This window comes from Bradyrhizobium sp. (assembly GCF_027307225.1).
Classification (GTDB): Bacteria; Pseudomonadota; Alphaproteobacteria; order Rhizobiales; family Xanthobacteraceae; genus Bradyrhizobium.
Genome location: NZ_DAHUXJ010000052.1, coordinates 1 through 87,472, shown reverse-complemented (window position 1 = coordinate 87,472; position 87,472 = coordinate 1). Strand labels below are relative to the sequence as shown.

At 61.7% G+C, this 87,472-nt stretch carries 95 protein-coding genes, 1 tRNA gene and 5 pseudogenes; 26 read left to right on the top strand and 75 right to left on the bottom strand.

Translation table 11 applies throughout. The annotated features are described in order from the left end of the window. Together M6D32_RS08985 and M6D32_RS08980 are read left to right on the top strand one after the other, a co-directional pair. Positions 1–371 (top strand): annotated as a pseudogene (locus M6D32_RS08985) (thermonuclease family protein); the annotation flags it as partial. Positions 372–472: 101 nt separating this feature from the next. Next, entirely contained in the window at positions 473–2,323 is a 1,851-nt protein-coding gene (locus M6D32_RS08980; RefSeq protein ID WP_298255440.1) for an alkaline phosphatase family protein, read from the top strand. A 32-nt stretch (positions 2,324–2,355) separates the two neighbouring features. Here the strand turns inward: M6D32_RS08980 and M6D32_RS08975 are convergent, their stop codons facing one another. Further along, a complete protein-coding gene (locus M6D32_RS08975; RefSeq protein WP_298255438.1) occupies positions 2,356–2,934 on the bottom strand; it encodes a hypothetical protein in 579 nt (192 codons plus the stop codon). A 358-nt stretch (positions 2,935–3,292) separates the two neighbouring features. Here M6D32_RS08975 and M6D32_RS08970 point away from each other — a divergent pair, with 358 nt between their 5' ends. Beyond that, on the top strand, positions 3,293–3,952 hold the full coding sequence (locus M6D32_RS08970; protein WP_298255436.1) for a peroxiredoxin: 660 nt from the start codon (positions 3,293–3,295) through the stop codon (positions 3,950–3,952). A gap of 97 nt (positions 3,953–4,049) precedes the next feature. On the opposite strand, the gene M6D32_RS08965 is transcribed toward M6D32_RS08970, so the two are convergent. Continuing rightward, positions 4,050–4,451 (bottom strand): DUF2177 family protein, encoded by a 402-nt coding sequence (locus tag M6D32_RS08965; protein WP_298255434.1) that lies wholly within the window; start codon positions 4,449–4,451, stop codon positions 4,050–4,052. Positions 4,452–4,558: 107 nt separating this feature from the next. On the opposite strand from M6D32_RS08965, the gene M6D32_RS08960 reads away from it, so the two are divergent. Further along, on the top strand, positions 4,559–6,016 hold the full coding sequence (locus M6D32_RS08960) for a deoxyribodipyrimidine photo-lyase (RefSeq protein WP_298255432.1): 1,458 nt from the start codon (positions 4,559–4,561) through the stop codon (positions 6,014–6,016). Positions 6,017–6,023: 7 nt separating this feature from the next. Here the strand turns inward: M6D32_RS08960 and M6D32_RS08955 are convergent, their stop codons facing one another. Beyond that, positions 6,024–6,890: a DMT family transporter gene (locus M6D32_RS08955; protein ID WP_298255430.1), complete on the bottom strand. Its 867-nt coding sequence runs from the start codon at positions 6,888–6,890 to the stop codon at positions 6,024–6,026. 145 nt (positions 6,891–7,035) lie between these two features. On the opposite strand from M6D32_RS08955, the gene M6D32_RS08950 reads away from it, so the two are divergent. After that, positions 7,036–7,944, top strand: a complete 909-nt coding sequence (locus M6D32_RS08950) for a PhzF family phenazine biosynthesis protein (protein WP_298255428.1) — start codon at positions 7,036–7,038, stop codon at positions 7,942–7,944. 23 nt (positions 7,945–7,967) lie between these two features. Here M6D32_RS08950 and M6D32_RS08945 read toward each other — a convergent pair whose 3' ends face one another. Then, a complete protein-coding gene (locus M6D32_RS08945; RefSeq protein ID WP_298255426.1) occupies positions 7,968–8,414 on the bottom strand; it encodes a hypothetical protein in 447 nt (148 codons plus the stop codon). Positions 8,415–8,656: 242 nt separating this feature from the next. Between M6D32_RS08945 and M6D32_RS08940 the strand changes: the two genes are divergently transcribed. The 3 genes from M6D32_RS08940 to M6D32_RS26945 all read left to right on the top strand — a co-directional run bounded on the left by M6D32_RS08940 (position 8,657) and on the right by M6D32_RS26945 (position 9,565). Next, complete coding sequence (locus tag M6D32_RS08940; protein ID WP_298255424.1) at positions 8,657–8,923, top strand: hypothetical protein; 267 nt, start codon at positions 8,657–8,659, stop codon at positions 8,921–8,923. A gap of 64 nt (positions 8,924–8,987) precedes the next feature. Then, positions 8,988–9,064 (top strand) — tRNA-Arg (locus M6D32_RS08935). 123 nt (positions 9,065–9,187) lie between these two features. Continuing rightward, positions 9,188–9,565, top strand: a complete 378-nt coding sequence (locus tag M6D32_RS26945; RefSeq protein WP_366145826.1) for a hypothetical protein — start codon at positions 9,188–9,190, stop codon at positions 9,563–9,565. Positions 9,566–9,589: 24 nt separating this feature from the next. On the opposite strand, the pseudogene M6D32_RS08930 reads toward M6D32_RS26945, so the two are convergent. Beyond that, positions 9,590–10,663, bottom strand: a pseudogene (locus tag M6D32_RS08930) (recombinase family protein); the annotation flags it as partial. A 1,107-nt stretch (positions 10,664–11,770) separates the two neighbouring features. Between M6D32_RS08930 and M6D32_RS08925 the strand changes: the two are divergent. The 3 genes from M6D32_RS08925 to M6D32_RS08915 all read left to right on the top strand — a co-directional run bounded on the left by M6D32_RS08925 (position 11,771) and on the right by M6D32_RS08915 (position 13,238). Beyond that, positions 11,771–12,214: a hypothetical protein gene (locus M6D32_RS08925; RefSeq protein ID WP_298255422.1), complete on the top strand. Its 444-nt coding sequence runs from the start codon at positions 11,771–11,773 to the stop codon at positions 12,212–12,214. A gap of 422 nt (positions 12,215–12,636) precedes the next feature. Further along, on the top strand, positions 12,637–12,915 hold the full coding sequence (locus M6D32_RS08920) for a type II toxin-antitoxin system RelE/ParE family toxin (protein WP_298255420.1): 279 nt from the start codon (positions 12,637–12,639) through the stop codon (positions 12,913–12,915). Positions 12,916–12,926: 11 nt separating this feature from the next. Further along, a complete protein-coding gene (locus M6D32_RS08915) occupies positions 12,927–13,238 on the top strand; it encodes a HigA family addiction module antitoxin (protein ID WP_298255418.1) in 312 nt (103 codons plus the stop codon). A gap of 48 nt (positions 13,239–13,286) precedes the next feature. On the opposite strand, the gene M6D32_RS08910 is transcribed toward M6D32_RS08915, so the two are convergent. Continuing rightward, positions 13,287–14,648 (bottom strand): DUF1186 domain-containing protein, encoded by a 1,362-nt coding sequence (locus M6D32_RS08910; RefSeq protein WP_298255416.1) that lies wholly within the window; start codon positions 14,646–14,648, stop codon positions 13,287–13,289. A gap of 176 nt (positions 14,649–14,824) precedes the next feature. Between M6D32_RS08910 and M6D32_RS08905 the strand changes: the two are divergent. Beyond that, positions 14,825–15,268, top strand: a pseudogene (locus tag M6D32_RS08905) (transposase); the annotation flags it as partial. Between the two features lie 275 nt (positions 15,269–15,543). Then, positions 15,544–15,759, top strand: coding sequence for a hypothetical protein (locus M6D32_RS08900; protein WP_298255414.1), 216 nt, complete (start codon positions 15,544–15,546; stop codon positions 15,757–15,759). A 685-nt stretch (positions 15,760–16,444) separates the two neighbouring features. Here M6D32_RS08900 and M6D32_RS08895 read toward each other — a convergent pair. After that, the gene (locus M6D32_RS08895; protein WP_298255412.1) at positions 16,445–16,897 is read right to left on the bottom strand and encodes a hypothetical protein; all 453 of its coding nucleotides are present in this window, start codon (positions 16,895–16,897) and stop codon (positions 16,445–16,447) included. 311 nt (positions 16,898–17,208) lie between these two features. Continuing rightward, positions 17,209–17,616 (bottom strand): hypothetical protein, encoded by a 408-nt coding sequence (locus M6D32_RS08890; RefSeq protein WP_298255410.1) that lies wholly within the window; start codon positions 17,614–17,616, stop codon positions 17,209–17,211. A gap of 424 nt (positions 17,617–18,040) precedes the next feature. Here M6D32_RS08890 and M6D32_RS08885 point away from each other — a divergent pair, with 424 nt between their 5' ends. After that, positions 18,041–18,424 (top strand): VOC family protein, encoded by a 384-nt coding sequence (locus M6D32_RS08885; protein WP_298255408.1) that lies wholly within the window; start codon positions 18,041–18,043, stop codon positions 18,422–18,424. Positions 18,425–18,529: 105 nt separating this feature from the next. Next, complete coding sequence (locus M6D32_RS08880) at positions 18,530–18,877, top strand: GrlR family regulatory protein (RefSeq protein ID WP_298255406.1); 348 nt, start codon at positions 18,530–18,532, stop codon at positions 18,875–18,877. A 19-nt stretch (positions 18,878–18,896) separates the two neighbouring features. On the opposite strand, the gene M6D32_RS08875 is transcribed toward M6D32_RS08880, so the two are convergent. The 7 genes from M6D32_RS08875 to M6D32_RS08845 form a co-directional block, all read right to left on the bottom strand. Continuing rightward, positions 18,897–21,578 (bottom strand): PAS domain S-box protein, encoded by a 2,682-nt coding sequence (locus M6D32_RS08875; RefSeq protein WP_298255404.1) that lies wholly within the window; start codon positions 21,576–21,578, stop codon positions 18,897–18,899. 135 nt (positions 21,579–21,713) lie between these two features. After that, the gene (locus M6D32_RS08870; RefSeq protein WP_298255402.1) at positions 21,714–22,520 is read right to left on the bottom strand and encodes an NUDIX hydrolase; all 807 of its coding nucleotides are present in this window, start codon (positions 22,518–22,520) and stop codon (positions 21,714–21,716) included. A gap of 60 nt (positions 22,521–22,580) precedes the next feature. Continuing rightward, positions 22,581–23,537, bottom strand: a complete 957-nt coding sequence (locus tag M6D32_RS08865; protein ID WP_298255400.1) for a dihydrodipicolinate synthase family protein — start codon at positions 23,535–23,537, stop codon at positions 22,581–22,583. A 120-nt stretch (positions 23,538–23,657) separates the two neighbouring features. Further along, positions 23,658–24,536, bottom strand: a complete 879-nt coding sequence (locus tag M6D32_RS08860) for an SDR family oxidoreductase (RefSeq protein ID WP_298255399.1) — start codon at positions 24,534–24,536, stop codon at positions 23,658–23,660. Positions 24,537–24,684: 148 nt separating this feature from the next. Then, complete coding sequence (locus tag M6D32_RS08855; protein WP_298255397.1) at positions 24,685–25,545, bottom strand: MaoC/PaaZ C-terminal domain-containing protein; 861 nt, start codon at positions 25,543–25,545, stop codon at positions 24,685–24,687. 138 nt (positions 25,546–25,683) lie between these two features. Beyond that, positions 25,684–26,073, bottom strand: a complete 390-nt coding sequence (locus M6D32_RS08850; RefSeq protein WP_298255395.1) for an OB-fold domain-containing protein — start codon at positions 26,071–26,073, stop codon at positions 25,684–25,686. After that, positions 26,073–27,221, bottom strand: coding sequence for a thiolase domain-containing protein (locus tag M6D32_RS08845; RefSeq protein WP_298255393.1), 1,149 nt, complete (start codon positions 27,219–27,221; stop codon positions 26,073–26,075). Before M6D32_RS08845 ends, M6D32_RS08850 begins: the two co-directional genes overlap by 1 nt. 935 nt (positions 27,222–28,156) lie before the next feature. On the opposite strand from M6D32_RS08845, the gene M6D32_RS08840 reads away from it, so the two are divergent. After that, complete coding sequence (locus tag M6D32_RS08840) at positions 28,157–28,456, top strand: HU family DNA-binding protein (RefSeq protein WP_072823706.1); 300 nt, start codon at positions 28,157–28,159, stop codon at positions 28,454–28,456. A 135-nt stretch (positions 28,457–28,591) separates the two neighbouring features. Here the strand turns inward: M6D32_RS08840 and M6D32_RS08835 are convergent, their stop codons facing one another. The 3 genes from M6D32_RS08835 to M6D32_RS08825 form a co-directional block, all read right to left on the bottom strand. Continuing rightward, positions 28,592–29,824: an ABC transporter substrate-binding protein gene (locus tag M6D32_RS08835; RefSeq protein WP_298255391.1), complete on the bottom strand. Its 1,233-nt coding sequence runs from the start codon at positions 29,822–29,824 to the stop codon at positions 28,592–28,594. Positions 29,825–29,970: 146 nt separating this feature from the next. Then, complete coding sequence (locus M6D32_RS08830; protein WP_298255389.1) at positions 29,971–31,146, bottom strand: cytochrome P450; 1,176 nt, start codon at positions 31,144–31,146, stop codon at positions 29,971–29,973. Positions 31,147–31,196: 50 nt separating this feature from the next. Beyond that, positions 31,197–34,688 carry an indolepyruvate ferredoxin oxidoreductase family protein gene (locus tag M6D32_RS08825; RefSeq protein WP_298255387.1) on the bottom strand — a complete coding sequence of 1,164 codons (3,492 nt, stop codon included), beginning with the start codon at positions 34,686–34,688 and terminating at the stop codon, positions 31,197–31,199. Positions 34,689–34,941: 253 nt separating this feature from the next. Between M6D32_RS08825 and M6D32_RS08820 the strand changes: the two genes are divergently transcribed. Continuing rightward, on the top strand, positions 34,942–36,174 hold the full coding sequence (locus M6D32_RS08820) for a cytochrome c (RefSeq protein WP_298255385.1): 1,233 nt from the start codon (positions 34,942–34,944) through the stop codon (positions 36,172–36,174). 194 nt (positions 36,175–36,368) lie between these two features. Here the strand turns inward: M6D32_RS08820 and M6D32_RS08815 are convergent. Then, positions 36,369–36,605: pseudogene (locus M6D32_RS08815) on the bottom strand (TRIC cation channel family protein); the annotation flags it as partial. Between the two features lie 127 nt (positions 36,606–36,732). Here M6D32_RS08815 and M6D32_RS08810 point away from each other — a divergent pair. Beyond that, entirely contained in the window at positions 36,733–37,113 is a 381-nt protein-coding gene (locus M6D32_RS08810; protein WP_298255383.1) for a hypothetical protein, read from the top strand. An 85-nt stretch (positions 37,114–37,198) separates the two neighbouring features. Here M6D32_RS08810 and M6D32_RS08805 read toward each other — a convergent pair whose 3' ends face one another. Next, complete coding sequence (locus tag M6D32_RS08805; protein WP_298255381.1) at positions 37,199–38,014, bottom strand: isocitrate lyase/phosphoenolpyruvate mutase family protein; 816 nt, start codon at positions 38,012–38,014, stop codon at positions 37,199–37,201. 129 nt (positions 38,015–38,143) lie between these two features. Next, entirely contained in the window at positions 38,144–38,452 is a 309-nt protein-coding gene (locus M6D32_RS08800; RefSeq protein WP_298255378.1) for an NIPSNAP family protein, read from the bottom strand. Positions 38,453–38,570: 118 nt separating this feature from the next. Here M6D32_RS08800 and M6D32_RS08795 point away from each other — a divergent pair, with 118 nt between their 5' ends. The 4 genes from M6D32_RS08795 to M6D32_RS08780 all read left to right on the top strand — a co-directional run bounded on the left by M6D32_RS08795 (position 38,571) and on the right by M6D32_RS08780 (position 41,671). Beyond that, positions 38,571–39,266, top strand: a complete 696-nt coding sequence (locus M6D32_RS08795) for a winged helix-turn-helix domain-containing protein (protein ID WP_298255376.1) — start codon at positions 38,571–38,573, stop codon at positions 39,264–39,266. Between the two features lie 270 nt (positions 39,267–39,536). Continuing rightward, on the top strand, positions 39,537–39,947 hold the full coding sequence (locus M6D32_RS08790) for a DUF2059 domain-containing protein (protein WP_298255446.1): 411 nt from the start codon (positions 39,537–39,539) through the stop codon (positions 39,945–39,947). 263 nt (positions 39,948–40,210) lie between these two features. Then, on the top strand, positions 40,211–41,266 hold the full coding sequence (locus tag M6D32_RS08785; protein WP_298255373.1) for an alpha/beta hydrolase: 1,056 nt from the start codon (positions 40,211–40,213) through the stop codon (positions 41,264–41,266). 162 nt (positions 41,267–41,428) lie between these two features. Further along, on the top strand, positions 41,429–41,671 hold the full coding sequence (locus M6D32_RS08780) for a hypothetical protein (RefSeq protein ID WP_298255371.1): 243 nt from the start codon (positions 41,429–41,431) through the stop codon (positions 41,669–41,671). 99 nt (positions 41,672–41,770) lie between these two features. Here M6D32_RS08780 and M6D32_RS08775 read toward each other — a convergent pair whose 3' ends face one another. The 3 genes from M6D32_RS08775 to M6D32_RS08765 all read right to left on the bottom strand — a co-directional run bounded on the left by M6D32_RS08775 (position 41,771) and on the right by M6D32_RS08765 (position 42,856). Continuing rightward, entirely contained in the window at positions 41,771–42,016 is a 246-nt protein-coding gene (locus M6D32_RS08775) for a hypothetical protein (protein ID WP_298255369.1), read from the bottom strand. Positions 42,017–42,077: 61 nt separating this feature from the next. Continuing rightward, complete coding sequence (locus M6D32_RS08770; RefSeq protein WP_298255367.1) at positions 42,078–42,347, bottom strand: twin-arginine translocation (Tat); 270 nt, start codon at positions 42,345–42,347, stop codon at positions 42,078–42,080. 161 nt (positions 42,348–42,508) lie between these two features. Next, on the bottom strand, positions 42,509–42,856 hold the full coding sequence (locus M6D32_RS08765) for a hypothetical protein (protein ID WP_298255364.1): 348 nt from the start codon (positions 42,854–42,856) through the stop codon (positions 42,509–42,511). A gap of 333 nt (positions 42,857–43,189) precedes the next feature. Between M6D32_RS08765 and M6D32_RS08760 the strand changes: the two genes are divergently transcribed. Then, entirely contained in the window at positions 43,190–44,482 is a 1,293-nt protein-coding gene (locus M6D32_RS08760) for an SIR2 family protein (protein WP_298255362.1), read from the top strand. Between the two features lie 35 nt (positions 44,483–44,517). On the opposite strand, the gene M6D32_RS08755 is transcribed toward M6D32_RS08760, so the two are convergent. Further along, positions 44,518–46,050, bottom strand: coding sequence for an acyl-CoA carboxylase subunit beta (locus M6D32_RS08755; RefSeq protein WP_298255360.1), 1,533 nt, complete (start codon positions 46,048–46,050; stop codon positions 44,518–44,520). A 179-nt stretch (positions 46,051–46,229) separates the two neighbouring features. Between M6D32_RS08755 and M6D32_RS08750 the strand changes: the two genes are divergently transcribed. After that, positions 46,230–46,634, top strand: a complete 405-nt coding sequence (locus M6D32_RS08750) for a DUF4260 domain-containing protein (RefSeq protein WP_298255357.1) — start codon at positions 46,230–46,232, stop codon at positions 46,632–46,634. A 224-nt stretch (positions 46,635–46,858) separates the two neighbouring features. Here the strand turns inward: M6D32_RS08750 and M6D32_RS08745 are convergent, their stop codons facing one another. From M6D32_RS08745 to M6D32_RS08705, 9 genes are all read right to left on the bottom strand, one after another. Then, a complete protein-coding gene (locus M6D32_RS08745) occupies positions 46,859–47,512 on the bottom strand; it encodes a carboxymuconolactone decarboxylase family protein (RefSeq protein ID WP_298255355.1) in 654 nt (217 codons plus the stop codon). Positions 47,513–47,664: 152 nt separating this feature from the next. Further along, positions 47,665–48,087 carry a DOPA 4,5-dioxygenase family protein gene (locus M6D32_RS08740; RefSeq protein ID WP_298255352.1) on the bottom strand — a complete coding sequence of 141 codons (423 nt, stop codon included), beginning with the start codon at positions 48,085–48,087 and terminating at the stop codon, positions 47,665–47,667. A 111-nt stretch (positions 48,088–48,198) separates the two neighbouring features. Next, positions 48,199–48,465 (bottom strand): EscU/YscU/HrcU family type III secretion system export apparatus switch protein, encoded by a 267-nt coding sequence (locus M6D32_RS08735; RefSeq protein ID WP_298255350.1) that lies wholly within the window; start codon positions 48,463–48,465, stop codon positions 48,199–48,201. Continuing rightward, positions 48,462–50,375 (bottom strand): flagellar hook-length control protein FliK, encoded by a 1,914-nt coding sequence (locus tag M6D32_RS08730; protein WP_298255349.1) that lies wholly within the window; start codon positions 50,373–50,375, stop codon positions 48,462–48,464. The genes M6D32_RS08735 and M6D32_RS08730 overlap by 4 nt, the downstream gene beginning before the upstream one ends. Positions 50,376–50,444: 69 nt before the next feature. Next, positions 50,445–51,227, bottom strand: coding sequence for an ATP12 family protein (locus M6D32_RS08725; RefSeq protein WP_298255348.1), 783 nt, complete (start codon positions 51,225–51,227; stop codon positions 50,445–50,447). A gap of 63 nt (positions 51,228–51,290) precedes the next feature. Continuing rightward, positions 51,291–51,596, bottom strand: coding sequence for a hypothetical protein (locus M6D32_RS08720; RefSeq protein WP_298255346.1), 306 nt, complete (start codon positions 51,594–51,596; stop codon positions 51,291–51,293). A gap of 67 nt (positions 51,597–51,663) precedes the next feature. Further along, positions 51,664–52,473: an amidohydrolase family protein gene (locus M6D32_RS08715; protein WP_298255444.1), complete on the bottom strand. Its 810-nt coding sequence runs from the start codon at positions 52,471–52,473 to the stop codon at positions 51,664–51,666. Continuing rightward, a complete protein-coding gene (locus M6D32_RS08710) occupies positions 52,433–52,852 on the bottom strand; it encodes a hypothetical protein (RefSeq protein ID WP_298255448.1) in 420 nt (139 codons plus the stop codon). Before M6D32_RS08710 ends, M6D32_RS08715 begins: the two co-directional genes overlap by 41 nt. 99 nt (positions 52,853–52,951) lie before the next feature. Beyond that, a complete protein-coding gene (locus M6D32_RS08705; RefSeq protein ID WP_298255344.1) occupies positions 52,952–54,139 on the bottom strand; it encodes an RluA family pseudouridine synthase in 1,188 nt (395 codons plus the stop codon). Between the two features lie 126 nt (positions 54,140–54,265). On the opposite strand from M6D32_RS08705, the gene M6D32_RS08700 reads away from it, so the two are divergent. After that, positions 54,266–55,210 carry an alpha/beta hydrolase gene (locus M6D32_RS08700; RefSeq protein WP_298255342.1) on the top strand — a complete coding sequence of 315 codons (945 nt, stop codon included), beginning with the start codon at positions 54,266–54,268 and terminating at the stop codon, positions 55,208–55,210. A 21-nt stretch (positions 55,211–55,231) separates the two neighbouring features. On the opposite strand, the gene M6D32_RS08695 is transcribed toward M6D32_RS08700, so the two are convergent. From M6D32_RS08695 to M6D32_RS08670, 6 genes are all read right to left on the bottom strand, one after another. Further along, a complete protein-coding gene (locus M6D32_RS08695; RefSeq protein WP_298255340.1) occupies positions 55,232–55,810 on the bottom strand; it encodes an isoprenylcysteine carboxylmethyltransferase family protein in 579 nt (192 codons plus the stop codon). 301 nt (positions 55,811–56,111) lie between these two features. Beyond that, on the bottom strand, positions 56,112–56,429 hold the full coding sequence (locus M6D32_RS08690; RefSeq protein WP_298255337.1) for a HigA family addiction module antitoxin: 318 nt from the start codon (positions 56,427–56,429) through the stop codon (positions 56,112–56,114). 11 nt (positions 56,430–56,440) lie between these two features. Then, on the bottom strand, positions 56,441–56,725 hold the full coding sequence (locus M6D32_RS08685; RefSeq protein WP_298255335.1) for a type II toxin-antitoxin system RelE/ParE family toxin: 285 nt from the start codon (positions 56,723–56,725) through the stop codon (positions 56,441–56,443). Positions 56,726–56,913: 188 nt separating this feature from the next. Then, entirely contained in the window at positions 56,914–58,248 is a 1,335-nt protein-coding gene (locus tag M6D32_RS08680) for a replication-associated recombination protein A (RefSeq protein ID WP_298255333.1), read from the bottom strand. Further along, positions 58,245–59,591, bottom strand: a complete 1,347-nt coding sequence (locus tag M6D32_RS08675; protein ID WP_298255442.1) for a DegQ family serine endoprotease — start codon at positions 59,589–59,591, stop codon at positions 58,245–58,247. The genes M6D32_RS08680 and M6D32_RS08675 overlap by 4 nt, the downstream gene beginning before the upstream one ends. A 122-nt stretch (positions 59,592–59,713) precedes the next feature. After that, positions 59,714–60,082, bottom strand: coding sequence for a helix-turn-helix domain-containing protein (locus M6D32_RS08670; RefSeq protein ID WP_298255331.1), 369 nt, complete (start codon positions 60,080–60,082; stop codon positions 59,714–59,716). Positions 60,083–60,197: 115 nt separating this feature from the next. Here M6D32_RS08670 and M6D32_RS08665 point away from each other — a divergent pair, with 115 nt between their 5' ends. After that, entirely contained in the window at positions 60,198–61,211 is a 1,014-nt protein-coding gene (locus tag M6D32_RS08665; protein ID WP_298255329.1) for a zinc-binding alcohol dehydrogenase family protein, read from the top strand. Between the two features lie 15 nt (positions 61,212–61,226). Here the strand turns inward: M6D32_RS08665 and M6D32_RS08660 are convergent, their stop codons facing one another. From M6D32_RS08660 to M6D32_RS08490, 35 genes and pseudogenes are all read right to left on the bottom strand, one after another. After that, positions 61,227–61,733: a hypothetical protein gene (locus tag M6D32_RS08660; protein ID WP_298255327.1), complete on the bottom strand. Its 507-nt coding sequence runs from the start codon at positions 61,731–61,733 to the stop codon at positions 61,227–61,229. A 180-nt stretch (positions 61,734–61,913) separates the two neighbouring features. Continuing rightward, a complete protein-coding gene (rplQ, locus tag M6D32_RS08655) occupies positions 61,914–62,330 on the bottom strand; it encodes a 50S ribosomal protein L17 (protein WP_298255325.1) in 417 nt (138 codons plus the stop codon). Positions 62,331–62,518: 188 nt separating this feature from the next. After that, on the bottom strand, positions 62,519–63,547 hold the full coding sequence (locus M6D32_RS08650) for a DNA-directed RNA polymerase subunit alpha (protein ID WP_298255323.1): 1,029 nt from the start codon (positions 63,545–63,547) through the stop codon (positions 62,519–62,521). Between the two features lie 116 nt (positions 63,548–63,663). Further along, entirely contained in the window at positions 63,664–64,053 is a 390-nt protein-coding gene (gene rpsK / locus M6D32_RS08645) for a 30S ribosomal protein S11 (protein ID WP_072823637.1), read from the bottom strand. Positions 64,054–64,171: 118 nt separating this feature from the next. After that, on the bottom strand, positions 64,172–64,540 hold the full coding sequence (gene rpsM, locus M6D32_RS08640) for a 30S ribosomal protein S13 (protein ID WP_298255321.1): 369 nt from the start codon (positions 64,538–64,540) through the stop codon (positions 64,172–64,174). A 201-nt stretch (positions 64,541–64,741) separates the two neighbouring features. Then, positions 64,742–65,587: an adenylate kinase gene (locus tag M6D32_RS08635; RefSeq protein WP_298255319.1), complete on the bottom strand. Its 846-nt coding sequence runs from the start codon at positions 65,585–65,587 to the stop codon at positions 64,742–64,744. Positions 65,588–65,852: 265 nt separating this feature from the next. Next, positions 65,853–67,184, bottom strand: a complete 1,332-nt coding sequence (secY, locus tag M6D32_RS08630; protein WP_298255317.1) for a preprotein translocase subunit SecY — start codon at positions 67,182–67,184, stop codon at positions 65,853–65,855. Positions 67,185–67,322: 138 nt separating this feature from the next. Then, complete coding sequence (rplO, locus tag M6D32_RS08625) at positions 67,323–67,811, bottom strand: 50S ribosomal protein L15 (RefSeq protein ID WP_298255315.1); 489 nt, start codon at positions 67,809–67,811, stop codon at positions 67,323–67,325. A 74-nt stretch (positions 67,812–67,885) separates the two neighbouring features. Next, positions 67,886–68,077: a 50S ribosomal protein L30 gene (gene rpmD / locus M6D32_RS08620; RefSeq protein ID WP_298255313.1), complete on the bottom strand. Its 192-nt coding sequence runs from the start codon at positions 68,075–68,077 to the stop codon at positions 67,886–67,888. 36 nt (positions 68,078–68,113) lie between these two features. Then, positions 68,114–68,689 carry a 30S ribosomal protein S5 gene (rpsE, locus tag M6D32_RS08615; RefSeq protein ID WP_298255311.1) on the bottom strand — a complete coding sequence of 192 codons (576 nt, stop codon included), beginning with the start codon at positions 68,687–68,689 and terminating at the stop codon, positions 68,114–68,116. Between the two features lie 135 nt (positions 68,690–68,824). Next, on the bottom strand, positions 68,825–69,187 hold the full coding sequence (rplR, locus tag M6D32_RS08610) for a 50S ribosomal protein L18 (protein WP_298255310.1): 363 nt from the start codon (positions 69,185–69,187) through the stop codon (positions 68,825–68,827). Positions 69,188–69,198: 11 nt separating this feature from the next. Beyond that, complete coding sequence (gene rplF, locus M6D32_RS08605) at positions 69,199–69,732, bottom strand: 50S ribosomal protein L6 (RefSeq protein ID WP_298255308.1); 534 nt, start codon at positions 69,730–69,732, stop codon at positions 69,199–69,201. A 122-nt stretch (positions 69,733–69,854) separates the two neighbouring features. After that, positions 69,855–70,253, bottom strand: a complete 399-nt coding sequence (gene rpsH, locus M6D32_RS08600) for a 30S ribosomal protein S8 (RefSeq protein ID WP_298255306.1) — start codon at positions 70,251–70,253, stop codon at positions 69,855–69,857. Between the two features lie 12 nt (positions 70,254–70,265). Then, positions 70,266–70,571, bottom strand: a complete 306-nt coding sequence (gene rpsN / locus M6D32_RS08595; protein ID WP_298255304.1) for a 30S ribosomal protein S14 — start codon at positions 70,569–70,571, stop codon at positions 70,266–70,268. Positions 70,572–70,617: 46 nt separating this feature from the next. Continuing rightward, on the bottom strand, positions 70,618–71,178 hold the full coding sequence (gene rplE, locus M6D32_RS08590) for a 50S ribosomal protein L5 (RefSeq protein WP_298255302.1): 561 nt from the start codon (positions 71,176–71,178) through the stop codon (positions 70,618–70,620). Beyond that, positions 71,171–71,485, bottom strand: coding sequence for a 50S ribosomal protein L24 (gene rplX, locus M6D32_RS08585; RefSeq protein ID WP_298255300.1), 315 nt, complete (start codon positions 71,483–71,485; stop codon positions 71,171–71,173). Before rplX ends, rplE begins: the two co-directional genes overlap by 8 nt. Beyond that, positions 71,485–71,853, bottom strand: a complete 369-nt coding sequence (gene rplN, locus M6D32_RS08580) for a 50S ribosomal protein L14 (protein ID WP_291704125.1) — start codon at positions 71,851–71,853, stop codon at positions 71,485–71,487. Before rplN ends, rplX begins: the two co-directional genes overlap by 1 nt. 94 nt (positions 71,854–71,947) lie before the next feature. After that, positions 71,948–72,196, bottom strand: coding sequence for a 30S ribosomal protein S17 (rpsQ, locus tag M6D32_RS08575; protein ID WP_298255296.1), 249 nt, complete (start codon positions 72,194–72,196; stop codon positions 71,948–71,950). An 11-nt stretch (positions 72,197–72,207) separates the two neighbouring features. After that, complete coding sequence (rpmC, locus tag M6D32_RS08570; protein ID WP_298255294.1) at positions 72,208–72,414, bottom strand: 50S ribosomal protein L29; 207 nt, start codon at positions 72,412–72,414, stop codon at positions 72,208–72,210. Between the two features lie 11 nt (positions 72,415–72,425). Further along, positions 72,426–72,839 carry a 50S ribosomal protein L16 gene (gene rplP / locus M6D32_RS08565; RefSeq protein WP_298105525.1) on the bottom strand — a complete coding sequence of 138 codons (414 nt, stop codon included), beginning with the start codon at positions 72,837–72,839 and terminating at the stop codon, positions 72,426–72,428. Positions 72,840–72,870: 31 nt separating this feature from the next. Then, complete coding sequence (gene rpsC / locus M6D32_RS08560) at positions 72,871–73,575, bottom strand: 30S ribosomal protein S3 (protein ID WP_298255292.1); 705 nt, start codon at positions 73,573–73,575, stop codon at positions 72,871–72,873. Positions 73,576–73,592: 17 nt separating this feature from the next. Further along, positions 73,593–73,973 (bottom strand): 50S ribosomal protein L22, encoded by a 381-nt coding sequence (gene rplV, locus M6D32_RS08555; protein WP_298105531.1) that lies wholly within the window; start codon positions 73,971–73,973, stop codon positions 73,593–73,595. A 10-nt stretch (positions 73,974–73,983) separates the two neighbouring features. Further along, positions 73,984–74,262, bottom strand: a complete 279-nt coding sequence (gene rpsS / locus M6D32_RS08550) for a 30S ribosomal protein S19 (RefSeq protein ID WP_298255290.1) — start codon at positions 74,260–74,262, stop codon at positions 73,984–73,986. 12 nt (positions 74,263–74,274) lie between these two features. After that, a complete protein-coding gene (gene rplB / locus M6D32_RS08545; RefSeq protein WP_298255288.1) occupies positions 74,275–75,108 on the bottom strand; it encodes a 50S ribosomal protein L2 in 834 nt (277 codons plus the stop codon). A gap of 12 nt (positions 75,109–75,120) precedes the next feature. After that, positions 75,121–75,420, bottom strand: a complete 300-nt coding sequence (locus M6D32_RS08540) for a 50S ribosomal protein L23 (RefSeq protein WP_298255286.1) — start codon at positions 75,418–75,420, stop codon at positions 75,121–75,123. Continuing rightward, complete coding sequence (rplD, locus tag M6D32_RS08535; RefSeq protein WP_298255284.1) at positions 75,417–76,037, bottom strand: 50S ribosomal protein L4; 621 nt, start codon at positions 76,035–76,037, stop codon at positions 75,417–75,419. Before rplD ends, M6D32_RS08540 begins: the two co-directional genes overlap by 4 nt. Next, entirely contained in the window at positions 76,037–76,759 is a 723-nt protein-coding gene (gene rplC / locus M6D32_RS08530) for a 50S ribosomal protein L3 (RefSeq protein ID WP_298255282.1), read from the bottom strand. The genes rplD and rplC overlap by 1 nt, the downstream gene beginning before the upstream one ends. A 54-nt stretch (positions 76,760–76,813) precedes the next feature. Next, the gene (gene rpsJ / locus M6D32_RS08525) at positions 76,814–77,122 is read right to left on the bottom strand and encodes a 30S ribosomal protein S10 (RefSeq protein ID WP_072823595.1); all 309 of its coding nucleotides are present in this window, start codon (positions 77,120–77,122) and stop codon (positions 76,814–76,816) included. Between the two features lie 83 nt (positions 77,123–77,205). Then, positions 77,206–78,396: an elongation factor Tu gene (gene tuf, locus M6D32_RS08520; protein ID WP_298255280.1), complete on the bottom strand. Its 1,191-nt coding sequence runs from the start codon at positions 78,394–78,396 to the stop codon at positions 77,206–77,208. Between the two features lie 39 nt (positions 78,397–78,435). Next, positions 78,436–80,508 carry an elongation factor G gene (gene fusA / locus M6D32_RS08515; RefSeq protein WP_298255278.1) on the bottom strand — a complete coding sequence of 691 codons (2,073 nt, stop codon included), beginning with the start codon at positions 80,506–80,508 and terminating at the stop codon, positions 78,436–78,438. 32 nt (positions 80,509–80,540) lie between these two features. Further along, positions 80,541–81,011: a 30S ribosomal protein S7 gene (gene rpsG, locus M6D32_RS08510; protein ID WP_298255276.1), complete on the bottom strand. Its 471-nt coding sequence runs from the start codon at positions 81,009–81,011 to the stop codon at positions 80,541–80,543. 111 nt (positions 81,012–81,122) lie between these two features. Beyond that, positions 81,123–81,494 (bottom strand): 30S ribosomal protein S12, encoded by a 372-nt coding sequence (gene rpsL / locus M6D32_RS08505; RefSeq protein WP_011473880.1) that lies wholly within the window; start codon positions 81,492–81,494, stop codon positions 81,123–81,125. 630 nt (positions 81,495–82,124) lie between these two features. Beyond that, positions 82,125–84,131, bottom strand: a complete 2,007-nt coding sequence (locus M6D32_RS08500) for an ABC transporter ATP-binding protein (protein ID WP_298255274.1) — start codon at positions 84,129–84,131, stop codon at positions 82,125–82,127. 175 nt (positions 84,132–84,306) lie between these two features. Further along, positions 84,307–86,367: an FAD-dependent oxidoreductase gene (locus M6D32_RS08495; protein ID WP_298255272.1), complete on the bottom strand. Its 2,061-nt coding sequence runs from the start codon at positions 86,365–86,367 to the stop codon at positions 84,307–84,309. A 199-nt stretch (positions 86,368–86,566) separates the two neighbouring features. Next, a pseudogene (locus M6D32_RS08490) lies at positions 86,567–87,472 on the bottom strand (DNA-directed RNA polymerase subunit beta'); the annotation flags it as partial.

Below are 87,472 nucleotides of genomic sequence, written 5' to 3'. Positions count from 1 at the left end.
ACGACGAGGCCGAGGCCAAAAGCAATCGCCGAGGACTCTGGAAAGGCTGCTTTGCCGCTCCGCAGGATTTCCGCGCAGGGCGAAAGGACGGCCCCCTCCTCGGCGCCGCCTGCCGCGCCGACAAGGATCGTGAAATCCGCGAGACGCTGTTTCCGCAAAACCCCGCCATGCCGTCGAGCTGTGCGATCAAGGGCAAGTATGCGCTGCGCGCCCACGTCACCGGCAATGTCGGCATCTATCACCTGCCGGCTTGCCGCAGCTACCCAGCGATGACCAATCCGGACCGCTGGTTCTGCTCCGAAGACGACGCCAAGGCAGCCGGTTTCCGCAAGGCCTATAACTGCCGCCCGTTTTCGAGACAGCACAGCTAGTGGAGTGGATTTGACATTCGCAACCCACCTGATCTGACAAACTTGGACAAGACGGCTGGCCGATCGGGCCGCCAATTTTGATTCGCCGGAGACTTTCAAAAATGCGCCACGCCGTGGTGACCTTAACTGCTGGATTGCTCTTGCTGTCGACGACCGTTGCCTTCTCGCAGAACAGCAAGCCCCACAATATCATTCTGTTTGTGCCCGATGGGTTGCGCGGGCGGATCGTGCGTCCGGAAACGGCGCCGGCGATGGCCGAGGTGCGCGATCGTGGCGTCAATTTCAAAAACTCGCATTCGATGTTTCCGACTTTCACGACGGCGAATGCGTCGGCCATCGCGACCGGCCATTACCTGGGCGATACCGGCGACTTCGCCAACACGATCTACACCGGTTATCCGGTCGCTCCGGCCAATGGCACCGTCACGCCATTTCTGGAATCCGATCCCGTCATCCTCGATGCCGACGCGCATTTTGGCGGCGATTATCTGAACGAAGATACCATTCTGAAAATGGCGCGCGCCAAGGGCTTCAGTACCGCCGCAATCGGCAAGCTCGGCCCGACCCTGATCTTCGATCACACCGACAAGATCGGCACCGAGGGCACCCATTCGATCGTGTTCGATGATGCGACCGGCCGCAAAAACGGCGTGCCGCTGTCGGAAGAAATCAAGGCAGCGCTGACCAAGGCCGGCCTTCCGCTGGCCACGCCATCGCGCGGCGAGAATGGCAAGGCCGGCAATGCCACGACGGCTGGCACGCTGGTCCCGAACACGGTCCAGCAGGCCTATTTCGTCGATGTCGCCACCAAAGTGCTGCTGCCGCTGTTCAAGGCGCGCAACACGCCGTTCGTGCTGGTGTTCTGGTCGCGCGATCCCGATGGCAGCCAGCACAACAACGGCGACAGCCTCAATACGGTCACGCCGGGCATCAATGGACCCACCTCGCTCGCCGGTATCAAGAACGCCGACAACAACCTCGCCGCGTTGCGTAAAGCGCTGGACGACCTTGGGCTAGCTGCCGACACCAACATCATCATCGCCTCCGACCACGGCTTCTCGACCATCTCCAAGCAGAGCAAGACGAGTGCCGCCGCAAAGGCCGCTTACGACGATACGCCGAAAGATTTCCTCCCCTTGGGTTTCGTGGCGCTCGATCTCGCCAAGGCGCTCGATCTGCCGCTGTTCGACCCGAACAACAGCAACGCCAAGGTAGCCGACGGCGCTCACCCGAAGGCCGGCAACGGCCTGCTCGGTGCAGATCCTTCAAAACCAGAACTCGTAGTCGCGACCAATGGCGGGTCGGACCTGATCTATCTGCCCAAGCGCGACAAGAAGCTGGCGCGGCGGGCCATCGAAGCCCTGCTCAAGCAGGACTATGTCAGCGGCATTTTTGTTGACGACAAGCTCGGACGTTTTCGCGGAACGCTGGAGATGTCGCAGATCGGCTTGAAGGGCAAGGCCGCGACACCAACGCCATCGATTGTCGTCAACTTCCGCTCCTATGCCAAAGGATGCGACGAACCCAGCAACTGTTCGGTGGAAGTCGCCGATACGGTCTTGCGCCAGGGCCAGGGCATGCACGGCAGCTTCGGGCGCGGCGATACGCTGAACTTCATGGCAGCGATCGGACCGGATTTCAAAGCAGGCTATGTCGATCCGCTACCGGTCAACAATGCCGACGTCGGGATGACCATCGCGGGCCTGCTTGGCTTACACAACGCGAGCAATGGCGGCCTGACCGGCCGGATGATGTCGGAGGCGCTGCCGAACGGGATCGTTCCCAAATCGGCGGACGGCACGATCATCTCCAAACCAACCGCCAATGGCTTGCGGACCGTAGCTAAATACCAGCGGGTGCTATCGCAACGCTATTTTGATGCCGCAGGCTTTCCGGGCCGCACCGTTGGCCTGGATGTCGAGAGCGGAAAACAAAAAACGGCGGGGAAATAACCCGGAGTCAAGATCCAGACACTGTCGGCCAGCTACATCCCGATATCGAAGACGTTCGGTAATTGTGCAAGCGGCATCGCCACGCCGACGAGCGTCGCGATGAGGGCTGCGAGCGTACGATTGCGGCAGCGGTTGCTTCGCATCTGGGTCGCGATCCAGTTCAGCACCTCGATATCGACCTTGGTGGCGCTGGCTGGCGCCCAGCTCTCGATCGAGGTTTCCCGCGCAAGCGCAACGCTCCTTGGCGGCACCGGCAGGCCGGAAGCCGAAGCGGCGTGGTGCACCACGGCCTTGGCGATGAGGTCGTCGAAACGTCCGGAGTCGCTGCGTTCGGTCGCGGCCTCGTCGATCTCGAACAGAGCCTCGGCTTCGGCGCGGCTGACCGGCTGATGCACGACCGCAGACGCCGTCAGGATGCGCTCGCACCAGGTGACGTCGTCGGCATCAAGCTCACGGGAAAAATGCACACGGCCCCGGGCCGTGGGGCCCTCGCCCGTGATCACGCCGTCGCGGACAACGGCCAGTGCGCGGGCGGCGGTTTCGCTGCAGGAAATTTCGGCCGGTTCGAGAGTGGCGGCAGTTTCAGCCAAAGCAGCCAACAGGGCAGACATTGCAGGTACTCTTCTAAAGTCGCAGTTTCTTGTTCTGGGCCCGCGGGCGTAAACGACTGGTTAACGATTCGAAAGCCCGTCGGGTAGAATTCTACGGGGTTGCCGATCTGTCGCTGTGACGTCAGTCACGGTTCACGAAATGGCGGAGGCGGGCTTGTCGAAACAATAAGCGGCAACATCAGGGCGGTCTGCTTCACTTTTCCGCGGCGACGACCCTCTAAGCGAAAGAAAATACTAGGCTGGACGTGTACGAGAGAAGGAAATACCCTTTTTGCGACAGCCGTTCACTTGAGACGGCCTGCCTCCTATACTTCAAGAGAAGAAATTCACCCCCCAAGATGAACGAAGAGGTCGACTGATGGCTCTCCCAATTGGCGCCGTAGCCCCGGATTTCGAGGCCCAAACCACCGAAGGCAAAATCAAGTTCCACGACTGGCTCGGCAACAGCTGGGCGCTGTTGTTCTCGCATCCGAAAGACTTCACCCCGGTTTGCACGACCGAGCTTGGCGCGGTCGCGAGGCTGAAGCCGGAATTCGACAAGCGCGGCGTCAAGCTGATCGGTCTTTCCGTCGATCCGGTCGACCGCCATAGCAAGTGGGCGGAGGACATCCGCGAGACGCAAGGCGTCGCGCCGAACTACCCCATGATCGGCGACACCGATCTCCACGTCTCCAAGCTGTATGACATGCTGCCGGCGGCGGCCTCGGGCGACGTTGCGACCCGCACGGCGGCTGACAACCAGACCGTCCGCAATGTCTTCGTCATCGGCCCCGACAAGAAGATCAAGCTGGTGCTGGTTTATCCGATGTCGACAGGGCGCAATTTCCAGGAAATCCTGCGCGCCATCGATTCCCTGCAACTGACGGCCAAACATAGCATCTCGACGCCGGCCGACTGGAAGCAGGGTGAAGACGTGATCATTTCCGGCTCAGTGACCGATGAGCAAGCCAAGGCCAAGTGGCCTGCCGGCTGGAAGTCGCCGAAGCCCTACATCCGGATCGTGCCCGCGCCGAAGTAAGCGCGTTCCGTTCGACCTGACGAAATGCCCGGCCATAGCCGTTCGAAGAACGGCGTAGCTTCCGCTCGCCGGTGCGCCGGGCATTTTGTTTTGAAGGTCACATTTTGGGAGCGATCGCGTTGGCGATCAGAAGCCCCGCCGTCGATGCGAATGCGGTCACCGCCGTTCCCCAGGATACATCGACCACGACTACCGGCCAGGTCCAGTGCCTGAGTAGCGACAACGAGGTCAGTTCAAAAGTCGCGTAGCAAAACAAGCCAAACATCGCGCCGTAAAGCAGCGTCGACCGCCAGGTTGCGCCGTGGTGCGCATTCACGAAGATGAGGATGCCCGCGACATAGAGCAGATAAAACAGGATGGCGGGCGCAAGCCTCACCTCGCCCAGCATGTCGCCGACCTCTGTGGTGAAAAACGACTTTCCGATCACGCCCAGAAACAGGAAATCGACCGGGACCAGCACGATCAATGTCGACAGATAAAGAACCGCATACCGCTGCAAGGCACCTCTCCCGCTTTTCCCTCGTCCCCATGATGTAGTACGGCTGAGCGCGGGCCAGGTTGCAAGATTGTGAGGACCCGGCGTGCTCCAGGTGAGTTGATTGCTTGATGGCTGATCGATCCGACGCTCCCTGCATTGTCTGGTTTCGCGACGACCTCCGCCTTTCCGACCACTCCGCCTTGCACGCTGCTGCCGCGACCGGCCGGCCGGTCATTTGCCTCTACGTCCTCGATGAGACGAGCAGACGGACCGGCGCGCGGCCGATCGGCGGCGCCGCCCGCTGGTGGCTGGCGCAGTCGCTGCGGGCTCTCGAAAAGCGGATGGGCGATGCGGGCGTACCGCTCGTGCTGCGGAACGGGAATGCGGCGGCGATCATTCCGGAACTGGCGCGCGCGAGCGGCGCACGTGATGTCTTCTGGAACAGGATTGCGCAAGCGCCGCATCAGGCGGCCGAAGACGACATCGCAACCGCGTTGCGTGAACGCGGCGTGCACGGGCAAACATTTGCCGGCGACCTTCTGGCGACACCCGATAGCGTACGAACCAAGGAAGGCCGGGGATTGCGCGTCTTCACGCCGTTCTGGCGGCGCATTCAGGCGCTCGGCGCACCACCCGATCCCCTGCCCTCGCCTCGCCGCTTGCGCGCCGGTCCAGACGTCGCGAGCGACACCATCGAAAGCCTTTGCCTCGAGCCGACCCGGCCGGATTGGGCCGGCGGCCTGCGCGAAACCTGGACGCCGGGTGAAAGCGCCGCCCAGAAGCGGCTGAAAGATTTCCTGAACGCGCATCTCGCCGGTTACGCTCATGACCGCGACCGGCCCGATCGCGACGGCACCTCCGGCCTGTCGCCGCATTTGCGTTTCGGCGAGATCAGCCCGCGCCAGATCTGGCACGCCACGCATTTTGCGGCCGCCGAACGCCCCGCGCTCGCTGCCGATGCGGACAAGTTCTTGAGCGAACTCGGCTGGCGCGACTTCTGCCGGCATCTTCTGTTTGACGTCCCAGATCTTGCCACGCGCAACCTGCAACCGTCCTTCGACGGCTTTTCCTGGCGCCATGACGACGAGGCGTTGAAAGCGTGGCAACGCGGCCAGACCGGTTATCCCATCGTCGATGCCGGCATGCGCCAGCTCTGGCACACCGGCGTCATGCACAACCGCGTGCGGATGGTGGTCGCTTCATTTCTGGTGAAACACCTGCTGATCGACTGGCGCGCAGGCGAGCAGTGGTTCTGGGATACGCTCGTTGATGCCGATGCCGGCAACAATCCCGCCAATTGGCAATGGGTCGCCGGCTGCGGCGCCGATGCCGCGCCCTATTTCCGCGTGTTCAACCCGGTGCTGCAGGGTGAGAAATTCGATCCCGACGGAGCGTATGTCAGCCGCTGGGTGGGCGAACTGGCGCAACTGCCGAAAAAGCTCATTCACCAGCCGTGGGAAGCAACCCCGCTCGAACTCGCAAGCGCGGGCGTCACCTTGGGAAAAACCTATCCGCACCCGATCATCGATCACCGCAAGGGCCGCGAGCGCGCGCTCAAGGCCTATGAGAAGGTACGCGGCGGTTGAAGCGCGCTTAGCGATTGACCACGAACACCGCGGCCCCGCAGGTAATCATGCCAATGATCGCAACCGCATCGAGACGTTCGCCAAAGAGCAGATAGGCCATCAGGGCGGTGACGGCCGGAACGAGATAAAACAGGCTCGCCACAGAAGTCGCCGCCGTATGGCGGATCAGCCAGTACAGCACCCCGATCGATCCGATCGAAAGCACGACCGCAAGCCAGGCGATGCCGAGGATAAACTCGCCGGTCCAATGCACGATGCGATTCTCGAACGCGAATGCGCCGACGGCAAAGAAGATCGCGACCGCGATGTACTGGACGAGATTGCCGGCGCGCCAGTCGATATCCCGGCAGTAGCGGCGCTGATAGAGGGTGCCGAGCGTGATGCTGATCAGCGACACGCCGGAGGCCAGCCAGCCAAAACTGGCCTCTCCGCTCATGGGACGTTCGTGCAGGATCAGCGCAACACCTGCGAGCCCGAGCGCGAGGCCGATCCACTGCACCGCCGTGACGCGTTCGCCCAGGAAACGATTGGCCAGCGTAGAAGTGAGGATCGGCTGCAAACCCGGAATCAAGGCCGAGAGACCGGCTGGAATCGAATGCGCGATCGCGACCGCCGTGCCGCCGAGATAAAATCCGTGCACGAGAAGGCCGGCAACCACGCTGTGCGCTATCCCTGTGCGATCCGGCCAACGCGGCCGCACGATGACCACGATCAGCGCCATGATCGCGACCACCGCCGCCATGCGGATCGCGAGAAAGGTCAAAGGCTCCGCGCTGCGCAGCACGGATTTGGTGGCGACGAAGCCGGTGCTCCAGAGCACGACGAATACCGTCGGCGCCGCACGCGCGGCCAATTGATCGAAATCCTTGCTCATTTGATGTCCCGATTTGCTGCCCTGATTGCACGAACATGTGCTATCGAGCAATCGAGGAACGCAGCGGGTGGCTCGCCGGCTATCGCATAGCAAGATCTTGGCGATTCCGTTCGCGGTGCTATGAGCTTCGAGAAGGCAAAATCGGATGAAGCTGCACTTCGTCACTGTCGATGTCTTCACCGGCACGCAATTCGCCGGCAATCCGCTCGGCGTCGTTCTCAATGCGGAGGGGCTCACGGGCGGCCAGATGCAGGCCATTGCCGCCGAATTTAATCTCGCGGAAACGACGTTTGTGCTGCCGCCGAAGGACCCCGCCAACACGGCCGAAGTCCGTATTTTCACGCCACGCTACGAGATGCCGTTCGCCGGCCATCCAAATGTCGGCACGGCGTTCGCGCTCGCCCGCGCGGGCAGGAGCTACGGCCGCGCCGTCGAAGGCGCCAGCGTGACGTTTGAGGAAAAGGCAGGTCTCGTTCCGATCGCAATTCACAGGGAAGGCCCGACGGTGACCGGCGCCCGCCTTGCCTCTCCGCAGCGCCTCTCGGTCGGCGCTGAAATTTCTCCCGAGTTGATCGCCTCCGCCTGCTCGCTATCGGTGAATGATATCGAGACCAGAAATCACCGACCGTGTATCGCTTCCTGCGGGGCGCCGTTCATTCTCGCCGAGGTGAAGGGGCGCGAGAAGCTCGCGGAAGCGACGGCACGCTCTGACGTCTTCACGCGCGAAGTCACCAAGCATCCCGTAACCAGTATCTTCATCTACACGCAGGTCGCCGAAGATGGGCTCGATATCCGCGCACGCATGTTCGCGCCCCATCACGGCATTCCCGAGGATCCAGCGACCGGCAGCGCCAACGTCGCCCTTATCGGCCTCTTGGCTCACTTGCGCGCCGAACGCGATTTGCGCCTGTCAAAGACGATCGCCCAAGGCGTCGAGATGGGGCGGCCCAGCCTTCTAAAGGCCGAAGCCGAGAAGAACGACGGCGTCGTGACCGCAACCTATATCGGTGGGGCTTGCGTGCCCGTGATGTCGGGAACGATCGACCTGGCTTGAGGCGCTCCACCGAAAAGAGGTCCTCACCACTCTTCCGGGCAGGGATCGACGATCTTCCAGAGCTCTGCGCCGTTCTTGATCTTCTTCATTTCGGTGGTGAGCCCGCCATTGCGGCGAATCCAAGCCTTCACCGTATCGGGGTAATAGGACATCAGCTCGGAGGTGCCCCCGGTGCTCGTGACCTTGATGCCGAAGGTGAATGCCTTGTCGTAATAGGCCTGGTGGAAGCCGAGGCTCGCGCGTGGCGTCACGCAGATCTTGTTCAGCGGCACGATACCGAGCACGAGCGTGCACGCCGAGTTGCAGATGCCGTCGATAACGACGCGATCGTGGTTATCGCGGATGCGCTCGTATTTCGTCTTATACTCCGCGACATAGCCGCCATGGTCGCGCGTGATGTGCAAAACGGCGCGCGCCGGGCTTATCGCCAGGCACAACAGCAGCAGGGATGCGAGAGGCGTGATGCGCATGACAGAACGATGGCGGCAGAAAACGGAAAAAACCGCTCGATGCCCAAGATCAGAGGACACAACTCTGGCGAGACTGTGTTGGAAAATCGTTAAGCATGCCGAAAGCACCACGATAATTCCCTGAACTTTCGGCCACTTTTTGGCGGCGCGGCACAAATGAATGCGAACTTCTGAACCGCCGCACTAGGATGGGAACCCGGTTTGGCCTAATGTGCCAAGGCAGGTTTTTTGCGGAGATTTGCATGATTCCCTCGAAGTTCGCCCTTGCCGCAACCGCTTTGGCTGCGCTAGCCATGGCTGCGAGCCCGGCCCAGGCACACCGGCGCCACCACCATCATCATTGGCAGGGCCATGCCTACGGCCTTCCCTACCCGATCGGCTATCGTCACAACTATGGCCTTGGCCTCGAACCGCGCACCTTCGCCTATTATGACGGCCCGTCGAACAACTTCTGCGCCCAGGGTGCGGCAACCTACAACGCCCAAGGCGGACGCTACCCCTGCTTCTGAACACTTCTCGATGCGCCCCTGACCTGTTGGCGCCACGCGCCCAAGTCTGGTATGCGGATCGCACGCGCTCGTAGCTCAGCTGGATAGAGCATCGGATTTCGATTCCGAGGGTCGGGAGTTCGAATCTCTCCGAGCGCGCCACTTCGGTACAGAACTGGGCACGCCAAAACCCGCCGTTTTTGCGCTTGAAGCAGCGACGAGCGTGCGCAGGAGCACGCTTTTCGATCCCATGATGCGCAGTTCTTTCTGATCGACTTCGACGCGTTGGGCGAATGCGCGGAGATAGTCGCGGCGGTAGCCGCCGCCGTCGGTCCGCATCCGCTTGCGGGCTGTCCTGGCAAAGGTCTTGAGGGTCTGTGGCGTGATGGTCGGGCCGCCGCGATCAATCGCCTCCTCGGCCCGCTCTGCGTCAAGGCGTGCCTGATCTCTCGTGGCCTTCAGTTCTCCGATGCGGTCCTTCAGCATAGGATCAGACAGATCGGCGATGCCGTTCTCGATGGCGTCGTACAGCCGCTTGAGTTTGGCGTCTGCCTCCGCCGCCCGCTTGCGCAAGTCGGCAATGTGCGACCTTCGTCGTTCGGCGCGCTCGGTGCGGCGATCGAGTACGTGCGACAAAAGCTGCTCAAGACGTCTGGGCTGTAACAAACGCTGCTCGATGTATTCGGCCACCAGATTGTCGAGTTTTTCCATCGGCACGGTGCGGCCGGGACAGCCGGTCTCGCCCTGGCGGGCCTTGGTGCAGCAGGTGTAGTAGCGGTAACGGCCGCTCTTGCCGGTGCGCAGCGTCATCGCTCCGCCGCAAGCAGCGCAGAAGCAGATGCCGGTAAGGAGGGTGGGACCGCTGACAACTCTTGGTGCCGTCATCGCCGGACTGCGGCTCTTGAGCAGCATTTGGATGACCTCAAATTCATCCTTGTCGACGATTGCTGGCACCGCCATTTCCACGATTTCAGTCTCCGCCTTGCGCTGGCGGGTCTTCCAGAACTTGGTATTGAAGCGGTGGCGGCCGATGTAGGTCGTTCGGGTCAGCGCCTTATGGACGGCATCGACACCCCAGCGCCCGCCATCGCGGGTGCGGATGCCAATAGCGTTCAGATGTGTCGCGATGGACTTGACGCCCATCGGACCCGAGCTTCCATTCCCTTCCCTGGCCAAGCGGAAGATCAGGCGCACGGTCTCGGCTTGGACGGGGTCGATCTCCAAGGTTTTCTTGGTGCGGTGTCCGCGTTGCTCGGAGGCCTCCACGATCCGATAGCCGATCGGTGGTAAGGCCCCATTCCAGAAGCCCTGACGGGCATTCTCCTTCATGGCTCGCAAGGTGTGCTTGGCGTTCTCCTTGGACTGGTACTCGTCGAACAGCGCCATGATCTGCCGGATCATGTTGCTCATGGGATCGTCGCCGAGCTCCTGGGTGATCGAGACCAGCCTCACGCCGGCCTTGGCTAGGCGGCGAACATAGAACTCGAGCTGGAACTGGTCGCGGAAGAAGCGGCTGAAGCTGTGGACCAGGATCACGTCGAACGCCGGCGGCTTAGTGGTTGCCGCGTCTATCATGCGCTGGAATTCCGGCCGCCGATCATCGGTCGCGGATAGGCCGGGCTCGACATAGTCGGCGACGATCTCCCACCCGCGCGAGGCGCAATAGGCTTTGGCCTGGTGGCGTTGGTCCGGGATGGAAAGATCGTTCTCCGCCTGCCGGCCGGTCGAGACTCGCAGGTAGAGGGCAGCGCGAACCGGCATCGTCATGGCGATCTCCGAAAAGGGGTCAGTGGCGGGTTGAAAACAATTCGTCGAACAGGTCGCCGAACCAGGCCTCGAACACCTCGATCTCGGCCTCGGTGATCGGCACTTCCTCGGGCCAGTCGTCGGTCACGGTCCACTCAGATCGTTTCTTCTTTGCCGGGCGGCCCCTTCGTCGAACTGGTGGCCGCAAATAATCGTAGAGGTCGTCGGGCAACGGACCCAAAGACCGCGTGCGTCTCGGCCGAGATTTTTGATGATGAGCCATGGTGCCTCGCGCAGCAGAACAGACTCAATCCAGAGAGCGGCGCAAGTTTGTTCGCGAGTTATTTCGATGAGGAGCAGCATATCGCTCGCGCTGAGCCATCAGCGCGCGGCCGTCAAACGCCGGGGCAGGCGAGGCCGTCAAGGCCGTCAGCCGGCGGAGCCGGGAGCGCGCGAGCGCGAGCCTTGACGGGCGTCGGCTGGTCCGGCCTTGCCGTGACCCACGGCGCGGCGAGACCAAATCGGGCCGCGTCGCCTAGCACATTGTGCTGACATGTTGAGCGCAAAGGAGAACCCCACTTCTTGCAAGGTGCGTCCATGCCAGAAAAGTTGCGATAGGTCTCTGCCCTGTCACACGATCGACCGCAGCGCACCTTGGTCGTTTTATCCTGCTATCAAACGGTCGGTCGTCTGCGCCTCGCCGGTCCTGCGCTATCCTTCGCCAATTGCGACCAGGCAAAAACCAGGCGAAACCGCCCAGGCAGCAAACTTCGTGCAGAATCATTGCAGTCGTTGTAGCGACCCTTGGGTCGATCGCCCGCGCGTCATGTTCGCCAAATCGACCGAGGCAAGGATGCAGGAGCCGAGGCCGCTGTACCGATTGTTCGCAGATCCGACGCGGGACCGTTGTGGTAATGTCCGGTATTGTGCAGAGCGGACGAGAGAGCGGACATGGCGATATCGACGCGAATGACCCGAAGCGGAAATTCCCCGCTTTAGCCAGCGTAACTGTGGAGAATGCGGCGTTGCGGTGCAACGTCACGCTCTTTTGTTGCGTGCCACTGCACGCAAGTCAGTCCAACCTGACCTATCTTCATGAAGTGAGGCATTCGAGGCGCTTCAATGGCCCTGCTTACGTTTTACGGACTAATCTCGGTTCTGATCTTGTGGCTGGCATTTAAACTGGACAAGGCTGACCGTGCCCGCATCGCAGCCACTCAGCCGCGAATTTTGACAACGCGGCGGCGCAATATCGTTGTGATCACTGCGGCGTGCGTTGCGTTCGTCTCATGGTCGATTGGGGCTTATCTTCAGTCTACGGTCTTATCTCAGCCCGATCATCTGATGGGACCGTACACGCGGCTCTTGCGTTTTCAAGGACAAGACCGTTACGGCACACCCGCCCAAGAGCTATGGACCATCGTGGCCACAGTCGGTTTCTTTGGCGCGACTATCACCTCCATATGTACCGTGTGGGTTTGGTATTTGGGGCTTGGGCAAATCCGGCCGAACGTCCGCTCCACGCCGACCGCAAATGATGCGGGCCGCGAATTAAATGACCGCTGATGGCCCATCGCGTCGAGCCAGGGATTGATCAAGAGGACCGCTGTCGAAGGGTGAGCGGACTAAGCGTGAAATCAGCAAAACGCCGCCCTTGGGGCGTAGCGCAAGATCGTAGCTAATCGCAACTTTGCCGATTGTAGCGGCTGGCTGGCCAAAGCATCATAGCGCCACGGCGAAAGAGTAGTTCCCATCTTCATCGGCCGTGGCGCGCCATTCTTCGATTTTTTCGCGATTTCATACTCTGCCGCCGGCAAGCGCCGCATCAGGCCGCCGACAGCCGAACTTGCTGCCGGTTGCCTCGGCGTTGCGCAAAAGCGTCTTGGGGCTCGGCAGCATTTGTCCGCTTTCGAGTCGGGCGATTGTGGCCTGTCAGGTGGCCGTAAGGCAATACTTGACAAATGTAGGGTGCTGCCTTACAGTTCGGCGTGATCCGGTCGTTCAGAGACAAAGCCTTGGAACGCTTCTTCGCGACCGGAGACGGACGCCGGCTTAGCGTGCAGAACCCGAGACGCATCGCCAACATGCTGCGCGCACTCGACGACGCATCGCGTCCCGAGGACATGAATTTGCCCGGCTTCCGCTTTCACGCGCTCGTCGGTCGCGAGAAAGGCCGCTACGCAGTCAATGCAAGCGAAAACTGGCGGATTACATTCGGCTGGATGGAAGGCGATGTCGTCGATGTCGATCTGGAAGACTATCATTGAGGATGTGTGCTATGGTGAAGAAGCTCCCGAAGCGCGGCTTGCCGCCCATGCATCCTGGCGAACTGCTGCGCGATGAGATTTTGCCGGCACTAGGCCGGCCGAAGACGGAGATCGCCAAGTTGCTCGGCGTATCGCGTCAGACGCTGTATGACATTCTCGAGGAAAAGCAGCCGGTGACACCGACAATGGCATTGCGGCTCGGGAAGCTGTGCGGAAATGGCCCCGACCTGTGGCTCAATTTGCAGAAGCGATACGATCTGCAGCGCGCCGAACTGGAGCTCGGAGAGAAGATCAAAGCGATCCCGACGCTGGAAGTGGCATGAGGGGCCCAGATAGGGCTGGCGTACGGCGGCCGATGCGCCGGACGATGATCAGGCGGGCCGGAGCCAATCTTCGGCAGTCAAGCCTTCCAACTCAGCGAAATAGGCCTCATTCGCATCCCTGGGGTTACGCGGCCGGTCATCCGGATCCCCCTCGCGCATCAAATCGTTGAGGTGTCCGGCAAGCACCGAGCCTATCGCATGAATGGCGTCGTGGCGGTTGAGCCCTTCCGACATCAGTCGCTGCGCCGTGCGGCGCACCGGCAACTCATCATCGGCAATCTGGTTTTCGACGACGACGTGAATCACGGCATGAACCGTTTCGCGCGGCCCGCCAACACCCATTCGTCGGTGATAAGCCAATACAAGATCGAGGCGCTGCTGTTCGTCCATCATCAGCCATCGCTGTGGATCAGGTTCCACCAGCGGATCATACCTTCGGATCACTGCGTTCGTCCGGACAGCGGCAGGCTCGACTTCTGGTGGCCAGCCGAGTGCCGGGCCAATTCCTTGCAATATTGACTTCGGCTCGCCGAGCTGTGCTGAGCCTAAGCAGCACTTCTTGAATTTCTTGCCGCTGCCGCAAGGACAGGGGTCGTTTCGTCCGACACCTCTGAACCGATTAACGGCCGGGAGGGACTCCGATGCAAGGCGGTCCCAAACACCTGTGGGGATGCGCGTTTTCTCGTCTTCCGGCGCGAATGCGGCCCAGCCCGACAGTTCCTCTATGGTATCGCCGAACAGTTGGTATTCATCGGATCTTTGCCGAGGTTGCAGTTCGCCATCGATGGCGCGCTGCAGGTCGCCCTCGAAATCCCTGAAGTTCAACCAGGACGGACGGATGAAGCCGCGCTCGAAAGCCTGCCTGACCAGCGGCTTGAGTTCGCTCATTCCCAACGCAGCGATGGCTTCCTGCCAGCCCTCCCAAACAAAGCATTCGCCCTGTGGTTGCAGGCCGGGGTAGCAGGATCGCAAAAATCGCACCGTCTCCTCGCGCGGCAACTCGCCGCGCAAGGTGACGATGACAAGAGCGGCGAACATGCGTGCTCGGATAAACTGGTCCGCTGCCGGATCCAGGATTATCTCATAAAGCGGGTTAGGATCGCCGTCAAAAACGCTAGCCATGACCCGATGGCTGGTTTGCGTCGTGGCGTCACCAAGAATGCGTTCGACGTCTTGTGCCGGCCTGTGCAAGAAAGCGGCGAGCGGTCGATAGGCAGATTTCTCCCGCCACTGGCCGAGCAAATGGAATGCGATGAAGAGCGCACCTTGCATGGATAGGCTGGCCGCGGCGACTTGATCGATCGCCCGAAGAAATATCGGCACCATCATTGCCCGATTGGCGTCCGCGGCGCGGATGGCATCGACCGGCAAACCTTCGCGGTAACCCAATTGATCGAGAATCTGTTCCATCTGGCTGTCTCTCGATTCCACTGCCTTGCTGTCCTCCGCAGAAATCCAATGTCAAAAGTGGAAATGGCTCGGAGTAGGTGCCGTCGCGGGGTTGGTAGGAATTGAGGTTGGCGTAGTCTCCGGGGTGATCAACCTCGAATCATCCGGCGTTGAAGCGTCGGACTGGAGACTACGCCATGAAGCAACCTACCACGAATCCTGATTCCCTGCAGTCTGCGACTGAGTTGGTTGTTGATCTTTTCGATAACTGGTTTGATCCGATCGAGGCCGAGGTGCGGGCTCGATCGCGCCAGTTCATCGAAGAACTGCTCCGCGGCGAGCTCGAGGCGGCGCTTTCACGGCCGCGTTACGGGCGCGGCCCGATGTCCGGCAATGAAGCAAAAGAAGGCGTCTCGGGCTATCGCCACGGCAGCCGCGCGCGGTCGCTGACGGGCACGTTCGGGCCGCCGATCGAGATCGCGGTGCCGCGTGCCCGGCTGACCACGTCCGAGGGCAAGACGACGGAATGGAAGAGCCAGGCACTGCGGGCCTATCAGCGGCGCACGCTTGCCGCCGATGCGCTGATCGCGGGCAGCTATCTCGCAGGCACCAATACGCGGCGGGTACGTCGCGCGATGGCGAACATCGCTTCCCGAAGCAGATGACCACCGAAATCAGAATCGTGACCGGACTCGGCGTCGAGGGGACGCGTATCAGGGACGACAAGTCAAACACCGATCCCACGTCAGGGTCGAGCCACCATGACGGTCGTCAGAACCGGTGGAACGGTTCGGCCGGGCGACATGATCGAGACCGAGCGTCCCGCTCCGCCCTTTGTGGCGCTGGAGCGGGTATAGAAGACACACTCGCGACATGAGCTGCTGCTAGTTCAGAGACGAAAGCCCGGAGCAACGCCATGTCCGACGAAGACCTCAAGCAACTGATGAACGCACGCGAAGCTCTTGCCCAGAAGCGCCTGACCTTGGCGCAAACCATCGCGGGTCCCGGCGACGTCTCCGACAATGCGATCCGCTCTATCGTTGAGGTTCAGCGGGCGATCGAAGTGATCGACTCCGCGATCGAAGAGCTCGAACAAGCGGAATTGGACGACGAGCTCGAAGAAGAGGAATAATGCAGGGCCGCTCAAAAAGGCTGCCGATCGACCTCATTTGACGACGCGATCGCAGCGCTCGCCTTCAGCTCACTTCCGCCGGATGATTCCTGCACGCGGCCGGCGCCGCGCGGGATCGTCGGGGGCCTCAAAGCCGTAGCCATTGGCAACGATGCGAGGAGAGTGCTTCCGCAAAACGGAAAGGTTTGGGTTTATTCAGGCCAAATATGCCTTCCGCATCGATCAACTTAAAATTTGTTTTAGCAATCGGCACGGGAAATTTTGCGGATCTTCGGTGATCATGCTTACGTGGCCCAAAGGGAGGATCGCATGACAAGATTCAGGTGGATCGGCGCAGCCGCAGTTCTTTTTTCCGTAGCGGCAGCACCGGCGATGGCGCGACATCACGTCAGGCACGTCGTCCCCGGATCAGGTGAGCCCGCCCAGAGCATCTTTTGCGCGACGAGAGATCCCGGAAATCCTCACAGCAAATATTGCGATTATCTTTCATGGAGCAAATGGCGGTCGCGCGGTGGCTGGGATAGCTCGCTTGACGACGCTTGCCTACGTTATCCAGGCTTCATACCGAGCGAGTGCGGTTTCAATCGGCGGGGCCAGCCATTATTTGGCGCACACCCGTGACGTAACGGCCTGCCCCGCCGTGTTAGACGGAGCAACCCTTGAAGCGCATTGGTCTCCGATCAATTCACCAGATGTTGTTGCCGAACAAAAAAACGGGCCGCTGCTGGGCAACCATGAATCTTGGCGGTGTCAGATAGCCCTTCGGCGGTCCTGCGTAGTTCTTTACCACTGACCTTCGCTTCCGTTTCGGCTCACGGCCACGATGCTCGTCCGGGCTCGGATTGGGACGCAGCTGAGCGAAAGCCTCGCGCGCCTGACCTTTCGACTGCTGATCGTTCTCGCTTTTCGGCGGCGGCGCTTGCGCGACAACGGTGGGTGCCGGCACAATGGTGGGATGAGTCGTGTCAAAGACGACCCGATCCGGCCATTTGTGGTCGGAGTGAATGCGTATCACTGAAAGGTCCGTGGCCGAACCGGAACTCGCGGCCGGCGGCACCGATGGCATCCAGGCACCGACGATCAACAGAAGCGCAAGCAACGCACCGCCTACGAACATAAAATAGCGCAAAACGGGCATCTTCGCCTCTGCTCCATCCGCACGGCGGCACGGCACGCGGGCTCAACCGGTGATTACTCTATTTGTTCCTTTTTGGGCGAAAAGGTTCGACGGGCGAGATAAGATTCCCGCCGCAGGCCTGCGAGCTAATCCTCCGGGGACAGGCCTAGTGCCGCCTATTTGAAGTTCCTGCACCACAAGCGGCGAATTCCGTTCAGGAACTTCAAATAGAAAAGCGGCACTAGAATAAATAAGTTTGTGAGTAGCCCATATCTTTCCGAAGTCCGTGAAAGGTCGTGCTGAGATGTAACACGGACTTCGAAAAGTGGGCACTAGACGTGGCTGGCCGCCACCGGCAAACATTTCGCCTTGGCGGCGTTGATGTTGACGAAACCGACATGCAGCCGCACGAACGTCTTTCGGCTCCTCATATTGATGATGGCCGGGATCACGCGCGAACGGTCGGTCAGATGGCTGCCGTCCGGCCGTGAGAACGCGCATTCGAGTTCGACACCCTTGACCGCGTAACCGTTGCTGTTGCGCAGCGTCAGCGTCACGAACGCATTGGAGCCGAGCCCACCCCTGCGCCAGGACTGCGACGTGATGGTCAAGCGATCGACCGGCGCGGGCTGATCCGGCACGATCGCCTCCGAAACTGAGGGGTCAAAGGAGGCTTCCATGGCCAAACCGACCGTAGAGGCGACCGGCCCCGGCTTGGCTTGAGCGGTGGCCACCTGCATCGGCCTGGCGGCGTCCGGCCCTCGGACAAAGCTCAACAGGATCCATACAGCCGCCGTTGCAATTACGGCGATTGGCAGCCAACCAACCGCTGTCCGGATGCGGCTTTCGGACATCCCGTCAACACGATCAGAATGATTTCCCAAGCCAAGATTGGCATGTCGGGAGACTCCGGTCGAGCCAATATTGAGAAATCTGTCCGTCATGGTCGCGCCATCCGGGACAAGTTGTCCGGTATTCCTCGCCGGTAGTTCAACTCACAACCGGCCATCCTGGTTCCACCACGTGTCGACCGTGGCAGCTTTCGGCCCGATGTCGGACGGGATAGCCACGCCTGCGTGCCCTCGCTAAAGTCGGCCCGACAAAGCCGCAATTCCTTCAAGCCGCCGCGTGCGACGCGAAAATCATCATCTGGAGAAAAGTACGATGCCGGTCGTGACCTGGGATCATGTTCATCTGCGCAGCCCCGATCCCGAGGCGACCGCGACCTGGATTGAGGACGTTCTCGGCGGCGAGATCGTCCGCGGCCCTGGCCGGATCGATGTCAAGCTTGGCGGCGCCATGGTCTTCATCGCACCGGTGACCTCGGGGGACGGCGTCAACGCGCCGCCGGTCACGCCCTGTCAGGGGCTCGACCACTTTGGGTTGACGGTCAAGGACATCGACGCGGTCGCAGCCGAGATCAAGGCCAAGGGTGTCGAGTTCACCAAGGAGCCTCACACGATTCGGCCGGGCGTGCGGATCTGCTTCATCCGCGGGCCCGAGGGCATTTCGATCGAACTGCTCGAACGCGACAAGAAATACGCATAAAGTTCGGGCAAGTCTGGCAATGTAGGGGGCAACCTGCCGCGTTGACGTCGCCGGTTGTGCTTTGGCATAAGCAATTGGCTAACGGAACCCGACGCCTGCAAAACCATGAAGAACGGGCTTTATTCGATCCACGTCGTCCTTCAGGACGGCCGCTCCGGCAAGGGTAGCGGCGTCGTCCTGTTTCGCGACGGCAAGATCCTGGGCGGCGACGCCTTCCTGTTCTATGTCGGCAGCTACACGGTGAAGGAAAATACCTTCAAGGGCGAGATTTTGGTGCAGCGCCACACGCCGAGCCCCGACGTGACCCCCCTGTTCGGCGGACCGGACCCGGTCGGCATCGGCGTTTCCGGCACCTTCACTGATAAGGCGGCCGACATGAGCGGCACGGCGCTCGTCGGCAAGGCCAGCCAGATCTTCAAGGCCACGCTGCGCAAGCTGATCGATACCGACTGAGCTTCTTCAACTGCCGGGGTCATTCCGCGGCCTGCTCCAGCGGCGCAACGCGCGGCAGCACGATCTGAACGCGCGTGCCGCGTCCCGGTTCGGAATCCAGTTCGAGCCGGCCGCCGAGACGGCTGGTGACGATGCTGTAGACGATGTGAAGGCCAAGCCCGGTGCCACCCTGATCGCGCCGGGTCGTGAAAAACGGATCGAAGGCGCGGCGCCTGACATCCATACTCATCCCGCAACCGTCGTCCGAGAAGATGATTTCGACATGGTCCGGGCCCGCCGCCCGCACCTTGAGATCGACCGTCCCTGCCCGGCCATCCGGAAAAGCATGCGCCACCGAATTGAGGAACAGGTTGGTCAGCACCTGGCCGTACGGACCCGGGTAGGAATTCATCGTGAGATTGGGTTCGCACTCGACGCTCAGCGCCAGGCGATGCTTGCGCAGGCCGGGCCGCAGGCTCATCACCACCTGCTCGGTGAGATCGCCGAGATCGAAGGTCCGCTGGTCCGAATAGTTGCGGTCGGCAGCGACCTGCTTGAACGAGGTGATCAGTTCGGCTGCGCGATTGAGATTGGCGACAAGCTGGGAGGATGCATCGCGGCTCGCCTGGAGAAAGTCGGTCAGGCTGGAGCGGCGGATATCGCCGCGCGCAACTTCGGCACCAAACAGCGCGGTCTTGCGCTCCAGCGAGGAGGCAACCGTCAGGCTGATGCCGACGGGATTGTTGACCTCGTGCGCGACCCCCGCGACGAGACGGCCGAGCGCCGCCAGCTTTTCGGCTTCGATCAGCGAGTTCTGGGTCTCCCGCAAGTTGCGCAAGGCGGCTTCGGCCGAATCCTTGGCCTCTCGCATCTCATGCTCGCTGCGCTTGCGCTCACCGATGTCGAGCGCAACCGTCACGATGCTTTCCACGCGGCCATCGGCATCCAGGAGCGGCAGCTTGTTCACCAGCCAATACCGCAGATGGCCGGAAGAATCCCGGTATTCCTCTTCGTAAAATCCAAGCTCCTTGGCCGTCGCCACCACGCGCCGGTCGTTTTCGTCGGTTTTCTGCGCCCCATAGCGCGACATCAGGTCCGACGTCGTCCGCCCCAGGGCCTCATCCGGTTCGATTCCGAAAATGCCGGCCATATAGCGATTCATCAGGACGTAACGCAGCTCCCTGTCCTTGACGTTGATCACGGCGGGAACGGTATCGATGACGAGCTGTAACAGTCTCCGGCCTTCGGCGATGGCCTCCTCAGCCCGCCTCTGGTCGGTGATGTCGCGCACGGTCCCTTCATAGCGGACGATTTCGCCGCTCTCGTCTCGAACCGCGGTGGCACTGTCCGAGAGCCATAAAATCGCCCCGTCGCGGCGGCGCACCTGATATTCATATTCGCGCACCATGCCGTCGCGCCGCATCAGTTCCTGGTATTGCGTTCGGGCCCGCGGATCGACGTAGATGCTATGCGAAATATCGTGGATACCGCGAATGAGTTCTTCCGGCGATCCGTATCCCATCATCCGCGCCAATGCGGGGTTGGCATCGAGAATTTCGCCAGGCGGCGTCGTGACATAGATTCCGTCGACCGATCCCTCGAACAGCTTGCGATAACTCTCTTCGGCCAGGCGCTGCTCGGCAAGCGCACGGATCGCGGCTTCGCGTGCCGTGTCGGCATCAACAAGCGAGCGGCGGAATACCTCAGCGGCGCGCGCGATATCGCCGATCTCGTTTCGGACCCCGGTCGCGGGAATCGACGTATCTTTTTCGCCGCCTGCCAGCGCTCGGATGGCCTTTGCAATCGCCTTGAGCGGGCGCACCGTCTGGCGCACCACGAACAAGGCTGCTGCAAGTCCGATCAATATGCAGGCCAGGCCGATAATAATCGTTTGCCATTTGTCGCCAGCGAGCGTCCGGGCAAAGTCGCGGGCCAATACCCGCCCCCGCCTGTCGCCGAGGTCGCGCAACAAATCGGTGACGCGGCTGATCATCTGCCCTTCGGTGCCGAGCACTTCCCGATCCAGCTGGACAATCTGGCCCTCCGTGTTCGCAATCGCCAGCACCGCATCAGCGTAGGCATCGGTCGCGGCGCGCTGCTGCGCGTCACCAATGGACAGCGACTTCATGGCGAGGGCTGACTGCTCCATTCCGGCCGGATCGTGCGCGAGCAGGGCTGCCGCAAGCTGGTTCTGGTCACGGAACAGATCCCGCGCGACGGTGCGATCCGGGATTTCGGAAACGGCCTGCTCGAACCGGGCCCGCACCGGCGGCAAGGCCGAGACCAGCTCGGCCCGCTGAGTAATCAGGGCGGCGATGCGCGCCATGCCGCTGCGATAGTTGGCCAGGCGCACCGCGACGCCATCGATCGCCTCCCGCTGCTCCGGGGCAAGCTGCAGCCGCGTGTTCTTGAGCAATGTGCTCAGCGACGAAGCCGCATCCCAAACCCGGTCGGACGGCGCCGCCGGATTGGTCACGAGATCACGCGCAGCCAGCCGCAATTCCTTGGTGCGGCGGTCGATCTCCTCGGCAGCTTCGCCGAGGCTTCGCAAGTGCTGTAGTTCGGCAAAGGTTGCGTTGATGTGACGGCTGGCGACGACGCTGGCAACGCTCGTCATGGCAATCATGGCGAGCAAAAGCGCGAAGCTGCCAAAAGTCAGTTGCCCGATCGAAAACGAGGCCGACCGAATCCGTCGAACAAAGGCGGCAAAGGTTCGGAACATCAAGCAACCTGCGGCATAAGTCTTCTCTTATACGACGATTTTCCCTTCTATGGGAAACAGCGGGCTGCGCTTCGGCAAACCCTTGCCCCGCCAGGTCGGCGGTGCGGTGCAATTTCGGGATCGCCCCCTGCCCGCTTACATCTCGAACAATTCGCCGTCGTACCCGGCCTCAATCGGAATACGAAGCTGCCGCCCGCCGTTCAGCCGCGTCAACTCCGGCATCACAATTACGACCGGCTTTCCACGCGCATCGTCCAGCGCCGCTTTCACGCTGAGTTGCTTGCCGAGTTTGATCAGGTTGCGCGTGGTCGGAAATGGCAATTTGAACCGCCCGCTCTCGCCGCCGGCAACCGCCTCGCGCGGCGACAGCCACAGCGAGTCGGTCGATTCCCTGCCGTCGTGGGCGCCGAGTTGATCCGGTGGTGCTGCGGCCAGAAAGAACCAGGTGTCGAACCGCTTGGGCATACCTTCCGGCGTGACCCAATGCGCATACGGCACGAGCTCATCGAGGGCGAGCACCATGCCGCTCTCGTTGAGGACTTCCAGGAAAGTTGTCTTCCGTTCCGCCAGCGCCGCGCGATGCTTCGCTGCAACCTTAGCCGCCTGCTTTGCCTCGACAAGGTCCTTCGAGCCGCGAGGGCGCGCCAGCAGAATGCCGCTTTCCTCAAAGGTCTCGCGGATCGCCGCAATCCGGAAACTTAAGCCGGCTTCATCTGAACCCTCGCCACCCGAATGGAGTTCGCCGCGTGCGATGACCTCGCGATCGGCGGCATCGACGCTGCCGCCGGGAAACACCAGCGCGCCGGAGGAAAACTCGATCTCATGGTGGCGCACCATCATGAAGACTTCGATCTCCCCGCGACCCTTGTCGTCGGGCCCGCGCACGCCATCACGCAACAGCAGAATGGTCGAGGCCGGACGCGCGGCGACGCTAGCACCCATTGTCAAACTCCTCGCCCCTCGTCCTGAAGAGCGGCCACGCCGCGTCTTGAACCATGAGGGTTAGCCCGCCGCGCTCGATTGCGGTTGCAGTTGCGCACGGCGGTCGACCCGCGCAACGCGCGACAGCAGATAGTCCACTTCCGCTTTCGCCGTCGGCGTGATGCTCGACCCCGGCTTGCGCTGGGCGCTGGAAGCAATGATGCCGCGCTTTTGCAGCACATATTTTCTGACCGCCAGCCCAATGCCAGGCTGCTGCTCGTAACGGATCAGCGGCAGATGCGCGTCGAACAGGTCGTGCGCCGCATCGCGGCGCGCTTCCTTCATGAACTGGACGACGTCGATCAGCATTTCCGGGAAGGCGTAGCCGGTCATCGCGCCGTCGGCGCCGCGCTCCATCTCGAAATCGAGGAACAGTGCACCGTTGCCGGTCAGGATCGAGAGCGGCCGCAACGAGCCCTCTTTCTGGAAACCGCGCAGCGTCGAAATCTTTTCCAGTCCCGGCCAATCCTCGTGCTTGAGCATCACGCAGGAGGGATTGTCCATGATGATCTTGCGGATCACGCTGGGGGTGAAGACCACGCTCAGCGTCAGCGGATAGTCCTGAAGAACCCAGGGAATGTCGGTCCCGATCGCCTCCACCGCCTGCTTGAAATAGCCAGTGATCTGGTCGTCGGTGCGAAGGGTCGGCGGCGGCGCGATCATCACACCGGCTGCGCCAGCATCCATCGATGCGCGCGCCAGCGAGCGCATGGCAGCAAATCCGGGCGCGGAGACGCCGACAATGATCTGCATGTTTTTCGCACGCTTGATGAAGCGTTTTGCAACTTCTTCGGATTCAGTCCCCTCGAGCTTCGGCGCTTCCCCCATGATGCCAAGCACCGTGATGCCGTTGCAGCCGATCTCGCCGTAGAAATCCGTCAGCCGGTCGATCGACTTCTCGTCGATCCGGCCATCGTCGTGAAACGGCGTCGGAGCAATCGCAAAGGTGCCTTTGGCTTCGTGGGTGAGCTTTGTCATAGCGTCTTTTACCTTTTTCCGTCATTCCGGGGCAGCCCGCAGGGCTGAACCCGGAATCCAGAAGTTGTCGATCGAGGTTCCGGGTTCACGCTTCGCGCGCCCCGGAACGACAGTTCAAAATCACGTCCGCCGCACCGACTTCTTCAGTTCAGCCTCGGAGAAGAAGATCTCCTTGGCGTGGGTCACGACATCCTCGGCTTTCCAGCCCGTGAAGGGCGGCTTCCAGCCTTCCATTTCCATCATCCGCATTTCTCGCACCCCGCGCGGGCCCGACACGCCCAGCACCTTGCCGGTCCTGTCGCCCGAAAGCTCGCTGACCATGTATAGCACGGCCGGCGCGATACCGTCCGGCCCCAGCGCGGCGCCCGGATTTTCCTTGTAGCGCGGCAGGTCCTCGGTCATCCGCGTCAGGGCGCCCGGCGCCAGCGTCCAGATGCGGATGTTGTATTTGCGTCCCTCGATGGCGAGCACGTTCGACAAGGCCCAGATGCCGCCCTTGGCCGCGCCGTAATTATATTGGCCGAAATTACCGATCAGGCCGGAAGTCGAGGACGTATTGACGATCACGCCGCCGCCGTTCTCGCGCATCCAGCGAAACACCGGCTGGGTGACGCAGAACGTGCCCTTCAGGTGAACCTTGATGACCTTGTCGAAGGCCGCTTCCGTTGCCTTGGGAAAAGACTGGTCGAGCAGGATGCCGGCATTGTTGACGAGGATGTCGGCGCGGCCGAAATGCTTGATCGCGTCATCGAATACCGACTGGCCGCCGGCCATGGTCGAGATATCGGCGCCATTGGCGACCGCCCGGCCGCCTTCGGCCTCGATCGCGTTGACGACTTTTTGCGCCATGGAGACGTCGGCGCCGGAGCCGTCGCGGGGACCGCCGAGGTCATTGACGACGACGGCCGCGCCTTCACGCGCAAACAGTTTGGCATAGGCTTCGCCAAGCCCGCCCCCCGCACCGGTGATCAGCGCCACCTTGCCGTCAAGTAGTCCCATGGTGCTCTCCCGTTTTCTTCTCCGTCATTCCGGGGCAGCCCGCAGGGCTGAACCCGGAATCCAGAGGTTGTTGATCGAGATTCTCAGGTGCGCAATTGCGCACCATAGTTCACTCGCTTCGCGAGCGCCCCGGAATGACGGCTTCTCCCTATCCCAACACCGTCTTGCCGTTGCGGATGACAACCGCCTCGCGCGCCTTCACCCGCGCCTCGAATGAAATCACGTTATCGTCCTTCCAGAGATCGATCGTCACGGTCTCGCCGGGATAGACTGGCGAGGAAAACCGCGCGGCATGTTGTTTGAAGGCGGCGGGATCGTAGTCGGCATAGGTTTGCAGAATGCCCCGGCAGGTGATGCCGAAAGTGCACATGCCGTGCAGGATCGGCCGCGAAAAACCAGCACGGCGGGCGAATTCAGGATCGGAATGCAGCGGGTTGCGGTCGCCGTAGAGCCGGTAGACCAGGGCCTGATCGGGACGCGTCGAGATATCGACTGACCGATCCGGCGCACGCGTCGGCACCTTGTGCGGCTCGGGCGCGCCGTCAGAAGGTCCGCCAAAGCCGCCGTCGCCGCGGGCAAAGCGCGAGGCAACGAGCGTGGCAAGTTGTTCGCCCTTTTCATTCTTGAGCACGGTCTGATGCCGGATCACCGCGCCCTTGTCCTTGCCCTTGTCGAACACGGCGAGGACCCGTGAATCGACCAGCAGCTTTTCGGAGACCGGCAGCGGGCGATGAAAGGTGATGTCACGCTCACCGTCGACGACCATGACGCGGTTGAGGTTCATCTCGCCGGGGCCCGCGCCCCAGGCCGCGACCGACGCAAAGGTCGGCACCACCTTGAGCGGACGCTGGATCGCAGCCGCTTCGTTGACAAAGGCCAGTTCCTTCTCATCCATGGGATCGGCGCCCATGCCGATGCCGTAGGCATAAAGCATCACCTCGCGATCGCCATAGGAATAACGCTGATCGAGATTCTTCAGCGCCATCAGCTCGTCGTAGTTGATCGGCATCGTCGTGCTTCCTCGAACTCCTGATCCTCATGGTGAGGAGGCGCGAAGCGCCGTCTCGAACCATGAGGCCATAGCTTCTCGTTTCTCGGCCTCATCCTTCGAGACGCGCGCAAAGAGCGCGCTCCTCAGGATGAGGAACTACACCGGCGTAAAGAACGGCAGCGGTGCGCCATCGGTCGCCTTGAACACGACCTTCACCTTCTGGCCGATCCTCAATTTCTCCATGTCGCAATCGACGAAGTTCGTCAGCAGCGACGGCCCCTCCTTCAGCGTCACATAGCCGATGGCATAGGGACCCGCTGCCGACTTGCGCATGCGGCTGAAGGTGTAAATCTCGCCCTCGCCCGAGCTCTCTTCCCACACCGTCTTGTCGGAGAAGCAGAACGGGCAGATCGAGCGCGGAAAATAATGCGCCTCGCCGCAAGCCGTGCAGCGCTTGATCATCAGCTTGCCCTTGGCGGTCTGCTCCCAGAAATGAGCGGTCTCGGGGTTGGTAATCGGCTTCGGATATTTTACAGCGTTATCCATCACACGCGCTCCAGAATGCAGGTTGAGGCAGCGTGGCGAATGCCGAGCAATCCGCCGGTGCCATGGGCAATGGCGAGGTCGCAGTTCGGCACCTGAACTTTCGGATGCGCTTCCCCGCGCAGCTGCCGCACCGCTTCGAGGATCTTGGTCATGCCGCCACGGTTGACCGGGTGGTTGCTGCAAAGCCCGCCACCATCGGTGTTGAACGGCAGCTTGCCGACGCCCGAGATGAGATTGCCGTCGGCGACGAACTTGCCGCCCTCGCCCTTCTTGCAGAAGCCGAGGTCTTCGAGCTGCATCAAGACCGTGATGGTGAAGCTGTCATAGATCGAGGCATATTTGATGTCCTTTGGCGCCACGCCGGCTTCCTCGAACGCTGTCGGTCCCGACCATACGCCCGCGGAATAAGTGAGGTCGAGCGCGTGGCCGCCGCGCGGACCCTTCATCGCTTCGCCATGACCGATCATCCGCACCAGCGGCTTTTTCAGGCTCTTCGCAATCGCTTCCGTGGTCACGATGAAGCCGCCACCGCCATCGGTGACGACGCAGCAATCCATCCGGTGCAAGGGATCGGCGATCATCGGTGAGTTGAGCACATCCTCGACGGTGACAATTTCGGGCAGCATCGCATGCGGATTGTATTGCGCGTGATGGGAGGCCGCGACCTTGATCCAGGCCAGTTGTTCGCTGGTGGTGCCAAACTCATGCATATGGCGCATGGCGCACATGCCGTACACATTGTGCGTGGTGCCGCCATACGCCGCCTCGAAATCGACCTCGGCGCTGGTCGCGCGCGGCGGCATCGCCCCGGTGCGCGGCTTGCCGGCGAGCGTGACCAGCGCGATCGAACACTTGCCGGCGGCGATGGCTTCGGCGGCATGGCCGAGATGAACGAGGTAAGAGCAACCGCCGGTATCGGTGGAATCGAAGTGGCGGACTTTCAGGCCGAGGTAGTCGACCATCGCCATCACCCCGCCCGGCGCGTCGCCGGCGCAGAAATAGCCGTCGATGTCGGCCTTGGTGAGGCCCGCATCAGCCAGCGCGCCGTGAGCGATTTCGGCGTGAAGCTGTGCGGTGGATTTATCGGGAGCGTGCCGGGTCGGATGTTCAAAGATCCCGGCGATATAGGCCTTGCCCTTGATGGTCAACTTGTTCTCCGCTGACGTTTCTTGTCTTCTTGCCCCAATTTCTTGACCTGCGGGGACCGCGTTGGCAAGCGGCGAATATTCCGCGGGATGAGGCGCTATCGCATAGCGCAGCGACCCATCTGCATGTCCCCTCTACAGTCATCGCCCCGATCAAAGCGTGTCCCGGGCGCGGTGCAGCGCTTCTTCGGCGCTGCGCCGCGGACCCACGCACGGCACCTGGACCCCCGGATCAGCAGCACACCACGTCGCGAAAAGCGACGCGGCTCGCGCAGCATCCGGGGAACACAGGAGACACGCCGACGCCTTCCCGCAGCCTTTACTGCCCGGGTTATGAACTATGATGTCCCTCGAAAAACAAGGGCGCAGGGAATGCCGGGTGCTGGCCGCACCCGCAGCCTCGCACGCAAAAGAAAAAAGCGTACGAGCAAGTCACCACAGGTAGGCCGAACATTCCGGCATTCCCCGCGCGATGGTTTCCTTCGTAATCTCCCCGGTGATCGGGCTTTCTTGCCACCGTCCCCGGCGCGATGCGCCAGCATCGCCACCGAGTTGACTTCAGCGTCGAGAAGTCAGGACCATACGACTTCGCCGTCCGCCATCGTGCCGTTCGTCTTGCGGCACCATGTGCGTCCATCGCATCCCGCGCCCAACGTCCGTGACGATCGCGATACGCCCCTATTTTTGAGGGCGGGATGCGCGGAAATGTGCCCGTGATTTGCCCGTCGTCACAAGCGAAAATGGCTGCGTCACATTGGCACGACGGGCAAATCAGCGGGGATTCACGGTCCGCGATGCGCGTCAAGTCCTTAAAAAACCGGGGTCAGAAGCAAAAAAATGCAAAAAACCCCGAGAAAAGCCGCGAAAAACTGTGTAGAAGCCCTTTCCCCCGCGCAAAGCCCGTTATTATCGGCACGGTCCGAATCAAAGGAGACACAATGGCCACCCAAATGTCGAAGTCACAGCTCGTCGAGAAAATCGCGACGACAACCGAACTTTCCAAGCGTGACGTGAAGAACGTCATGGATACGCTGACTGACGTCGGCCACAAGGAACTGAAGAAGTCTGGCGTGTTCCTTCTGCCGGGCTGGGCGAAGTTCGTCGTGGTCAAGAAGCCCGCCACCAAGGCGCGCAAGGGCACGAACCCGTTCACGGGCGAAGAAATGATGTTCAAGGCCAAGCCTGCCCGCAAGATCGTGCGCGCACGGCCGGTAAAGGCCGCCAAGGACGCAGTTTAAGGAAAACTTCGGACCTTGAATCGAAAGGCCCCCGCAACGGGGGCCTTTTTGTTTTGGATGATGAACGCGGATCGGCCTAGTTGAGCTGATCTGCAACCTTGTCGACCGGAATGACCGACCCAATGCGCCTATCGGCTACTGCGAGAGCTTGACGAACTTCGGATATTCGAGCTTGCCCTCGGCGATCTTCGGCGGCCAGACCGTGACCTGCTTGGCGTTCTGCCACTGGAAAACAAGACCCGAGACGTAGCCGGGTCCGGCCTTGATGCCGTGGGTGAACTCGTCGTTCCTGCCGTAGAACTCGATGTTGCCGATCGTGCCTTCGAACTTCGTCCTTTCCATCTCCGCGACCATCTTGTCGGGATCGGTCGAACCCGCGCGCTTGATCGCTTCAGCGATGATGTAGACGTCGTCATAGGCGGTGTAGCCGGTATAGGCCGGTGGCGTGCCGTATTTGGCCTTGAAAGCCGCGGCGAAGGGTTTGGTCTTCGGCGTCACCGCAACGTCCGGCGTGGCGACCGCAAGCGACGGCACGCCATCGGCGGCGCCATTGGTGTCGTTCCAGAAGGTCGGGCTCAGCGCCTGCGCGGAGATGCCGAACATCGCAATCGGCACCTGCTGGTTCTTCCACTGTACGGTCGGCTGCACGCCGACATGGGAGATGCCGGTCACGATCGCGTCCGGCTTCTTGCCCTCGATGTTGTTGAAGATCGGCGTGAAGTCGGTGGTGTCGGGCGAGAAGCGGATGTGATCGACGACCGTTATGCCGACTTTCGGCAAGCAGGCCTCGTAACCGACGTCGAGCGGCTTGGTCCAGGCGGCGTCCTCACTCATGATCGCGGCCGTCTTGAACTTGAGCTGGTCGACCAAAAGCTCCTTGGCGGCATCGCAGACGATCTGCGCCTGTGCCGCCGAGGTCAGGAAGCCGTGGAAAGTGTATTTGTTCTTGTCGTAGTCGTTATGGATCGCTTTCGTGATCTCGTTCGAGGCAGCACCGGGCGTGATCATCGGCATCTTCAGCCGGGCTGCCCAGGGCTCGAGCGCCAGCACAACTTCGCTGATATAGCTGGCGATGACGGCGGAAACCTTGTCCTCGCTGACCGCGCGCTGAAAAGCACGGATCGAATCCGCCGAAGAGCTCTTGTTGTCGTAAGTCACGATCTCGATCTTGCGACCAAGCACCCCGCCCTTCGCGTTGATCTCGTCAGCGGCAATCTGCGCGCCGCCCGGCGTCGCCGCACCCGCGATCGATTGCACCTCCGCAATGACGCCGATCTTGATCGGGTCTGCCGATTGAGCGTGCACCGCGGCTCCGAGAAAAATCGCGACTGCGCCCACAAACAGGCTTGTCGTGCCTGATGGCTGCATCTGTTCTCTCCCTTTGCATTGTTGTTTTGCGTTGTTGTTGTCTTCGCTGCACCGCGATAAGCGGAGCGTGCCAAGAAATTGTATGCTTGCTGTTTGGAAGTTGAAAGCGGGAGGGAAATCCGAATCTCGTTACCTGACCAGGCACTTTAGACGGCGGAATTCCAGGCGACGGGAAGATTGAGCAGCCCGCGGAACGCCCAGCCGCCGATCCTTACCGGCTCGCCGTCGACAAGACGAAGATTTCTCAATCGCGCGAAAACGGTCGGAAGCCCGACATCGGCGACCATGGCGCGGGATGCCCATGCTCCGGCGCAGAAATGCGGCCCGGCGCCGAACGCAATGCTCTTGCCGGTGTCTCGCCGGACATCGAATTCGCCCGCGCGTTCGAAGTGCTTTTCATCGCGATTGGCGGAGCCGAACATCAGAAATACGCGCTCGTCAGGCTCGAATTCGACATCGCGGATGGTCCACGGCTTGGCGATGCGGCGTGGCGACATTCCGATCGGGGAGATCCAGCGGGCGTACTCCTCGAAGGCCTGAATCCACGGGACGGCACCGTCGGTGAGCAGCTTCAACTGAGCCGGATGCGTCAGCAGCGCCCACACGGCGCCGGCGATCGCATCGCGCGGTTCATTCTGTCCGCCGCTGATGGCGAGCTTGATGTTGGCGCGGACGCTGTCCATCGGCATGCCGCAGGCCAGCATCACGCCGAGAAGGCTTCGGTCTTCCCTGTTGCGGAGCACCGGCACCATGTCGTCGATGGCAGCGTCGATGCCGGAAGTGGCCGCGTGGCAGCGCGCCTCGGTGGCCGCGTCTCCGACATAGTTGGCGATGCCGTCGATCATGCCCTGCGACCACGCGTTCATGTCTTCGAAACGCATGTTGGTCAGGCCGGTGATTGACTTCAGGCATTCCGCCGAGAACGGCAGCGCGAATTCGCGGACGAAATCGCAAGCGCCCGCAGGCTCGAATTCATCGAGGATCCGGTCGGCATGCGCCTGGAACCGGGCGGTCCAGTGCGCCTTGACCGTCTTGGGAGAAATGGCCGGGAAGATCGCCTTGCGCTCGTTCAGATGGGACTCGCCATCCTTGCGCATCATATTGTGGCCCATCAGCTTGTTCATCAAACCCTGCGGCTGATGCGAACTGAAGACGTCGATCTGCTTTTCCGAGACGAAAATGTCCTCGCGGCTGCACAGCAGCGTGCTGCCAAGCTGGGGAACAAAGGCGATCGGCGCATCACGCCGCAACCGCGCCAGGGTCGGGTACGGGTCGTGCCAGAAGGCCGCAACGTCGATATCGATGCGAGGCGCGGTGCTCATGCGTTGGGCGGCGAACCATCGGTCATCGGCGATCCTCGGCGAGTAGCCCCCTACTCCGCCGCAAGCTGACGCGGCGCGGGCGGCGGATTGGCGAGATCGGCGGCAAGCTGCGCATAACGCGCCCTGGCGTCGTTGACCGCCTTCTCCTTCACCGGGCCATAGCCGCGAATGCGGTCGGGCAGCGACAGCAGCTCGACCGCTGTATCGTGGTTGGCCGCCGACAGGACGCCGAGCACGGTTGCGACGTCCTTCTCGTAGCCTGCGATCAGATCACGCTCGAGCCTGCGATCGGCGCTGCGCCCGAAAATGTCGAGAGGCGTGCCGCGAAGCCAGCGCATCCTCGCCAGCATCCGGAATGCCGGCAGCATCCAGGCGCCAAAGGCGCGCTTCTTCGGCCGCCCCAGCGCGTCCTTGTCGCCGCCGAGAACGGGCGGCGCGAGGTTGAAGCTGATCTTGAAGTCGCCGTCGAACTGGTCACGAAGCTGCTGCTCGAAATGGCCATCCGTAAAGAGACGCGCGACCTCGTACTCGTCCTTGTAGGCGAGCAGCTTGGCGTAGTTGACGGCTACCGCACGGGCGAGTTCGTCGCCAAAGCCGCGATCGAGCGCCGCATCCCTCACCCGCTTCACCAACGCCTGGTATCGCCTGGCAAGCCGCTTGTTCTGATAGTCGGCGAGATGGGCACTGCGATGTGCGACGATTTCATCGAGCGACATCGCATCCAGCGTCTTCGGGGCGATTTGCTCGTCATGCCCCTTCATCATCGCTTCGATCCGTGCGGGCTCGGCGGCGGCGAGACGGCCAAGACGAAACGCCTGCGTGTTCATCTTGATGGCGACGCCATTAATCTCGATCGCCTGCTCGATCGCTTGCGCCGAAAGCGGCAGCAATCCTCTCTGATAGGCATAACCCATCATCATCATGTTGGTGGCGATGGCATCGCCCAGCAGCGTTTCCGCAGGCTTGGTGAAATCGACGAAGGCCGAATCCTTGCGTAGCGCGGTTTCCAGCACGTGATTGACCCTGCGGGACTGGAAATTGAAGTCGCGGTTGAGGATGAAGTCGGCGGTCGGAATGACGTGGCTGTTGATGATGCCGGCGGTGCGGCTGCTCTCGCACAGCGTCATGGTTTCCTTGGAGGCGGCCACGACTTCGTCGGCGGCGATCACGAGATCGGCGGTGCCGGTGACAATGCGCGAACAGGTCACGTCAGCGGTATGTTCGGACAACCGGACATGGCTCAACACCGCGCCGCCCTTTTGCGCGAGGCCAGACATATCGAGGATCATGCTGGCCTTGCCCTCGATATGGGCGGCCATGCCGAGCAGCGCACCGATGGTCAACACGCCGGTGCCGCCGACGCCGCCAACGGCGACGTTGTAGGGCTTGTCCAGTGCGGGCTTGGACGCGGGCTCCGGCAGTTCGCCGAGATCGCCGACGCCGGCCGGCGCGCGACGGCGCAGTTGGCCGCCATCGATGGTCACAAACGACGGGCAGAAGCCCTTCAGGCAGGAATAGTCCTTGTTGCAGGCCGACTGGTTGATGGTGCGCTTGCGCCCGAACTCGGTCTCCAGCGGTTCGACCGAAATGCAGTTCGACTGCACCGAGCAATCGCCGCAACCCTCGCAGACGGCGGGGTTGATGAAGACGCGGCGCGCCGGGTCTTCCATGATGCCGCGCTTGCGGCGGCGGCGCTTTTCGGCCGCACAGGTCTGCACGAAGACAATGGCGGAAGCGCCCTTGACCTCCCGGCATGCCTTCATCACGGCGTCGAGATCGTCGCGATGGGCGATCTTCACACCCGGGGCGATATCGGCCGGCGGATAGAGGTGCGGATTTTCCGAGACCAGATAAATCTCGCGGATGCCTTCGGCATGAAGCTGGAAGGTGATCCGCTGCGGCGACAACTCGCCGTCGACATGCTGCCCGCCGGTCATGGCGGTCGCGTCGTTGTAAAGGATCTTGTAGGTGATGCTAGCGCCCGAAGCGACGGCTTGCCGGATCGCGAGGCTGCCGGAATGGAAATAGGTGCCGTCGCCGAGATTGGCGAAGACGTGCTCTTCCTTGGTGAAGGGCGCGACGCCGACCCACGGCACACCCTCGCCGCCCATATGGGTGAAAGTCTCGGTGTTGCGGTCCATCCAGAGCGCCATGAAGTGGCAGCCGATGCCGGCAAAGGCGCGACTTCCTTCCGGCACCTTGGTCGACGTGTTGTGCGGACAACCCGAGCAGAAATACGGCGTGCGGGTGACCGGCGAGACCGCCTGCATCTGCGTGGCCTGACGACCGTTGAACCAGTCGGCCTTGGCCCGCAACATGGCGGCGATTTCAGGATTGAGGTTGAGGCGGAGCAGCCGTTCGGTCAGCGAGCTTGCGAGCGAGGCGACGCTCAATTCCTCCGCAAAGGGCAGGAAGCGCTTGTCGTGATCGTCCATCTTGCCGACGATGCGCGGGCGCACGTCGTCGCGCCAGTTGAACAATTCCTGCTTGACTTGATTCTCGACGATCTCGCGGCGTTCCTCGATAATGAAGATCTCTTCGAGACCGACCGCGAATTCGCGCACGCCTTCCGGCTCCAGCGGCCACGGCATGCCGATCTTGTAGAGCCTGAGGCCAATCCTGGCCGCGACTTCCGGCGTGATGCCGAGCTCGCGCAGGGCCTGGCGGATGTCCTCATAGCTCTTGCCGGACGCCATGATGCCGAAGCGCGCGTTCGGCGAATCCATCGTGATGCGGTTGACCTTGTTGGCTCGGGCAAAGGCGACGGCGGCAAAGCCCTTGTAATCCTGCAAGCGGCGGTCCTGATCGTAGCGGTCGTCCGGCCAGCGCAAATTAAGACCGCCCGGTGGCATTTCGAAATCAGGCGGAATGATGAAGGGCTTCATCTCGTCGGAGAGGTCGATCTCGGCCGTGGTCTCCACCGTCTCGGTGATCACCTTCATGCCGACCCAGCAGCCGGAATAGCGCGACATCGCAATGCCGAGCACGCCCATCTCGATCATTTCATGGATGCTCGAGGGATAGAGATAGGGCATCAGCGCGGAGATGAAGGCGTGGTCCGACTGGTGCGGGACGGTGGAGGATTTGGCGCCGTGGTCGTCGCCGGCGAGGCAAAGCACGCCGCCATTTTTTGCCGAGCCCGCGGCATTGCCGTGACGGAAGACGTCGCCGCAGCGATCGACGCCGGGGCCCTTGCCGTACCAGATGCCGACGACGCCGTCGTAATTGGCACCCTTGGAGAGATTAAGCTGCTGCGAGCCCCAGATGGCGGTCGCGGCGAGATCTTCGTTCACGCCGGGCTGGAATTTGATGTTGTACTGATCAAGGTGTTTCCGGGCGGCGAAAAGTTGCTGGTCATAACCGCCGAGCGGGGAGCCGCGGTAGCCGCTGATGAAACCGGCGGTGTTGAGTCCGTTGGCACGATCGCGGCGGATTTGCGCCATCGGAAGCCGGACCAGCGCCTGGATACCTGTCAGGAAGACATGGCCGGAGCCTTGGGTGTATTTTTGATCGAGACTGATCGGACCCTGGTTTATTCCCATTCCACCCTCTTTGGTGCCCCGGCTCTTCTTAGCTAATCGTGCTACCGGTAAAAGCTAGTCTGGAAACTAGATTACGTCGGTTTCGAAGCTCTCGGCATCACAAATCTCGCGAGGAGGATGCGAGTGAATACAAAACGCAATTTCGTGTTCGCGAGCACGCTCGCCTTTTTCGGATGTGTCGTGGAAAATTGGCGCAGCGAAACGACGTGACACCAGCCTGGCGGTCATACGACCAAAGACGGGAGATCGATCGATGCGGCAACGGCAATGGAATGGCTGGGCGATTCTGGTCGGCCTTGCTTTGTGCACTGCATTCAAGTTCGGGCCGGCCCGCGCCGAGCTTCCCGCTGCGCCCGATCCGCAGGTGGTCGCCAAGGGCAAAGCGCTGACGGAGGCCGGCGATTGCGCCAGTTGCCATACCGCTGATCCCAGGAAGCCGTTCGCCGGCGGAAAACGGATCGAGACGCCGTTCGGCGGCATTTACTCCGCCAACTTGACGCCGGACCGCGATACCGGCATCGGCCGCTGGAACGATCAGCAGTTCCTGCGCGCGATGCGCTACGGCGAGGCGCCGGACCGCTCGCTCTACTACCCGGCCTTCCCCTACCCTCACTTCACCAAACTGGTCCGCGACGACGTGTTTGCGATCCACGCCTATCTCGGAACCTTGACGCCGGTCAGCAACACCCCGCCACCGCCCGCACTGCGCTGGCCGTTAAATTACCGTGTGCTGATGCGGCTGTGGAATTACGCGTTCTTCAGGCCCGGCATTCTCGAGCCGAATCAGAACAAGAGCGCGGAATGGAATCGCGGCGGCTATCTGGTTGAGGGTCTGGCGCATTGCGGCGCCTGCCATACGCCGAAGAATTTCCTGGGTGCCGAACGGTCAAAAAGGCGATTTGCCGGCAGCGTGGTGGATGGCTGGTTTGCCCCGCGCCTCGATGAGGCCGCGCGCGGCGGGCTGAAGTCCTGGAGCGCCGACGACATCGCCGAATATCTCTTGAGCGGGCGCAATGGGCATAGCCACGCCGGCGGTCCGATGGCGGAGGTGGTGCTCAACTCGACGTCGCACATGAGCGAGGCCGACGTGCACGCGATGGCGGTCTATCTGAAAGACCTCGCTGCGGGTCCGGCGGAGCCTGCCGTGGCGGCTCCCTCGCCCGAGCAAATGACGAACGGCGAGAAATTGTACAAGGGATCGTGCGTTGCCTGCCACGAACTCGACGGGTCAGGCGCGCCGCGGATCTATCCGCCGCTGCCCGGCAACGCCAACCTGCAATCCGCCAATCCCGCGAGCGCCATCCGGATCGTGCTCGACGGCGCCGAGACGATCACGACACCGCGGGCGCCCAACACCGGCTCGATGCCGCCTTACACCAAATGGCCGGATCAGGATGTGGCCGACGTCGTCACCTATATCCGCAATGCCTGGGGCAATGCCGCGCCGGCGGTAACGGCAGATGAGGTCGCGAAGCTGCGGAAGTAGCTCCCCCTCATGGTGAGTTGCCCACCGGCTGCGCTTGCGCCGTCCGGTGCGCGTCGCCGGACGATGCGGAGCCTGTCATCGGGCGCGCGTTCGCGCGACCCGTTGGCATCGCCGGGTGAACCATGAGGCCATCCTTCGAGACGCGCGCGATGCGCGCTCCTCAGGATGAGGTTGAGCCAAGTTGCACCGTCCCCTCATTTCTCCTCGCCGTTGAACACGAATTTCGGCATTTCCCGTTTGTAGCGGATCGCCAACAGGCGGAACGACAGGCCAACCACGAAGGTCAAGGCGGTCCAGATCTCGTCGTTCAGTTTCAACCCGAAGGCGGTGGCATAAAACAGCCCGGTGACAACCGACATGCTCGCATAGAGTTCAGAGCGAAACAGCAGCGGCACGTCGTTGCAGAGGTTATCGCGCAGGACGCCACCGGCGTAGCTCACGCTTCGTTCGGCTGTTCCATTTTTCGACCATCTCGCCGCTGTGGGAAACAGCGAACGTCCCGGAACCCACCCCGATGGCTCGCCGTTGTCGCAGCACGGCATTTGGAGGAATCCGGCCATGGCCAATGAAAACAATCTCAACGATCCCGACAATCGCAAAGATCCGACCAGAACCTATATCGACGACCGTCGCTCGCCCGCCGAGCTCGACAATGATTTGCAGGTTGACCCCGAGATGGCGGAAGGCCCCGCAAGCCACACACGGATCACGCTGTTCGCAATCGGTATCGCGGTCGTGCTGGGGATCGTGTTCTACGGGCTGAACCACTCCTCGACGCAGCAACAGGCATCGACAATGCCGATCCACACCAACAGTCAGCCAGGCACAACGACCGGCGCAGCACCGGCGAAGCCGCAGACGCCGTCGCCCGCTTCGACCAATCCCGGCGCCGCGGCTACCAACAGCGCCAATCCGGGCAATGCGCCCGCGAAAAAATAGCCGGACCGCTGATCACCTGATGGAATTGATCAAGGCGGCCAGTCTCTCTCGAGACGGCCACCTCGCTTTCGTTGGGTTCAGGCGCTTAGCGGAACATCTTGTTCAGTTCGGCGCCGGAATAACCCTTGGCGAGTTCGCTGAAGGTGCCCCGCTCGGCGATCTCTTTCGCCGCGCGCATGAAGCCGGCCCAGGCGGTGCGCGCCAACGAACCGCCGACGCTGATCCGGCGCACGCCGAGATCGGCCGCCTCCTGGACCGAAAGACCTGACGCCCCGATCAGAAGGTTGACCGGCTTCGGCGCGACCGCCTTCACGACGGCCGAAATCTGCTCCCGGGTCTTGATGCCGGGCGCATAGAGGCAGTCGGCTCCGGCCTCGGCATAGGCACCGAGACGGTCGATCACCATCGTGAGATCGTCGAGCCCCCACAGAAAAGCTTCGCAACGGCCGGTCAGCAGGACGCCGCTCTTGTCGGCATCGATGGCCGCGCGCGCCGCCTTGATCCGCTCGACCGCGTGCGCCCGTTGATAAAGCGGTTTTGCGGTATCGCCGGTCGAATCCTCGATCGACAGGCCGGCCACGCCGGTCTTCGCGCCGCGGGCGACATTGACCGCGACCTTCTCGGCCTCATCTGCAAATCCGTTTTCGAAATCGGCGTTGACAGGCACGTCCACCGCCGCGCAGAGCGCGGTGAGATGCGTGCAGACGTCGTCGACCGTTACCCGATTGTCGGCCTTGCCGATCGTCCAGGCAAAGCCGGCGCTGGTCGAGGCCAGCGCCTTGAACCCCATCTGCGCCAGCGCCTTCGCCGAGCCGACGTCAAAGGGATTGGGGATCGGGAAGCAGCCGCTCTCATGCAGCTTGCGGAAGGCCGCGCGCTTGTCGGCCAATGAAATCGGCATCGGCGTCTCCTGTTTCGCTGTTTGCTGTAGTTGCCATCGTTGTTGCCCAGCCTGCCGCCAGATTAGCGCGTGGAGGCAGGCCATGCCAGTGATGGGGGTCAGGATGCTGACACCTCGTGCCGTCAGTTGTCATGCCGTCACCTGGCGCAGGAACGTTCGTTCCTCGCCAAGGATGAATTTGTGGTCTTCGGCAAAGTTGAAATTCTCCATCGCCGCTTTGTCGGTGCGCAGCCTGGCGCGATATTGCTCGTAGGCCGCCAGGCTTTCAAACGAAACCAGCGCAAAGGCGATGTTGTTGGTGCCTTCATGCGGCATCCAGTAGCCGATGAGATCGCCGCCGCACCTCGGAATGACGGACAGCCAGTTTTTCGAATATTCCTCGAACTTGGCGCGCTTGAACGGATCGAGCTGATAGCGAATGAAAACGGTGATGGTCATCGGAACCTCCTAAAAGTCGCAACGTCGTTCCGGGGCGCGAGTGAAACGAGCGAACCCGGAATGACGCTCAATTCACTACCCGCTTGATCCGCGCCGATGCTTCGGCTATCGTCGAATAATGAAAGCAGGACCCGATATCGCCATGGTCGCCTCCCTGGTCGGCGACCCCGCCCGCGCCAACATGCTGACCGCGCTGTTGAGCGGCCGTGCGCTCACGGCCAGTGAATTGTCGCAAGAGGCCGGCGTCACGCCGCAGACCGCCAGTTCCCATCTGTCGAAGCTGGAATCCGGCGGCCTGATCGAGCAGGAAAAGCAGGGCCGCCATCGTTACTATCGCCTCGCTGACCCCGACGTCGGTGGCGTGCTGGAAGGCCTTGCGGCGCTCGCCGCCCGCGCCGGCCATATGCGCGTGCGTACCGGACCGAAGGATCCGGCACTGCGCCGCGCGCGCGTCTGCTATGATCACCTGGCTGGCGATCTCGGCGTGCAGATGCTCGACAGTTTGCGGCAGCAGAAGCTGGTGCGCCAGCACAAGCACGATATCGAGCTGACGGCCGAGGGCGAGCGCTTCCTCGAAAGCACACTCCAGATTGGAGCCGATGCGCTCACCCATCCGCGCCGGCCGGTCTGCAAGGCCTGCCTCGACTGGAGCGAACGCCGCCATCATCTCGCCGGCACGCTTGGCGCGGCGCTGTTGCAACGCTTCACCGAGCTGAAATGGGCCGCGCGCGACCCCACACCGGGCAGCCGGGTGGTCCAGTTCACGCGCCAGGGCGAGAAGCGCTTTGCCGCCCTGTTCGGCGGCGACGAATAGCGCGACCGATTTCGTGTTCGCCGCAGATACGTTATAGCTCCCGTTGTATCTTTGCTCGGGATTATTCGGGAGGTTGCCGTGAAACTAGTGCCCACTTTCCGAAGTTCGTGCTTCATCGCAGCACCCATCTTCACGAACTTCGGAAAGTCATGGGCACTAGCAAACTTATTGATTCTAGTACCGCTTTATCGATCTGAAGTCCCCGATCGAATTCGCCGCTTGTGGTGCAGGGACTTCAGATCGGCGGTACTAGTCGCGAAGTTGCTGATCGTGGTCCCGCTCATCTGGTTGACGAGCGCGCCCGCGCTGGCGCTCGACGATACTCCGGCGAACAGAGCCGCCGAGGCAGACTATTATCTGCGCGTGGTCCCTCCTCAATCCCGGATGAACGACAGGGCGGCGAAGCTTGCGGCAACATTACCGGAAGGCAAGCGCGCTACCTTCGTCGCGCTGATGACCAAAAATCTGGATATCAACGCGGTGGCGGCTTTGATGCGGGACTCGATGATCAAAAATTTCACGGCCGACGAGTTGAAGGCGCTCGCCGATTTCTATGGCTCGCCGGTCGGTAGATCGGCCATGGCAAAGATGGGCAACTATATGGCCGACTCCATGCCACGGCTGGTCGTTGAATTGCAGAAGGCACAGGCCCTTACCCAGCAACAAATGCAGGCGCATTAGTTCTCGATTCGGAAAGCGCCGGCGAAACTCGTGGCATGGCCGACAAGCAGGCTTGACCGCGCCAGCAACATCTTTATCTCCCGCGGGAGAAAGAGCCTGAGTTCCTTTCGGAGAATTCGATGAAACGTCTAGTGCCCACTTTCCGAAGTTCGCGCTCCATCGCAGCACCCACTATCACGAACTTCGGAAAGTCATGGGCACTAGCAAACTTATTGGTTCTAGGACCGCCTTATCGATCTGAAGTCCCTGATCGAATTCGCCGCTTGTGGTGCAGGGACTTCAGATCGGCGGTACTAGCCGTGATCGCGGCGCTTGGCGCCCTCGCCCTGTCGTTCGCAGCCGCCAGCGCCGCCGACCGCGAGTCCACCAACCACGAACCCGGCATCGCGCAGCGCGAGCCGTACGGCATCGGCCTCGAGGGCTTTCCCTATCCCTATCCCGTGAACATGCTGCCGGTTGTCAATGAAGGCGAGCAACTGCGCATGGCCTACATGGACATTGCGCCGGCGCAGCCGAACGGCCGCGTCGTGATGCTGCTGCACGGGCGCAACTTTCCGTCCAGCTATTGGGCGCCCGAAATCAAAGTGCTGACGGAGGCCGGCTATCGCGTGGTGGTGCCGGACCAGATCGGTTTCGGCAAATCCTCAAAGCCGTCCGGCGAGCTTCATTTCGACAATCTGGCGCGCAACACGGTGGCGCTGCTCGACCATCTCGGAATCGCGAAAGCCAATATCATGGCGCATTCGATGGGCGGCATGGTCGCGGTGCGGATCGCGCGCGCCTATCCTGATCGCGTCAATCATCTCGTCCTTGCCGCGCCGATCGGACTTGAAGATTACCGCATGTACGTGCCGCCGACGCCGACCGAAAAGATCGTCGAACGCGAAGACAAGCTCACCGCTGAAGGCTATCTCAAGCAGCTTGAGCACAATTACGCGCCGAAGATCCCGCCCGAGGCGATGGCGCCTTTCATCGACGCCCGCTTCGGCATCAAAGGCGCGGCGGACTATCCGCGCTGGCTGCACGCCTTTGTCTCGTCGGGACAGATGATCTACCGCGAGCCCGTGGCGCACGAGATACCGCTGATCACCGTTCCGACGTTGTTCATCATGGGCGCCGACGATCACAACGCACCCGGCAAGCCACTCGCCCCGGAGGCGCAGCGGCCGAAGATGGGCCAGAACGCCGAACTGGCCAAAGCGCTGGCGGCAAAGATGCCCAACGGCCATGCCGAGGTGATCGAGAATGCCGGGCACCTGGTGTTCCTCGATGCGCCCGACAAGTTCAATGCGCTAATGCTGCCGTTCCTGGCGAAATGAACTCTCCTCAATTCGGCTATTCATAGATGGTTCACACGCGTCTCCCTAGGCTCGGGTTCAGGCTACGCTTGTCGCCTGTTCCAAAGGGTGCCAATCCTGGCCCGTCGATTTGCTTATCGACCTTACAAGATGCCGCGTTGCGGCTTTAGGAAGGGAGACAATATGAAGTATCTTTTCGCAGCTGCACTCGTTGCGGGCACGTTCCTGAGTGTCGGCAGCGCAAGCGCCGCAGGCGGTTGCGGCCCCGGTTGGCACCGCGGGCCCTATGGCCACTGCCGTCCGAACCGTGGCGTCGTAGTGGTCCCCGGCGCGCCGGTCGTCGTCGAGCGCCCGGTCGTGGTCGTTCCCGGCCGCCGCTGCCCGATGGGCTTTGCCTGGCGCTATGGACGTTGCCGCCCGATCTGATCGCGCACGACGGAAAGGACGGAAAACCCCGCTCAAAAAAGCGGGGTTTTTTATTGCCATCTCTCGCGAAAAAGGGCGGAAGATTCCCGCGCCTTAGTTTTACCAGTTGCGGAAACAACGGCGGCCGTATGGTCCCGAATGCCAGCCGGGCGGACAATTGTACATCGGGCGACAACCGCCAGCGGGCCCGCGATGCCAACCCGGTCCACAGCCACCGGCCACCGGAATGGTCGCGGTGCCGGTCGCGGCCGCCCGGTCGAGCGGCGCTACCGGAATGGCCTGGGAAGCCGACATCGACGCAAGGCCGATGCCGATCGCGAACAAAAAAGCAGCGAGTACCTTCATTGAGATTCCTTTCCGTCGGTACGTGATGCAAATGGCCTGGTCAAATATACGTCAAATCACCTCAGTGATGATGGCGCCAGTGATAATGCCGCCAGTGACGGTGATGCCAGTGGTGACGGTGACGCCAATGGCGGTGGCGGTAGTGCACCTGCACCGGCTTCATGTGATCGACTTCGTTTTGCGACACGACCGCCAGCTCAACGTTTGCCGCCGGCGCGGTTGCCGTATGGCCCGAGAGCGGCGGTCCGGGAGCAGCTTGCGCGCTTGCGGCAAGCACGATGGCGCCCGCGACCAATCCAGCACTGAAATTCAAGGAATCCGCAAGTTTCATGACGTCTTGCCCCTTTCGTGAGGTGAGATAGAGAAGACGTCCAGTCTCGTCGCCTCAAGATGAATGTTCGCTGAACTCGTGAACAATTGAGTCAGCGACCACGCAAAATGATTCAAGCGTCGCGCAGAACCTTCGAACACGAACGTCGGCGACAGCGCTGATCACATCAGCTTCATCGGCGTATCGTGCACGACCTTGAGGTCGATGCTGCCGATCAATTCCGCCCGCAACGCCTCGGCAGACCGGATCGCAGCATCGGTCTGGCGCAACGTGCTGATGTTCGATCCGAGCGACACGATTCCACCTAATGCCAGCGCGATCGAGCCGAGCATCGCGACGGCGCCGGCCCCGAGCGCACCGAACATCATGAGGAGCAAGAGTGCGCAACCGCCGCCGATCGCAATCCGGGAAGCCAGGATGAACTTCCGGCATCGCTCGGCGGTCTCGGCAAGCCGCTCGATCCGCGCTTCGATCGCAGAAATGTCGTCGGTATCTTCTTCGTCGGTCATTGGATTAGCGATGAGAATAAAAGAAGCATGAATGGCGCTTAGATAACCCGACTTAGGCGAAGCCGTAACCCCTCCGGGGGCGCAACCCGCCTAGTGTTAATAGGCTTGTGGATAGCACTTTCCCCCGAACGAATAGGTTTCGGTTCGGCCGCAAAACATCTAAAGTTGAGTCGGAGCCATTACATTACCGGTGATTAGCGTAAGATGAAGCCGAACCTGATACCTAGGCAAGACATTACGTTCTCGGTCCCGCTATCCAGCGCCAACTGCCATTGCGCGTTCTGCCGGTTAAGCAAAACGTTCGATGCGCCGTCTGAACTCTTAGAATTGTTTATGGACGGAAAGATCGTTCTATTCGCAGGAGCAGGCATCAGCACAGAGGCCAAGGGCGTTATGCCCCGCACGCTCTACAACGAAGTGCGACATGTACTAAAAATAGAAGACCAAACACGCTCGTTTCCAGATGTCATGCAGGATTTTTGCTCAACTCCGTCTGGAAAAATTGGGCTGATACAACGCATAAACGACCACTTCGATTATGCTTACGTTCACACTTCAATATTTCGAAACGCTACCCGATTTCATAGAGAACTCGCTACATTCTTTCCGCTTGATACAATAGTTACTACGAATTGGGATACGTATTTCGAAGATATTTGTGCGGCCACGCCGTTCATCGAGGATCGCGACATCGCCTTTTGGGAGGTTGCCAAACGAAGGGTTCTAAAAATTCACGGATCGATCACCAACTTTGGATCAATAGTTGCCACCACAAACGACTACGACCTGTGCAAAGCGCGCTTAGAGTCCGGACTTATCGGAGCTCACCTAAAATCTCTTCTAGCGACCCGATCTGTTGTTTTCGTAGGCTACTCTCTACAGGACGACGATTTCTTACAAATCTATGGATCCGTAAGATCGGCGCTAAAAGACTTTCATAGACAAGCTTATTTTGTCGCCCCCGAAATTAATGAGCAAGACCGCCTAAGACTAAGAGAGATGAACCTCCATCTCATCGAAACAGACGGCACCTTCTTTTTGTCTCAGATCAAAGCTCACGCGACGACAAAGCGGTGCATTATTCCGGATGAAATGTATAACGATGTTGCAGAACTTCTTACTGAAGTCGAAGAAGCTCATTCTTGGCTTCACGACACCTACAACGCAAAGGCCTTCCCGCAAATATTGTACTGCTCTTGGTACCAAGATGGGCTATCGCACGCTTTAGAACGCATACTTAGACTCAGATCGACGGGAATATACTCCGACCTGCACCGAACGTCCGCGTCAGCTCGTTCGTATGACTTATTCGCCCAGCGCTATAGGAAGCTTCGATACTACGGAGATTCCGCCTACTGCTATGGCTACTCGAACGCTTACCTATACGCTGCACTTACAAGTGAGGAACGCCAGAAGTATGCGCCGGGCCTGTTTTTTTATTTCGATAATGAGATACGGAACGCACGACAATATGCTCGTGCACTCAAACGTCTTCCCGAAAAACATAAGGCTGCATTTAAGTATGCGCAGGGCGTCGTACGTAGACACCCCTACCTAGATTCTCACATAATGCACCACATGGACCAGTTGAACCTCTCGCTGGTAGCGGACGAGCAGGACATTTAGCTACTGCAGCGCTTTCGGCCGGCGCTCTCAATTTCTCACAACGGCAGATTATCGTGCTTCTTCGCCGGCGTCTCGACGTGCTTGTCGCGCAGCATGGCGAGTGCGCGAGCAATGCGGCGGCGGGTCGAATGCGGCATGATGACGTCGTCGATATAGCCGCGCTCGGCGGCGATGAAGGGCGACAGGAAGCGATCCTCATATTCTTTTGTGCGCTCGGCGATCTTGCTCGCGTCGTTCAGGTCGGCGCGGAAGATGATCTCGACCGCGCCCTTGGCGCCCATCACCGCGATCTGCGCCGTCGGCCAGGCGTAATTCATGTCGGCGCCGATTTCCTTGGACGCCATCACGTCGAATGCGCCGCCATAGGCCTTGCGCGTGATCACCGTCACCAGTGGCACGGTGCATTGTGAGTAGGCGAACAATAGCTTCGCGCCGTGCTTGATCAGGCCGCCATATTCCTGCGCGGTACCGGGCAAAAATCCGGGCACGTCGACAAAGGTGACGATCGGGATGTTGAAGGCGTCGCAGAAGCGCACAAAGCGCGCCGCCTTGCGCGAGGCATCGCTGTCGAGCACGCCCGCCAGCACGATCGGCTGGTTGGCGACAAAGCCGACCGTGCGGCCGGCGATGCGGCCAAAGCCGGTGACGATGTTTTTCGCGAACGCATCCGAGATTTCGAAGAAGTCGCCTTCGTCGACGACCTTGAGGATCAATTCCTTCATGTCGTAGGGCTTGTTGGGGTTGTCGGGGATCAGCGTGTCGAGCGAGAGGTCGACGCGCTCGATGTCGTCGAAGCTCGGCCATTCCGGCACACCGTCGGTGTTGTTCGACGGCAGGAAGTCGATCAACCGCCGCATCTGCAACAGCGTCTCGACATCGTTCTCGAACGCGCCGTCCGCAATCGACGAACGCGTCGCATGCACCGATGCGCCGCCGAGTTCTTCCGCCGTCACCACCTCGTTGGTGACGGTCTTCACCACGTCCGGGCCGGTGACAAACATGTAGCTCGTGTTCTTCACCATGAAGATGAAGTCGGTCATGGCCGGCGAATAGACGTCGCCGCCCGCGCACGGGCCCATGATGACGGAGATCTGCGGGATCACGCCCGAGGCAATCACGTTGCGGCGAAACACGTAGGAATAGCCGGCGAGCGCGGCGACGCCTTCCTGGATGCGCGCGCCGCCCGCATCGTAAAGCCCGATGATCGGCGCCCTCGCCTTCATCGCCATGTCCTGAAGTTTTGTAATTTTCAGCGCGTGGGTTTCGGAGAGCGAGCCGCCGAACACGGTAAAATCCTTGGCGAACACGAAGGTCTTGCGGCCGTTGACGGTGCCCCAGCCGGTGACGACGCCGTCGCCCGGCACCTTGGTCTTCTCCATGCCGAACTCGGTCGAGCGGTGTTCGACGAACATGTCGAACTCCTCGAAGCTGCCCTTGTCGAGCAGAAGCTCGATTCGCTCCCGCGCGGTCAGCTTGCCGCGGGCATGCTGTGCCGTGATGCGCTTCTCGCCGCCGCCGACCCGGGCGCCCGCGCGCCGTTCTTCAAGGGTATCCAGAATGTCCTTCATCGCCGCTTCCAGCCCGCTTTTGCGTTCAAAACCCGATTGGATCGGGTTCTAACACGGTGGTTCACCGGCGGGAAACGTCTCCATTGCGGTTATGTCCCCCATTCGGTGAGCTTATCGCTGACCGGTTGGCAGCGCCCGAGCTGATCCGTTATACCGCCGGTTTCCAACGGGTGAGACCGATGACGGACACTGCAAACATTGAGACAACCGGGAGCATATCGGGCGGGGTACGGACGCTACTTCGCCTGGAAGGGCTGGCGCTGTTTGCCGGCGCGACGCTGGCGTATTCGCGCTGGGGCGGCCCGTGGTGGCTCTATGTGGTCCTGTTTCTGGCGCCCGATCTCAGCTTCCTGTGCTATCTGGCGGGCCCGAAAGCCGGTGCCTGGGCCTATAACGCCATGCACAGCACGATCGTCCCGATGGCCATGCTGACGATCGGCCTCGGCTTTGCTCGGCCGCTGGTGCTGTCGCTGGCGCTGATCTGGCTGTCGCATATCGGCATCGATCGCGCGCTCGGCTACGGGCTGAAATACCAGGCGGGCTTCGGCTTCACCCACCTGGGGCGGCTTGGACGGGGCGTGTGAACTGTAGGATGGGTTGAGCAATTTTGCGAAACCCATCGCTTCCAGACGCCGAATGATGGGTATCGCCTCAACCCATCCTACGTGCCCTACGGCCTGTCATCGCCCGGCTTGACCGATATTCAGATTGTCATTCCGGGATGGTGCGCAAGCACCAGACCCGGAATCTCGAGATTCCGGGTTCGCCTCTAACGAGGCGCCCCGGAATGACGCTCGTGATACTCGCGTCACTCCTCTCCGTCCTTGAACGGCGGCTCCTTGCCGGGAGGCACGGTCTGCTCTGCCATCGCCAGCATCATCGCGACCATCACGTAGTTGCCGGCAACCGCCGTCAGGTCGACGATCTGCTGATCGCTAAACGCCTTCCTCGCCCGCGCGAAGGTTTCGTCGGAGACTTTTTGCTTCGCTGTGAGTTCGGTGACGAAATCGTAGACGACGGCCTCGTCCTCGGCCATGCCCGACGGCCGCTTGCCTTCCTTGAGTTCGGCGATGGTCTCCGCCTTGAGGCCAGCGTTGGCCGCGAGCGGCGCATGCGCGAACCATTCGACCTGCGAGCGCCAATGCCGGGCGATGACGATGATCGCGAGCTCGTTGAGCTTGATCGGGACCGATGTCTCCCAGCGCAGATAATGAAACAGATCGAACAGGCGCTGGCCGAGCACGGGGCTGCGCAGCAGCGTGTTGTAGGGACCGCCGATTCCGACGCTCGAAATCTTCATGATCTTCTCGCCGAGCGGCTTTTGCGCATCGTCGAGTTCGTCCATGGAGAGCTGCGGAAAGCGCGGCTCCTTGCCGGTCGCAGACGGCGCAAACATCGTCGCGGCAACCCAGCCACCGGCTGCGGCCAGCATCATCGACGACGAGAGAAGAGCAGATCTCATGATTTCCTCCGGCTTGTTTTGTTGTTCTGGCGGGTCAAAGGCGCCGAAGTCTAGTTTACCGTCACAGCTCGCACCAGCGCCGCACCGGGCCAGAATTTTTCCGCGCAGCCTTCGCGATCCACGCCGGCAATCGCTTGAGGAGTGCCACCCGACTACGGCTTGAGCACCGGGTTCGTGTTGGGTGGCAGCGCTTCTTCCTTCTCGGCCTCTTCGGGAAGGATTTCGCCATGCACCGCAAGTGCGGCCCCGATCCAGACCGGATCGGCGAGATGGTCGCGGCGCGGATTGGCCGTGTTCGGATGAACCAGAATGCTCAGCCGCCCGTGGTTGAGCATCAGCCAGGGCACGAGCGCCGGAAACACCTCCGTCGCAAAGGCGACCTGATACATCGATTGATCGTGCGGACCAACCTTGGCATCGTGCCAGCGGCCGAGAGTCACCGAAAAGCGCTCCCCGATCCACTGACGCAATCGCTCGGCCTCGGTTCGTGTCGCAGCATCGTAATAGACATGGGCGTGGAAGCTTGCGATTTCACTGAGGGGTCTCGGCGCGGAACTATGGGCTGCATCCGTCATCTCAGCCTCGCAGGGACATGGCGACATGTGATCATGGGTTTTCCATATTACGAAACGACCGGCGAAGATGCCCGCCTTTTCGTGGTGAAACGATGACATCGCTCCCTGCTGTCAGCGCACCCGGCCGGACAGCCGCAACACGAAGACCAGAACTTCGGCGACCGCCTTGTAGAGCTCGGCCGGGATTTCCTCGCCGAGTTCGACGTTCGAAAGCGCGCCGGCCAGCACCTCGTTTTCCTCGATCGGAATATTGTTGGCCCTGGCGACCTCGATAATCTTCTCGCCAAGCGTGCCTTTGCCTTTGGCGACGACGCGCGGCGCACCGGTGCGATCGTAATGCAGGGCGACCGCGAGCTGGCTCTTCTTGCTCTCGCTCATGATGCCCGATTCAGGAAATGGCCGGCCGATGCCGGCGCTGCTTGCGAGGGTGCACCATCGCGGACCACGATATCGCCGGGCGTCAGTTCGGCGCGGCTCAACGCTTGCGTCAGTTGCGAAACCCCTGCCCGCAATTGCGAGGCGGTCGCCGGCCGCTCGGCCCACATCCGCACCGATGTGCGATCGCCGTTCAGCGAAACCAGCGCGTGCACCGGGCCCGCAGGCTCGACATCCAGCGAAAAGCGCGCTCGCCAGGTCGCCTTGGCGGCAGGCGTCTCGCGGCCGCCGCCATCACGCGAAATCTCGAATTGCGCCATCGCCGTTCCCTGCGGGGTCGCGAACGGAATTTCGAAATTCCAGCGCGGCATGGAAGGATCGATCCGCGTGGCCGAGGGATCGCCAGCCTGTCCCGGCAGCGAGGCAATCTGCAACAGCGTTTGCCGCGCCAGCGCACCGTCGGTATCGGCGAGCAGATGCTGCAACGCCGCCTCCAGTGGCGTACGCGCCGAGAGCATGGCTGGCGCGACCGCTTGCGCCGAAGGCAAGGCGCCATTGATCGGCGGCGGCGGCAAATTGGCGCGGGCGAACTCCGCATCGTCTGTCGTCCGCACGCCAGCGACCAGCGGCAAGAGCGCCAGCGCCTGACTATTCTCGGACACGAACTGCAGGAGGTTGGTGACGGCGAGCGGCGAGGCCCGAATCACTTCCTGCAACAGGTTGAGCGCTGCGCTCGACATTGCCGATCGCGCCGCGTCCCCCGGCGCTGCCGCGGTAACAAGGTTTTGACTGCCTGCCGCGAGATCGAGGATTTGGGCAAGCGTTGCTGACGCGGTGCCTTGGGTTGAAGCCGTTGCCGTTGCCGTTGAAGAGCTCGCCTGCGGCACAATCGACGGCGCGCCGGCAAGCGCTTCCTGCGGCGCGAGCTCGGCCGCGACCGCCGCGGGCACGGCCTGAACCGTTAGTTGGCTCGCTTCGATCGCGGCTGCAACTGTTGCCGTCCCTTGCGCCGCTATGCTCGCCGCAGCCGGCGTTGGGACCACGCCGCTCGCAAGGATTGTCAAGGGGTCGGCTGTTGCTGTGCCGGGCGGCGGCGGCGTCCCTGACGTCGCAGTCGCTTGCGACGCACCGGGTTGCGGTGCGGATATGGATGCGGTCGCAACCGTGCCGGTGCTTTCCGCCACATTCGAAAGCGCCGACGTCAGTGCCTGCCGCAGCACGATCAAAGCCGCCTTGAGATCGGACACCACGCCGTTCGACAACGACGCCGATCCCGATGCGAGCGAGGTTTCCAGAAACAATCCGGATGACTGGAACGCCTGCTTGAGGGCGTCGGCCGTGAGATTCTGGTCGAGGCTGGTCTGCTGCGCCAGCACTTGCGCGGCCGCCTGCTGAACCTGAGGCGGCAGGTTCGGCAACGAGCTTGCAGCATTCAGATCGGCAAAGAGCGGCGCGAGCGAAGCCTGCTGCGTCGCCGCCGTCTGGGCCGCGACTGAGACCGCGAGCGTCTCGAGCTGGGTGAGCACACTCGTTGGCGTCGCTAAATCCGGCGTCAGGTTGGTGGCAAGGCTTGCGGCCAGCGAGGGCGATAGCGTGACGACGGGACTGGAAATCGTGGAAGCGCCAGCGCTCGCCTGCCCGGTCGCCGTGCTCGGCTGGTTGACGATCGCGAGCCCAATTCCGCCTGGTGTTTGCGAGACCAGCAATTGCAGCGTCTGCCCGGCCTGAAGCGGCACCTGCGTTGCCGCCTCGATGGTCTGGTTACCGATGGCGATCTGCACCTGGTCGTTGGAAAGAACCTGGACGACTTGCGCTGATATCACCTGCCCCGCCTGCAGCACGACGCCGCTCGGCGCCGCGCTGGGCGCCGAAGCGGTCGTTGACTGAACAGCCGGATTGATCGTGATCGCCATGATTCACCGGAGAGGAAAGACCCGGCGAAGCTAGCCCGCGTGTCGTAAACCCGGCGTTAACCGACAGGCCTATGCACCTTGATGCAACGCTTTAAGAACGCCGGTGGCCGCGTTGAAATCGACCAGTTTGGCCGCCTTTCGGGCCGCCGCTTCCTCGTCCACGCCCCATTGTTCGGCGTTCCAGTCCTCATCGACATGGGCGGCGGCCCAGGCCTGATCGGGATCGATCACGCGATGGGACAATGCCAGTGCCAGCAGCGCCGATCCGGTGACGGTGGTGATCACATGCACCGCCGCGATGGCCCAGGGATCGTCGGGCAACGCTCCGCACGCGGCGGCAATCGCCGGGTCGGGCTGACGGACATGCATCCCGCCTTCAGCGAGCATGAAATGCGCGCCCAGCGTCTCGGCGGCCCAGAACAGGATCGGGTCCCAATGCTCGGCCTCGCGCGCCACCAGCCCCTCGGGATGCCCGGCCCGGTAGAACAAGAGATCAGAGCCGAAATATTTCGCGACATCGTCCGCAACCGCCTGCGCGTTATCGGTCACCCCCTGCGCCACACTGTTGGCAAAGCGCGTCGCCGGCATGGTCGTGGGATCGATGACCTCGCCTTGCGCGTTCCATTCCGCCGCGATCGTTTCCGCGAGCGAACGCACCGGCACGATCACGGTACGGCCCGACGGCGTCTTGATAGCCTTGCCGTCGAGCGTGACGGTGAAACCGCCGTCAGCCTCACCTACGCCAGTGTCCTGATAGAAGCGCTTGCGCTGAACCGCGCGCGCCGCGCGTTGCGCCGCCTGCATCGGATTGGAGTTGGATCGGTTGGCAGCTTCGTCGAATAATTCGCGCATGGGCTCGGCTTCAGTTTCCGTTAAATCCTCATTACGACACCCGTGGCGGCAATAAAAGCGAGCCTATCTGCTGTTGGCGCAGGCACGCGCATAGGCCGCCCGGTCGGCAGGTCCCAATCCGGCTGCGGCGCCCTCTTCCAGGCAGGTGGTGATCTTGTCGCTGAATGACGGACGCGGCCCGGGCACATAATTTCGCGATGGCAATTCGTCCATCTTCGGCACCACCGGGACCTGGATCTTGGGTCCGGGCAGAGGCGGCGGTGATGGAATGATCGGCCGCCCGGCAGGCGGAATGATCTGAGCGGACACCCGGCCCACGCCTAGCGCAACCGCCGTGACGAGGCTGCCAACGATCAGAAAGCGTCTCATGAGCCGTATGTCGGCACAATGAAGCGGAAGCGCAACCTCGCTATCGTCACTCGCCTTCGCAAGATGGTTACGGCTTCGGGTAAATGATCTCGCCCGCGCGAATGGTGTAGGCAACCTTGGCCAGGTTCCCTACGTCGGCCACCGGATCGCCGTCGAGAACGACGAGATCGGCGTCAAATCCTTTCTCGACCCTGCCTTTTCTCGCAGCTTTGAAGAATTTGGCCGGATTGGTGGTGAGCGAGGCGAGCACGGCTCGCTCGGAAAGCGCGCGGTGCATCAGCTCGTATTCGAGCGATGTGTCGTAGCGTCTCATGTATCCGACATCCGTCCCGAAAAGGATGAAGCCGCCGTTATCCGAGAATGCCTTGACCTGACTGACGCCGTTTTGGACCACCCTGGCCGCCAAAGCGGAATCAGGAATCGTGGTCGAAAACATCGAGAGCGTCGGGATCAGCGCGGTGCCCAGCTCCTTGAAGCTCGCAAGTTGCTCCGGCGCATAACCCGCTTCGCTGGGAACGATATGCGCCATCACGTCGACCTTGGCGGCAATCACCGTCTCCATGCCGGTTCTGTTTTGCGGATGGGCAAACACCCGTCTGCCCTGCGCATGCGCCACGTCGACGGCGGCTTTGGCGATGGCGGGGTCCATATTGATCACGGGCTTGTCACCCATATAGACGCCGGTAAATAGCTTCATGCCGTCGAGGCCCATTGCCAAATCATCGCGCGCCATTTGCGCGGCTTGGTCGGGATTTGCCGCTTCGGGCAATTGAATCTCCGGTGGCAGATAGACGGGATGGCCGCCCTTGGGAAAGATGTCGCCGGCCAGCAAGATATTAGGACCCGAGATCTCGCCCGCATTGACGCGGCGACGCAGCGCCAGCAGATCGCGCGGGTCCGAACCGAGATCCCAGACGGTGGTAAAGCATCGGCGCGGCCGGCGCGTTGGCCGCGCCTTGCCAGACGGCTTCGGTGAAATGGACGTGACTGTTCCAGAAGCCGGCAACGATGGTCTTTCCGCTGCAATCGATGACGCGCGCGTCCTTTGGAATCTGCACCTCGCTCGCGCTGCCGATGGCGCTTATAGCCCCGCCGCTTGCCACAACGACTGCATTGGCCAGCGGGGCAGCGTCGGGCGACGCATAGACGCTGCCACCGACGAGCGCCAATGTCTCCGCGCCCGTGGCAGGCCACGAGCCCACGGCGAAAGCGACAAGCCCTGAGAAGGCCGCCGCGCAGAGCCGATGACCGATCATCGCAAAACCTCCGATGGGGACTGAGCTGCCCGACCATAGCCGATCGCTGCGACCGTTCCTTGATCGGTCTTGCGCAGGGGACCCGCGCAGGACGCCCGCTCACTCTTCCGGCGCGTGTTCGATCGGATCGAAGCGGTCGGCTTCGAGGCCGAGCAGGTTCCATGATTGCAGCATATGCGGCGGCAATGGCGCGGTCGCATCGATCACGCCGCCGCGCGGATGCGGGATCACGATCCGGCGCGCCAGAAGATGAAGCCGGTTCTGCAAGCCACCCGGCAACTGCCAGTTTTCCTTGTTGAAATATTTGGGATCGCCAACGATGGCGTGGTCGATATGGGCCATATGGGCGCGCAGTTGGTGCGTCCGTCCGGTCACCGGCTTCAGCGAAACCCAGGCAAGCTTTTGGGCTGATGTTTCCACCACCGCGTAATAGGTGACGGCGTGGCTTGCGCCCTCATCGCCATGCTCGGCGATCCGCATGATCGAGTCTTCCTCGCTCTCTTCCTTGGCGAGATAGGTCGAGATGCGGCCCTGCTTCGGTTTCGGCACGCCTGCGACCAGCGCCCAGTAGATCTTGCGCGCGGAGCGATGGCGGAACGAGCCGGTCAAGGCGCTCGCGGCAAAGCGTGTCTTCGCGATCAGAAGACAGCCCGAAGTTTCCTTGTCGAGCCGATGCACCAGGCGTGGCTTCTGCCCCCTGGCGTCGCGCATCACCTCCAGCATCTGATCGACATGGCGCGTGGTGCCGGAACCGCCCTGCACCGCAAGGCCCGCGGGCTTGTTGAGAACCAGAACATCGTCGTCCTCGTAGAGCGTCATCTCCTTCAGCGCGGCGAGCGTCTTGGCGCCTGCTTCCGAGAGATGCGCGGTCGGGCGCGGCGTATCCAGCTTGAGCGGCGGAATGCGAACGCTCTGGCCTTCCTCGAGACGATCCTTGCTGTCGGCGCGCTTGCCGTTGACGCGCAACTCACCCTTACGGACGATGCGCTGGATGTGGGAGAACGACAGGCCCGGAAAACGCGCTTCCAGAAAGCGGTCGACGCGCATGTTGTTCTCGTCCGCCGTGACGACCACGATCTGCACCCTGGTGGGCAACAGCGCCGTCTCATCCCTTGCGGCCGCCACAGGCTTCGGCGCCCGGGGCGCGGAGGCCGCAGGACGCTTGACGAGCTTTCCGCCGGGCCTGGGCCCATGCGGCCGGCTGTCGGCCGAGCGAAACGGCCTCTCGCCTTTCGGGCGATCGACGGAATGGCGTTTGGCCAGGGGTTTTCGAGTGCGGCGGCTCATCAGGCTTCTGCTCCAAAAGTCCGTCATTGGGTAACGTAAAAGCCGCGAATCGTCACGGCGAAATGAATACTATTCTGACGCCGGATCGGTGATGTTCCACGGCCGAGAGATCAGGGAGCGTTCTGGATGTCGTTACCAAGGCGTGCTTTGGCTGTTGCCGCAGTTCTTATCGCCACATCGACCTGGGCTGCCGAAAGCCCGATGCCGCCGGACATCGCCCAAAAACTCGCCCAGCTTGGCCGCGTCGTCGACCCGCCGGCTACCGCCAAGCTCTATGCGCCGTTGCAGCCTAAAGAGCCCTATTTCGGTGTCCGGATCGAGCGCGACCTCCGGTACGGCCCCGCCGAGCGCAACCGGCTCGATGCCTTCATGCCGCAGAATGTGACATCCGGCCGGCCCGTATTGATCTTCGTCCACGGCGGCGCGTTCGTCGGCGGCAACAAGCGGCGGACGCCTGACAGCCCCTTCTACGACAACATCATGCTGTGGGCGGTCAAGAACGGGTTCATCGGCGTCAACATGACCTACCGCCTGGCGCCGCAGTCGCCCTGGCCCGCAGGCGCCGAGGATGTCGCTTCCGCCGTGGAGTGGGTGTCGAAAGAGATCACCGAGCGCGGTGGCGATCCGTCACGCGTCTATTTGATGGGCCACTCGGCCGGCGCGATCCACGTCGCCAGCTATGTGTCGCACCCCGAATTCTACAAGGTAAGGAATGGCGGCCTGAAGGGCGCGATCATGGTGTCGGGCATCTATGACCTGACCGCGGGTCCGCTCAACGAACCCGAACGCAGCTATTTCGGCAACGACCCTTCCCGTTATCCCGGCGAGTCGTCGCTATCAGGTCTCTTGAAGACGGATATTCCCCTGATGGCCGTGAGCGCTGAACTCGATCCGCCGGTCTTTGTCGGTCAGCTTGAGACGTTGAAGGAAGCAGCCTGCAAGCGGCGGGTCGGCTGCGCGCGCACGCTGATGCTGCCGCAGCACAGCCACATGTCGGAAGTTTATTCGATCAACACCAACGATAACAGGCTAACCGATCAGATTATGGATTTCGTCAAAGCCGGAAAGTGACGGCGCCTGTAACGCCCCTGATTAAGCGTACCGCCTCACACGATTGCAATAATCGGCGTATGCCTGTCCGTAGTGCTGACGCAAATAGTCCTCTTCGCGCAACACCTGGCGATGAAACAGCCATGTAGCCGCGACGATGTAAATCAGGGTGATCCAGGTCGGCACGACAAGAAATTCACCGACCAGAATGATCGCGAACGCGACATAGATAGGGTTGCGGCTGAACGCAAAAATGCCGCTGGTGATCAACCGGTCAGGACGGTCAGTATCAATACCCACACGAAAGCTTCGCCCAAAAGAGATAACACTCCATAACAGCAGTAAAGCCCCCGAGAGGCAGAAGAACACGCCGATCCACGCCACGGCTTCTGAGTGAAAAAAGGCCGGGCCGCTGACCGTGGGCCAGCCGGCTGCTGCGGCGAACACGGTGTAGAAATAAAACAAGGCAAACGGGGGAATAAGGAAATCGGTCTTGTCGATTTGACCGAATTTCATCGCTACGACGCCACGCTGCCGCAACATAGAGACGCGGACCAAGACAATGCTGATCATCAGAACGAGCGTCAGCGCTCCGAGGTAATTTGGCACGGAATCCTGCAAGACCTGACCTCCAAGATTTAACGGGACCGTCCCTGCTTTCAAACGCAACGAATCCCGCCGCCCCGTCTTCAGTGGCCGTGTGCTTCCGGCCTGCCTCCAGTTAGTTTCAGCCGGCTGTGCGTAAACGAGGCCACACCCAGGGTTACTTAGCGTTTCTCTCACGGCTGAGCTTCGCCCGGAAGGCCGCCGCCCCCCTTCCGGGCCTCTTAGCCGGTCTCGAGGAGCCGTTCGGAAAAGCGCGAAGACTTCGCATGGCCCCGGTGACGAGCTTGGGCGCGATCGGCGCGCTTCATGCGGCGGCTCATGCGCTCTTCCGAAGCTTGCGCGACGCCGACCGGCCGGCACGGCTCGGCAATGCGGCGACCTTGGCGCCGACCTCGCTTTCGGCGAGCCGCAATTCATAGAGTTGTTGCAGACTCATCCAGAATTGCGGCGTGGTGCCAAACCAATGTGCGAGGCGGAGCGCCGTGTCGGCAGTGATGCCTCGTTGGCCGTTAATGATGCCAGTAATGCGATTCACGGGAACATCGATCTGCCTCGCAAGCTCTGCCGCAGTGATGCCAAGCTCGCGCAATTCCTCTGCCAATTGCTCACCGGGATGGATAGCTGTACGGGACATGATGGTCTCCCTCAATGATAGTCGACAATCTCGACATCGATAGGTCCAGGCGACCCCTCAGGCCACCTGAAACAGATCCGCCATTGATCGTTGATACGAATCGAAAACTGTCCGTCGCGATCACCTTTGAGCGCTTCGAGCCGATTGCCCGGCAGTGCGGCCAAATCAGCGAGGTCCGAGGCTGCATCGAGCCGGTCGAGACGCATCTCGGCTTGACGCGCGAAGCCAGAGAATTCCTTGACGCGCCGTCCAGCGGCGAACCGCGCGGTGGCTTTGTCTCGGTAGCTGACGATCACGGCCTGGCAGAACTAGCACGAATTACGAGTTACGTAAATAGGAATTTGATGAAGTTCGCTACGCGTAGAGCCAGAATCTGGAAAATAACGCGCGTGCAGCAAATCCTGGCAACGGCCGATGTGGTCAAACGGCTTGAAATGATCCTGGAGTTGATGAAGGCAGGCCGGCAGGTGGCCTAGCAAAGGCCTTACTTCCCGGACCGCTCGCGCCGGAGCTTCGCCCAATAGTCCAGGCGCTTGCGGATCTCGCGCTCAAAGCCGCGGTCCGGCGGATCGTAGAAGGTCTGCCGGCCGAGCTTTTCCGGAAAATAATCCTGCCCGGAAAAGGCATCCGGCGCGTCGTGATCGTAGTCGTAGCCGTCGCCGTAGCCTTCCGACTTCATCAGCTTGGTCGGCGCGTTCAGAATATGCTTCGGCGGCAGCAGCGAGCCTGCCTCCTTCGCCATCCGTTTCGCCGCGCCAAAGGCCTTGTAGGCGGCGTTCGACTTCGGCGCGGTCGCGACATAGATCACAGCCTGTGCGATCGCGAGTTCGCCTTCCGGCGAGCCCAGGAAATCGTAGGTGTCCTTGGCGGCGTTGCAGATCACGAGCGCGTGCGGATCGGCCATGCCAATATCCTCCACCGCCATGCGCACGACGCGCCGCGCGAGATAGAGCGGGTCTTCGCCGGCGTCGAGCATGCGCGCGAGATAATAGAGCGCGGCGTCGGGATCGGAGCCGCGCACCGACTTGTGCAGCGCAGAGATCAGGTTGTAATGGCCGTCAGCCGATTTGTCGTAGATCGGCGCGCGGCGCTGCAGGATCGCCTGCAATTGCACCGCGTCGAAGGTCTCGCCGCCGCGCGCGGAACGCCAGACCTCTTCGGCCAAGGTCAGCGCGGCACGGCCATCGCCATCGGCCATACGAACCAGCACAGCGCGGGCTTCCGCATCGAGCGGCAGCTTGCGGCCTTCGACAGCTTCGGCGTGTGAGTACAGCTTTTCGATCGCCTCAGGACCCAGCGAATGAAACACCAGCACGCGCGCGCGCGATAGCAAGGCCGCGTTGAGCTCGAACGACGGATTTTCCGTGGTGGCGCCCACCAGCACCACGGTGCCGTCTTCCATCACGGGCAGAAATGAATCCTGCTGCGCGCGGTTGAACCGGTGCACCTCGTCGACAAAGAGCAGCGTTCCTTTGCCCGTCTCGCGCCGCGCGCGCGCCGCATCGAACACCTTTTTCAGGTCGGCGACGCCGGAAAACACCGCGGAGATCTGCTCGAAATGCAGTTCGGTTGCGTCCGCCAGGAGCCGCGCCACCGTGGTCTTGCCCGTGCCCGGCGGTCCCCAGAAGATCAGAGAGCCCAGCGTGCGCGTCTCCAGCATGCGCGTCAGCGCGCCGTCCGGCCCCAGAATATGATCCTGGCCGACGACCTCAGTGAGCGACCTCGGCCGCATGCGGTCGGGCAGCGGATGCGGCGCATCCTGCGACAACCCCGCGGCGGCGAAGAGACTGGCGCCTTCCAGTTTCGGTTTTCCGCTCATCCGCCCAGCGTAGCATTGATCTGCTGGCCGCCACGCACCAGCTTGATCCGCCAGAGCCGGGATTCGTCACGCGTCACCCTCTCGAGATCGCTGGTCTTGGAAATCTTCTGACCGTTCACCGCAAGGACGATGTCTCCCTTCTGGAAGCCGTAGTTGGCCGAAATGCTGTCGTCGGCAACGCCAACGACAATGACGCCCTCGGTATCCGCATCCAGATGCATTTCGTCGGCGAGCGCCGGCGAGATGTTGGCGACCTTGGCTCCCTGGAACGGCGAGCGTGTTGTCAGCACGATTTCGTTGCGGCCGCCGTCCGGCGCGGTCTCGAGCGGCACGGCCAGTTTCACCGGCTTTCCGGCGCGCTGAACCTCGATCTCGGCCGTGCCGCCCAGCGGCCTTGTCGCAAAGCGGTAGTCGAAGGCGTTGGGATCGTCGATCGGCTGGCCTCCGATGGCGACGATCAGATCGGACGGTTTGAGCCCGGCGCGCGCCGCCGGACTGCCCGAGACGATGCTGGCAACCAGCGCCCCGGTCGGGCGGCGGAGACCCAGCGTCTCGGCGATTTCAGGCGTCACCGCCTGCAACCGCGCACCAAGCCAGGGCCGCTTGACCGCCTTGCCCCCGCTCCGCGCCGAGGCCACCACCACGCGCACCATGTTGGCGGGAATCGCAAAGCCGATGCCTTGCGAGCCGCCAGAGCGGGAGAAGATCGCCGTGTTGATGCCGGCAAGCTTGCCGGTCATGTCGACCAGCGCGCCGCCGGAGTTGCCGGGATTGATCGCCGCATCGGTCTGAATGAAGAACTGATAGTCGGTGATGCCGACCTGCGTGCGCGCCAGCGCCGAAATGATGCCATGGGTGACGGTCTGGCCGACGCCGAAGGGGTTGCCGATCGCGAGCACGACGTCTCCGACCTGCAACTCGTCGGAATTGGCGAAGTCGAGCGTCGGGAATTTCTCGTGAACATTCTTCAGACGCAAAACCGCCAGATCGCTTCGTGTGTCCTTGAGCACGATCTCGGCCTCGAACTCGCGCTTGTCTGACAGCGATACCTTGACCTGATCGGCGCCCTCGATGACGTGGTTGTTGGTCACGACAAGCCCGGACGGATCGACCATCACGCCAGATCCGAGCGAGCGCTGCATCTGCTCTCCCTGTTGGCCGGGCACGCCGAAGAAGCGGCGGAAGATCGGATCATCCAGCAGCGGGTTATGATTCTGAATGACCTTGGCAGCGTAGACATTGACCACCGCCGGCTCCACCCGCTGCACGATCGGCGCATAGGAAAGCCGCAACTCGGCCGCTGAGGACGGCACGCGCCGGTCCTGCGCGAAAGCCGATGTCATGGCGAAGGCGAAGATCAAGAAAACAGCCAGCAAACGGGTCGAGACCATGCAAGAATCCTGAAAGTCGTGGGCAACCAGAAAGGTGGGCCGAGGGTTTCAAAGAATGGAAGAACGGAGGCCCATCAGGCCGCCGCTTCCGCAAGCTTGGCTTCCGGCGCACAGGAAAGCCGCTCCCGATGTCGCTCGCCCCAGGCCTTCAGCGTGTCGATCACGGGACGCAAACTCTCCCCGATCTCGGACAACCGATAGTCGACCCGTGGCGGCACTTCGGCATACACTTTGCGAATAATCAGCCCGTCGTCCTCAAGCGCCCGGAGCTGTTTGGTCAGCATCCGCTGCGTAATGCCTGGCATCCGCCGCCGCAACTCACCAAATCGTTGTGTGCCGTTTTGCAGGTGAAAGAGGATCACGCCCTTCCATTTGCCGTCGATCAGGTCGAGCGTTGCCTCGACGGCGCAGCCCGGCCGGTGGGCAAAATTGCTTCGTTTCATGTGATATTTTCCAATAGTATACAAACGGGGACTATATCCCCGAAATTACAGTACTTGCCAAGAATGTGCCAGCACGACAGGTAGAGACGAAAGCACGACAAGGAGCGCCGCGACCATGAAAGCCGTCGGATACAAAAAGTCCCTCCCCATTGATTCTCCGGACGCCCTGATCGATTTCGACGCCGCCAAGCCGGAACCCGGGGGGCGTGATATCCGGGTCGCGGTCCAAGCGATCTCCGCCAATCCGGTCGACTACAAGGTCCGCAAGCGCGCCGCGCCGCCGGAAGGCGAATTCAAGATTTTGGGCTTTGATGCGGCCGGCGTCGTCGATGCGATTGGGCCCGACGTCACGCTGTTCAAACCGGGCAACGAGGTGTTCTACGCCGGCTCGATCCAGCGGCAGGGCACCAATTCCGAGTTTCACCTGGTCGATGAACGCATCGTCGGCCGCAAGCCGAAATCCCTGTCGTCAGCGCAAGCGGCCGCCCTGCCGCTGACGTCGATCACCGCCTGGGAACTGCTGTTCGACCGCCTCGGCGCGGTGCCCGGCAAGAGCGTCGACCCGCGCACACTTCTGATCGTCGGCGGCGCCGGCGGCGTCGGCTCGATCCTGATCCAGCTTGCGCGCCGGCTGACGGGCCTCCACGTCGTCGCCACCGCATCGCGGCCAGAATCGCGAAAGTGGTGCCTCGATCTCGGCGCCCACGCCGTCATCGATCACGCGGCTCCGATGAAAGAACAGATCGAGAAGCTGAAAGCGCCGCCGGTCGCGCTGGTCGCAAGCCTCACCAACACCGACCAGCATTACAAGGCGATCGCGGACATCATGGCCCCGCAAGGCGCCTTCGGATTGATCGACGATCCGCCGGATTTTGTGGTCAGCGCATTCAAGGGAAAATCGATCTCGATCCATTGGGAATCGATGTTCACGCGCTCGTCGTTCCAGACCGCGGACATGATCGGCCAGCACAACCTCCTCAATGACGTCGCCGACCTCGTCGATAAAGGCGTACTGAAGACGACGCTCGGCGAAAGTTTTGGGACGATCAACGCGGCCAATCTCAAGCGCGCGCATGCGCTTCTCGAGAGCGGCAAGTCGCGCGGCAAGATCGTGCTGGAGGGATGGTAGCGCCCTCCTGGTGCGCTACTTGCTCTTCGCCGCAGCCTGCATTGCTTTCCAGTCGAACTTCTGGGCGAGCGCCACGGCCTCGTCCTCGCCAAGGCCGTTATAGGAGAAGCTGAACATCGCGTCCTTGTCGAGCGCCACCAGCAGCGCGCCGGACTTCTGCTTTGTGGTGTAGGTCTTGAGCACCTTCATGTCACCGATGGTGTCCGCGAGCATATGGCCTTCGCTGGTATTGATCTTGATGCCGCTCGTTAGCGGCGTCAGCGCGCCGATCGCGGCCTGCCCGACCACGACCGAGACGTTAGCCTTCGCCGAACCCTTCTGGTATTCGCGCGTCGCCGTGGTCATGCTGCCGTTTGGCATATCCATCGACATGCCCTCCGGCTTCTTGCCCTGCCATCCGTCGAGGTCGACCAAAAGCGGGGTCAGGCGCTGAAAAGCCGGCTCGGCGCGCACCGACGAAACGGTCCATAGGAGTGGCAACGCCAGCAACAACGAAAAGATGACCGAACGCGAATTCGCCATGGCTCTCCCCCTTTACCTTTTCGGCTACCATAGCCGCCGATCGCAAAGGGGAAAAGACGGCCGGCCAGCGAGGCGGCGCAAAAAGCGGCGTTCGCGCGACCCGTCGGCTCGCAATGAAGATGCAACGAAAAACGACGCCCCAGGGGCGCCGCTTTGAAACAAGTCCGCGCGCAGAAAGCGTTACGCCGCCTCGGCTTCCTTTTCCTGCACCGGGCCGGAATCCTGCCCCTTGGCCTCGACGTCGCGATCGACGAACTCGATCACGGCCATCGCCGCGTTGTCGCCATAGCGGAAGCCAGCCTTGATGATGCGGGTGTAACCGCCGTGGCGGTCCTTGTAGCGGGGCGCCAGCACGTCGAACAGCTTCCTGACCTGATCGACGTCGCGCATCTCCGAGATGGCCTGGCGGCGCATCGCCAGCCCGCCCTTCTTGCCGAGCGTCACCAGCTTCTCGACGATCGGGCGCAATTCCTTGGCCTTCGGCAGCGTGGTGACGATCTGCTCGTGCTTGATCAGCGCGGCCGCCATATTGGCGAACATCGCGCGGCGATGCTCGGCGGTGCGATTGAGTTTGCGGTGAACCTTGCCGTGACGCATTGACTATTCCTTACATTCCCTTGTCGCGACGGTTCGTCCGACATCTGCTCAGGTGGGCTGCCTGCGTTCGCCCCAGTCATTCCGGACGACGCGAAGCGGCGATCCGGAATCTCGAGATTCCGGGTCTGGTGCTCGGCGCAAAATTGAAATTCAATTTTGTCGCCTCGACCATCCCGGAATGACGAAAATCAGTAGTGATCCTCAAAGCGCTTGGCGAGCTCGTCGATGTTCTCCGGCGGCCAGCCCGGCACTTCCATGCCGAGGTGCAGACCCATCTGGGCCAACACTTCCTTGATTTCGTTGAGCGACTTGCGGCCGAAGTTCGGGGTGCGGAGCATTTCGGCTTCCGACTTCTGCACGAGATCGCCGATATAGACGATGTTGTCGTTCTTCAGGCAGTTGGCCGAACGCACCGACAACTCCAGTTCGTCCACCTTCTTGAGGAAGGCCGGGTTGAAGGCCAGATCCGGGATGATCTCCTGGGTGACTTCCTTGCGCGGCTCTTCGAAGTTGACGAACACATTGAGCTGGTCTTGCAGGATGCGCGCGGCATAGGCCACCGCGTCATCCGGCGTGATCGCGCCGTTGGTCTCGATCGTCATGGTGAGCTTGTCGTAGTCGAGGATCTGGCCCTCGCGGGTGTTCTCGACCTTGTAGGAGACCTTGCGCACCGGCGAATACAGGCTGTCGACCGGGATCAGGCCGATCGGCGCGTCTTCAGGACGGTTGCGCTCAGCGGCGACATAGCCCTTGCCCGAGGAGACCGTGAATTCCATGCGGATTTCGGCGCCGTCGTCGAGCGTGCAGAGCTGAAGCTCGGGATTGAGCACGGTGATGTCGCCGACCGTCTGGATGTCGCCGGCGGTGACGGCGCCGGGGCCCTGCTTCTTCACGACCATTCGCTTGGGGCCTTCGCCCTGCATCTTGATCGAGATGTCCTTGATGTTCAGCACGATGTCGGTGACGTCTTCGCGAACGCCCGCGATCGAGGAGAACTCGTGCAGCACGCCGTCGATGTGCACCGACTGCACCGCCGCGCCCTGGAGCGAGGACAGCAGGATGCGGCGCAGCGCATTGCCGAGCGTCTGGCCGAAGCCGCGCTCAAGCGGTTCGGCGATCAGCGTCGCAAAGCGGGTCGCATCATGGCCTGGAGTTACGTGGAGCTTGTTCGGCCGGATCAGTTCTTGCCAATTTTTCTGGATCGTCACTGTTTTCACCCATGGGCCAGTCGACTGGGGGTCGAAGTCACTGGCGTTGGAGACCTCGCGGAACAGTCCGCGGCTTTCAATTCAAAAAACGTCGCGGGCAGAAAACGGCCCGCGCCTTCAAATTATCAAACCCGCCGGCGCTTGCGCGGACGGCAACCATTGTGCGGGATCGTCGTCACGTCGCGGATCGAGGTGACGGTGAAGCCCGCCGCTTGCAGCGCGCGAAGCGCCGATTCTCGGCCCGAACCGGGACCGGCAACTTCAACTTCCAGCGTGCGCATGCCGTGTTCCTGCGCCTTCTTGGAAACGTCTTCAGCGGCGACCTGCGCGGCATAGGGCGTCGACTTGCGCGAGCCCTTGAAACCCATCGTGCCCGCCGACGACCAGGCAATGGTGTTGCCCTGCGCGTCGGTGATGGTGATGGTGGTGTTGTTGAACGACGAATTCACGTGCGCGACGCCCGAGGCGATGTTCTTGCGCTCACGGCGACGTACGCGGGTGGCATCCTTGCCCATTTAAGAACCTTTCTTTGCGATCTCAACGCCGCCGTAATGCCAGCGGCTACACCTGTCAGCGAGTGGCGAATGGCGAATAGAAAACTATTCGCAACTCCCTATTCGCTATTCGCTTATCTCACTTCTTCTTGCCGGCGATCGACTTGGCCGGACCCTTGCGCGTGCGCGCATTGGTATGCGTGCGCTGACCACGCACCGGCAGTCCGCGTCGATGGCGCAAGCCGCGATAGCAGCCGAGGTCCATCAGACGCTTGATGTTCATGCCGACTTCGCGACGAAGATCGCCCTCGACCATATAGTCGCGGTCGATCACTTCGCGGATTTGCAGCACTTCCTGGTCGGACAGCTGACTGACACGACGATCAACGGGAATCTTGACCTTCTCGATGATGTCAGCCGCGTTCTTCTGACCGATGCCATGGATGTATTGGAGCGCAATCAGCACGCGCTTGTTGGTCGGGATATTCACACCGGCAATACGGGCCACGAACTTCTCTCCTGTCGCCGTTTCCTCATCACCGGGAAAACGGCCATTTGTCCTTGTATCTCGGGCAGGTGTTCACAAACGCGAACACGACGCCCTCCCCTCAATGATCCGGGGCCCGGCATCGCTTAAGACTATCCGACTTGGATGGGAGGCTTATTAAAGGATGGAAACAGGTTTCGTCAACCGCTCCCAAGCCTTAGCTCACCTTTTCTTGGCCTTTTTCGCTGCCTTTTTAGCGGCGTTCCGAGAGCCCTTGGCCGGCCGCCTGGCAGAAGCGGAACCCGCCTTGCGGAGGGACTTTTTGGCCGCCTTCCCAGCGGTGGCCTTCTTTGGCCGTCCAGAAGGCGATTTGGCGGCCTTTCTGGCCCCTCCAGAGGCCTTTTTGGCCGATTTCGGGGCTTTCCATCTGGCGGCCCGTGCCGCCGGCTTAGCCGCCCTTTTGGGCGTTTTGGGCTCGATCGCCCCGATAGCCGCCAGGATGCGGCCAATTTCATGGGTGACATGCTCGATCGTCATCATGCCATCGACGGTGAGGAGTTTGCGCCGCTCGGAATAATAGTGAATCAAGGGCTCGGTCATTGAGCGGTAGCTGGCCAGCCGCTTGATCAGGACCTCCGCGGTATCGTCGACCCGAACCTCCTCGCCCCGGGTACGCATCTCGGCCGCGCGCCTTTCGACCCGCTCCAGAAGCGCGCTCTCATTGACGCGCAGCTCGATGACGGCATCGAGCTTGAGATGCTTCTTCTTCAACAGCACATCCAGCGCTTCTGCCTGCGGCACGGTGCGCGGAAAGCCATCGAGGATAAAACCCTTTGCCGCATCCCCCTGATCCAGACGGTCGGAAATGATGCCGATGACGACCTCATCCGGCACAAGACCGCCGGCGGCCATGATGTCCTTGGCCTTCAGGCCGACAGGCGTTTGTGCTGCGACGGCAGCGCGCAACATCTCACCGGTGGAAAGCTGGACGATGCCATAGCGGTGGATCAACCGCTGGGCCTGGGTACCCTTGCCCGAGCCCGGCGGGCCAAGAAGAATCAGTCTCATTTCTCGTTTCGCCCCCCCGGAACGCGAAGAATCCCGACAATATCGCCGGCGCGTTGTTCTCGATTTTTGTTTCGGCATGACCTCCGCGTCAACGCCTTCGGCGCTGGCCGCGAAGGAAGATCGATATCTACTTTGTGCTTATCCGGCGCCTCGAGGGCCGGATCGGGATTTCAATAGGCGGATCACCGCACACGCGTTGCTCAAAATCAATCCGTGCTTGCCGCGTAGCTAATACGACACAGCGCAAAATGGCGGGGGTCGAGCGTTAGCGGCGTCGGCCGCGCAGCTTCGACTTCCGGATCAGCCCCTCATATTGATGGGCGAGCAGATAGCCCTGCACCTGCGCCACCGTATCCATCGTCACGCTGACGACGATCAGCAGCGAGGTTCCGCCGAAGTAGAACGGCACAGCCGCATAGGAAATCAGGATTTCCGGAATGAGGCACACCACCGCGAGGTAGATCGCGCCCAGGACCGTAATTCGCGACAGCACATAGTCGATATATTCGGCGGTACGCTCGCCCGGCCGGATGCCCGGAATGAATCCGCCGTGCTTCTTGAGGTTGTCGGCAGTCTCGGTCGGGTTGAACACGATCGCCGTATAGAAGAAGGCGAAGAACACGATCAACGCCAGGTAGAGGATCAGAAACAGCGGCCGCCCATGGCCGAGCTCGGTCGTGATCCATTGCAGCCATTGCGGACCGTGGCCGGCATTGAAGTTGGCAACCGTGGTCGGAAGGAGCAACAGCGAAGACGCAAAGATCGGCGGGATCACGCCCGAGGTGTTCAACTTGAGCGGCAGATGTGAGGACTGGCCCTCGAACATCTTGTTACCGACCTGACGCTTCGGATACTGGATCAGGAGCCGCCGCTGCGCGCGCTCCATGAACACGATAAAGGCGATCACGACGACGGCCATGACGATCACGAGCAGGATCACGCCGGTCGACATGCCGCCAGTGCGGCCGAGTTCCAGCATGTTGTAGAGCGCCGAAGGCAGCTGCGCCACGATGCCCGACATGATGATCAGCGAAACGCCGTTGCCGATGCCCCGCGATGTGACCTGCTCGCCCAGCCACATCAGGAACATGGTGCCGCCGGTCAGGGTGATCGCGGTCGAGATACGGAAAAACAGGCCGGGATCGACGACGACGTTGCTGGCGCCTTCAAGGCCTACCGCGATGCCATAAGACTGGAAGATAGCCAGGACAACGGTGAGGTAACGCGTGTACTGGTTTATGACCTTGCGGCCCGCTTCGCCTTCCTTCTTCAGCGCTTCCAGCTGTGGCGAGACCGTGGTCAGGAGCTGAATAATGATCGAGGCCGAGATATAGGGCATGATGTTCAACGCAAAGATCGCCATGCGGTGGATGCCGCCGCCGGCGAACATGTTGAACATGCCGAGAATGCCGCCGGCCTGCGAGTTGAACACCTGCTCCCAGATCTGGGGATCGATGCCGGGCAGCGGGATGTAGGTGCCGAGCCGGTAGACAAGCAGCGCGCCGAGGGTAAACCAGATGCGCTTCTTCAGCTCATCGGCCTTGGCGAAGGCGCCGAAATTGATATTGGCCGCTAATTGTTCTGCTGCTGAGGGCATCTTGAGCTTCTCTCCCGCCGCGCCCCCCGCCCTGCTCCGGCAAGGCGCTGTCGCGATGCATTATTTGGTGCTCGACGGCGATAAGTCCATCGTTTGCCCGGCATTTTGCCCGCGCCGGCGCAAGCGATGACGTAGAAGTTACGCCGCCTTGCCTTCGTCCTTCTCCGCCGGCGCCAGGATCTTGACCGAGCCGCCCGCCTTCTCGACGGCTGCGACCGCGGATCTGGAAGCGCCATGGACCTCGATATTCAGCTTGGCCTTGATCTCGCCGCGGCCGAGCAGCCGCACGCCGTCACGGGAGCGTCGCAACACGCCGGCCTTCACCAGCGTCTCTGCCGTCACCGTATCCTTGGCATCGAGCTTCTTGGCGTCGATCGCCTGCTGGATCCGGTCGAGATTGATCTCGACGAATTCGAGGGCGAAGATGTTGGTGAAGCCGCGCTTCGGCAAACGCCGATGCAACGGCATCTGGCCGCCCTCGAAGCCCTTGATGCGCACGCCCGAGCGCGCCGTCTGGCCTTTGCCGCCACGGCCGGAGGTCTTGCCCTTGCCCGAGCCAATGCCCCGGCCGACGCGCATCCGCTTTTTGCGCGAGCCGGCGTTGTCCGCGATATCGCTGAGCTTCATCGTTCGATTCCTTATCTTTTGAGCATGATCTCGACCGAAAACCGGAAACCACTTTTCGGGATCATGCTCCTATCTTACTTCCCGACGACGCGGACGAGATGCTGAACCTTGGCGATCATGCCGCGAATTTCCGGCGTATCGCTCAATTCGGCAACACGGCCGATCTTGTTGAGCTTCAGTCCGATCAGCGTCGAACGCTGCGAATGGTGGCGGCGTATCGGGCTGCCGGTCTGCTCGACCTTGATCATCTTTGCGGCCTTGGCCATCGTCGTAACTCCGTAACGCGCGAAAGCGCGGCTTGATTATTCAGCAACCACTTCGGCGTCGCCGCCGACCCGGCGCGACTGCAGCGTCGACACCTTGATGTTGCGGCGCGCCGCAACCGAACGCGGCGAATCCTGATGCTTCAGCGCGTTAAAGGTCGCGCGAACCATGTTGTAGGGATTCGACGAGCCGATCGACTTGGCGACCACGTCCTGGACGCCGAGCGTCTCGAACACGGCGCGCATCGGGCCGCCGGCAATGATGCCGGTACCGGCCGGCGCCGCGCGCAGGTAGACGCGCCCTGCGCCGTGACGGCCGAAGATATCGTGATGCAGCGTGCGGCCTTCGCGCAACGCCACGCGCGTCAGGTTGCGCTTGGCAGCGTCGGTAGCCTTTCGGATCGCTTCCGGCACTTCGCGCGCCTTGCCGTGACCGAACCCGGCCCGGCCCTTCTGGTCGCCGATGACGACCAGCGCCGCAAAGCCGAAGCGCTTGCCGCCCTTTACCACCTTCGCCACACGGTTGATGTGGACGAGCTTGTCGACGAACTCGCTGTCGCGCTCGTCGCGATCCCTGCTCCGTTCGCGTCCGCCGCGTTCGCGTTCACCTGCCATGGTGTTTTCCAATCCTTGAGAGGCGAGAAGCCCCTGTCCTCGTGTCCGTTAAACCGTAATTCCCTAGTGGTCCTTTGATTCCAACATTCGCAAATGTGGCCGCTGAGACGGGATGCGAATGTTGGAATCGGACCACTAGAAGCTCAATCCGCTTTCGCGCGCGGCATCCGCGAGCGCCTTGACGCGGCCGTGATAAAGATAGCTGCCACGATCGAACACCACTTCCTTGACGCCGTTCTTCACGGCGCGCTCCGCAAGCAGCTTGCCGACCGCTTTCGCCGCATCGATGTTTGCACCCGTCTTGCCGCCATCGCGCATCGTCTTTTCCAGCGACGAGGCCGAAGCCAGCGTCTCGCCCTTCAGGTCGTCGATGACCTGGGCATAGATGTGCTTCGACGAGCGGAACACCGACAGGCGCGGACGGCCGCCGGCGGAACGGCGCAACGCAAGCCTCACGCGTTGCTTGCGCCGGGCATTCGTAGCTTTCATTCTCGACATGACCGGCTCCGTTACTTCTTCTTGCCTTCCTTGCGGAAGATGAATTCATCGGCATACTTCACGCCCTTGCCCTTGTAGGGCTCCGGCGGACGGTAGGAGCGAATCTCGGCGGCGACCTGGCCGACACGCTGGCTGTCGTTGCCGGTGATCGTGATTTCGGTCGGCTTCGCCACAGTGATCGAGATGCCTTCCGGGATCGGATAGACCACGTCGTGGCTATAGCCGAGCGCGAGCTGAAGGTTCTTGCCCTGCAACGCGGCGCGATAGCCGACGCCGTTGATCTCGAGCTTCTTCTCGAAACCCTTGGTGACGCCCAAAACCAGGTTGGCGACCTGCGCGCGCGCCGTACCGTACAGCGCCTGGGCGCGGTTGGTATCGTGGCGCGGCGCCACCTTCACCTGGCCGTTCTCGAACTTCACCTCGACGTCGTCGTGCGCGACGAAGGAAAGCTGACCCTTCGGCCCCTTCATCTTCACCGTCTGTCCCTCGACGGTCGCGGTAACGCCCGACGGGATCGTCACAGGCCTTTTGCCGATACGTGACATCGTCTTCTCCTACCTAGCATTTTCCGGCGAAGTGGGTACCGGTTCGCCGCAGAAAATGCGTCAATTTTAAAGTTCGTGCGCATTCATCTCGCAAAACGGTCTCCACTTTTGCGGAAGGCGCACTAGAACACCGTAAAGAGAACCTCGCCGCCCACATTCGCGTCACGCGCGTCGTGGTCAGCCATGATTCCCTTCGGCGTCGACAATACCGAAATGCCGAGCCCGTTATTGACGCGCGGCAGGTTCTTCACCGAGGCGTAAACGCGACGCCCTGGCTTTGACACCCGCTCGATCTCGCGGATCACAGGCTCGCCGTCGAAATACTTCAGTTCGATCTCGAGTTCGTTGCGCCCCGAGGAGTGCTCGACGCTGGCGTAGCCGCGGATGTAGCCCTCCGTCTTCAGCACTTCGAGCACGTTGGCGCGCATCTTCGAGCCCGGGGTCGAGACCTTGGACTTGGAACGCATCTGCGCGTTGCGGATGCGGGTGATGAGATCGCTGATCGGATCGTGTGTGGACATGCGCGACCCTCCTTACCAGCTCGACTTCACGAGGCCGGGAATCAGGCCCTTGGAGCCGAGTTCACGGAGCGCGATGCGGGAAAGTTTGTTCTTGCGATAGTTCGAGCGCGGGCGACCGGTCAGCTCGCATCGGTTGCGAATCCGGGTCGGCGACGAGTTGCGCGGCATCTCGGCGAGCTTCAGCGTCGCCGCAAACCGCTCTTCCATCGGCTTGGTCTTGTCGGCGATGATGGCCTTCAGCTTCGCGCGCTGGGGAGCGGCGTTCTTCGCCATCCGCCTACGCCGGTTGTTCTTCTCGATTGAACTCTTCTTTGCCATGACTGGCTCCTTCTGGTTCCGCGTTTGAGAGGCGTCTATCCGCGTCTCACTGCCGGAACGGGAAATTGAATGCGGCCAACAATGCCCTTGCTTCGTCGTCGGTCCTTGCGGTGGTGCAGACCGTGATGTCCATGCCCCACGCTTCCCCCTGTACCTTGTCGAAGTCGATCTCGGGGAAAATGATGTGCTCCTTGATGCCAAGCGAATAGTTGCCGCGGCCGTCGAAGCTCTTCGGATTGAGGCCACGGAAGTCGCGCACGCGGGGCAGCGCCACGTTCACAAGGCGGTCGATGAACTCGTACATGCGCGTCTTGCGCAGCGTGACCTTGCAGCCGATCGGCTGGTTTTCGCGCAGCTTGTAGGTCGCAATCGCGATGCGCGAATAGGTCACGATCGCCTTCTGGCCGGCGATCAACGACAGGTCGGCCGCAGCTACTTCCGCCTTTTTGCGGTCGTTGACTGCCTCGCCGACGCCCATGTTGAGCACGACCTTGTCGAGCCGCGGCACCTGCATCGAGTTGGCATAGCCGAACTGCTCGGTCAGCTTGCCTCGGATTTCCTTGTCGAACTGCGCGCGCAGGCGCGGGATGTATGCGGTCTCAGCCATCGATCTCTGCTCCCGAGCGCTTGGCGATGCGCACCTTGGTTCCATCTTTCTGAATCTTGAAACCTACGCGGGTCGGCTTGCCATCCTTGCCGACGATCGCAATGTTGGACAGGTGGATCGGCGCCTCTTTCGAGATGATGCCGCCCTCCTGGTTCTGGGTCTGCTTCTGGTGGCGCTTGACGAGATTGACGCCGCGCACCAGCGCCTGGCTTGCGTCGGGTCGAACCTCGAACACCTCGCCGGTGCGGCCCTTGTCGCGGCCCGACAGCACGACAACCTTGTCACCCTTGCGGATCTTGGCGGCCATCACAGCACCTCCGGCGCAAGCGAGATGATCTTCATGTGGTTCTTGGCGCGCAGTTCGCGCGGCACCGGCCCGAAGATACGGGTGCCGACCGGCTCGGCCTGGTTGTTGATCAGCACGGCCGCGTTGCGGTCGAAGCGGATGATAGAACCGTCGGGACGGCGGATGTCCTTGCGGACCCGCACCACCACGGCCTTCATCACGTCGCCCTTCTTCACCTTGCCGCGCGGAATCGCTTCCTTGATCGACACGACAATGATGTCGCCCACGGTGGCGTAACGGCGCTTGGAGCCTCCGAGCACCTTGATACACATGACACGGCGTGCGCCTGAATTGTCGGCCACGTCGAGGTTGGTCTGCATCTGAATCATTGATGCACCTCGTCCTCTTTCTGCTTGCGCTAGCTAGCGCTGAAAAATTTCCCGAAAGGCCAAAAGCCGGGCCAAAGGCCCAAGCGAAAAGCTCTCAGGCCGTTTTCTGATGTTCGCCCCGGACCACGGTCCAGCGCTTCAATTTCGAGATCGGCTTGCTTTCCTCGATCCACACGGTGTCGCCCGGCTTGAACTGGCTGTTCTCGTCGTGCGCGTGATAGTTCTTCGAACGGCGGATCGTCTTCTTGTAGATCGGGTGGGTGAAGCGGCGATCGACGCGCACCACCACCGTCTTTGCTTGCTTGTCGCTAACGACCACGCCCTGAAGCTGACGTTTCGGCATTGGCCTGTTCCTTACTTCTTCTTGGCGCGCGCTTGCGCGGCGACTGTCTTGATGCGGGCGATGTCGCGGCGGGCTTCGCGCAGCCGCGAGGTGTTTTCCAGCTGCCCGGTGGCGCGCTGGAAGCGCAGGTTGAAGCGCTCCTTCTTCAGATTGAGGACAGCGTCATCCATCTGATCGGGGCTCATCGCGCGAACATCGGCAATTTTCATCTGGGCCATGGCCGTCTTCCCTATTCCGCAATGCGCGCGACGAAGCGCGTCTTGATCGGCAGCTTGGCGGCGGCAAGCGCGAGCGCTTCCTTGGCCGTCTGCACCGGCACGCCATCGATTTCGAACATCACGCGACCGGGCTTGATCCTCGCGACCCACAATTCGGGCGTACCCTTGCCGGAGCCCATGCGCACTTCGGCGGGCTTCTTCGACACCGGAACGTCCGGGAATACGCGGATCCAGACGCGGCCGGCGCGCTTCATGTGGCGGGTCAGCGCGCGGCGAGCCGCCTCGATCTGACGCGCGGTGACGCGGTCAGGCTCCATCGCCTTCAGGCCATACTGGCCGAACGACAACGTCGCGCCTGAAGTCGCAGTGCCGTGAATGCGGCCCTTATGCGCCTTCCGGAACTTCGTTTTCTTTGGTTGCATCATGGCGTTAAGCCCTCAAACCTTCTGTAACTTCTTAGGCCGCAGCATTATCGCGGCGAGGCCGGCTGCTCTCGCCTTCGGCCATCTTCTTGTCCTGGGCCATCGGATCGTGCTCGAGGATCTCGCCCTTGAAGATCCAGACCTTGACGCCGCAGGTGCCGAAGGTCGTGAACGCGGTCGCAACGCCGTAGTCGATATCGGCACGCAGCGTGTGCAGCGGCACGCGGCCTTCGCGGTACCACTCCATGCGGGCGATTTCGGCGCCGCCGAGACGGCCCGAGCAGTTGATGCGAATGCCTTCGGCGCCCAGACGCATCGCCGACTGCACCGCGCGCTTCATGGCGCGGCGGAACGCGACGCGGCGCTCGAGCTGCTGCGCGATCGATTCGGCCACCAGCGTGGCATCGAGTTCGGGCTTGCGGATTTCGACGATGTTGATGACGACGTCGGAAGCGGTGATGTCGGCGACCTTCTTGCGCAGCTTGTCGATGTCGGCGCCCTTCTTGCCGATCACGACGCCCGGACGCGCCGAGTGGATCGTCACGCGGCACTTCTTGTGCGGCCGCTCGATCACGATCTTGGCGACCGCCGCCTGCTTGAGCTCCTTGTGCAGGATGGCGCGGATCTTGACGTCTTCGTGCAAGAGCTTGCCGTACTCGTTCTTGCCGGCGAACCAGCGCGAATCCCAGGTCCGGTTGATGCCGAGACGCAGCCCGATCGGATTGATTTTCTGACCCATCGTATTCTCCCGCGCCTTTAAGCGCTCGCCTCGACCTGACGAACCACGATCGTCAGTTGCGAGAACGGTTTGAAAACCCGACCCGAACGGCCACGGCCGCGCGGGGCAAAACGCTTCATGACAATGCCGTTGCCGACATGCGCCTCGGCGACGACGAGATCGTCGACATCGAGGTCATGATTGTTCTCGGCATTGGCAATCGCCGATTCCAGGCACTTCTTGACGTCGACCGCGATCCGCTTGCGCGAGAACTGCAGGTCCGCAAGCGCCGCCGACGCCTTCCGGCCGCGAATCAATTGCGCGACAAGGTTCAGCTTCTGCGGGCTCACCCGGAGCATCCGGGCGACCGCCTTGGCCTCATTGTCCGAAAGGGCGCGTTGGCGCTTTGGTTTGCTCATCGCTTAATCCTCAAGCCTTCTTGGCTCTCTTGTCGCCCGAATGGCCATGGAACGTCCGCGTCGGCGAAAACTCGCCGAACTTGTGACCGACCATTTCCTCGTTCACCGAGACCGGTACGTGTTTCTGGCCGTTGTAGACGCCGAACACGAGGCCGACGAATTGCGGAAGGATGGTCGAGCGGCGGCTCCAGATCTTGATGACGTCATGACGGCCGGATGCACGCGCGGCATCGGCCTTCTTGAGCAGCGATCCCTCGACAAACGGGCCTTTCCAGACTGAACGAACCATGTCCGGCGTTCCTTACTTCTTCCGCTTGTGGCGGCTGATGAGAATGAATCGGTTAGTCGACTTGTTCGACCGGGTTTTCTTGCCCTTGGTCGGCTTGCCCCACGGCGTGACCGGGTGGCGGCCGCCCGAGGTGCGGCCTTCGCCGCCGCCGTGCGGATGATCGATCGGGTTCATCGAGACGCCGCGGTTATGCGGACGGCGGCCGAGCCAGCGCTTGCGGCCGGCCTTGCCGATCGAGATGTTCATGTGATCGGGGTTGGACACCGCGCCGATGGTGCCGGTGCAGCGGCCGTGGACCAGGCGCTGCTCGCCGGAGTTCAGGCGGACGATCACGTAGTCCTGGTCGCGGCCGACGATCTGGGCGTAGGTGCCCGCGGAGCGCGCCAGCTGACCGCCCTTGCCGATCTTCAGTTCGACATTGTGGACGATGGTGCCGACCGGCATGTTCCCGAGCGGCATGACGTTGCCCGGCTTGACGTCGACATAGTTGCCGGCGACGACGGTATCACCGACGGCAAGCCGCTGCGGCGCCAGGATGTAGGCCTGGGTGCCGTCGGTATACTTCACCAGCGCAATGAAGGCGGTACGGTTCGGATCGTATTCGAGCCGCTCGACCGTCGCCGGCATATCGACCTTGGTGCGCTTGAAGTCGACGACGCGGTAGGCCTTCTTGTGGCCGCCGCCGCGGAAACGCACGGTGATGCGGCCGGTCGCGTTACGACCGCCGGTGGACTGTTTGCCCTCGGTCAACGCCTTGACCGGCTTGCCCTTGTAGAGGGCCGAACGATCGACCATCACCAGCTGGCGCTGGCCCGGTGTCGTGGGGTTGTATGTTTTCAGTGCCATGACTGCGCCGCCTTATAGCCCGGTGGTGACGTCGATGCGGTGGCCCTCTTCGAGGGTCACGACCGCCCGCTTCACGTCCGACTGCGAACCGAAACTGCCGCGGAAAACCTTGGTCTTGCCCTTGCGGACCAGCGTGTTGACGCTCTTGACCTTGACGTCGAACAGCTTCTCGACGGCTTCCTTGATCTGCGGCTTGGTAGCCTTGCTCGCGACCTTGAACACCACCTTGTTGTGCTCGGAGGCCATCGTCGCCTTTTCGGTGACGACGGGAGCGACGATGACGTCGTAATGGCGCGGATCGATAGTCTTCATTTGAAGCGCGCCTCCAACGCATCGAGCGCCGCCTTGGTCAGCACCAGCTTCTCGCGGCGGAGAATGTCATAGACGTTGATGCCCTGGATCGGCAGCACGTCGATATTGGGAATGTTGCGCGCGGCGCTGGCAAAGCTCGTGTTGAGCTCGGCACCATCGATGATCAGCGCACTGGTGACGCCGAGGCCGGAGAAGTGCCCGACCAGAGCCTTGGTCTTGGCGGCGTCAAGCGCGGCCTTCTCAATCACGATCAGGCTGCCGTCCCTGGCCTTGGCCGAGAGCGCATGGCGAAGCGCGAGCGCGCGGACCTTTTTCGGCAGATCGGTCGCATGCGAGCGCACCACCGGGCCGAATGCGCGGCCGCCGCCGCGGAACTGCGGCACGCGGGCCGAGCCGTGACGCGCACCGCCGGTGCCCTTCTGCTTGTACATCTTCTTGCCGGTCCGCCAGATCTCGGCGCGGTCCTTGGCCTTGTGGGTGCCGGCCTGGCGCTTGTTAAGCTGCCATTGCACGCAGCGCTGGATGATATCCTTGCGCGGCTCGAGGCCGAAGATGCCGTCGGACAGCTGGACCGAACCGGCCGCCTTGCCCTCAAGCGTTGTGACTTTGAGTTCCATTACGCGCCCTCCCCTTGGGCCGGCGCTTCAGCCGCCTGCTCGCCGCTTGCGACCTTGAACTTGCCGGGCTTCGGAGCCTCCTTCGGCAACGGCCTCTTGACGGCGTCGCGCACTGCGATCCAACCGCCCTTGGAGCCGGGAACGGCGCCTTCGACCAGGATCAAACCGCGCTCGACATCGGTCTGGACGACGCGAAGGTTGAGCGTGGTGATGCGATCGACACCCATGTGGCCGGGCATCTTCTTGTTCTTCCAGGTCTTGCCGGGATCCTGCCGGCCGCCGGTCGAACCGATCGAGCGGTGCGAAACCGACACGCCGTGGGTGGCGCGCAGACCGCCGAAGTTCCAGCGCTTCATGCCGCCGGCAAAACCCTTACCGACCGAGGTGCCGGTGACGTCGACGAACTGGCCGACGACGAAATGGTCGGCCTGGATTTCGGCGCCGACCGGGATCAGAGCGTCTTCCGACACGCGGAACTCGGCAAGCTTGCGCTTGGGCTCGACCTTGGCGACGGCGAACTGGCCGCGTTCGGCCTTCGGCATGTAGACGGTCTTGCGCGAGCCCGAACCGAGCTGGAGCGCAACATAACCGTTCTTCTCGGTCGTGCGGTGACCGACCACCTGGCAATTGCCGAGCTTGAGCACGGTCACAGGCACGTGCTCGCCGGTCTCTGTAAAGACCCGCGTCATCCCGACCTTTTGTGCGATCACTCCGGAGCGCATCTTCGTGCTTCCTGTTCTTTCTGTCCGCCTGGACGAGCGGACGGCTTTAAAGGGTTAGAGCTTGATTTCGACGTCGACACCGGCGGCGAGATCGAGCTTCATCAGCGCGTCCACCGTCTGCGGGGTCGGATCGACAATATCGAGAAGGCGCTTGTGCGTGCGCATCTCGAATTGCTCGCGGCTCTTCTTGTCGACATGCGGCGAACGGTTGACGGTGAACTTCTCCAGCCGCGTCGGCAGCGGAATGGGTCCGCGCACCTGGGCTCCGGTCCGTTTCGCCGTGTTCACGATCTCACGCGTCGACGTATCGAGAATCCGATGGTCGAACGCCTTGAGGCGGATGCGAATATTCTGGCCGTTCATTGCCGTAATCTTTCTTGGTCAGTGGCGAGTAGCGAATAGCGAATGGATTGGTCCACCGCTACTCGCCATTCCCTATTCGCTTCTTACTCGATGATGCTTGCGACGACGCCGGCGCCGACGGTACGGCCGCCTTCGCGGATCGCGAATCGGAGCTGCTCTTCCATCGCGATCGGCACGATCAGATGCACTTCCATCGAGATGTTGTCGCCCGGCATCACCATTTCAGTGCCTTCCGGCAGATGCACGATACCGGTCACGTCGGTGGTGCGGAAGTAGAACTGCGGCCGGTAGTTGGTGAAGAACGGGGTGTGACGCCCGCCCTCTTCCTTGGTGAGGATGTAGGCCGAAGCCTTGAACTTGGTGTGCGGCTTGACCGAACCCGGCTTGCACAGCACCTGGCCGCGCTCGACTTCCTCGCGCTTGGTACCGCGGAGCAGCGCGCCGATGTTGTCGCCCGCCTGGCCCTGGTCGAGCAGCTTGCGGAACATTTCGACGCCGGTGACGGTGGTCTTCTGCGTGGCGCGCAGGCCGACGATATCGATTTCGTCGCCGACCTTGATGATGCCGCGCTCGACACGGCCGGTCACGACGGTGCCGCGGCCGGAGATCGAGAACACGTCTTCCACCGGCATCAGGAACGGCTGGTCGATCGGACGCTCCGGCTGCGGAATGTACTCGTCGACATTCTTCATCAGCTCGAGGATCGCGTCGTGGCCGAGCTTCTTGTCCTTGTCTTCGAGGGCGGCGAGAGCCGAGCCCTTGATGATCGGAATCTTGTCGCCCGGGAAGTCGTACTTCGAGAGCAGCTCACGCACCTCGAGCTCGACGAGCTCGAGCAGTTCCGGATCGTCGACCATGTCGCACTTGTTGAGGAACACGACCATCGCGGGCACGCCGACCTGCTTGGCGAGCAGGATGTGCTCGCGGGTCTGCGGCATCGGGCCGTCGGCAGCCGACACGACGAGGATCGCGCCGTCCATCTGCGCGGCGCCGGTGATCATGTTCTTCACATAGTCGGCGTGGCCGGGGCAGTCGACGTGAGCGTAGTGGCGGTTCTTCGTCTCGTACTCAACGTGAGCGGTCGAGATCGTGATGCCGCGCGCCTTCTCTTCCGGCGCCTTGTCGATCTGGTCGTACGCCGTGAACGTTGCACCGCCGGTTTCGGCCAGGATCTTGGTGATCGCTGCCGTCAGCGAGGTCTTGCCGTGGTCGACGTGACCGATGGTGCCGATGTTGCAGTGCGGTTTGTTACGTTCAAATTTTGCTTTGGCCATTTGACTCTCCGTTCAATCGTTAGCTGCCGCCAACGATAATCAGGCAAACTTTTTCTGGACTTCTGCCGACACATTTGCCGGCGCTTCAGCGTAGTGGTCGAATTGCATCGTAAAGGTCGCGCGCCCCTGACTCATCGAGCGCAGGTTATTCACGTAACCGAACATGTTCATCAGCGGCACCATCGCGTTGATGACATTGGCATTGCCGCGCATGTCCTGGCCCTGGATCTGGCCGCGCCGCGAATTCAGATCGCCGATGACCGAACCGGTGTAATCTTCCGGCGTCACCACCTCGACCTTCATGATCGGCTCGAGCAGGACCGACTTGCCCCGTTGCAACGCCTCGCGGAAGCAGGCGCGGGTTGCGATTTCGAAGGCCAGTGCCGACGAGTCGACGTCGTGGTACTTGCCGTCGATGAGCTGAACCTTGACATCGACGATTGGGAAGCCTGCGACCACGCCGGAGGACAACACGCTCTCCAGGCCCTTTTCGACACCGGGGATATATTCCTTCGGCACCGCGCCGCCAACGATCTTGGACTCGAACTCGTAGCCTTTGCCCGGCTCGTTGGGCTCGACGATGATCGTGATCGCGGCAAACTGGCCGGTTCCGCCGGTCTGCTTCTTGTGGGTGTAGCTGTGCTCGACCCGCTGGGTGACACGCTCGCGGAACGCCACCTGCGGTGCGCCGATGTTGGCATCGACCTTGTAGGTGCGCTTGAGGATGTCGACCTTGATATCGAGATGGAGCTCGCCCATGCCCTTGAGGATGGTCTGGCCAGACTCCTGATCGGTCGACACGCGGAACGACGGGTCTTCCGCGGCGAGCTTCGCCAGCGCCACGCCGAGCTTCTCCTGGTCGGCCTTCGACTTCGGCTCGATCGCGATCTCGATGACCGGCTCCGGAAACTCCATTTTTTCCAGAATCACCGGCTTGTGCGCATCGCACAGCGTATCGCCGGTACGCGCTTCCTTCAGGCCCGCCAACGCAACGATGTCGCCGGCATAGGCTTCCTTGATGTCTTCGCGGTTGTTGGCATGCATCAACAGCATGCGGCCGATACGCTCCTTGCGGTCGCGCGTCGAGTTGATGACACCGGTGCCCGATATCAGCGTGCCGGAGTAGATGCGGCAGAAGGTGATGGTGCCGACGAACGGGTCATCCATGATCTTGAACGCAAGCAGCGCCAGCGGCTCCTTGTCGTCAGCCTTGCGCAAGATTTCGTTGCCATCCTCGTCGGTGCCCTTGATCGCAGGCACGTCGATCGGCGACGGCAGATAGTCGACAACCGCGTCGAGCAGCGGCTGCACGCCCTTGTTCTTGAAGGCCGAGCCGCATAGCACAGGATAGAAAGCGCCGGTCAAAACGGCTTTCCGGATCAGCCGCTTCAGCGTCGCTTCATCCGGTTCATTGCCGTCGAGGAAGGCAGCCAAGGCGTCGTCGTCGAGTTCAACGGCGGCTTCCACCATCTTCTCGCGATATTCCTTGGCCTGATCGACGAGGTCTGCGGGAATGTCGACATAATCGAATTTCGCGCCGAGCGATTCATCGTTCCAGATGATGCCCTTCATCTTCACGAGATCGACGAGACCCTTGAAGTTGTTCTCGGCGCCGATCGGAAGCTGGATCGCGATCGGCTTGGCGCCGAGGCGGTCAACGATGTCGGCAAGGCACTTGAAGAAGTCGGCGCCGGTCTTGTCCATCTTGTTGGCGAAGACGATGCGCGGAACCTTGTACTTGTCGCCCTGGCGCCAGACCGTCTCGGTCTGCGGCTCGACGCCCTGGTTGGAATCGAGCACGCATACCGCGCCGTCGAGCACGCGAAGCGAACGCTCGACTTCGATGGTGAAGTCGACGTGGCCGGGGGTGTCGATGATGTTCAGCCGCTTGCCGTTCCAGAACGCGGTCGTCGCAGCCGAGGTGATGGTGATGCCACGCTCCTGCTCCTGCTCCATCCAGTCCATCGTCGCGGCACCTTCGTGCACTTCGCCGATCTTGTGGCTCTTGCCAGTGTAATAAAGGATACGCTCGGTGGTCGTGGTCTTGCCGGCGTCGATATGCGCCATGATACCGAAGTTGCGGTAGTCCTCGATGGCATGTTGGCGGGGCATGGTCTGTTCCTCAGGGTCCTGACGTTTCGCCGTTACCAGCGGTAGTGCGAGAAGGCGCGGTTGGCTTCCGCCATCCGGTGCACGTCTTCACGCTTCTTGACGGCGTTCCCCCGGTTATTCGATGCGTCGAGCAGTTCGGCCGACAGCCGCTCCGTCATGGTCTTTTCATTGCGCTCGCGTGCGGCCGAGATCAGCCAGCGGATCCCCAACGCCTGGCGGCGGACGGAGCGAACTTCGACCGGCACCTGGTAGGTGGCGCCGCCGACGCGCCGCGAGCGGACTTCGATGGTCGGCATCACGTTTTCCAGCGCCTGCTCGAACACGGTGAGCGGGCTCTGCTTGGTCTTGGCCTCGATCAAGCCAAGGGCGCCGTAGACGATGCCTTCGGCGACCGACTTCTTCCCGGCATACATCACCGAGTTCATGAACTTCGTAATGATGATGTTTCCGAACTTCGGGTCCGGAAGCACTTCACGTTTTTCAGCAGAATGGCGGCGCGACATCTTGGTTCCTTGTCATGGCCGGGCTCGTCCCGGCCATCCACGTCTTAACTTGTTGCTCCAGATCCCCGGGGCTCGCTTCGCTGCCCGGGGATGACCCTCGCTATGCTCGGCTCACTTCGGACGCTTGGCGCCGTACTTCGAACGGCGCTGCTTGCGGTTCTTGACGCCCTGCGTGTCGAGGACGCCGCGGAGGATGTGGTAGCGCACGCCGGGCAAGTCCTTGACGCGGCCGCCACGGATCATCACCACCGAGTGCTCCTGAAGATTGTGGCCTTCACCCGGGATGTAACCGATGACCTCGAAGCCGTTGGTCAGGCGCACCTTGGCGACCTTGCGGAGCGCCGAGTTCGGCTTCTTCGGGGTCGTGGTGTAGACGCGGGTGCAAACGCCGCGTTTCTGCGGCGACTGCTGGAGCGCCGGCACCTTCTTGCGCGACTTTTGTACGACGCGCGGACTTGCGATCAGCTGGTTGATCGTCGGCATGTCAGCCTTCACCCTTCAGTTCACGCGGAACCCGAAAGCTCCGCAAAATTCGTTCGGGACCTCGCGGTCCCCTCACCCGCCTTCCGCGAAAACATCCGCGCAAAGCGAAATCGCGCCAACCGCTCATCCCTGAGCAGAAAGCGCTTCGTCGCCACAGAGGACCGCAAGTCAAGCTTCGATCGGACTACCCCGCTCGAACTGCACCTGAGGTCATGCACCCGATCAGCCCCGAGGGACTTACCCACGAAAGCTGAAATCGATACGGCATTGCCTAGCTATGTTCGACAGCGTTTGAGCGACATTCGTCGAGGTTGGTGCCCGTCGCGAACCCTTAAAACAAGGGCTCGAAGGGTGGTCCGTTCCGACGCAAGCGAAGCTCACCGCCTGTCGTTGAGTGCGCGGGTTCTATCGGCGCGGGATGGCCAAGTCAAGGCGAAACGACAGTAGATGAAGCACTTCTGCCGCTAGCTGCATGCACCTCATCAGGTCCATCGCAAGCGATCCAACGCGGCGTGAGCAGCCATCCGCTTCTGGCCGCGGAAGTCAAATTTAGGTACTTTAATACCAAAAAACAGCCTTGCTGGCTTGCCCGGCCACCTCCCGCTCGCCCGTTCACCTTGGCGGGCAGCCTTAATCCTCGTCCTTATCGTCGTCCTGGTCGACGGCTTTGTGCGGTTTGGCGCTCTGGTCGTCCCAGAGCTGGCGGTACATCCCGTTCGCCGCCAGCAACTCCTCGTGCGAGCCGCGTTCGATCGCCTTGCCGCCGGAAATCACAACGATTTCGTCCATATCGACCACCGAGGTCAGGCGATGGGTCGAAAAGATCATGGTTCGGCTCCTCGCAAGCTTCATCAGCGTCTTGTTGATGGCGGCTTCCGTGGTCTGGTCAAGCGCCGACGTCGCCTCGTCCAAAAGGAGAATCGACGGGTCGCGCACGATGGCCCGCGCAATCGCAATCCGCTGGCGCTGGCCACCCGACAAAGTGTCGCCACGCTCGCCGACCTGGGTGTCGTATTTCCGCGGAAGGCTCATGATGTAGCGGTGGATTTCGGCCTTGCGGGCCGCATCTTCCACTTCCTTGTCGGTCGCGCCTTCCTTGCCGAGGCGGATGTTCTCGCGGATCGACATGTTGAACAGCATGTTCTCCTGGAACACCACCGCCATGCGCCGGCGGAGCGAATCGCGCGTCACTTTCAGGATGTCGACGCCGTCGATGGTGATCCGACCCTCGTCCGGCACATAAAGGCGCAGGATCAGGTTGAGCAGCGTGCTCTTGCCCGAACCGCTTGGCCCGACAATCGCGATGGTTTTGCCGACATCGAGCTTCAGACTGAAATTATCGAGAACCGGTGTCTCGCTGCCCTCATACTGAAAGGTCACGTGCTCGAAGGAGATATCGTGGGTGATGCGCGGCAAATCCGGCGCGCCGGGTCGATCCTCGCCGCGGGTCGGCTCGTCGAGCAATTCCTCCATGTGCCGCACGCCGGCCGCGGACTGAATCGAGACCGGAATGAAGTGCATGACATGGGCGATGTTGTAGGACACCTCCCAGAACGCGCTCTCGAACGTCACGAACGTTCCGACCGTGATCTGGCCCTTGGTCGCAAGATAGGCGCCGATCGCGAGCACCACGAGGTGCAGCAACAGCACCGCGATGGTGACGGTACGCTCGACCATGGCCGACAAAAATACGGCGGAGGCAATTTTGCGCCGCGTCTCGCTGTTGCGCATCGAGAACCAGCCGAACGTCTTGCGCTGGAGCATGAAGGCCTTGACCACCGCTTGTGTCGCGATGTTTTCCTGCACCATGCCGAGCAGGAAAGCCTCGTTGAGCTTCTGCCCGTAGTTCGCCTGCACGGCCTTCGGGGTGATGATGCGCGGGCCGATCAGCGTGATCGGAAACACCAGGAGCGAAATCGCGGCCAGCTGCCAGTTCAGGAACAGCATCAAAATGATGCCGGCTATCAACTCGAAGAACGGCAATGCGGCGCTGTTAGCGAAACCCTTAACCGTGCCCTCGAAGGCAGCCATATCGACCGAGAACCGCGACAGGATTTCACCGCGCCTGGTGCGCTGGAAAAACGCCGCGGGCAAATTCTGGACGTGATCGAACAACCGCGCCCGCACATCCGAAATCAACGCCGCGGCCAACCTCGCGTCCCACCGCTCATACCAGATCGCGACGATCGAGGTGATGATGCCGGCCACCGCCAGCACCGAAAGAATGCGAATCAGCGCCTCGAAATCCTCCTCGCCGAGCGCATCGTCGATGAGAAACTTCAGGCTGAGCGGCATGATCACGTTGAACAGCGTCTCGACCAGGACGCCGAGGCCGACGAATGCAATCAGCTTTTTGTAATTCTTCAGGAAGGGTTTGACGAAGCCGTAAACCGTCGCCAGCGCGCCGGCAGCTTCCTTGGCGGTAAAGACGGCGAGTTCCTCGTCGTCCTCGTCGTCGAGTTCAAGTTCGTCGTCGTCGCCCTCTTCGTCGTCGTCTTCGACCGGCAATGCCTTGGCGCCGGTTGAGCGGACGCCGGGCGCCGCGGCAGCCGCGAGCTTCTTCGTGGCATCCAACGAGTCGGAATCGTCTGCGGACGCTGAGACGGATTCACCTGACAATGAAAGCCTGGAAGCCATGAAACCAACCGGTGCTGCACGGCCGGCATGACCGCAAGACGAACAAGGGAATGTGCTACCCCCTATCCTAGGCGATCAGCACGCCCTCAGCAAAAATAATCAGTGGTATGACGAACGCGCGGCATCAGCGATGCGGACCTTTGAACCGCCGCACCGGTAACCTTACTGGTCCTGCTTACTCGTCATCGTCGTCCTCGATCTTGTCAAAGAACGAATAGCGCAAGCTGTCGGCGTCGGCATACCACTGGCCGGGCCCCTTGTTGGCTGCGAGCGTCGCCGCCCACAACGCATCCGTGCAATCGTGGCGATGCATCGAGAGATCGAAGCCGTTGTTGAAGAACAGCTCCGACCATTCCCACCAGGTGCCGAGCTTCCTGACCCCGCGCAGGAGGTCATAACGATCGATCAAGGCGGTCGCCATGTCCGACGTCACGGAGCCGAACACCAGGCCGGACTTCATGACGCGGTTGAGCTCGCGAATGGCCCTGACGACGCGCTTTTCCGTCACATGGCAAAGGCTGGTCTCGAAGACAAAATCGAACTCGCCGTCCTTGAAAGGCAGATCGACGATCGAGCCGAGCTTGTTGAATTTCTGCAGCGCTTTCGGGGTGAGCGCGTGAATGGCGCGATTGTTCTCGATGCCCCAGGCATCCACGCCGCGCGCGCGCAAGGCGCCGATGAGTTCGCCGCTCGCCGATCCCGCCACCAGCAGTTTGTAGCCTTGCTCACGGCCCCAGACGATCCGGATCAGGTCCATCAGATAGGCCGGATCGGTGAACTGGCTCCAGACCTCATGATACGGTCCAAGCCCGCGGTAATTCTCGAAATAGCCGCGATCGATCTTTTCGGACAGAGCCTCGCCGTTCGCGCCGCGCGCACGGCGCAGCCGCATCGTTTCGGTGACGATGATGTCGGTGGCGGCATCCGACGAATCCAGCAACCCGTTCAGCGTCGAATCGAACAGATAATCGCCGACCAGAACGACGCCCGAATGCTGCTTGGGCTCCGGTTGGTGATTGGTCATCACGTCGCGCGCCGGCATGCCGCCGGGCAAGGCGTTGACGGACGACAGCCAGCGATGGGTCTTGCCCTCGACGAAATGGGCGCGCGCATCGCCGAGCGAGGCCGGTAACGATTTCAGCGCGGCGTCGATCAGCGCCTTGTCGTCCAGGTTGGCGAAGGCGAGCGCATCGGAGCCGGCGATCAGCCAATTGAGGACGCCGTTACGGCCGACGTCGTGGCGCGCGCCTTCATTGTAGACGCAGCAGCCGCCGAAGGCCTCCGACATGAACCAGGCGCCCGGGATCTTGTCGCCCCAGAACGGCGAATCGAACAGGATCGAGACCCGCAGGTAGTGTGCGGGCCGGTCGAAATAGGCGACGTGCTTGATCATGGACTTGCGGAGGTCTTCGCCGTCCCAGCCCATGGTCGCGAGCCAGGAATGCGGCAGGCACATCAGCACGAGATCGAAATCCCGCGTCTCCGGACCCTTGCCGTTCATCATCTTGAGCTGGTAGCGGCCGCTTGTGGTCTTGCCGACTTTCAGAACCCGATGATTGAGCTGGATATCGGCGCTAACCTCCTCCTTGAGGCATTCGATCAGCTGCTCGTTGCCGTTCTGGATCGAATAGAGGCCGATATAGCCGTCGACATCCATCACGAAGTTCTTCAGCGCATTAAGGCCGTTGGTGTTGTGGCTCTCGGTCGCTATGTCCGAGCGCGCCATTACCTTGAAGAAGCGCTTGGCGATGTCGTCATCGACCTCGCGATCGAGCAGTTCCTCACCCGTGATGTAGGCCCATGGATGTTCATTGTCGTGGGCGCCGATGCCCTCGTAGTATTCGATCGGCGCCACCATCTCGCAGCAGCGCTCGCGGAACGCCTCGATGGCGTCGGCGGTCTTTGCCCCGTATTTGCGGCGCATGCCCGCAACGTCGTTGAGCAGTTCGCCGTCGAACTGGATCTGTTCGGCATCCATCGGAATGGTTTGCAGTCCGAAATGCTGGATCATTTCGCGCAAGGGGTCCGGGCCGGTCATCGAGTAGTCGTAGATTTCGGCTACACCGGCCTCGTAGATCGCGGGCGCAGAATCGAAACGCCCGGTCAGGACCTTGCCCCCGAGGCGGTCCGAGGCTTCAAAAATCGTGATGCGGCACTGGTCACCCAACTTCTTCTTGAGGTACCACGCACTCATCAGGCCGCCAGGACCGCCGCCTACAATTGCAAGATCCAACATTTGTTTCCGGTGATTTCCGGCCCCCCGCCGTCTCGGTCGCCTGCCCCCAGACGCCAGACTTAAGTTATTTGAGAAGAAGCGCTTTTTTCCCTGAAGGGAAGATGAACGACCGCGCCGCAATCAAGCAGAATAGCCCGGAAATAGCAAAAAAGACCGGCTTTCGCCGGTCTTTCCGTAGTCTTTCGGGTCCGCTTTTGGCCTATTCGGCCGGCGGCAGGGCCAAGGGCTCGACCTCCGGGGCAGCCGGCACGATCGCCGCCTGCTTTTCGCGCTCGTCGAGGATCAGCTTGTCGCGCTTCATCGCGACTTCGCGGATCTTCGCCATCGAGGCGCCGGTGCCGGCCGGGATCAGGCGGCCGACAATGACGTTCTCCTTGAGGCCTTCCAGCGGGTCCACCTTGCCGTTGACGGCGGCTTCGGTGAGCACGCGGGTGGTCTCCTGGAAGGAGGCCGCCGAGAAGAACGAGCGGGTCTGCAAACTCGCCTTGGTAATGCCGAGCAGAACCGGCGTTCCCGTGGCGGGCTTCTTGCCCTCTTCCTTCGCCTTTTCGTTGAGCGCGTCGAACTCGATCTTGTCGATCTGTTCGCCCGAGATCATGTCGGTGTCGCCCTGGTCGGTAATTTCCACCTTCTGCAACATCTGACGGACAATCACCTCGATGTGCTTGTCGTTGATCAGCACGCCCTGCAGCCGGTAGACCTCCTGGATTTCGTTGACCAGATAGGCCGCGAGTTCCTCGATGCCCTTGATCGCCAGGATGTCGTGCGGTGCCGGGTTGCCTTCGACGATGAAGTCGCCCTTTTCGACGATATCGCCGTCCTGCAGATGGATGTGCTTGCCCTTCGGAATGAGGTATTCGCGGGTCTCCTCATTCTTGTCCATCGGCTCGATCGAGATACGGCGCTTGTTCTTGTAGTCGCGGCCGAACCGGATGGTGCCCGCGATTTCCGCGATGATCGCCGCGTCCTTTGGCTTGCGTGCCTCGAACAGTTCGGCCACCCGCGGCAGACCGCCGGTGATGTCGCGGGTCTTGGCGCTGTCGATCGAAATACGCGCGACGACGTCGCCCGCATTGATCGACGAGCCCTCCTTGACCGAGATGAT

Excerpts from the sequence above, each read along its gene's own strand:
- M6D32_RS08980 (WP_298255440.1), top strand. The coding sequence starts at position 473 with ATGCGCCACGCCGTGGTGACCTTAACTGCTGGATTGCTCTTGCTGTCG.
- M6D32_RS08975 (WP_298255438.1), bottom strand. The coding sequence starts at position 2,934 with ATGTCTGCCCTGTTGGCTGCTTTGGCTGAAACTGCCGCCACTCTCGAA.
- M6D32_RS08970 (WP_298255436.1), top strand. The coding sequence starts at position 3,293 with ATGGCTCTCCCAATTGGCGCCGTAGCCCCGGATTTCGAGGCCCAAACC.
- M6D32_RS08960 (WP_298255432.1), top strand. The coding sequence starts at position 4,559 with ATGGCTGATCGATCCGACGCTCCCTGCATTGTCTGGTTTCGCGACGAC.
- M6D32_RS08955 (WP_298255430.1), bottom strand. The coding sequence starts at position 6,890 with ATGAGCAAGGATTTCGATCAATTGGCCGCGCGTGCGGCGCCGACGGTA.
- M6D32_RS08950 (WP_298255428.1), top strand. The coding sequence starts at position 7,036 with ATGAAGCTGCACTTCGTCACTGTCGATGTCTTCACCGGCACGCAATTC.
- M6D32_RS08945 (WP_298255426.1), bottom strand. The coding sequence starts at position 8,414 with ATGCGCATCACGCCTCTCGCATCCCTGCTGCTGTTGTGCCTGGCGATA.
- M6D32_RS08940 (WP_298255424.1), top strand. The coding sequence starts at position 8,657 with ATGATTCCCTCGAAGTTCGCCCTTGCCGCAACCGCTTTGGCTGCGCTA.
- M6D32_RS08925 (WP_298255422.1), top strand. The coding sequence starts at position 11,771 with ATGGCCCTGCTTACGTTTTACGGACTAATCTCGGTTCTGATCTTGTGG.
- M6D32_RS08915 (WP_298255418.1), top strand. The coding sequence starts at position 12,927 with ATGGTGAAGAAGCTCCCGAAGCGCGGCTTGCCGCCCATGCATCCTGGC.
- M6D32_RS08910 (WP_298255416.1), bottom strand. The coding sequence starts at position 14,648 with ATGGAACAGATTCTCGATCAATTGGGTTACCGCGAAGGTTTGCCGGTC.
- M6D32_RS08900 (WP_298255414.1), top strand. The coding sequence starts at position 15,544 with ATGTCCGACGAAGACCTCAAGCAACTGATGAACGCACGCGAAGCTCTT.
- M6D32_RS08895 (WP_298255412.1), bottom strand. The coding sequence starts at position 16,897 with ATGCCCGTTTTGCGCTATTTTATGTTCGTAGGCGGTGCGTTGCTTGCG.
- M6D32_RS08890 (WP_298255410.1), bottom strand. The coding sequence starts at position 17,616 with ATGCAGGTGGCCACCGCTCAAGCCAAGCCGGGGCCGGTCGCCTCTACG.
- M6D32_RS08885 (WP_298255408.1), top strand. The coding sequence starts at position 18,041 with ATGCCGGTCGTGACCTGGGATCATGTTCATCTGCGCAGCCCCGATCCC.
- M6D32_RS08880 (WP_298255406.1), top strand. The coding sequence starts at position 18,530 with ATGAAGAACGGGCTTTATTCGATCCACGTCGTCCTTCAGGACGGCCGC.
- M6D32_RS08875 (WP_298255404.1), bottom strand. The coding sequence starts at position 21,578 with ATGTTCCGAACCTTTGCCGCCTTTGTTCGACGGATTCGGTCGGCCTCG.
- M6D32_RS08870 (WP_298255402.1), bottom strand. The coding sequence starts at position 22,520 with ATGGGTGCTAGCGTCGCCGCGCGTCCGGCCTCGACCATTCTGCTGTTG.
- M6D32_RS08865 (WP_298255400.1), bottom strand. The coding sequence starts at position 23,537 with ATGACAAAGCTCACCCACGAAGCCAAAGGCACCTTTGCGATTGCTCCG.
- M6D32_RS08860 (WP_298255399.1), bottom strand. The coding sequence starts at position 24,536 with ATGGGACTACTTGACGGCAAGGTGGCGCTGATCACCGGTGCGGGGGGC.
- M6D32_RS08855 (WP_298255397.1), bottom strand. The coding sequence starts at position 25,545 with ATGCCGATCAACTACGACGAGCTGATGGCGCTGAAGAATCTCGATCAG.
- M6D32_RS08850 (WP_298255395.1), bottom strand. The coding sequence starts at position 26,073 with ATGGATAACGCTGTAAAATATCCGAAGCCGATTACCAACCCCGAGACC.
- M6D32_RS08840 (WP_072823706.1), top strand. The coding sequence starts at position 28,157 with ATGGCCACCCAAATGTCGAAGTCACAGCTCGTCGAGAAAATCGCGACG.
- M6D32_RS08835 (WP_298255391.1), bottom strand. The coding sequence starts at position 29,824 with ATGCAGCCATCAGGCACGACAAGCCTGTTTGTGGGCGCAGTCGCGATT.
- M6D32_RS08830 (WP_298255389.1), bottom strand. The coding sequence starts at position 31,146 with ATGAGCACCGCGCCTCGCATCGATATCGACGTTGCGGCCTTCTGGCAC.
- M6D32_RS08825 (WP_298255387.1), bottom strand. The coding sequence starts at position 34,688 with ATGGGAATAAACCAGGGTCCGATCAGTCTCGATCAAAAATACACCCAA.
- M6D32_RS08820 (WP_298255385.1), top strand. The coding sequence starts at position 34,942 with ATGCGGCAACGGCAATGGAATGGCTGGGCGATTCTGGTCGGCCTTGCT.
- M6D32_RS08810 (WP_298255383.1), top strand. The coding sequence starts at position 36,733 with ATGGCCAATGAAAACAATCTCAACGATCCCGACAATCGCAAAGATCCG.
- M6D32_RS08805 (WP_298255381.1), bottom strand. The coding sequence starts at position 38,014 with ATGCCGATTTCATTGGCCGACAAGCGCGCGGCCTTCCGCAAGCTGCAT.
- M6D32_RS08800 (WP_298255378.1), bottom strand. The coding sequence starts at position 38,452 with ATGACCATCACCGTTTTCATTCGCTATCAGCTCGATCCGTTCAAGCGC.
- M6D32_RS08795 (WP_298255376.1), top strand. The coding sequence starts at position 38,571 with ATGAAAGCAGGACCCGATATCGCCATGGTCGCCTCCCTGGTCGGCGAC.
- M6D32_RS08780 (WP_298255371.1), top strand. The coding sequence starts at position 41,429 with ATGAAGTATCTTTTCGCAGCTGCACTCGTTGCGGGCACGTTCCTGAGT.
- M6D32_RS08775 (WP_298255369.1), bottom strand. The coding sequence starts at position 42,016 with ATGAAGGTACTCGCTGCTTTTTTGTTCGCGATCGGCATCGGCCTTGCG.
- M6D32_RS08770 (WP_298255367.1), bottom strand. The coding sequence starts at position 42,347 with ATGAAACTTGCGGATTCCTTGAATTTCAGTGCTGGATTGGTCGCGGGC.
- M6D32_RS08765 (WP_298255364.1), bottom strand. The coding sequence starts at position 42,856 with ATGACCGACGAAGAAGATACCGACGACATTTCTGCGATCGAAGCGCGG.
- M6D32_RS08760 (WP_298255362.1), top strand. The coding sequence starts at position 43,190 with ATGGACGGAAAGATCGTTCTATTCGCAGGAGCAGGCATCAGCACAGAG.
- M6D32_RS08755 (WP_298255360.1), bottom strand. The coding sequence starts at position 46,050 with ATGAAGGACATTCTGGATACCCTTGAAGAACGGCGCGCGGGCGCCCGG.
- M6D32_RS08750 (WP_298255357.1), top strand. The coding sequence starts at position 46,230 with ATGACGGACACTGCAAACATTGAGACAACCGGGAGCATATCGGGCGGG.
- M6D32_RS08745 (WP_298255355.1), bottom strand. The coding sequence starts at position 47,512 with ATGAGATCTGCTCTTCTCTCGTCGTCGATGATGCTGGCCGCAGCCGGT.
- M6D32_RS08740 (WP_298255352.1), bottom strand. The coding sequence starts at position 48,087 with ATGACGGATGCAGCCCATAGTTCCGCGCCGAGACCCCTCAGTGAAATC.
- M6D32_RS08735 (WP_298255350.1), bottom strand. The coding sequence starts at position 48,465 with ATGAGCGAGAGCAAGAAGAGCCAGCTCGCGGTCGCCCTGCATTACGAT.
- M6D32_RS08730 (WP_298255349.1), bottom strand. The coding sequence starts at position 50,375 with ATGGCGATCACGATCAATCCGGCTGTTCAGTCAACGACCGCTTCGGCG.
- M6D32_RS08725 (WP_298255348.1), bottom strand. The coding sequence starts at position 51,227 with ATGCGCGAATTATTCGACGAAGCTGCCAACCGATCCAACTCCAATCCG.
- M6D32_RS08720 (WP_298255346.1), bottom strand. The coding sequence starts at position 51,596 with ATGAGACGCTTTCTGATCGTTGGCAGCCTCGTCACGGCGGTTGCGCTA.
- M6D32_RS08710 (WP_298255448.1), bottom strand. The coding sequence starts at position 52,852 with ATGATCGGTCATCGGCTCTGCGCGGCGGCCTTCTCAGGGCTTGTCGCT.
- M6D32_RS08705 (WP_298255344.1), bottom strand. The coding sequence starts at position 54,139 with ATGAGCCGCCGCACTCGAAAACCCCTGGCCAAACGCCATTCCGTCGAT.
- M6D32_RS08700 (WP_298255342.1), top strand. The coding sequence starts at position 54,266 with ATGTCGTTACCAAGGCGTGCTTTGGCTGTTGCCGCAGTTCTTATCGCC.
- M6D32_RS08690 (WP_298255337.1), bottom strand. The coding sequence starts at position 56,429 with ATGTCCCGTACAGCTATCCATCCCGGTGAGCAATTGGCAGAGGAATTG.
- M6D32_RS08680 (WP_298255333.1), bottom strand. The coding sequence starts at position 58,248 with ATGAGCGGAAAACCGAAACTGGAAGGCGCCAGTCTCTTCGCCGCCGCG.
- M6D32_RS08675 (WP_298255442.1), bottom strand. The coding sequence starts at position 59,591 with ATGACATCGGCTTTCGCGCAGGACCGGCGCGTGCCGTCCTCAGCGGCC.
- M6D32_RS08670 (WP_298255331.1), bottom strand. The coding sequence starts at position 60,082 with ATGAAACGAAGCAATTTTGCCCACCGGCCGGGCTGCGCCGTCGAGGCA.
- M6D32_RS08665 (WP_298255329.1), top strand. The coding sequence starts at position 60,198 with ATGAAAGCCGTCGGATACAAAAAGTCCCTCCCCATTGATTCTCCGGAC.
- M6D32_RS08660 (WP_298255327.1), bottom strand. The coding sequence starts at position 61,733 with ATGGCGAATTCGCGTTCGGTCATCTTTTCGTTGTTGCTGGCGTTGCCA.
- rplQ (WP_298255325.1), bottom strand. The coding sequence starts at position 62,330 with ATGCGTCACGGCAAGGTTCACCGCAAACTCAATCGCACCGCCGAGCAT.
- rpsK (WP_072823637.1), bottom strand. The coding sequence starts at position 64,053 with ATGGGCAAGGATGCCACCCGCGTACGTCGCCGTGAGCGCAAGAACATC.
- M6D32_RS08635 (WP_298255319.1), bottom strand. The coding sequence starts at position 65,587 with ATGAGACTGATTCTTCTTGGCCCGCCGGGCTCGGGCAAGGGTACCCAG.
- secY (WP_298255317.1), bottom strand. The coding sequence starts at position 67,184 with ATGCCCTCAGCAGCAGAACAATTAGCGGCCAATATCAATTTCGGCGCC.
- rplO (WP_298255315.1), bottom strand. The coding sequence starts at position 67,811 with ATGAAGCTCAGCGATATCGCGGACAACGCCGGCTCGCGCAAAAAGCGG.
- rpmD (WP_298255313.1), bottom strand. The coding sequence starts at position 68,077 with ATGGCCAAGGCCGCAAAGATGATCAAGGTCGAGCAGACCGGCAGCCCG.
- rpsE (WP_298255311.1), bottom strand. The coding sequence starts at position 68,689 with ATGGCAGGTGAACGCGAACGCGGCGGACGCGAACGGAGCAGGGATCGC.
- rplR (WP_298255310.1), bottom strand. The coding sequence starts at position 69,187 with ATGTCGAGAATGAAAGCTACGAATGCCCGGCGCAAGCAACGCGTGAGG.
- rplF (WP_298255308.1), bottom strand. The coding sequence starts at position 69,732 with ATGTCACGTATCGGCAAAAGGCCTGTGACGATCCCGTCGGGCGTTACC.
- rpsH (WP_298255306.1), bottom strand. The coding sequence starts at position 70,253 with ATGTCCACACACGATCCGATCAGCGATCTCATCACCCGCATCCGCAAC.
- rpsN (WP_298255304.1), bottom strand. The coding sequence starts at position 70,571 with ATGGCAAAGAAGAGTTCAATCGAGAAGAACAACCGGCGTAGGCGGATG.
- rplE (WP_298255302.1), bottom strand. The coding sequence starts at position 71,178 with ATGGCTGAGACCGCATACATCCCGCGCCTGCGCGCGCAGTTCGACAAG.
- rplX (WP_298255300.1), bottom strand. The coding sequence starts at position 71,485 with ATGGCCGCCAAGATCCGCAAGGGTGACAAGGTTGTCGTGCTGTCGGGC.
- rplN (WP_291704125.1), bottom strand. The coding sequence starts at position 71,853 with ATGATTCAGATGCAGACCAACCTCGACGTGGCCGACAATTCAGGCGCA.
- rpsQ (WP_298255296.1), bottom strand. The coding sequence starts at position 72,196 with ATGCCGAAACGTCAGCTTCAGGGCGTGGTCGTTAGCGACAAGCAAGCA.
- rpmC (WP_298255294.1), bottom strand. The coding sequence starts at position 72,414 with ATGGCCCAGATGAAAATTGCCGATGTTCGCGCGATGAGCCCCGATCAG.
- rplP (WP_298105525.1), bottom strand. The coding sequence starts at position 72,839 with ATGATGCAACCAAAGAAAACGAAGTTCCGGAAGGCGCATAAGGGCCGC.
- rpsC (WP_298255292.1), bottom strand. The coding sequence starts at position 73,575 with ATGGGTCAGAAAATCAATCCGATCGGGCTGCGTCTCGGCATCAACCGG.
- rplV (WP_298105531.1), bottom strand. The coding sequence starts at position 73,973 with ATGAGCAAACCAAAGCGCCAACGCGCCCTTTCGGACAATGAGGCCAAG.
- rpsS (WP_298255290.1), bottom strand. The coding sequence starts at position 74,262 with ATGGTTCGTTCAGTCTGGAAAGGCCCGTTTGTCGAGGGATCGCTGCTC.
- rplB (WP_298255288.1), bottom strand. The coding sequence starts at position 75,108 with ATGGCACTGAAAACATACAACCCCACGACACCGGGCCAGCGCCAGCTG.
- M6D32_RS08540 (WP_298255286.1), bottom strand. The coding sequence starts at position 75,420 with ATGAAGACTATCGATCCGCGCCATTACGACGTCATCGTCGCTCCCGTC.
- rplD (WP_298255284.1), bottom strand. The coding sequence starts at position 76,037 with ATGGAACTCAAAGTCACAACGCTTGAGGGCAAGGCGGCCGGTTCGGTC.
- rplC (WP_298255282.1), bottom strand. The coding sequence starts at position 76,759 with ATGCGCTCCGGAGTGATCGCACAAAAGGTCGGGATGACGCGGGTCTTT.
- rpsJ (WP_072823595.1), bottom strand. The coding sequence starts at position 77,122 with ATGAACGGCCAGAATATTCGCATCCGCCTCAAGGCGTTCGACCATCGG.
- tuf (WP_298255280.1), bottom strand. The coding sequence starts at position 78,396 with ATGGCCAAAGCAAAATTTGAACGTAACAAACCGCACTGCAACATCGGC.
- fusA (WP_298255278.1), bottom strand. The coding sequence starts at position 80,508 with ATGCCCCGCCAACATGCCATCGAGGACTACCGCAACTTCGGTATCATG.
- rpsG (WP_298255276.1), bottom strand. The coding sequence starts at position 81,011 with ATGTCGCGCCGCCATTCTGCTGAAAAACGTGAAGTGCTTCCGGACCCG.
- rpsL (WP_011473880.1), bottom strand. The coding sequence starts at position 81,494 with ATGCCGACGATCAACCAGCTGATCGCAAGTCCGCGCGTCGTACAAAAG.
- M6D32_RS08500 (WP_298255274.1), bottom strand. The coding sequence starts at position 84,131 with ATGGCTTCCAGGCTTTCATTGTCAGGTGAATCCGTCTCAGCGTCCGCA.
- M6D32_RS08495 (WP_298255272.1), bottom strand. The coding sequence starts at position 86,367 with ATGTTGGATCTTGCAATTGTAGGCGGCGGTCCTGGCGGCCTGATGAGT.